The organism is Calothrix sp. CCY 0018, from assembly GCF_963920925.1.
In the GTDB taxonomy this organism is placed as follows: Bacteria; Cyanobacteriota; Cyanobacteriia; order Cyanobacteriales; family Nostocaceae; genus Rivularia.
Genome location: NZ_CAWUDI010000038.1, coordinates 1 through 81,357, shown reverse-complemented (window position 1 = coordinate 81,357; position 81,357 = coordinate 1). Strand labels below are relative to the sequence as shown.

76 protein-coding genes and 4 pseudogenes are annotated in these 81,357 nt (G+C 37.1%); 43 read left to right on the top strand and 37 right to left on the bottom strand.

Going from position 1 to position 81,357, the window contains the following annotated elements:
- Positions 1-260: 260 nt before the first annotated feature.
- From ACM03V_RS24765 to ACM03V_RS24750, 4 genes are all read right to left on the bottom strand, one after another.
- Positions 261-1,514: a glycosyltransferase gene (locus ACM03V_RS24765; protein WP_414623457.1), complete on the bottom strand. Its 1,254-nt coding sequence runs from the start codon at positions 1,512-1,514 to the stop codon at positions 261-263.
- 46 nt (positions 1,515-1,560) lie between these two features.
- The gene (locus tag ACM03V_RS24760; RefSeq protein ID WP_414623456.1) at positions 1,561-2,883 is read right to left on the bottom strand and encodes an O-antigen ligase family protein; all 1,323 of its coding nucleotides are present in this window, start codon (positions 2,881-2,883) and stop codon (positions 1,561-1,563) included.
- 13 nt (positions 2,884-2,896) lie between these two features.
- Positions 2,897-4,405 carry a hypothetical protein gene (locus tag ACM03V_RS24755; protein WP_414623455.1) on the bottom strand — a complete coding sequence of 503 codons (1,509 nt, stop codon included), beginning with the start codon at positions 4,403-4,405 and terminating at the stop codon, positions 2,897-2,899.
- An 87-nt stretch (positions 4,406-4,492) separates the two neighbouring features.
- Positions 4,493-5,332: a glycosyltransferase family 2 protein gene (locus tag ACM03V_RS24750; protein ID WP_414623454.1), complete on the bottom strand. Its 840-nt coding sequence runs from the start codon at positions 5,330-5,332 to the stop codon at positions 4,493-4,495.
- 181 nt (positions 5,333-5,513) lie between these two features.
- Between ACM03V_RS24750 and ACM03V_RS24745 the strand changes: the two genes are divergently transcribed.
- The 3 genes from ACM03V_RS24745 to ACM03V_RS24735 all read left to right on the top strand — a co-directional run bounded on the left by ACM03V_RS24745 (position 5,514) and on the right by ACM03V_RS24735 (position 10,849).
- A complete protein-coding gene (locus ACM03V_RS24745; RefSeq protein WP_414623453.1) occupies positions 5,514-6,233 on the top strand; it encodes a metallophosphoesterase family protein in 720 nt (239 codons plus the stop codon).
- A 300-nt stretch (positions 6,234-6,533) separates the two neighbouring features.
- A complete protein-coding gene (locus tag ACM03V_RS24740) occupies positions 6,534-8,783 on the top strand; it encodes a GumC family protein (protein WP_414623452.1) in 2,250 nt (749 codons plus the stop codon).
- 170 nt (positions 8,784-8,953) lie between these two features.
- Entirely contained in the window at positions 8,954-10,849 is a 1,896-nt protein-coding gene (locus ACM03V_RS24735; protein WP_414623451.1) for a carbamoyltransferase, read from the top strand.
- A gap of 141 nt (positions 10,850-10,990) precedes the next feature.
- On the opposite strand, the gene ACM03V_RS24730 is transcribed toward ACM03V_RS24735, so the two are convergent.
- A complete protein-coding gene (locus ACM03V_RS24730; RefSeq protein WP_414623463.1) occupies positions 10,991-11,278 on the bottom strand; it encodes a type II toxin-antitoxin system VapC family toxin in 288 nt (95 codons plus the stop codon).
- Between the two features lie 98 nt (positions 11,279-11,376).
- Positions 11,377-11,577: a hypothetical protein gene (locus ACM03V_RS24725; RefSeq protein ID WP_414623450.1), complete on the bottom strand. Its 201-nt coding sequence runs from the start codon at positions 11,575-11,577 to the stop codon at positions 11,377-11,379.
- A 310-nt stretch (positions 11,578-11,887) separates the two neighbouring features.
- Here ACM03V_RS24725 and ACM03V_RS24720 point away from each other — a divergent pair, with 310 nt between their 5' ends.
- The 4 genes from ACM03V_RS24720 (at position 11,888) to ACM03V_RS24705 (ending at position 13,223) form a co-directional block, all read left to right on the top strand.
- Entirely contained in the window at positions 11,888-12,232 is a 345-nt protein-coding gene (locus ACM03V_RS24720) for a hypothetical protein (protein ID WP_414623449.1), read from the top strand.
- Positions 12,229-12,432, top strand: coding sequence for a type II toxin-antitoxin system RelE/ParE family toxin (locus ACM03V_RS24715; protein WP_414623462.1), 204 nt, complete (start codon positions 12,229-12,231; stop codon positions 12,430-12,432). Before ACM03V_RS24720 ends, ACM03V_RS24715 begins: the two co-directional genes overlap by 4 nt.
- A 315-nt stretch (positions 12,433-12,747) precedes the next feature.
- Positions 12,748-12,960, top strand: coding sequence for a hypothetical protein (locus ACM03V_RS24710; RefSeq protein WP_414623448.1), 213 nt, complete (start codon positions 12,748-12,750; stop codon positions 12,958-12,960).
- Complete coding sequence (locus ACM03V_RS24705; protein WP_414623447.1) at positions 12,957-13,223, top strand: type II toxin-antitoxin system RelE family toxin; 267 nt, start codon at positions 12,957-12,959, stop codon at positions 13,221-13,223. The genes ACM03V_RS24710 and ACM03V_RS24705 overlap by 4 nt, the downstream gene beginning before the upstream one ends.
- Positions 13,224-13,288: 65 nt before the next feature.
- On the opposite strand, the gene ACM03V_RS24700 is transcribed toward ACM03V_RS24705, so the two are convergent.
- Positions 13,289-14,095, bottom strand: a complete 807-nt coding sequence (locus ACM03V_RS24700) for a sulfotransferase domain-containing protein (RefSeq protein ID WP_414623446.1) — start codon at positions 14,093-14,095, stop codon at positions 13,289-13,291.
- 190 nt (positions 14,096-14,285) lie between these two features.
- Between ACM03V_RS24700 and ACM03V_RS24695 the strand changes: the two genes are divergently transcribed.
- A complete protein-coding gene (locus ACM03V_RS24695) occupies positions 14,286-16,046 on the top strand; it encodes a lasso peptide biosynthesis B2 protein (protein WP_414623445.1) in 1,761 nt (586 codons plus the stop codon).
- A gap of 156 nt (positions 16,047-16,202) precedes the next feature.
- Here ACM03V_RS24695 and ACM03V_RS24690 read toward each other — a convergent pair whose 3' ends face one another.
- Together ACM03V_RS24690 and ACM03V_RS24685 are read right to left on the bottom strand one after the other, a co-directional pair.
- Positions 16,203-16,601, bottom strand: a complete 399-nt coding sequence (locus ACM03V_RS24690; RefSeq protein WP_414623444.1) for a hypothetical protein — start codon at positions 16,599-16,601, stop codon at positions 16,203-16,205.
- Between the two features lie 89 nt (positions 16,602-16,690).
- Positions 16,691-17,836 carry a hypothetical protein gene (locus tag ACM03V_RS24685; protein ID WP_414623443.1) on the bottom strand — a complete coding sequence of 382 codons (1,146 nt, stop codon included), beginning with the start codon at positions 17,834-17,836 and terminating at the stop codon, positions 16,691-16,693.
- An 814-nt stretch (positions 17,837-18,650) separates the two neighbouring features.
- Here ACM03V_RS24685 and ACM03V_RS24680 point away from each other — a divergent pair.
- Positions 18,651-20,510: an asparagine synthetase B family protein gene (locus ACM03V_RS24680; protein WP_414623442.1), complete on the top strand. Its 1,860-nt coding sequence runs from the start codon at positions 18,651-18,653 to the stop codon at positions 20,508-20,510.
- 135 nt (positions 20,511-20,645) lie between these two features.
- Here the strand turns inward: ACM03V_RS24680 and ACM03V_RS24675 are convergent, their stop codons facing one another.
- Positions 20,646-21,029 carry a type II toxin-antitoxin system VapC family toxin gene (locus ACM03V_RS24675; protein ID WP_414623441.1) on the bottom strand — a complete coding sequence of 128 codons (384 nt, stop codon included), beginning with the start codon at positions 21,027-21,029 and terminating at the stop codon, positions 20,646-20,648.
- On the bottom strand, positions 21,013-21,249 hold the full coding sequence (locus tag ACM03V_RS24670; protein ID WP_414623440.1) for a type II toxin-antitoxin system Phd/YefM family antitoxin: 237 nt from the start codon (positions 21,247-21,249) through the stop codon (positions 21,013-21,015). The genes ACM03V_RS24675 and ACM03V_RS24670 overlap by 17 nt, the downstream gene beginning before the upstream one ends.
- Before the next feature lie 279 nt (positions 21,250-21,528).
- Here ACM03V_RS24670 and ACM03V_RS24665 point away from each other — a divergent pair, with 279 nt between their 5' ends.
- Complete coding sequence (locus ACM03V_RS24665) at positions 21,529-21,726, top strand: type II toxin-antitoxin system HicA family toxin (protein WP_414623439.1); 198 nt, start codon at positions 21,529-21,531, stop codon at positions 21,724-21,726.
- 20 nt (positions 21,727-21,746) lie between these two features.
- Complete coding sequence (locus ACM03V_RS24660; RefSeq protein ID WP_414623461.1) at positions 21,747-22,079, top strand: type II toxin-antitoxin system HicB family antitoxin; 333 nt, start codon at positions 21,747-21,749, stop codon at positions 22,077-22,079.
- A 125-nt stretch (positions 22,080-22,204) separates the two neighbouring features.
- On the opposite strand, the gene ACM03V_RS24655 is transcribed toward ACM03V_RS24660, so the two are convergent.
- Together ACM03V_RS24655 and ACM03V_RS24650 are read right to left on the bottom strand one after the other, a co-directional pair.
- Positions 22,205-22,714: a phage tail protein gene (locus tag ACM03V_RS24655; protein ID WP_414623438.1), complete on the bottom strand. Its 510-nt coding sequence runs from the start codon at positions 22,712-22,714 to the stop codon at positions 22,205-22,207.
- Positions 22,715-22,792: 78 nt separating this feature from the next.
- On the bottom strand, positions 22,793-23,287 hold the full coding sequence (locus tag ACM03V_RS24650; RefSeq protein ID WP_414623437.1) for a PqqD family protein: 495 nt from the start codon (positions 23,285-23,287) through the stop codon (positions 22,793-22,795).
- 218 nt (positions 23,288-23,505) lie between these two features.
- Here ACM03V_RS24650 and ACM03V_RS24645 point away from each other — a divergent pair, with 218 nt between their 5' ends.
- From ACM03V_RS24645 to ACM03V_RS24625, 5 genes and pseudogenes are all read left to right on the top strand, one after another.
- Positions 23,506-24,522, top strand: coding sequence for a serine/threonine protein kinase (locus ACM03V_RS24645; RefSeq protein WP_414623436.1), 1,017 nt, complete (start codon positions 23,506-23,508; stop codon positions 24,520-24,522).
- Between the two features lie 69 nt (positions 24,523-24,591).
- Positions 24,592-25,632, top strand: a complete 1,041-nt coding sequence (locus ACM03V_RS24640) for a tetratricopeptide repeat protein (protein ID WP_414623435.1) — start codon at positions 24,592-24,594, stop codon at positions 25,630-25,632.
- Positions 25,633-25,640: 8 nt separating this feature from the next.
- Positions 25,641-27,047 carry a hypothetical protein gene (locus ACM03V_RS24635; RefSeq protein ID WP_414623434.1) on the top strand — a complete coding sequence of 469 codons (1,407 nt, stop codon included), beginning with the start codon at positions 25,641-25,643 and terminating at the stop codon, positions 27,045-27,047.
- 11 nt (positions 27,048-27,058) lie between these two features.
- Positions 27,059-27,223, top strand: a pseudogene (locus ACM03V_RS24630) (hypothetical protein); the annotation flags it as partial.
- A 65-nt stretch (positions 27,224-27,288) separates the two neighbouring features.
- Complete coding sequence (locus ACM03V_RS24625; RefSeq protein ID WP_414623460.1) at positions 27,289-28,002, top strand: hypothetical protein; 714 nt, start codon at positions 27,289-27,291, stop codon at positions 28,000-28,002.
- A 120-nt stretch (positions 28,003-28,122) separates the two neighbouring features.
- Here ACM03V_RS24625 and ACM03V_RS24620 read toward each other — a convergent pair whose 3' ends face one another.
- The gene (locus tag ACM03V_RS24620; RefSeq protein ID WP_414623433.1) at positions 28,123-28,350 is read right to left on the bottom strand and encodes a Nif11-like leader peptide family natural product precursor; all 228 of its coding nucleotides are present in this window, start codon (positions 28,348-28,350) and stop codon (positions 28,123-28,125) included.
- A gap of 293 nt (positions 28,351-28,643) precedes the next feature.
- Between ACM03V_RS24620 and ACM03V_RS24615 the strand changes: the two genes are divergently transcribed.
- A complete protein-coding gene (locus tag ACM03V_RS24615; protein WP_414623432.1) occupies positions 28,644-30,950 on the top strand; it encodes a lipoxygenase family protein in 2,307 nt (768 codons plus the stop codon).
- An 873-nt stretch (positions 30,951-31,823) separates the two neighbouring features.
- On the opposite strand, the gene ACM03V_RS24610 is transcribed toward ACM03V_RS24615, so the two are convergent.
- From ACM03V_RS24610 to ACM03V_RS24595, 4 genes are all read right to left on the bottom strand, one after another.
- Positions 31,824-32,129, bottom strand: coding sequence for a hypothetical protein (locus ACM03V_RS24610; protein ID WP_414623431.1), 306 nt, complete (start codon positions 32,127-32,129; stop codon positions 31,824-31,826).
- A gap of 301 nt (positions 32,130-32,430) precedes the next feature.
- Positions 32,431-36,216: a TIR domain-containing protein gene (locus ACM03V_RS24605; RefSeq protein WP_414623430.1), complete on the bottom strand. Its 3,786-nt coding sequence runs from the start codon at positions 36,214-36,216 to the stop codon at positions 32,431-32,433.
- A 428-nt stretch (positions 36,217-36,644) separates the two neighbouring features.
- Positions 36,645-37,802, bottom strand: coding sequence for a patatin-like phospholipase family protein (locus tag ACM03V_RS24600; protein ID WP_414623429.1), 1,158 nt, complete (start codon positions 37,800-37,802; stop codon positions 36,645-36,647).
- A gap of 416 nt (positions 37,803-38,218) precedes the next feature.
- Entirely contained in the window at positions 38,219-38,926 is a 708-nt protein-coding gene (locus ACM03V_RS24595; RefSeq protein ID WP_414623428.1) for a hypothetical protein, read from the bottom strand.
- Between the two features lie 576 nt (positions 38,927-39,502).
- On the opposite strand from ACM03V_RS24595, the gene ACM03V_RS24590 reads away from it, so the two are divergent.
- Entirely contained in the window at positions 39,503-40,894 is a 1,392-nt protein-coding gene (locus ACM03V_RS24590; protein WP_414623427.1) for a hypothetical protein, read from the top strand.
- 170 nt (positions 40,895-41,064) lie between these two features.
- On the opposite strand, the gene ACM03V_RS24585 is transcribed toward ACM03V_RS24590, so the two are convergent.
- Positions 41,065-41,484: a PqqD family protein gene (locus ACM03V_RS24585; protein WP_414623459.1), complete on the bottom strand. Its 420-nt coding sequence runs from the start codon at positions 41,482-41,484 to the stop codon at positions 41,065-41,067.
- 524 nt (positions 41,485-42,008) lie between these two features.
- Between ACM03V_RS24585 and ACM03V_RS24580 the strand changes: the two genes are divergently transcribed.
- The 6 genes from ACM03V_RS24580 to ACM03V_RS24555 all read left to right on the top strand — a co-directional run bounded on the left by ACM03V_RS24580 (position 42,009) and on the right by ACM03V_RS24555 (position 46,027).
- Positions 42,009-42,419, top strand: a complete 411-nt coding sequence (locus ACM03V_RS24580) for a hypothetical protein (protein WP_414623426.1) — start codon at positions 42,009-42,011, stop codon at positions 42,417-42,419.
- A 176-nt stretch (positions 42,420-42,595) separates the two neighbouring features.
- The gene (locus tag ACM03V_RS24575) at positions 42,596-43,474 is read left to right on the top strand and encodes a hypothetical protein (protein ID WP_414623425.1); all 879 of its coding nucleotides are present in this window, start codon (positions 42,596-42,598) and stop codon (positions 43,472-43,474) included.
- A gap of 48 nt (positions 43,475-43,522) precedes the next feature.
- Complete coding sequence (locus ACM03V_RS24570; RefSeq protein ID WP_414623424.1) at positions 43,523-44,230, top strand: hypothetical protein; 708 nt, start codon at positions 43,523-43,525, stop codon at positions 44,228-44,230.
- Between the two features lie 158 nt (positions 44,231-44,388).
- On the top strand, positions 44,389-44,868 hold the full coding sequence (locus tag ACM03V_RS24565; RefSeq protein WP_414623423.1) for a PqqD family protein: 480 nt from the start codon (positions 44,389-44,391) through the stop codon (positions 44,866-44,868).
- Positions 44,869-44,938: 70 nt separating this feature from the next.
- Positions 44,939-45,079: a hypothetical protein gene (locus tag ACM03V_RS24560; protein ID WP_414623422.1), complete on the top strand. Its 141-nt coding sequence runs from the start codon at positions 44,939-44,941 to the stop codon at positions 45,077-45,079.
- Between the two features lie 9 nt (positions 45,080-45,088).
- Positions 45,089-46,027 carry an FkbM family methyltransferase gene (locus tag ACM03V_RS24555; RefSeq protein WP_414623421.1) on the top strand — a complete coding sequence of 313 codons (939 nt, stop codon included), beginning with the start codon at positions 45,089-45,091 and terminating at the stop codon, positions 46,025-46,027.
- Here the strand turns inward: ACM03V_RS24555 and ACM03V_RS24550 are convergent.
- The 4 genes from ACM03V_RS24550 to ACM03V_RS24535 form a co-directional block, all read right to left on the bottom strand.
- A complete protein-coding gene (locus tag ACM03V_RS24550; RefSeq protein WP_414623420.1) occupies positions 45,936-47,099 on the bottom strand; it encodes a glycosyltransferase family 4 protein in 1,164 nt (387 codons plus the stop codon). The two genes, ACM03V_RS24555 and ACM03V_RS24550, sit on opposite strands and share 92 nt — an antisense overlap.
- 307 nt (positions 47,100-47,406) lie before the next feature.
- A complete protein-coding gene (locus ACM03V_RS24545) occupies positions 47,407-48,576 on the bottom strand; it encodes a glycosyltransferase family 4 protein (protein ID WP_414623419.1) in 1,170 nt (389 codons plus the stop codon).
- 27 nt (positions 48,577-48,603) lie between these two features.
- The gene (locus ACM03V_RS24540; protein ID WP_414623418.1) at positions 48,604-49,767 is read right to left on the bottom strand and encodes a glycosyltransferase family 4 protein; all 1,164 of its coding nucleotides are present in this window, start codon (positions 49,765-49,767) and stop codon (positions 48,604-48,606) included.
- Positions 49,760-50,623: an FkbM family methyltransferase gene (locus tag ACM03V_RS24535; RefSeq protein ID WP_414623417.1), complete on the bottom strand. Its 864-nt coding sequence runs from the start codon at positions 50,621-50,623 to the stop codon at positions 49,760-49,762. Before ACM03V_RS24535 ends, ACM03V_RS24540 begins: the two co-directional genes overlap by 8 nt.
- Positions 50,624-50,977: 354 nt before the next feature.
- On the opposite strand from ACM03V_RS24535, the gene ACM03V_RS24530 reads away from it, so the two are divergent.
- Positions 50,978-56,698, top strand: a complete 5,721-nt coding sequence (locus tag ACM03V_RS24530) for an amino acid adenylation domain-containing protein (protein ID WP_414623416.1) — start codon at positions 50,978-50,980, stop codon at positions 56,696-56,698.
- A 136-nt stretch (positions 56,699-56,834) separates the two neighbouring features.
- Here the strand turns inward: ACM03V_RS24530 and ACM03V_RS24525 are convergent, their stop codons facing one another.
- From ACM03V_RS24525 to ACM03V_RS24510, 4 genes are read right to left on the bottom strand one after another with little or no spacing between them, the layout of a single operon-like run.
- Positions 56,835-57,641 (bottom strand): FkbM family methyltransferase, encoded by an 807-nt coding sequence (locus ACM03V_RS24525; protein WP_414623415.1) that lies wholly within the window; start codon positions 57,639-57,641, stop codon positions 56,835-56,837.
- Between the two features lie 59 nt (positions 57,642-57,700).
- Positions 57,701-58,651, bottom strand: a complete 951-nt coding sequence (locus ACM03V_RS24520; protein WP_414623414.1) for a glycosyltransferase family 2 protein — start codon at positions 58,649-58,651, stop codon at positions 57,701-57,703.
- Between the two features lie 28 nt (positions 58,652-58,679).
- On the bottom strand, positions 58,680-59,837 hold the full coding sequence (locus ACM03V_RS24515) for a glycosyltransferase family 4 protein (RefSeq protein WP_414623413.1): 1,158 nt from the start codon (positions 59,835-59,837) through the stop codon (positions 58,680-58,682).
- A 25-nt stretch (positions 59,838-59,862) separates the two neighbouring features.
- Positions 59,863-61,386 carry a lipopolysaccharide biosynthesis protein gene (locus tag ACM03V_RS24510; protein ID WP_414623412.1) on the bottom strand — a complete coding sequence of 508 codons (1,524 nt, stop codon included), beginning with the start codon at positions 61,384-61,386 and terminating at the stop codon, positions 59,863-59,865.
- A gap of 6 nt (positions 61,387-61,392) precedes the next feature.
- On the opposite strand from ACM03V_RS24510, the gene ACM03V_RS24505 reads away from it, so the two are divergent.
- Complete coding sequence (locus ACM03V_RS24505) at positions 61,393-61,929, top strand: hypothetical protein (protein WP_414623411.1); 537 nt, start codon at positions 61,393-61,395, stop codon at positions 61,927-61,929.
- 583 nt (positions 61,930-62,512) lie between these two features.
- On the opposite strand, the gene ACM03V_RS24500 is transcribed toward ACM03V_RS24505, so the two are convergent.
- Positions 62,513-62,953, bottom strand: a complete 441-nt coding sequence (locus ACM03V_RS24500; RefSeq protein WP_414623410.1) for a DUF4351 domain-containing protein — start codon at positions 62,951-62,953, stop codon at positions 62,513-62,515.
- Positions 62,954-62,958: 5 nt separating this feature from the next.
- Here ACM03V_RS24500 and ACM03V_RS24495 point away from each other — a divergent pair, with 5 nt between their 5' ends.
- The 4 genes from ACM03V_RS24495 (at position 62,959) to ACM03V_RS24480 (ending at position 66,332) form a co-directional block, all read left to right on the top strand.
- Positions 62,959-63,141 (top strand): hypothetical protein, encoded by a 183-nt coding sequence (locus tag ACM03V_RS24495; protein ID WP_414623409.1) that lies wholly within the window; start codon positions 62,959-62,961, stop codon positions 63,139-63,141.
- Between the two features lie 42 nt (positions 63,142-63,183).
- Positions 63,184-63,447: a hypothetical protein gene (locus ACM03V_RS24490; RefSeq protein WP_414623408.1), complete on the top strand. Its 264-nt coding sequence runs from the start codon at positions 63,184-63,186 to the stop codon at positions 63,445-63,447.
- Positions 63,448-63,574: 127 nt separating this feature from the next.
- Positions 63,575-65,005, top strand: coding sequence for a hypothetical protein (locus ACM03V_RS24485; protein WP_414623407.1), 1,431 nt, complete (start codon positions 63,575-63,577; stop codon positions 65,003-65,005).
- A 499-nt stretch (positions 65,006-65,504) separates the two neighbouring features.
- On the top strand, positions 65,505-66,332 hold the full coding sequence (locus ACM03V_RS24480) for a hypothetical protein (RefSeq protein ID WP_414623406.1): 828 nt from the start codon (positions 65,505-65,507) through the stop codon (positions 66,330-66,332).
- Between the two features lie 70 nt (positions 66,333-66,402).
- On the opposite strand, the gene ACM03V_RS24475 is transcribed toward ACM03V_RS24480, so the two are convergent.
- The gene (locus ACM03V_RS24475; RefSeq protein WP_414623405.1) at positions 66,403-67,005 is read right to left on the bottom strand and encodes a Uma2 family endonuclease; all 603 of its coding nucleotides are present in this window, start codon (positions 67,003-67,005) and stop codon (positions 66,403-66,405) included.
- Positions 67,006-67,467: 462 nt separating this feature from the next.
- Complete coding sequence (locus tag ACM03V_RS24470; protein WP_414623404.1) at positions 67,468-67,788, bottom strand: type II toxin-antitoxin system RelE/ParE family toxin; 321 nt, start codon at positions 67,786-67,788, stop codon at positions 67,468-67,470.
- A 24-nt stretch (positions 67,789-67,812) separates the two neighbouring features.
- On the opposite strand from ACM03V_RS24470, the gene ACM03V_RS24465 reads away from it, so the two are divergent.
- The 4 genes and pseudogenes from ACM03V_RS24465 to ACM03V_RS24450 all read left to right on the top strand — a co-directional run bounded on the left by ACM03V_RS24465 (position 67,813) and on the right by ACM03V_RS24450 (position 70,603).
- Entirely contained in the window at positions 67,813-68,094 is a 282-nt protein-coding gene (locus tag ACM03V_RS24465) for a hypothetical protein (protein ID WP_414623403.1), read from the top strand.
- A gap of 59 nt (positions 68,095-68,153) precedes the next feature.
- Positions 68,154-69,447: pseudogene (locus ACM03V_RS24460) on the top strand (NACHT domain-containing protein); the annotation flags it as partial.
- Position 69,448: 1 nt separating this feature from the next.
- Positions 69,449-69,649 (top strand): hypothetical protein, encoded by a 201-nt coding sequence (locus tag ACM03V_RS24455; protein WP_414623402.1) that lies wholly within the window; start codon positions 69,449-69,451, stop codon positions 69,647-69,649.
- Positions 69,650-69,652: 3 nt separating this feature from the next.
- A complete protein-coding gene (locus ACM03V_RS24450; RefSeq protein WP_414623401.1) occupies positions 69,653-70,603 on the top strand; it encodes an AAA family ATPase in 951 nt (316 codons plus the stop codon).
- Here the strand turns inward: ACM03V_RS24450 and ACM03V_RS24445 are convergent.
- Positions 70,530-71,645: a transposase gene (locus ACM03V_RS24445; RefSeq protein ID WP_414623400.1), complete on the bottom strand. Its 1,116-nt coding sequence runs from the start codon at positions 71,643-71,645 to the stop codon at positions 70,530-70,532. The genes ACM03V_RS24450 and ACM03V_RS24445 overlap by 74 nt on opposite strands.
- Positions 71,646-71,905: 260 nt before the next feature.
- Between ACM03V_RS24445 and ACM03V_RS24440 the strand changes: the two genes are divergently transcribed.
- Genes ACM03V_RS24440 through ACM03V_RS24430 form a run of 3 tightly spaced genes read left to right on the top strand, consistent with a single transcriptional unit; the run spans position 71,906 to position 73,292 of the window.
- Positions 71,906-72,088: a hypothetical protein gene (locus tag ACM03V_RS24440; RefSeq protein ID WP_414623399.1), complete on the top strand. Its 183-nt coding sequence runs from the start codon at positions 71,906-71,908 to the stop codon at positions 72,086-72,088.
- Complete coding sequence (gene mads4 / locus ACM03V_RS24435; RefSeq protein ID WP_414623398.1) at positions 72,085-72,732, top strand: methylation-associated defense system protein MAD4; 648 nt, start codon at positions 72,085-72,087, stop codon at positions 72,730-72,732. The genes ACM03V_RS24440 and mads4 overlap by 4 nt, the downstream gene beginning before the upstream one ends.
- Entirely contained in the window at positions 72,729-73,292 is a 564-nt protein-coding gene (locus ACM03V_RS24430; RefSeq protein WP_414623397.1) for a restriction endonuclease subunit S, read from the top strand. The genes mads4 and ACM03V_RS24430 overlap by 4 nt, the downstream gene beginning before the upstream one ends.
- On the opposite strand, the gene ACM03V_RS24425 is transcribed toward ACM03V_RS24430, so the two are convergent.
- From ACM03V_RS24425 to ACM03V_RS24415, 3 genes and pseudogenes are all read right to left on the bottom strand, one after another.
- A complete protein-coding gene (locus tag ACM03V_RS24425; protein ID WP_414623396.1) occupies positions 73,258-74,247 on the bottom strand; it encodes a hypothetical protein in 990 nt (329 codons plus the stop codon). The two genes, ACM03V_RS24430 and ACM03V_RS24425, sit on opposite strands and share 35 nt — an antisense overlap.
- Entirely contained in the window at positions 74,210-74,419 is a 210-nt protein-coding gene (locus ACM03V_RS24420; protein WP_414623395.1) for a hypothetical protein, read from the bottom strand. The genes ACM03V_RS24425 and ACM03V_RS24420 overlap by 38 nt, the downstream gene beginning before the upstream one ends.
- A 77-nt stretch (positions 74,420-74,496) precedes the next feature.
- Positions 74,497-75,127: pseudogene (locus ACM03V_RS24415) on the bottom strand (hypothetical protein).
- Positions 75,128-75,323: 196 nt separating this feature from the next.
- Between ACM03V_RS24415 and ACM03V_RS24410 the strand changes: the two are divergent.
- Complete coding sequence (locus ACM03V_RS24410; protein ID WP_414623394.1) at positions 75,324-75,515, top strand: ribbon-helix-helix domain-containing protein; 192 nt, start codon at positions 75,324-75,326, stop codon at positions 75,513-75,515.
- Between the two features lie 1,354 nt (positions 75,516-76,869).
- The gene (locus ACM03V_RS24405) at positions 76,870-77,157 is read left to right on the top strand and encodes a hypothetical protein (RefSeq protein ID WP_414623393.1); all 288 of its coding nucleotides are present in this window, start codon (positions 76,870-76,872) and stop codon (positions 77,155-77,157) included.
- Here ACM03V_RS24405 and ACM03V_RS24400 read toward each other — a convergent pair.
- Positions 77,132-77,530 (bottom strand): transposase, encoded by a 399-nt coding sequence (locus ACM03V_RS24400; RefSeq protein WP_414623392.1) that lies wholly within the window; start codon positions 77,528-77,530, stop codon positions 77,132-77,134. The two genes, ACM03V_RS24405 and ACM03V_RS24400, sit on opposite strands and share 26 nt — an antisense overlap.
- A gap of 25 nt (positions 77,531-77,555) precedes the next feature.
- Here ACM03V_RS24400 and ACM03V_RS24395 point away from each other — a divergent pair, with 25 nt between their 5' ends.
- Positions 77,556-78,107 carry a hypothetical protein gene (locus ACM03V_RS24395; protein WP_414623391.1) on the top strand — a complete coding sequence of 184 codons (552 nt, stop codon included), beginning with the start codon at positions 77,556-77,558 and terminating at the stop codon, positions 78,105-78,107.
- 34 nt (positions 78,108-78,141) lie between these two features.
- On the top strand, positions 78,142-79,224 hold the full coding sequence (locus ACM03V_RS24390; RefSeq protein WP_414623390.1) for an IS66 family transposase: 1,083 nt from the start codon (positions 78,142-78,144) through the stop codon (positions 79,222-79,224).
- A 390-nt stretch (positions 79,225-79,614) separates the two neighbouring features.
- Here ACM03V_RS24390 and ACM03V_RS24385 read toward each other — a convergent pair whose 3' ends face one another.
- Complete coding sequence (locus ACM03V_RS24385; protein ID WP_414623458.1) at positions 79,615-79,764, bottom strand: hypothetical protein; 150 nt, start codon at positions 79,762-79,764, stop codon at positions 79,615-79,617.
- Positions 79,765-79,991: 227 nt separating this feature from the next.
- Here ACM03V_RS24385 and ACM03V_RS24380 point away from each other — a divergent pair, with 227 nt between their 5' ends.
- The gene (locus ACM03V_RS24380) at positions 79,992-80,507 is read left to right on the top strand and encodes an IS66 family transposase zinc-finger binding domain-containing protein (protein ID WP_414623389.1); all 516 of its coding nucleotides are present in this window, start codon (positions 79,992-79,994) and stop codon (positions 80,505-80,507) included.
- Positions 80,508-80,717: 210 nt separating this feature from the next.
- On the top strand, positions 80,718-81,038 hold the full coding sequence (locus ACM03V_RS24375; protein ID WP_414623388.1) for a hypothetical protein: 321 nt from the start codon (positions 80,718-80,720) through the stop codon (positions 81,036-81,038).
- 122 nt (positions 81,039-81,160) lie between these two features.
- On the opposite strand, the pseudogene ACM03V_RS24370 reads toward ACM03V_RS24375, so the two are convergent.
- Positions 81,161-81,357, bottom strand: a pseudogene (locus tag ACM03V_RS24370) (hypothetical protein); the annotation flags it as partial.

The following is an 81,357-nucleotide window of genomic DNA, read 5'->3' as shown; positions in this document are numbered from 1 at the left end:
TCATCTTAGAGAAAAGTTAGAGAGGGTTTATCCGCAGATAATGACAAAAATCAAGGAAGAATACGAGCGTTTAAGGACTTCACCCTTTCATCGGCGTGAGCCGTAAAACGAAAACTGCTGATAATAAATACCAGCAGTTACGTCATTCCAATAGATATAAATGAATTACAAATAGTTAACTCAGTTATGATAATTTTTATATGATTTTGCTCAACACTTATTCTAATTCTAAACTAATGTTGAAATGAAGCGTCACTAAATTAATATCTTAGCATTGCAGTTTTATCAAAATTATTAATACTTCCGTATTCTTGGGCTTGTGAAATTTCAGATTCACAAAAACCAGTTTTGTTAATAATGGCTTTATATATGTGGGTAAGATTACTAGCAATTTGATTGGGACAATAACGATTACTTGCCCAAGTAGAGCCGTTGTTTCCTAATTCTTCTCTTAATTTAGGAGAGCTAAGTAAGTCAGATATACCTTGAAACAAAGCATTAATATTCTCTTCTACTACTAACCCAGTATTAGCTGCAATGATTTCTGGAGCAAGCTGTACACCAGGAGTTACTAATACAGGTTTTCCTGCTGCCATTGCTTCTGCTGTGGCTATACTGAAGTTTTCCGAGACAGAGGGTAAAACGAACATATCTGCACCTTGTAGTAATAAATTCTTTTGCTCGTTTTGCACAAAACCAGTAAATGTAACGCGATTAGTTAAATTCAAAGATATAAGAAGTTGTTTCAAATAGTTGACATAATCCGGTTCTCCAGTGCCTGCAATCAAAAGATGAAAATCTTGAAAATTGGTATTTATAAGATTGAGTGCTTTGATTAACATATCTGGACGTTTGTTATGACGCAGCCGAGAAAGGAATAGTATTATCGGAGTCTGGGGGGAAATGTTGTATTTAGAATGAAGTTGTGCCACCGCTTGGGGATTAATAGCAACTTGAGAGACACCCAAAGGTAATTTGATAATAGGAGCTTTAACACCATAAAAACGTACATCAATCGCTTCAGCTTCCGTTGTACAATGTATCGCTGCTGCATGGTTGAGATTGCGACGTTCAACCAATGTTGAATATACTTGTTTTCTTAGCTTACTTTGAGTTAGCGCCCAAGATGTTAACTGCCCTTGAGTACGAATCGTATAGGGAACATTGTGCCACCTGGCGATCGCCGCAGCGACACTGGGAGCATAAGAGAAAAGATAGTGGTTATCGAGAATGTCATAGTTCTTAATATTTTGCCACAGCCATTTGGTCATAGCAGGAGAAAAGATAAACTCTTTCATCGGTGGCGAAAAGTAAGGTAAAAACCAAACAGGAACTCCTTGGTATTCGATTTTTTGGTATAAAGGAACATCAAGTAATTTTGAACCGTTGTGGTTGGTTGTAACGATTTCTGCTTCAGTTCCGTTGTCTAGTAAAGCTTTAACTAAATTCAAAACTACAGTAGTAGGGCCACCCAATGATGGGCTAATTGAGGGAATTACATGAAGTACTTTCATAAAATAGGAAATTGGGAATAGGGAAATTAAAAGTAAATATACGCAATTAATACTTGCAATCAGTTTGTAAATATGGCAATTTAACTGCCATATAAGCAACTAGCCAACCGGGTAAAGCATGAACTGAACCGATGTTATAAAATCCTGATTCAAAAAAGCAAAGACATAGTTCAGCTAAAAGAGCGGCTCCTAATGCTAATCTGAATTCAAAATGCTCTTTGTTTATATAACCTGAACTCTGTTGAATTTGATAGAAAACTACCGACCATAAAGGAAGAAATGTCAAGAAACTACCAATTAAACCAATTTGGTAGGTTAAACCAAGGTAAGCATTATGAGCGGTTCCTACCCATAAGCTTTCAAAGAAAATGCTTTGAGCAGATTTATGTAATAATAAAGCCTCTTCACTACCCCAACCGTTACCAATTAATATCGAAATTGGTGAAGAGAAAATCTTTTCAATAAACAAAGGCCAAAGTAAATTAGTGCGATAACTTGTAATACCCGCACCTGTAGAAGTAGTTAAATTGTCGTATAATTTTTCAAATAAAGATGATTGCAAAAAATCTACACTTAATATTAACAAAGTGCTAATAGCTATTGTAGCAATGCCATATATCATTAACATTTCTGTACCTTTATATCTCGACCAGCATATCAGGTAGTAAAGTAATAAGATACTCAAAGCAACTAAGGGAGTTCTTGCACCACTGATAATAATCGCAGTAAATATAGTTAGTGTTGGGAGAAACCTTAAAATTCCCCAGTGTTTCTGTCTGGATGAAAACCAGATAGATAAAGGTAAAATAACAATTCCTAGAGCGGCTGTAGCATTTGGATTGAAAAATATACCGCTGGGAGCGCCCATTAAAATAGGAATGACTCTAAGTGCATTTCCAATTAATCCAACAGTGTAAATAACAGTAGCACTGTAAACTAAATTTTTAATAATTGCTGTAGCATCGTCAAAGGAATTAAGTACGCTTTGCACTCCCCAAGTTAAAGATAAATAAGCTAATAGAAAAGAAACTGCTTTAAAAATACCTGTTTGATAAAAGTCTGCTGCATACAGTACCCCATTTATATCGGCATAAGCTGTACTAATTATAATGACTGTAAATACTAAAAAAGCGAAGCGGTCAAAATTATTGCGTTCCCATTTTCCAGAAATAAATACTTTGTTTAAACCATAAACTAATAAAACGATTAATCCTATCCATCTTCCCCAATAAGCAAGTGCTGTTCCAGGAGGAATAATAAAGCTATTGATTGCTAAAGCGAAAGGAAGCCATCCAAATGTAGGCAGCCAATGTAACCATTTTTTGGTTTGTGTTGGATTATTAATTTGTGGTTGATAGGTTTGAGTCACTGAATTTTGGATTTTAGATTTTGGATTTTAGATTAATATATTGATTATGAATTAAATCGGTGGTGAGCATATCTTTATAAACCCGATTTGAATTATTATTTATATTGCCTAGTAAACTCATATATTCAGGAATCTTAACAGAGAAATTTTGTAAAAGCATCGGAGCTATTTCTAAACAAGAAAGCTGCTTTCTATTTTTATTGATGCTAGTGTCTTGAGGGTCGTAAATTAATAGAGAACCGGAATTTACATGATAAGCATTTGTATTAGTTTCATCTTCAATTGAAATATTTTCTAAACCAAGTTTTTCTAAAGATATTAAACGTCCTTTTAATAGTGCAGTTGTAACTTTTTTCTGAGGTAAATTAACCTGACCAAAAATTAAAGCAAATAAGCCGTCTTCTTTTTGAGCAAATTCTATCAATCTCCTTTCTATAGATAACTGACTTAGGCTATTGCCAAATTCTTCAACCCATTGCTCTTTGACAACAATCCCGAATTCAGGGAACATAGCAGGAGTTTGATACCAAGCATCATCGGGAATACCCAAAGCAGACATGAATTTTTCCGAATGGGTTAAATTTAATTGGGTTTTTACCATCCATGCGGTGGTTGCACTCTGTCCCATACTCGATGCTATCCATAATGTATATTCGGGATGATTATCGACGAAACGCACTAGTTGAGTAAAAAACTTTTCAAATTTACTCATTGCAAAATCAATCTCGCCATCATATCTAGAAACCCACTCATCGTTATAGCCAAAATTTTGGTAATCTTGTGGAAATAATGCAGCCCAATAACGATGCATGGATGAAGCTACATGGTTGGTGAAAAAGGTAGCGAAATCTGGCTGAGTGCTTTTGAGTTGTTTGAGGAATAAGTCAAAAGCAAGAACAGCTTGATAAGTGCGTCTGCGATTTTTTCTGTAGGGTTTTAACTGTTCTGTTAGTAATTGTTTTGCTGTGTCGATTAATGTTGGTATTCTTAAACCAAGTTGGGGAAGATGAGCCAATAAGTTTAAGGTGGCTTCTACAGGAACTTTTGTAGAGATATTACGAGATGAATTTCTTGCCATTAACAAGTTGAATTCTTGGAAGATAGAAAGATTTTCTGGAAAGCATTGGCTGTTAGTTGCAAAGCTATCTGGTACGTAAAAGCTATAGTTATCTAAATTATCAGGTAAAGGGTAGCTGTGCAGAGAACCAAAAACCCCAGTTTTAATACCATTGCTCGATAGTATTTGCTCTAGAGGGGGAAACTTTTGATTAATTTTAGTTAGATTCTGATTGAAATGGTAAATGCCGTGATGAGTTGCATCAACACCTCGATGCAATGTAGCCCAGGTTATCCAAGGAGACAGTATTGAATCTACTGCATGAGTTTCGTATTGATAGCATTGGGGTAATTTTTGAGCTAAAGCTGAATTGGGATATTTTTGAGTATAGTAATCGATTATCCGAAAGGGTACTTCGTTTAATTCAAAAAAAATAATTTTTCTACCCAATATTTTTTGATTCATTGAATTTACTCATTTCCCTACTATTTCAACGGATATCTACATACAGTTACGAATTAAGTCAGCTATATAAGTAGCTAGTGCTTAGTTTTAGATGTTTCTTTTAATTGATTCAGCATAAGAAGAATTATAAAATTTGGGAATTGAATTAGCTAGTGGTTGAGGAGATAACGCTGTGTTGTTCCTATAGATATTTTCACAGATTTTTGCGGGATATCTAGCTAAAAGTTTAAAAAAATTGGTTTTAATACCATGTTCCCCACAAGCTTTGATAACCTCTCGATTAGATATCCATCTACAGAGTAGGTTCTTATTACTTGCTCCTCCCGGTCGCATTCTGACTAAAACTTTGGGAAGATAACTGTAAGATATTTGATGAATTTTGATAAATCTCAAAAGTAGCTCATAATCGGCAGCGAGTTGATAATCTGTTTTAAAATAACCATATTTTTCATATACCTCTCGTTTGAGAAAGCAGCTTGTATGAGCCGGTATCCAACCCCAACTTAGTAATTCGGGATTAAACTTTGCCGAACTATAGTACCTAATTACCTGGTGGAGGTTTTGAGGGTTAACGAATACTATATCGCCAAAAATCAAATCAACCTTTGTGCGGATGAACTGTTCCACAACTTCGGAAATTACCTGCTTATGTTGGTAGAAATCATCTGAGTTGAGCAACCCGACAATGTTTCCTGTGGCTAATTTTAACCCTTTATTCATCCCGTCATACATACCTTCATCAGACTCGGAGATAAATCTGTTTATTTTCTTACCGTAGGATTTAATAATATCGACTGTAGCATCTTGGGAACCACCATCAATCACAATATATTCAATATCTGGATAATCTTGACTCAATACCGAATTAATCGCATGGGCAATACTCGCCTCATTGTTACGAACAACCGTAATTATAGATACCTTCACTTTTGCACAAAAATTAATTGAAGCTAAAACTTGTCTAAGTTAACATAAATATCTGGATTAGTGTAGTTTATATTACATAGATATTTTTTTCTTTTGTAACACTTTTTTTGAGAAACTGGTAATTATAATCAAGGTATTTTTGCTAAAATATTTTTCTTTAAGTAAAACAATTTCTTTTAAAATGGCTACAGGTGTACGGCGAATTTTTATCGGTGATGTTCACGGTAACTACGACGGTTTAATGCTTTTGTTGAATACGATATCACCATTAAACAACGACCAAGTTTACTTTTTAGGAGATTTGATTAATAGGGGTGCCAAAAGCGCTCAAGTAGTAGAATTTGTCCGTCAAAGTCCGTATTATTGCGTATTAGGCAATCACGAACAAATGTTTTTAGACTACTTTCAAAGCAAGAAAATTACCAAACAAGTTATTGAAAAAGCTGCTTCTACTTATAAAGAAACCATTAATAGCTACCTGCAATTGGACATTTCTTTGCTACCCGTTCACCTGGAATGGTTTTCCAATTTACCAGTATATCTAGATTTGGGAGACATTTGGGCGGTTCATGCGGGAGTTAATCCCCAACTTTCACTGGATAAGCAAACCCAAAAAGAATTTTGTTGGATTCGTCAACCTTTTTACAGCAGCAGCAAGCCATATTTTCCCGATAAATTGATTATTGCAGGTCATACACCAACTTTTAAATTCGGGGGTGTTGTTCCCGGAAAATTGGTGCAGGGGAACGGTTGGCTGGATATTGATACGGGTGCTTACGATAGCAGAAGCGGTTGGTTAACTGGTTTGGATATGACAAATAGAAAGGTTTATCAAGCTAACGTATTTAGCAGAAAAACTCGCGTTTTAACTTTGGAAGATGTTGTACAAAGGATTGGTTGAGATCCCCCCAACCCCCCTTTACAAGGGGGGCTTTATATAAGCGTTAAAATTGATAAATGTTTTCTATTCCTTCCTATGTATTCTTACGACAAATTTTCAATAAGTTAATTATTATTTAAGTGCAAACACTGAAGCCCCGAAGCAATTGGTTTATTTAGACTAATACCGACTATTTATAATTTTGGATTAGAGTCGAGCATAGTTCAAACGGCTAATCTAGGAACAGTCATCTATCACTAATAAACCAATATGCTCAATGAGCGTAATTTTAATCAAATGTAATTTTAAAAGTGCGATCGCATGACTGAATACTTAGAAAAAATTCCTTCACAACAACAAAAAGTTGACCCTTGGGAACTTGGTCAGCTAGCTGCGGTGCTGCGTCGTCGCTTATTTTTGATAATCCCCATTGCTGTGTTTATAACTGCTGGGGTGATGTATCGAGGATGGCTGCAAACACCGATATACAGAGAACAGTTTCAATTGTTTCTCGATCCATCAGCGGAAACTAGTGTTAACCCGCTCTCGGAACAGACACGAGCATCATTTGTACCACCGCAGTTTCGAGATTTTAAGACGGAAATGGAGGTGTTGACGAGTTATAAGGTTATCTCTCCTCTATTACCAGAAATTCAAAGTCGTTATTCTGACTTGGATTATGACAAGCTGGTTAAAAAACTGAAGCTAAAGCATTTGGAAGGTACGGCAATTATCGAAGTTAGCTATCAAGATACTAATCCAGAAAAAATCAAATTTATTTTAAACAAGCTCAAACAGGCTTATACAGATTATTCCTTAAATAAATTAAAAAGTAGTACCGTCCAAGCTGAAAAACTGGTTGATACTCAATTACCCGACTTGAGAAAGCGTGTAGACAGACTCCAAGGAGAACTACAGATTTTTCGACGTAAGTATAATCTCGTAGATACCGAACAGCAAAGTCAAGTTTTAAGCGAACGTTTGGCGAATGCTTTACAGCAAAAACAAGAAGCTTTAACTTTGCTTGGGGAAACTCAATCTAGTTATCAAAGTTTACAGAGGGAGTTAGGAGTCGATATCAAGCAAGCGCGGGTAATTTCGACATTAAGCGAAGCTCCGCGCTATTTAGCTTTGCAAGAACAATTACAACAAATTGATACTCAACTTGCAACCGACACAACCAGATATACAAATGGACATCCTGCAATTGCCGATTTATTGGAAAAAAGACAGCGGATGTTATCTTTAATTAGACAAGAAGTTGTAGCGGTTTTAGGTATTGAAACTCTTAAAGAACTCAACATTAAAGAACTCAATCAACTTCCAGCAATTTCTGCTCAACAATCAACCCGCTTGCAGCTTGCCCAAAAATTAATTGAAACAGCAACTCAATTACAGGGATTGCAAACCAGAATAAAATATTTGAATGCTATAGAAAACCAGTCTCGCAAAGATTTACAACAGTTTGCAGTAATTATTCGTCAGTATACAGATTTAAATCGAAAATTAGAAATTGCCAACCAAAGTTTAGGTCGATTTCTTAGTGCAAAAGAAAATCTCCAGATTGAAACAGCAAGAAAAGTTTCTCCTTGGCAAGTAATCTCTCAAATTGAAGCACCGAAACGACCAATATCACCCAATCTTCCCCGAAATTTAGCTTTAGGTGGAATTGCTGGTGTGTTAGCTGGAGTGGGAGCCGCAATTATTGTTGGTAAGCTGGATAATAAATATCATTCCCCTGAAGAATTACAAAACGATGTTGGACAAACCTTTTTGGGGACAATTCCCTATCACAAGCAGTTAAAAACAGCCATCACTCAGCTATCCCGTAATGGAACTTTGGCTAATTCTGCTTATTGGGAAGCTTATATATCATTACAAACGAATTTAGATTTTCTCGAACCTGATAAAATACTAAAGTCCCTGGTTATCAGTTCGGCTTTACCGGGAGAAGGTAAATCTACTATTTCTCTATATTTAGCTAAAGTAGCAGCAGCGATGGGTAAGCGAGTTTTGCTCGTAGATGCAGATATGCGTAATCCGACAGTTCACCGCTATGTCGAGAGTTTAACGAATACATGGGGTTTATCTAACGCTATTTCCGGTGCCGCAGAAGCCCACGACTTAATTCAACGTTTACCTGAAGAAGAAAATTTATCCGTACTTACAGCGGGACAAACTCCTCCGAATCCGGCGCGGTTGCTTGCTTCTGGTAAGATGAAAGATTTATTATTAGATTTTCAAACTAAATACGATTTAGTCATCATTGACACTCCGCCATTACATGGTTTTGCTGATGCCAAATATTTAGCGAGTCAAGCGGATGGCTTAATGATGGTAGTTGGTTTGGATAAAACACAAAAGCCAGCAGTCAGACAAGTTTTAAAAGATTTGTATCTCTCGCATATTAATTTATTAGGGATTGTTGCTAACGGTGTCAAAGGTTATAAGTCGAGTTATTCGGGTTATTACGACCATTACTATAACAAAGGTAAAAATGATAGCGAGCGTTATGAATTGATTGCGACCGTTAGTAGTAAAGAAGAAAGTGCGAAAATTCAAGATAAATAAAAAAAGGTATGTCCTAATGTCCTGACGGATACGCAATACCTACGGTAGCGACCCTAAGCGCTAACGGACACGCTCCGAAGGCACGTAGTAAGCGATTTATAGCTCTTCTTCTAGGACTAAAGTCCTTACTACAAACAATTATTTTCTCACTATAAAGAACAAAATCTTTCATGAATATATTAGGAATAAACGCTTTTCATGGCGATGCTTCGGCTTGTTTAGTGCAAAATGGTCAGTTAATCGCTGCTGTTGAAGAAGAAAGATTTACTAGAGTTAAACATTGGGCTGGATTTCCATCTCAATCAATTCGCTACTGTCTGGAAGCAGGGGGAATTACTGCCCCGCAAATTGATCGTGTAGCGGTTTCCTTCAATCCCAAAGCGAATTTAAAACATAAATTGCTGTTTACTCTGCAAAAACGTCCTTCTTTATCATCGTTGTTTGATCGTTTTCGCAAGCAAAGAAAATCAGCCAGTATTCAACAAGAGTTAGCCGAAGCTTGTGGTTGTGATGTTGATGCAATTAAAGCAACAATTCATAATTTAGAGCATCATTCCACCCATGCGGCTCATAGTTTCTTTGTTTCACCATTTCCAGAAGCTGCAATTCTCTGTGTAGATGGAATGGGAGATTTTACTAGTACTCTTTTAGCAGCAGGAAGAAACAATCAATTAGAATATTTCTCCCGTACAATATTTCCCCATTCCCTGGGTTATCTCTACAATGCTATAACTTTGTACTTGGGTTTTCCCAATTATGGTGATGAATACAAAGTCATGGGTTTAGCTGCTTATGGTGAACCGGAATATCTGGAAGCATTCCGCAAGCTAGTTTATCCTTCTTCTGATGGACTAGAATTAAACCTTGATTATTTTACCCATCATAAGCAAGGTATTTCCATGAAATGGGACAAAGGAGCGCCCATTGTAGAACCTTTTCATAGTCAGGAATTAGAAAAGTTTCTGGGTGAAATGCGAAAACCAGGTACAGAAATTACCTCCAAACATAAAAATATTGCTGCTTCCTTACAAGCTGTTACCGAAGAAATTATTTTTCATCTTCTTAATCGTTTATACAAGCGTTTCCCCAGTGAAAACCTTTGTCTTGCTGGGGGAGTCGCGATGAATTCAGTGGTTAATGGCAAAATCAGCCAAAATACACCCTTTAAAAATATTTATGTTCCCCCTGGTGGTGCTGATGCTGGTACCGCTATTGGTGCCGCTTTTTATGTCGAACAGCAAATTCTCAAACAACCCCGACGATTTGTTTTAGATAGCGCTGCTTGGGGATGTGAGTTTTCTGATGAGGAATGTTTGCAGGCTTTGCACAAAGACCTCTACCTCTCTCCAAACCTCTCTCCTATGAGGAGAGAGGCTATGATAAATCCTACTCCTACTCCCCCTTCCCTCGTAGGGAAGGGGGCTGGGGGGTTAGGTTTTCTAGAAATGAGCGAGCAAGATAATTTATTTTTAAAAAAATTAGAATCAAAAGAACTAATTGAGCAAGTAGTTGATGCGCTGTGCGAAGGTAAAGTTATCGGATGGTTCCAGGGAAGAATGGAATTTGGTGCGAGAGCTTTGGGAAATCGCTCGATTTTAGCAGATCCTCGCCGTGCTGATATGCGCGATATTATTAACAGTAAAATCAAGATGCGCGAACCATTTCGTCCCTTTGCACCGAGTATTTTAGAGGAGTTTGTCGGGGAATACTTTGAAACATCGGAACCTACACCTTTTATGGAAAGGGTTCTTACCATTCGTTTTGAAAAACGCGAGTTAATTCCCGCAGTTACTCATATTGATGGTACTGGTAGATTGCAAACTGTCAGTCGTGAACGATTACCGCTTTATTGGGATTTGATTGGTGCTTTTGCTCAACGTACCGGGATTCCCATATTATTAAATAGTTCTTTTAACGAGAACGAACCTATTGTATGTACACCGGAAGAAGCTATTAAATGTTTTCTTAGAACTGATATGGATGTTTTGATTTTGGGTTCTTATTATGTGGAGAGAAAGCGAGTAGATGTACAAGAGAAGGTTAGGAGTGCTTCTACATTAGTGTAAATACTGAAGGTTATATATTAAGTAAAGTATTTATACTGTATCTTGAGTTTAATTTAATTGCGAAAAAGTTTTTTCCTGCAAAGATTATGGCTTAGTCAGGATCTAATTGTCCGGTGTTAAAGAATTAGTAGAAAAAAAATATTAATTAGCAATTACCTGAATCAGTCCAGTCTGGAAGGCTGCATCGTAAGTGAGAACTGGCAAGTTTTCAAGTTCAGCCTGAGCCATAATCATCCTATCAAAGGGATCTCGATGGGCAATCGGTAAATTTCCTGCTCTGAGCGCATGAACTGTAGTGATAGCAAGTTCGATAAATTTAGCTTGATGCAATATCTGGGAATATTCCTCAACAAGTTGTTTGGCTTCAGGTAGTTTACCGATACGGTATTTAGTAGCAATTTCCCAAGCGGAAGCACTACTGACAATGATGCGATTATCTTGGTTGCGAATTATTTATCGGCAGTTAATACCGAGTTTTGAGTCGTCAAAGAGCCACCATAAAAGAATATGGGTATCGACGAGGTAACTCATTCCCATTGCTGGAGTTCCTCTTCTGGCAGTGGTTCAAAGAAACTATCACTGAGTTGTCCTTTCAACAAACCAGGGGTGCGGGGTTGTGTACGTTCCCGATCTAAACCTAATCGAAAGTAATGAATTAGGTCATAAAGTTCTGCTAGTTTATCTTCGGGGATATCTTGCAGTTCTTGGACAATTTTCTGGATTAGCATAAGTCAAATATTGTTAAGCAATACTGTTAAACCCAATAGTATTATAGCTGAGGCGGTTTAAGCGCGAAAGCTGGCACTTGACGGGAGTTTTGCTTTATAGGTTGTTTGAGCTTTATCGTATATTTTCAATAATGAGGCTCCCGTTAGTAAAGCTCAACCCAACCTACTAACTTATTGATTCTCAATCACCGGAAAATGGTTGATTTAATTAATTTTATTTTTTGAATAATTAGGAATACCAAGTTCGCTCTCAGAAAAAATTGCAGTAATGGTGGCGAAATTGCTAAAACTAAGGTTCGGAATGATTTTCTTGTGGAAATTCACTCTGTTCTTTCTTAAATCGCTCTTGTTATGCGCGATACGCGAAGCGTCGCCCTTAGTCTTTGGTTGCGTTATTGGTACAGCTTTACGGTTGCAAGGAAAACTTTGTCTCCACAGCAGCGTTATTAAAGTAGATAATTGTGCCATTGCGATTATCGGTGAAAAGGGTGCTGGTAAGTCAACTACTGCCGCAGCACTTGCAAAACAAGGTTATCCGATTTTAGCAGATGACATAGCTGTTCTTACCGACTGTGGTGACTCCTTCTTAGTTCAACCTGGTTATCCCCGTCTGCGGTTGTGGAAATCTGCGGTAAATCAACTTTACGGTGACTGACACTACGGATTTTTATTACTCCCCAAGCGAATATTGATATTGATGAAAAGTTTAACTATATTGCCCAAAATAATACAGATGCAGCTTTAAAGTTTTTTGATGCAGCACGGAATACTATTGCCAAGCTAGCTAAAAATTCTGGTTTAGGCAGTCTTTACAATATAAATAATCCTCGTTTACAAGGTTTGCGTAAGGTATAAAAGGTTTTGAAAAGTATCTGATTTTTTATTTAGTGTCAGAAGAATTACTAACTGTAGTACGTATTATTCATGCTAGCCGAGATATTCCTACTATCTTGGGAGAAGAAGAATTTTAGTTGGTAGGTTGGGTTGAACGTTAGTAAAACCCAACAATACCAATTTTTTACTTGTTGGGTTATGCTTTACGCACATCCTACGAGTGTTTTCCTTTACGATACAAATAGATTCAACTTAGATGGGGAATAATTCCGAAGTGGTTTTGGTAGATAATCTAATAGTCGTGCTAACATCAATTCAAAGTTTATCCAATAAATTATGATGGCGGAACTTAATCTTGACGAAGATAAAATTAAACAGATATTTAAAACAGCATTGGTTGAAGTGATTCGAGAAAATCAAGAAGTATTTTCTGACTTATTTGCAGAAATTATTGAAGATATTGCTTTAGAAAAAGCTATTAAAGAAGGTGAAAATACAGAGCCGGTTAGTAGAGAAACAATTTTTAATATTTTAAAAAATAAAGCATGAATGTTGAGTTCAGGAAGAGTTTTGAAAAAGATTTGAGAAAAATTAGAGATGAAACTTTGCTGCAAAGAATACAAGCAGCGATAGAAGAAGTTGAAAATGCTGAAAATATCGGAGAAATCAATAATCTAAAAAAACTCAAAGCCGATGGTGACTATTATCGTATTAGAGTTGGGGATTATAGAATAGGATTGACAATTGTTGATGATGTAATTATTTTTATCCGAGCTTTGCAAAGAAAAGATATTTACAGATATTTTCCTTGATAGTAGGGAATAAGGAATAATAGAATTAAAAATTAAAATTCTCATGGTAATTAATTTTAAATAAATTACTTTGTAGCTATTTTTATTTCTTCAGAATTAAGCCATGTTGTATCATTTTCATAACCAAGGGTAATCAACTCATTTCCGGCAAAATAATTAAAGACTTCACAAGCTTCTTGACTAAAGTTATTTTCCCAATCTCCAACTACGCCTTTTCGTAAAAAACTGTTTATTTTTACTTCACCTGGCTTTCTTCCAGATTGTCTAACAAAGGAAAATTCTTCAACTATTTTTGCTGCTTTTTCTACTTCTAAATCTTTACCAGTGAGTTCCCAAACAACCCTTTGTAATTGACTAACAGCATTTTGATGAAGAGATTCGTAATGAACGCTTACAATTCCTGGATGCTGATACCATTGATGAACAAAATCTGTCCAGGAAAAACGTGGATGTCTTTGCTTTGTAAAACTGTATTCAATAAAAACAGGTAAATTATTACGGATATCTCCTGGATCTTTGAACTGTAAATCATTGCTAACAATATCTACCAAAGCTGCATTTTTTCCACAATCGTGCTTGAAAAGACAATGATAGTACCAAGAAACCATAGTATCTCGTCCATCTCGCCAAACCACTACAATATTTTTCATACCTGAAGGGTTCAGATAATGTCCTTGCATTATTGATGAGCGAAGTGTGGGAAAACTATTTCTAGGAAATGGTACATTTAATGCCCTAGCTAGCATTTGACTCACCCAAGTACCACCAGACTTCGGATACTCATTGACAATATATAAAGGTATCACTTCAGATAAATGATGAACCATTAAGTAACGCATTAATGATTCCGACTTCTTAATTATGATATTCATTTAACGCCGATTAATTTCTATAGCAATTGAGTTAGTAATATGACAATCCTTACCCCTGACTGTCTAATATTTTAAAGCATAGCAAGTCTAAAAAACCTGTTGATGCTCAATTTTAGCGGTTACAGTTTGAAGTAGAGGAATAGGGTAAAAAGTTCATAATTAATACCCAAGTACAATCAAAAATATACAAATGACCACATTAACTTCAATAATTCAAAAAACCCGCACTTGGAGAAAATTTTCACTTTATCAACGCTACCAACTTCTTCAAGCTTTGATATTACTTCCCTTGATTCATTTATCTTTGAATCTTTGGGGATTCAAGCGTACTTATTCTCTTTTGAGGAATATAACAGTTTTCAGTTGGATGCAATACGGACTTAACCTCACCCCATCCCCTCTCCTTACTAAGGAGAGGGGTGCCGGAGGCGGGGTGAGGTTGAATGGTGATTCGATTTCTTCGCAAATCCTGACTACAGCTTCGATGGTGAAGATAGCGGCTAAATATTACAAATGGGCTACCTGCTTGAGAAAATCCTTAGCGCTATGGTTTTTGTTACAGCGCTCTAGGATAGTTACAGAATTGCAAATCGGTACGAGGTTTAATGCAGGAGAGTTTCAGGCTCATGCTTGGGTGGAATATCAAGGTTATGTTGTTGGCGATCGCCAATTTGTAAAGCAACATTTTGTAAGCTTCGAGAATCTAAATTTATCACTACCTTCCAATCTGGGCACCCAACTCCCTACATATCAGCCAGAAATAGAAATATTGCTTTGCTGTACTAACATCCACACCGATACAGCTAAATCCCAACGTATAGAAAGCTTACTGCAAAAAGATATTGATTGGGATTATCTATTAAAACAAGCATGTCAGCACGGAGTTTTTCTTCTGCTATATCAAAATTTGGTCAAATATTATCCCGAAAGCATTTCTAAAAAAATCCAACCTCAGCTACAAGCATATTCTCAAATTAAAACCGCTCGCAATCTTTTTCTAAGTAAAAAACTTTGTCAAATTATCAAATTGTTCTCGAACAATAACATCAAAGTAATTCCGTTCAAAGGTGCTGTACTCGCTGCTTCTGCTGATCAAAATTTAACGAAACGGGAATTCTGCGATATTGATTTAATTATCAAACAACAAGACTTTCCCAAAGTTACGGATTTGTTAAATACTCAAGGTTATCAACCCCGTAACGAATTACAACCCTGGGGACAAGTTTTTACCAATAAAGATGATAGCATTCATATTGATATTCATTGGCAATTAGCTCCTTCCTGCTTTCCTTACCGAGTTGATTTTGAGCAACTTTGGCAGCGTTGCGAAACCGTATCTATTTTAAATCAACAATTAACTAATCTTTCTACCGAAGATTCGCTATTAATTCTGTGTCTTCAAATCGTTAAAGATGCTCACTACCGACAAGAAAAGCTCAAGCAAGTCTACGATATAGCTCAACTGATTAACAATCAAAAGTTAGATTGGAAAGTTGTTATCAAGCAAGCTCAAGATTTACATAGTGAAAGATTGTTATTGTTTGGCTTAGGTATCGCAAATAGGCTTTTACAAGTAAAAATTCCAGTAGAAATAAAGCAGAAAATAGCAAGTGATTTGATAGTTAATTTATATTTAGATTGTGTTGTAGAGCAATTGTTTTCTAAGGATGATAAGCAATCTCAACTATTTGGAATCTTTGAACGGGGATTTATCCAGGGACTATATGGATTTGTTTTGAGGGCTTTGATGTTGCTGGAGCGTTCTAAGTTTTTCGGGAAGCATAATAGATATTTAGTTGGGCATTTATTTAGCTATATATTCAAACCAAATTCAAATGATTTAGAATATGTTTCTCTGCCTGGATTTTTATATATTTTATATTATTTCGTTAGACCGATTCGTTTGGGGTTGAAGTTTTTGAATCCGTATTTAAAAATAAATTTTCGTTGAGTCCAATAAAGACCTAACCCCCAGCCCCTTCCCTACCAGGGAAGGGGAGTAAGAATAAAAGCCTCTCTCCTTTTAGGAGAGAGGTTTGGAGAGAGGTCAAAAATGTATTGCACCTACATGAAAACTGCTATATATTCGCCAGATTAAAAAAAACTCTTACCAAGCCCGATTACCTTGACTATTTCCAACAGCTTCTACTTGTTGGTTAAGATTGCCCAAAAATGTATTAGATTGTTGCAGCAAATTATTAAACTCCACACAACCTTCACCAGCGTTACAACTGCGATAAGCATCCCTTAATTGTTGCGAAAGTTGTTCGGCTTGGGCTACGGTTTCTTTACTAACTGTATTCCCTTCAAAGAAATAAGGTAGATTGTTATTAAAAACATTAGTTCCCGTAACATCCGATTGATTATTCACTGGAACGGGATTATTAAAAACATTATTTCCCGTCACATCTGACTGATTATTTTGAGCATGAGCGGGAATAGAAATTAATCCACTCACAGCGACAGTTGCACCTGCAATTAAATTAAGCAGTATATTCTTTTTCATCAAATTATAATCCTTTTAAATGGTGTTAATTTTTCATAGAGAATTTGGTGTTTTAACAACATCTCAAATTCCCTATGTTTTTATTTTCCTCAAAATTTAAAGGAAAAGCCAGTACCGACAACAAACCTGGTACCATCACCAGCACCAGTTATATCTCGCAAAGCTGGGGTGATAACTAAAGGAATATTGGGGAATGGTGCAACGCTGACTCCTACACCTAAATCTTGTCCAGTCCATTCGGCTATGATGCTGGCTGATTTAACTGCTCGAACTGCTACGCTACCAAATACGCTTATTTCATCGTCACCATCAAATACCGCTTCTTCAGTCCGAAATTGTCCTCCACCTACACCAAGAGTCACAGCTACTCGGCTAAAAGGTTTTTCCAGTTTTTCCTGAGTGCGAATAATTTTGGTAGCAACTCCGTAGAGAGATTGTTCAAAGTTATTTTCATCCCCGATATTCAGAAAACCGTTCCAACCGACGGCTACACCCCAGTCATTTGGTAACTGACGATGTACTTTAACGTTAAAACCACCGCTACCAAAATCGCGATTGCGTCCGAAACTAGCTAAGGTGTAAGAAAGTTCGACACCTACGGATTTTCGAGAATCACCCAAACCAACACCAAAGCCTAATCCCACATCATCATCGTCAGAAAAACGACCTCTTTCTTGATAGCTAGCGCTGACAAAACCAGTATTGCGATCGCCACCGAAACCAGTAGGAACATATATGCTAAAACCCGGTGAGTAAAAGAATGAGGGGATTTCAATATCTTTTACTGCATCTAGCTGATTGATTATTTTCTCTACATCTTGTTCCGATGTATTCTGTGCTTGTAATAAGTTATTATCAGTTGGGTTTATTTCAGTATTTACCCGGTTAACATCTGTAAGTTTATCTGATGTCAAAAATTCCGGCTCTGAGATATTTTGAGAAACTGGAATTGTAGAATTAAGCTTACTAGCCTTTAGCCGATTGATCAGAGTAGCTTGTTGAAGATTGTCAGATAATTCTTTTTTCAGAGATTTTCTGTTTTGAAGCAAATCATCAGCAGCGATACTTTTAGAATTTACGTTATCTAACTTTAGAGTTTCGAGTGTATTGGTATTTTCTTTAAATTCAGTAGCTTGAGCCGGAGTGATTTGAGCAACTGCGGTAACAGCAAGTGCAACAATTAGAAAAAATTTCCGGTAGTGTAAAAAATAGTGTAGCTGACTTATAGGAATCACAGTATCTTACTTATGTTATTTTGGAACAACCTTATATCTCACACATAGATATACAATTAAACTTATACAGTTATGGCTTGAATATCCGGAAATATCAACTATTTGATCGGGAATAACCTTACCCCTTCCCCTCTCCTTAGTAAGCTACGGTGTATACATAATTAGTCAAAATCATTACTCGCCAGGGACTGCAAGTCCCTGGCGGTGGAGCGAAAGTCCTATAAATCTGATATCTTGCACCATTGTCGTTAAGTCCAAATACCCGCCTTGAAATAAATTTCAAGGCTAATATACAAAGTACGTTAAAACGCACTAAAATCCTTGCCCAGTCTGATTTATCAGACTTTGTGTATGAGCCTGGGAATTTATTCCAAGGCGGTTGTTGAGAATGGTGCAAGATGTGAGATAAATAGGACTGAATTGACACTCCGGCATATTTAATGCGGGAGGCGGTTTTTTAGTCGTCTTAAGACGACTTTTGCTATTAGACGGGGGTTTGCAACCCCCGGCGGATTTGTGTGTACACGATAGCCTTATTAAGGGGGAGAGGGGTATTCAAGCTTTCAATTTCGGAATTTTTCCGGCTATAGACCTTTTTTACCGAAAAACTGCTATAGTCATCACTTCTATTTAATAAAAAAACTCGCCAAAGTCAGTAAAAACAGTTATAACAGAAACCGCATATATAACAATTTTTACTGTACAGGAAATTATAGTTTTAATAATTTATACCAATAGCTGCATTTTCCACAACGGATGCTTTCTGTAAACAAACAGATATCCCTATTCCCCATTCCCTTCTAAAAAAAATCCTATGAGCGGTATTATCAGTCTTATTAATCGCAACAAAGAACCCGTTAATCAATCCCTACTCCGCCGAATGACGGACTACATGACGTTTCGGGGACCCGATGCTCAACAAACATGGCATAAAGATAACATCGGCTTTGGACATACCTTGTTGAGAACAACCTCCGATCAAGAACGCGAACGACAGCCTTTTAGTTTAGATGAGCGAGTATGGATAGTCGCAGATGTTCGCTTGGATGGACGCAAAGAATTAGTTGTGGCTTTACAGGCAAATGGTAGGGTAATTACTGAAAATGCCCCCGATATGGAGTTACTTTTACACGCCTATCATGTTTGGGATACCGCTTGTGTAGAGCATTTACAAGGTGATTTTGTTTTTATCATCTGGGATGAAAGACAGCAAAAACTGTTTTGCGGACGCGACCAGTTTGGAATTTTACCGTTTTACTATGCCCAGGTAAAGAATACTTTGATTTGCAGCAATACCCTCAACTGTATTCGCTTGCATCCCCAAATATCAACGGATTTAAACCAGCAAGCGGTAGGGGATTTCCTCACAAGGGGAATGAATATGGAATGGGATACGACTATTTTTAACGATATTAAAAGGCTTCCCCCGGCTCATACTTTAACTTGGCAAGCAGGAGAATTAAATATACAAAGGTATTGGCAATTACCCCGCATTCAACCTTTAATCTTCTACAAGAAACCCCAGGAATATGTAGAACATTTTTCGGAACTCTTCGAGCAAGCAGTAAGCGACAGATTGCGGACAGAACGGATTTCAACCCATATTAGCGGGGGAATGGATTCCACCAGTATTGCAGCAACGGCGAATAAGGTACTCTTAGAAAGAGGAAAACCCTGCGATTTCCAGGCATTTACCATGCGTGATCGCCTAATGATGCCAGAAGAAGATTCCTTTGCCAGCATGGTAGCTCATTACATCGGTATTCCCTTAAATGAAATCAACGCCGAAGGTTATTTATGCCACGTTCCCTCAGAAAATCCCTCAACCCCATTACCCGAACCTAATGGTATTCCTGCCCGTAGTGCTGGTAATGAATTGACTCAGCGCTGTGCAGACCATGCACGGGTTGTATTAACGGGATTCGGTGGCGATCCAGGTTTGCGATTTGGTGAATTCGACTTCTTAGTATGGTGGAAACACGGTTTGCGTCGAGAAATATTTCAGGTGTTGGGGCATTATTTACATACCCATCGACCTCCGAAATTATTCTTACGTCAAGGTAGAGCTTATTGGCGGAAAATTACCAAGCAGAAAGTTGAATTTCCCACTTGGTTTAATGCCGATTTCGTCAAGCAACAGGATTTACAGCAACGATACGAGCAAATTCACGCTGAATCCATAGATTATGTTGCTCGCTACGGAATGGCTAATACTCCATTTTGGTCAAACATTTTTGAACAAGCCGATCCAGGTTCTACGGGAATTCCTATCAAACATTATTATCCCTTCTTCGATTTGCGCTTGGTTAACTTTATGGTGTCAATTCCCCCCATTCCTTGGTTAGTCAATAAAAATATCCTGCGGGATTCCATGAAAGGTAAATTACCAGAAGCTGTTCGTACACGTCCGAAAATTGTTTTCAAAGCACCAGAAGAATATATCCAGGGAACGCGGGAAAGTGTGGGGTTATGGGCTGGGGATTTGTTAAGGAATACCCCTGGTTTGGAAGAGTATGTAAATGTTGGTGAGTTACTTGAGTGTTTGGAGTCTGAGGAGATTGATACTCAGAAATTAATGGGATTAGAAAAAACTTTAACGGTTGCTTATTGGTTACGGAGTTATCAAGTTGTTTCACCGAATAAAGCAAAACTTGAAGCTGTGTCTGTATACTAAAGGTTAGATTATCTTAAAAGCAATGCGATCGCCGGTCTTGTATTTTTTGGACTTTCCATCCTCACTCAAAATGCGATCGCTCCCTGAATTAATCCAATTGGAAGCCCCAACCTCGGTTTATCGGGTTGGGGTACTTTACGAATACCATCTTGCATACAGATAGTTATTTAAAATATTTTGATCTTTGCTCAGTAATATGTTGTTATTTAACAGAGCATTTGCCGTAATAATCCGATCGAAAGGATCGCGAGTCCAAGTAATCGTTAAAGCCACGCTGATAATATCATTGAAGTTTTTATTACATATTTTTAAACCAATTTCCTCGGACAGATTAGAAATAATCACATCCGGTTCATCTGTAATACGTTTTATCTCATACAAATACTGTAACTCTAATCGAACAATTGCCGAAATATAAACTTCATTATCATTGATTAAAGTTTTAGCAAGATCGGTTAATTTATCTGTTAAACCAGAATATAGCCATACTACTACATGAGTATCAAGATAAATCAACATTAACTTCCTGTTCCCAGCTGATATTAACTAAATCATCTGGATTTCCTTGAATAACATTAGGTTTAAAAGTCAAATTGCTAAGTTTATCTTTTTTTTCTACAGGAACAATTCTTAACACTTTACCATTTTTGTTAATTTCTAATGAAATACCTGTTTCTAGGACTTCATCCAGTAGACTATCGATATTATTACTCAATTCTGTTAGTGTAACCTTTTTCATTGCGTTCCTCAAAGATTCACATTGTTTTATGAGTTTAAATATTTTAGCAAAAATTCTTCTCTGACGCTGAATATTGTTATAGAAAGTCCTATAGTTATAAAATACGTTGTGCGATCGCAACGCAAGCAATGTTAAATAGATAAGTGCGGGAAATCAATATTAGTTTTACCGAAGGGATGTTGGGTTGAGCTTTACCACATGCTTCCAATGATGAAGCAAAGTATTAGACGCTCAACTTAACCTACGTACTGGGGTTGAAAACCCTAGTCTAATAGAGCTTTGGGTGCTGATATAAGTCAAGGTCAAGGTTCGCGGGTGAGGGTAAAATTAAAAGATGTCAAAGCTGTATTTCATGAACCGCATCCGGAAAAGGAAACTGATAAAGGAGCAGTGAAATCGGTTCGAGAATTTTTGCTAAAGGCAGGTATTGAACCAGAAATATTTGAACCAGAAACAGATTTAAATGATGATGAGTAAGTTTTAAAGCTAAAACTATGATGACTTATAAAGGCTATACTGCAAATTTAGAAGTTGATGTAGAAGCTGGTACTATTTTTGGGCGGGTATTAGATATTAATGATGTAGTGACATTTAAAGGAAAAACAGTCGAGGAAGCACGTCAAGAATTTCATAAATCGGTAGATGATTATCTTGCTTTCTGTGAAGACTTAGGGGAAGAACCTGATAAACCTTTTTCTGGCAAACTTCCTTTTCGTACAACATCAGAACATCACCGTAAGATTTTTATTGCAGCTTCTAAAGCTGGTAAAAGTATTAATGCTTGGATGGATGAAGTATTAACTATTGCAGCAGATAAAGCGATAAATTAATAGGGAATAGGGAATAGGGAAACCTGGCAGTTCGTAGGTTGGGTTAAGCGTTAGCGTTCCCAAGTCGCGTGCGGCGGCTCAGCGTACCGTAGGTATTGCGCGTGTCCGCTAGCAAAGCGTGTCCGTTAGCGAAGCGTCTCCGTTAGCGCAGCGTGTCCGTTAGGACATAGGAGATAGGACATTAGGACGTAGCGCAACCCAACACCCGCGTTGGGTTGAGGAACGAAACCCAACCTACAACTAGTTTTATATGTTTTAGGCATAACCCCTGTCATATCCCAACGAGCTGCTTCCTCTCCGGCTTGGTTATAGAGAACGATAGAGCCAGTTTTTAATTCTCCTTTATTCCCCGAACCACCACCCGTGGTAGGTTGGGAGTGAGAATCTTCATACCATTTAAATAGCCGATTATCATCAACCGTACCTACATACTCAACAGTAACAGTACTATTCTGAACACCAGTCACCGTAGCTTGAATCGCGGCTTTTCCACCCTTGGTAACACCAAAAGGATTTTGGTCGCCAGCTGTTTGCAATTCAATAGATACACCGCTGACTTTAGAGACGATTAAATCGTCTAAACCATCAAAGGAAACATAAAACTTAGAACAAGCTAAAAGTTCACCTGCTGCCATATTTCAACTCCTGAATTATATATAAAAATTTGATTGGAAGCGTGGAAAGTGTGGAAGGTGTGGGATAAACTGCTTTAGTTAAGATAAGTCAGCATAACCAACACCTAATCCATCATCGGTGGGAGTAGCCAGAAACGTTAAATTTGTCCCATCATTAACCTTACCGTGCTTTCGTAACAAAGGCTTTTCGTAGGGAATCCGATTATCAACCTCTTGTGCGTTTTCAGGTTCTGATTGATTTTCTTGTTCGGGTTGATTAGATTTTTTAAATTCTTCAGCTTCATTATCGCAACCAATCAACAATTCTTCTTCTACTAATTCTTGTGCAAGCAAAGTGACATCACCACTTAAAGTTGCTTCATCCACCAGATAAACTTGTAATAACTGCTGCACTGAAGCTTCTACATTTTCCAAGCTAGTCAATAGCTGCCATATCCGACTTGCTACAGAATTTAAGCTGTAATAAGATTCAGATTCCATATCTAACATAACTATTTCGCCGGTAAGCTCTTGAGCGATAATATTTTCTGGAATTGATAATTTTTGGTTCAGAATAGAAGTTGTTTGATTCATAATTTTAATAATTAGGGAATAGGGAATGGGGAATAAGGAAATGAGGAATATCTATATAACCGAGGCAATTGTAACCGTACTTAGGTGGATGTTCTATTAGTGGTATTACGGAAAAAGGGAAATAGGGAATGGGGCGATCGCGCAGTTCAAAAAACCTTGCCAAACTCAGTAAAAACAGTTAAAACAGAAGCCGCATATGTAACAAAAGGGAATTGGGAATGGGGAATAGGGACTTTTCTGACAATATTGAAGAATTTTATTATCAAGTTTATGGCTTAACCTTACGCAGCAACCAACCGCTTCCAGGTTTAAAATTCATTGATAATAAACTATCACAGGTAGAAATTAACTTAACTACCAAAGAAGGATTTGAAATGTCGCACCTAGCTGAAGATATAGCAGGTAGCTATAACTTTAGTTTAAAGACAAGGGTTACAACTGAGGGGAAGAATTATCAACTATGCTTTTGTGGTGGTGGTGAAGCTGCTATTTTCGATATAGCCGCAAGTGGTAAGAAGATTAGCGTTACTTGGATCAATACTACCTTAGAGGAAGTTACTGCTCTTTTAGTTGGTTCTGTAATGGGCTGTGCTTTGCGCTTACAAGGAATACCTTGCCTTCATGCCAGTGTCATCGCGGTAGATAATCGTGCTATTGCTATTATTGGTGCTAAAGGAGCAGGTAAATCCACTACCGCAGGAGCTTTAGCCCAACGCGGACAACCTATTTTATCAGAAGAAATTGCTGCTTTTTCCTTTGTTGAAGAAGACTTTATTGTACAACCAGGTTATCCTCGTTTAAGATTATGGACTCCAAGCATTAATTATCTTGGTTTGTCATTAGAAAATCTAAAGCGTATTTTTAGCGTTGGAGATAAACGCTATGTAGAACTAACTAGCGAAAAAAGTGCATCTGCATGGCGTTTTCAAGATAAACCTCTTCCTCTAGCCGCTATTTACATTTTGCATAATCGTCAAAGCGAATTGGCAACTCCTTACATTGAATCTATTCCCACAGAATTGGGATTAATGCATTTAATGGCTCATAGATATCCAAAATTTTTAACTGTTGAACAAGATTATGTTGCTCGGGAATTTGCCTTTTTAAGTAGTTTAGCAGCAAGAATTCCAATCAAAAAAGTTTATAGACCAGATAATTTTATTAAGTTACCCGAAGTTTGCGACGTTATACTTAATGATGCTCGTGCAACTATTTCAAATTTTGTCACAATCTAAAAGGGAATAGGGTTGGGGGAGAATAGGGAATAGGGAATTAGTTTTTCTAACTTAAATTAGGATTCATATATGAAAATTACTGTAGAAAATTTAATTGCGATATATGAAAGTGCTTTGATTAGCAAACCAAATAATCATTTAGTTTACAATCGATTAGCAGAACTTTATTATGCTCGGGGAAATTTTGTCGCTGCATTTGATGTTTATCAGAGAGCGCTGCAATTACAACCTGAATTTCAAATATCTAATAAAAATATTAAACAACATTTCGTAAATATTCAAAATATAACTGAAAAAGTAAGTAGTGAATTATATAAATGGAATATTTTAGATATTAAATCATTAGACAATGGTTTAGATACCATTGATTTATTATACACAGATGAGTTAGATGGAATACTCGTCAAAAATGTATTTTCAACTAAAGAAATAGAAACAGCAAGAGAACACATTGACAGCTTATCACCTGAATTTGAACAGATAATCTATGGAGAAAAGCTTGGTTTTTCTATAATGGAAGCAACAAATGACTTAAATAAGTATTTCCAGAAAGCATCTGAGTTTAGATTGCAATTAAATCAAATTTTTGCCTCGGAGTTTGAAACACGAATTTTTAATGTTTTCAACCATCTCCATAGTTTAAAAAATATTAAATTGCTTGACAGAAAAAACCATGATATATGTATCCCAGCACAAATAAGAATTGTTCATCCTGGTAAAGGGGGACTTAAAGCACATACAGATAATGAAGTATTTGAAAAATATCAAGTTTATAACCATTTAGAAGAAATAAAAAAGGATGTAGATATACTCAGCTATTTTATTGTTATCGATAAACCAGAAAAAGGTGGAGAACTAGTTCTATATGACTTGCTCAGAGAACAAACCACTGTATCCATGAAACAAGATTTTTATAACTGTGAACGAGATAATTTTTTAGATAATTTTAGAAAACAATATATAAATCCAGATATAGGAGATATGGTCATTTCTAATGGTGGGCGTATTTGGCATAAAGTAGCGGATTTTGATGGAGATAAAAATCGGATTACTGTAGGAGGTTTTTTAGCTCGTTCTCAAGACAACCAGACAATTTACTGTGTTACTTAATCATTTGTATGTTGACAAAAATACCAACTTTAACCGACTCCTTACAAAATGTTCTTGCTCACATTTCCTCTGAAATTGCTACACCCACAGCCATATCCCACTTACAAAAACTAGCAAAGCTATCAGCCCCCATTCCAAGAGCGGGCTTTGAAATTCGTCTCGATAAAGAAAATTCTCAAGTCGATTTACAGCAAGGTATTTTTTTACAAAATAAAGAACCACAAATTTTAGCCGAACATATAAACAAACTTGCTTTATCTCATCAAGAATTTAACCAACCAGTTTGGAATCGTATTAGTAAATTTTGCAAAATTTGGAGCGATTCAAGTTCAGATTTATATTCAGCTATTTCTGATATATGGCTAGAATTTGATATTCATGAGTCAAATCCTGATTTATTAACACCATGTATTTTTCTCGGTATTAATCGGGATTCATTTGAACCATTAAAAACTTTTAGTATTATTAAAATTGCTTTAGAATTACTCTACGGGCAACCAATTAATGATTCCTTATGCAGTAACTTATATCGCTGCTTTACCGCTTGTACGTCACCCACTCGAATTAGTCATGTTGGTGTAATGTTATCGCGTCAAATTGAAGCATTGCGGATTAATGTCAGCAAAATTCCTATTTATGATATTAGTAATTATTTACAAGAAATAGGTTATCCCAACCCAGCGGAAGAAATTGAAGCTTTGGTTGATGAGATACTAGACACTTTTGATAATGTGAGGCTTTGTTTTGATGTTGGCAAGAAAATTTATCCTACTCTTGGCTTAGAGTGTTTCTTTGATAAACAATCGGGATTAGATCCAAGATGGTTGCCTTTTTTAGATAATTTGGTAGCCAAAGGATTGTGTACCACCGAAAAAAGGAATGGATTAATAGCTTGGGTTGGTTATACAACTCCTAGCAACACTACAAAACCTTGGGCTAGTCATTTAATTGCCGAGTCTTTATTACAGCCATCAGAAAATTTAAGTATTTTAGACCGTAGATTAAGCCATATTAAGCTTACCTATAAACCTGAATCTTCCTTACAAGCTAAAGCATATATTGGATTTGTACATGAGTGGCTTGAGAATAAATCCCTTGTAAATAACAACCAACCTCAAAATATAAGAAGTACTCAAAATGAAAATTTTTCCAGCACATCAGGAGAATTAAATCAAAGTCGATTAAACCAAGCTATTGAAGCAGCTACTAGCTTTCTTCTTAATTCCGCGAATCAAAAAGGTTGGTGGCGAGACTTTGATACTTATTTACACAGCAAAACAAGTGACGAGTGGGTAACAGCTTATGTGGGTACTGCTTTAGCATCACTCAATAACGAAAAAGCGAAACTTGCTGCACATCAGGCTTGGAATTTACTGCTTAGTCGTCGTCACTCCTCTTTGTTTATAGTCAATTAGCAAAACTTTATTACGCTCAAGGTAATTTTGAAGCTGCATTAGATAGGTATGAGAAAGCATTGCAATTGCAACCCGAACTTACAGTACCGGATGAAACAATTAAACAATTATATTTAGTAGATGAAAAAAATATAATTGACAAAAAAATAGTGAACTATATAAATGGATTACCTTAGATATTGAATCAGTAAATAAGGGTTCAGATAGTATTGATTTACTGTAGGCAGGTGACTTAAGTGGGATACTAATCAAAAAGGTATTTTCAACTTCAGAAATAGAAACAGCCAAAAAAAATATTGAAAGCTTAGAAACTGAATATCACAACACCAGCTACGGAGTGAATTTCGGTTTTTCTTTAATGCAAGTAAAAAATGACTTAAATGAGTATTTTCAGAAAGCATCTGATTTTAGAGTGCAATTAAGTAAAATATTTACAAATTTATTTGAACAAAGGATTTTTGAAACTTTTAATAATCTTTGTAGTTTAAGAAAAATCAAATTGCTTGATCAGGCAAACGATAGTATATATAACCCAGCAGAAATCCGAATCATTCATCCCAATAAAAGAGGAATTAAAGCACATACAGATAATGAAGTATTTGAAAAATGCCAAATTTATAAACATTCAAAAGGAATTAGAAAAGATATAGATATCCTCAGCTATTTTGTTGCGATCGGTAAACCAGAAAAAGGTGGTGAACTAATTTTATACGACTTACTAAGAGAGCAAACTACTCCATCAATGAAACAAAATTTTTATAGTTGTCAGCTAGATAGTTTTTTAGATAATTTTAGAAAACAATATATTAATCCAGATATAGGAGATATGGTGATTTTTAATGGTGGGCTTATTTGGCACAAAGTAGCTGATTTTGATGGAGATAAAAATCGGATTACTGTACGAGGTTTTCTAGCTCATTCTCAAGACAACCAGACAGTGTATTGTCTTACTTAACCCTTAAAAATTATTTTCTACCCCCTCTCCCCCCTCTTCCCCCTCTTCCCCCTCTTCCCCCTCTTCCCCCGACAATCTTAGTTTAGTCGAATAATACAGGTACAAATAATCGGGTTATGATTACCGTTTCTCCGGAGCTTGAATGATTCCATGACGGAACGATCGCATTACCCAATCGTGTTTAAATGCTGCTTGTAGCTCTACTTCCGTATAATCAAATCCAGTTTCCTTACCCAATTTTACTAATTCTTCTCCACCTACAGCTTGTCCTAAATCTTGCAAGCTTGTTTGTAAATCCTGACGTTCTCGAACTGCTCGAATAAACTTGAAAGCGGCTTTTAGTGACATAAGTATTAATCTCAGCGAATATGAAAGCTATTGCATATTTATTATCCAAGTTTTTACCTAGAGGTGTTATCAGTAATATTTCGGATATATTGGCAGAATTACTGACTTCTAAACAGCAGTAATAACAAATCCTTTACTTAAATGTAAAGTGATTGTAAACAAACATGAATTAGAAAATACTTATCATTAATCCACTGTAAAAACTCGTAAGTTATGCCAAACTAAAGCAAGATTATGGAAATCATCTTTTCAAATAGTTTTGTTTTCCTGGTAATTATAGGAGTAATGACCTCATGACATTTGTAAGAATTAAGACCAATAATGAATTTGATCAAAATCTCATTCAAAATGACATCAATCAAGTTCAAGTGACCGATATAGCTTGTTTTGACCAAAATCCTGACGTTGAGGTGTTTGGCATTGTCAAAGCACCGATTGGTAAAGTTTGGGAGTTGTTTAGACCATTTGGAAAAGAAAATCTAAAATGGTGGAAAATCTACGAAACTATGGAGATTCTTCCCCCAGGAAATGATGAAGTCGGTTGTATCAGACGGTTCAAACTCAACCAAGGAGGTGTTACGTTTGATGAATTACTTGTAGCAAGAGATGATGAAAAGTTCTCTGAACAATATGACTTTGTGCAAGTCGATCCTCCAATCCCTGGTTTAAAAGCAGTATCCACTTTTGTCGAATTTAGCCCCTTAATAGACCCCATAACTGGTAAAGAAACTTTCACAAAAGTTAGATGGTATTCATATACTCAAGCTTATCCACCACAAGAAAAGCAAGAGCTTATGACCATGCAACATAAGGCTTATACTGGCGCGATCGAGTATTTGAATAGTGCATTTAATTTAACAGGAGAATCTAACACAAGTCCCTCACCTAAGTATATTGAGCAATTGAAGCAGAATCCTACTAGAGTTAATGGAGTCATACAGAATTTTCAGAAGATACTAAAAGAGATACTTTCTGACGTTTCAGTTGAACAAGGAGAAAAATGGGAGTATAAGCGATATGAGATGAAACACTTGCCCGAATTAGATTTGAGTAATTTACCTCGCGCAGTTAAGGGACTTCCACACTCTGAAGCACTAGACCCTACAAGGCAGGGTATGTTTTTTAAGCGAATAAATGAGGTTCTCTATACGGAACTTGGTATTAAAGAGCGTTTGGCTAAGTCAGGTGATATTTATCAAGCGGTGCAAGGTGGGTATCTTGGTGAAACCAAATATATCAATCAAAATTGGAATAAAGATAGAGAGTTTGCGCGTCAATTCTTGAATGGTCTTAATCCTATGACAATTAAAGTTGTAAAGGATATCGAGGAAGTTCCAGAAAATATGCGCGGTCTTAATTATAAGGGGCAATCTATAGCTGATTTGATTAGTGCAAAACACCTGTTAATGGTCGATCTTCCAGAACTGAAAAACGTTAAGCCATACGAAGTGCCATGCAAAGATATAAAGATGTATACATATCCTGCGACTGCGCTTATCGTTCAAGACTACGAGGAAGGAGAGGCTTTTGTGGATATGGTGGGTATCCGACTAAATGACGAACTGCCGGTATATACTCCACAGTCACCACCAAATCGATGGATGTTGGCAAAACTACATATGAAGAATGCAGATAACCAAGTGATGCAGTTTATTTGGCATCTTGGATTCGGGCACATTGCTGTCGAACCTTTTGCAGTTGCCTTTCACAATTCTTTTGCGCCTGGTGTAGACCACCCAATCAGAGATTTACTTGCACCTCATTTCAAGGACACTATTGGTATCAACTATGTAGCACGACATACCTTAGTTTCAAATGTGATACCGTTTACAGATAGCACATTTTCCACTGGAACTGCTCAAGGTTTGGAGATTATGCTAAACGCATGGCTAAAATGGGACTTTGAGAAGTCGAGTTTTCCTCAGCAACTTTCCGAACGTGGATTTGACCGCGAACAATCGGATGGAATCCAAAATTATTATTACCGCGAAGACGGCTTCAAGTTGTGGGATATCTTTGGTGAATACACAACCGACTTCGTAAACGCAGCATACACGAATGACGATGATGTAGCTAATGATGCTATGGTGAAAGGGTGGATTACAGAGATGAGAGATCCAAACAAGGCTGATATAGCCTCATTTCCTGAAAGTATTTCCAGTAAAAAACAATTAGCTTCAGTACTACAAAATATAATTTGGAAAACGAGTGCTGGACACGCCATACTAAACTTCGCCCAATTTGACTATGGAGCATATGTGCCGAATTACCCAATCGCAATGTTAGCAGCCATGCCATTCGGGGAAGATGAGATTTCTGATGAATATTTAAAAGCTGCCTTACCTCATACTTTAGACCGGATTTTGTTCCAGCTTACCTCTGCCTATCTGCTTACAGAGTCTTCACGTTTTAGCCTTGCAGGAGCAAACGCGATCGCTCCTTTGGAAAAGAGATTTCCAAAAGTACAGCAGCGAGCAAATCTTCGTTTCGCAGCTCTCTCGACGGACATAAAAGTGCGTAATATGAAGCTTAAAGATGCGGGTAAATTCCCCTACCCCTATTTAGATCCTGAAAACCTGCCTCCTAGTATTGACATTTAGCCCTTGAATTGGGACACCTCTCCCAGTTCAAGTTTGTTAAAAACTTTTCTTTGAGAGGGTTTCAGCTAGCAATTTTCAAGATTTGATCTAGCAAAAAACTCTCTCACAAGAAAAAACGAGGTTTACAAATAAATTAAATCATAATTCTTAACAATTAATATAGAACTCCTCCGCAGATTTTTGTTGGAGTAGCCTGCATTTGTGCTTAAAAATCATACCTACGGTACTCTTTGCTAACAGTACATTTTCTGTTCCACGTTCTCTGTTAAGAGTTTCCTACTTTCACAAGTAATTATGGCTTTAAGCATCTTATGCAGGCTCATAAATAATTGGTATTACGGACTTATTACCTCAGCGCAGCTAGTCCCAAAGGGACTTATTTGCAATACTTTGAAATTTATTAGAGTTGTTGTAATGACTGTAATTACGTTGCTTGTGCCTAAGTCCTGTTTAATTCTTTGGTTTAGCTTCACCAAACGAGGCGCAGCAACGCGATCGCAACGCTAACAATTAAAATCAAAGTGCTACTTAAAGCCAAACCAAATTAACATTTTTCGTTATTATTAATAATTTATCGTAGTCGTCACGCAACGGCACGGCAATAAAGCCCGAAGTTAATCTACACCGCCGAACCGCCTCCCCTACTAATTCAATCACCGGATAATGGTTGATTTAATTAGTTTGATTTTTTGAATAATTCGGAATAATAAAATGGTGCGTGACGGCAATATTAACATTTTTCGTTATTGTTAATAATTTTTCGTAGCCGTCACACACCCTACCAACTTGATTATTCTCTATAAACTTTTTAATGCTTTCCCTTTTACTTTTTACAAATAATTCTACTGTATTTAATAAATTCTGAATATTTTCTTAACTTAAATCTGTGAAAAAAAGTTCTCCAGTGGACAACTCCAAATCTCCAGGACTAAAAATCACATTAGTACTAGCATTAACTTTACCGTGTTTCCGTAACAAAGGTGCTTCATAGGGTAAACGATTATCAGGCAGTTGAGGTTGTAATAATTGTTTTATTTTGTCAGCGGTAACTAAATTCCTCTCATCTATTTTATTTTCGTGACTTAATAATTCTTCTTTTACTAATTCTTCAACAAAGGTAGTTACATTACGATGCAAGGTAATTTCATCCACCAGATAAATTTGACCTAACTGCTGCATTACTATTTCTACGTTGTCTGAATCTGTAAAGAATTGCCAAAATTTAGTTCCTACAGCATAATGCAGTGTAGTAAGATTCCGACTCGAAATGTAATATTACTATTTCCCCGTTAACTTCTTGTGCGAGGGCATTTTCACCAGATAGATAGTTTTTGGTTAAGAATAGAGGTTGCTTGATTCATGATTTCTTTTGTAGGGGAATGGGGAATAAATGTGTTAAAAGACCCAGCAGTAAGCTTTACGTTTATATGGGATAAACCAGCAAAACTAGACTTTAGACTATTGGTATTTTTACTAATTACTAATCATACTTACAAAGTTTCTTCTCTTCATCATCATCATCATCTTTAGTACTAAGATAATCTTTTACTTGTTGGCAAGCATCCTCCATTAGCTTATCTAACGTTAAATCTTCTAAATTCCAAACAATCACCGTTTCGTCATCGCTAGCTGAGGCTAGAGTTTTACCGTCAGGGCTAAAACTAACGCTAGTCACTCGGTTATTGTGTCCGTAAAGGGTTTGGAGTTCTTCACCATCAAGGTTCCAAAGCTTCACACTCAAGTCTTTACTGGTAGAAGCAATTTTTTTTCCATTAGGGCTAAAAGCGACGCTTAAAATATCATTATTATGTCCTTTGAGTGTTTCGAGTACTTCGCCTTTTATGTTCCAGAGTTTGATGGTATTATCATTACTCGCCGAAGCAATCATATTTCCGTCAGGACTCCAAGCTACACTCGCGACTGAAGCTGTATGTCCTTTGAGAGTTTGGATTTCTTTACCGTTTTTGTTCCATAGTTTAACAGTATTATCACTACTAGCAGAGGCAATGGTATTTCCGTCAGGACTCCAAGCTACACTCCACACTGTACCTTTATGTGGGAAAGTTTGGAGTTTTTTACCGTCTTTGTTCCAGAGTTTGATTGTATTATCTCCACTAGCAGAAGCAATGGTATTTCCATCGGGACTCCAAGCTAAACTCCAGACTGGTTTGTTATGCTTGCCGATGTCTCTTAGAAATTTACCCTGGTTGTTCCAAAGTTTGATTGTATTATCCTTACTAGCAGAAGCAATCGTCTTACCATCAGGACTAAAACTAACGCTAGAAACTGCACCGTCATGTTTAATTTGAGTTGGAATGAATTTCCATTCCCCATCCTTCTTAGTCCAGAGTTTGACGGTATTATCTGCCCTGCCAGAAGCAATAGTCTTTCCATCGGGGCTCCAAGCGACGCTCCAGAATTCAGCTTTATTATCTCCCTGAAGCTTTTTAAGTTTCTTGTCTGACAAGCTCCAAAGTTTAACGGTATTATCCTCGCTAGCAGTGGCAATTGTCTTTCCGTCAGGGCTGAATTTGATGCTCATGATTGAGCCATTGTGCCCTTTGAGGGTTTGGAGGAATCCTCCCTGCTTATTTGAGATTTTAACAGTATTATCCCCGCTAGCAGTAGCAATTATCTTACCACCCGGGCTGTTTACCGTGGTTAGCTTTTTTTTATCGCCAGTAAGTTTTGTTTGTTGAATGGTCTTTTTGGAGATGTTCCAAAGTCCATTAATCTCACTACTGGTAAAAGCAATAGTTTTAGCATCACGATTAAAGCTAACGCTATAGACTTCACTATAATTACCTACTTTTGTGCAATTAATTTTTTTGCCATTAAGATTCCAAAGCTTAATTTTACCATCTCCACCCGCTGTAGCAATTTTCTTGCCATCAGGACTCCAAGCGACATCAAAGACTGTACCTTCATGTCCTATTAAGCGATTTTGCTCTCTGAAGCCATCTTCATAAACTGCGTCCTGCAAAGCTCTTAGAATTAGACTTTGAGTTTTGAGGTTTTTGGCCAATCCTTCTTTTTTTATTAGTCCTTGTATTAGCTTCCCTGCCTTAATAGCTTCAAATAGGGCATCAAATTTGAGATTTTGCTGGGATAATATCAATGAAATTCGACTTACTGAATTAAGTTGATCTTTCTGAGCTTTTTCGGCTTCTTCCTCAGCTAATTGACTTTTTAGACCAAAGCCAACAGCAATTACACATGCCATACTAGTAGCGACAAGAAAAGCTTTTTGTCGTCTGGAACTTTTTTTCTTTTCTGCGAGTCGTGCTTCGGCTTCTTTTATCTTCTCCTCCTGTAAAAGCAGCATACTTTCTTGTCGGTGTTTTTCTTGTTTCTCTAAAGCTTCAATCGCATTTTCACTCGCTTGAATAAAATCTTTCTGAAAAACTGTTGCGCTAGGCTTTTTATTTTGCTGCTCGGTTTCTTCCAACCAATTTTGAGCAATGACAAATTCATTACCCCGCAACAACAAGTCATTACTTTTATCTTTATCTTCCCACTCCAAAGCCCTTTGTGACCATTTAGTATGACTGCGGATGTGTTCTCTGTCAGTTTCAAGGGTTCTGAGCAATTGGTTAAAATTGGCATTAAAATCTTTTTGATTGCTGTTAAAATCAATCCATTGTACTTTCGCTAACTCTGGATGCAAATCGCTGGTGTTTACTTCCCGATGCAGCACTGTCACGAAGCGTTTATTCAAGGAGGCAGCATACTCCACCTCCGAATTACAGTAAGGTGAATTTACAGAGCGCGGTGAGAGAATAAATAGAAAATTATCAGATGCTTTAATTCCTCCATAAATTTCTTCCTGAAAATCGCTTCCCGATGCAATACTTTCTTGATCGAACCAAGTCGTTTTTCCCTGTAGCTGTAAAGTATCATTCAACTTCCTCGCTAAGTCTGAGTCAGCGCGGGAATAGGAAACAAACACATCCAGCGACTCTAGTGGAGGTTGTTGGAGACTTGCGGTAATAAATTCTGATTGTAATGGGGTGGGTGGATGCTGTGTCCTTTTCTGTGCTACTTCTAACCAAGTTTCGGCGCTCCGCAGGTTATAACCCCGCAGTAAAATACTAGGATTGTTATTTTGTCTTTTCCATTTCAGGGCTTTAGTTAATAGAATTTTATGCTCGTTGTAGTAAGCTGCATCTTCATATAAAATCTTCAGTAATTGGCTTTCATCAAGTTGATAATGTGCTTCCTCTAGATTATCTGTAAAGTCGATGTACTGTAAACCCTGCAAAGAAAAAGGTAATTCTAAGTTGTCGGTTTTTTGTACCAGTAAGGGAATAATCCGCTTATTTAAGGAAACAGCTATATCCAATTCTCGCTGAGCGTTGATGGATTTTACAGCATTCGGAGAAAGTAAATAAACCAAATTATCGGCTTTTTCAATTCCTTCTTGAATCGAGTTCCAAAACTCTTCCCCTGTTTTAATATCTGTGGTATTCGTCCAAACTGTAATACCTTCTCGTCTTAAACTAGCGCGAATTTTCTCCATCGTCGCTCTATCTTCCTCAGCATAGGAAAGCATCACCTGAGTCATCAAATTATTACCATTCTTGATGCTTTCGGTGATGTATTCGCAATGCAAATTGCTGGGAAGACAAGGTGGTTGTTCGTCTTTGAAGCGGAATGTCAACCAACTTTGAGCTTTTTGCTTTTCTTCCCCGGTTAACAAGTACCTCGTTTGCTTTTGATTTCTCTCCCACTCCAAAGCTTTGATTAAAAAGCTGGTATGCCGCTCTACATAATCCCCGTGCAAACGAAGTAGATTAATTAAATCTGCTAGGGATTTGTCAAAATCGTCTTTATCCTCTCGGAAATACACCCAGTTAATCTTACGAATCGTCGGGTGCATATTCTTAAAATGATCGTGTTTCCCTTCATCTTTATATAATTCCCATTCCTCATCAGTACCATTCAGGTTTCTAGAAAGCCAAGTTTCCCGATTAATTTGCTCGACGTGCATTAAAGGAATAATTCGTTTATTACGCTTAATCGCTAGCTCAATTTCTTTAAGACAATATTCCGAATTTATCGAATGGGGACTAATAATAAACAGGAAGTTATCAGCCTTTTCGATACCATCATCAATTTGATTTTGGAAATCAACACCCAGGGGAATGTCATTAGAATCAAACCAGACTTTGAATCCATGTTTATTTAAACTAGTTTGAAGTTTTTTGGCAAACTCTTTACTGTCAGCTCGTCCGTAGGAGATAAAAGCATTAAAAAATTTTCTCATTAACCGCTAGTCCTATCCTATGTAAAAATACTTATATTTATTGAATTTTGAACTTATAACAATTACAATCCTTCAGTAGTGCGTGACGCTAGAAACCCGATCGAATAATGCTCCGTTAAGGGGAGATCCTCCCTAACCCTCCTTAAGAAGGAGGGAATTAAGCCCCCAAATTAGCGGGGGTTTGGGGGATCTGAAAATAGGATTTAATTTCTTAACCGAGTAGACGTAGGTTGGGTCTCACTGCGTGAAACCCAACATTATCGGTCGTTTGTTGGGTTATGCCCTATGTCAAGCACGGACACGCGACCCTAACGTTCCTCAACCCAACCTACAATATTTCGGTAATCGCATAAGCGAGAAGGAAGTAGTTCAATTTTTTTAAACTACACACCCTACAATTTAAGTATGTAAAAATACTTAATATCTGACTAACCAACTGTAGTTAAAGAAGCTGGTGACTCCACAAAATTTTCAAAATGCTGCGGCTTTACTTTTTTGGCGATCGCCCTTCCGATGTCCGTTAATTGACGCATATGTTTGACTGAATCCATTTCCTGGACATCCTCCACATTTATATGTTCCAATCCACCTAATTTATCCAATCCCTTACGAGTGAGTTCAACATCGTAGCGTAAGTAGGTGAATAGCTTTGAATCTAGAGGTCCTTTGCTTTCCAGTAGATCGCCCACCTCTCCATCAATTGCATCCCCTAATAAACACTTACCGAAAATACGACACAGAAAATCCTGTTCGTGTTGACTAGCAAGCATAAGTGCGGCAGGAATATTCTGGGCATTGTATAAAGTGTTCATTTGAGAGGCTTTTAATTCCGGATCGATATGAGGAGTTGTACCAGTACCAACCGACACCAACAGCATTTTGTCCTCACCTGCGGGCCACTTGAGGTTGTATGGTTCAAGAGTTGCCATCAGGAACAGTTGGAAAGCTGGATTATTATAGGGAGTTATAGCACCGTCAACAAAGATAAACTTATTGTTACCCAACTGAACTTGTTCTGGTGGAAAGAAGGTGGGAGCGGCTGTACTAGCTCTAACTAATTGCCAAAGGGGAAGATTCAAGTTAGAGTCAGGCTGTTCTGGATTGTTGTACTTGGCATGGGGATTATTAGAAAGAGGCCAAGGTGAATCTGTGCTAACATTACGCATTACCACCATCAGCAGAGTTTTCAAATCCTTGCTACCGAAGGTAGTATCTTCTCCAAATACTTCTTTGAGTTGGGCTGCCAGATTTTCATCTCCATACTTGTAGCGCATCGTGCGAGTAATGTTGAGAATAAATGCTTTATCAAACATCTTCTCGCCACTTTCTTGGTAGAACTTTTTAATTTCTGCTACAGACATACCCCAGGAAATACAAGTTGCAATAATTGCACCAGTACTCGTACCCGCAACATAATCAAAGTAATCGGCTAGGACAAAATTCTTGTCAGCACCCAAACTTGATCGTAAAGTCGCTTCAATTTCAGCCAAAACCTCAAGAGAAATCATCCCTCGAATACCACCACCATCAAGAGCTAAAAGTTTATAGGGTGGATTTTTCTTGTTCGCTTTATCATATATAGACATATTCAATTCCTTTTGGTTTTCTAGATTGTTTTTGAATGAAAAGGGAATGGGGGATTGGGCATTGGGCATTGGGTAGAATGTTTATGGTTGCGGCTTTGTACGTGTATGTGCAGCTATGGGTTGGATTGCTTTAAAGATGAAAAAATAACTGGTTCCCAGTCTCAGGCTGAGAACGAACTTTAAGAGGCTCTGCCTAAGCTGTTGACTTTGATAGAATTTCTCGGTTTTTGTTCATACTACTTTCCCTCACCCCGCCCTTACGGGCACCCCTCTCCCAAGCTTGGGAGACGGGAAGGGGGAGAGGGCATTATCTAGAACAACAACACGTTTTTTAACTATATTCCCAGCCTGAGACTGGGAACAAGAATGCCCCATGCCCGATGCCCAATGCCCGATGCCCAATCCCCGATTCCCCCTTAACCCAAATATGATTTAATCAAATGAGTCAGACTATCAAAACTCTCTTTGAAGTCGAGTATTTGCACCAAGCCAGAAGCAACTAATTCCTTCGCACCCTCATCAGTATTTTCCCCACGTAGCGTAGCACTCAGTGTATCAGCTAATCGTCCACTACCAGGCACAGCCAGCACGGTTCGATTCGCTTTATGGCTTTCCGATACATCTTTCCTGGAAATTTCTCCACCGTTAACTAAAACTGCTACTGATGGCGCTCCCTTGGCTATTGCGGTAGCCACATTAGCCAACCAAGGTGATTCATCACCCCAGTCAGAGCCAGGAATTAACACAAAATGACTGTGGTTTGGTTCCAATGCTGATACTTCTTCTGGGATGGGTTGATTGGGAAGAGCTACTTTTCCCACTGGAGTTACACCGATTAAGTCAAATTGTGCCGATATCTGGGCACGAGCTTGGCCAATCATCTGCATTACCCCAAAATCAGTACCACCATCTACAACAGACGCTCCTAGTTCTGCAACTAGCGGAGCCAGCACATTGACAAATAGCGATCGCAAACGGCTTAAATCGGTTTCGCTCATCTTTGCCGCACCACCCAAAATTACGAGGATGGGACGCGGATTGTCAAAACCTAGTTCCACCATAGCGTTGGATAAGTCTTTGTCCGACTCAACTCGAATCGCAGGTGCCGTTAGTCCATTTGACATGGCTAGCCTAAAGGGTTTTTCCATGTGAGTATATTACTGTTCAAGTGCGGATGGAGAAATCATCAGAAAACATTTAGATCGGCTTCAATGAAACAATATATCAGATGTATCCTGTATCAAGTTTAAATCATTTTTTTTTACAACTAAGTGCAGTATTATTACTTAAATCAGAGAATGCTGATTTCAAGCATTTCCACTGTGGTGATATGAGATAGTCATGATTTAACTTCAAAAAGTAACGATTAATTGAAACAGCATTCTAGATATATCCAGGACTTACGCAACCGCAACCAAAAAGTAGGCATTCCCAACTCTGAGATCCCCCCAACCCCCCTTAAAAAGTGGGGCTTTGCGTAAGTTCTAATATCAACTCCAGGACTTACGCAAACCACAATTGTCATTGCGACCGAAACGTAGTGCAGGGAAGCAATCTCAGCCATTTTAGCGATTACTTCGCTGCCGCTCGTAATGACAAAATCAGGTTACTTTTGCGTAAGTCCTAATATCAACTCATATCGCATCAAAATATCTTGTTTCAATAAATTCCATAATTGCATTTAAAAGGAGAATAAAATCATGGTCAAATCTATGCCTCTCAAAATAGATATTCCCCAACAGGATGATTTATTAAAAAATAGAGGATGGGAATGCGAAGAAAAGCCGAATTACAAAGTATATCAATCGGGTAGCCATATTAATAGTAACTTTATTCAGGTATACGTTCCAAACCATCCATATCGTGACGAAAAAGGAAAAACCAAAGCTGTAATTTATATGCATGGCTTTGCTTTATGTATGCCAAAATTCTACGAACAACATTTAGAAGAACTCGTAGAAAAAGGTTATTATGTATTATTTCCTGGATTTCAAAAAAGTAACTACCCAGACAACCCAGATAGTGACGAAAATATATCGGATAAGAAGCAAACAGAATTAGTAAATTGGTCCGAAGTTATCAAATTTATTCGAGATACATCTAAGCATATTTCTAAAGGAAGGCTAAGATCGGTTTTAAGAAAGATTATTGTTGCAGCATTCAAAGTCAGGTTATTTCTAGCAATTTCTCTAATTATTGGGCTGATATCGGTAACTTATTATTTTGTTGACCATAGATATGGAAAGCATTTAATCAAACTTATTCGGACTGTTAGATATAGTTTGTTTCAAAGTCCATCAACATGGATTGATAATGCAATTAAAACTACAGACAATGCATGGGAGATGCTATGTCAAAATGATTCACAATTAGCCGAAGCAGAAACAGATTTTTATCTTTTTGGTCATTCTCTGGGAGGTTTACTAGCATTAAGCTGGATTTCCTATCTTAAACAAGATAATACTCAATTAAACAAGAAATTTTATCCGCAACAAATTCTCGTTGCTGACCCCGCACCAAATACAATTTCAGGTATTCCTAAAACAGTTACTTTGGTTTTACAACTATTGAATTCTCGTTTAATTCGGCGAGCAATTGATATTAAAAAAACTGGACTTGATATCGATGTTCCTGTAGCAATTTTGCATGGTGATAATGATAAATTAGTTAAACCCGCAGCTTGGGATAAACCTGGATTCTGTCGCAAAAAATCCAACTTTGACTATATAGCTTCTGCCGACAAGAAAATATATTTCTCACTGTCGGATAAACAAGAGAATTTATCGGCATTTCACAATCAAGCGGTGACTGATACTACTTATTTCAGCGATGCTTTGTTTAAGAAGTTTGGTGGTGTGAAGCATGGAGAAAATGCTTACAATCATGAATATATTTGGTCTGGATTGGATTTAGTTATCAAAGAGTCAGTCAAAGCTTCGGAATTGTTAGATAAATTCCCTCTCAAGACAATCAAAGTGGTAGATAAGTTACCTAAAAAAGCTTTGAACATAAAGCTGATTTTGATAGCTGTTTTATCTGTGATGGGTTTAGCGGGATTGGGATATTTTCTCTGGAGTCAAGGGATTATTTAATTTGCATATAATCATTTGCTCGCTATTAGCTTATAAAGCTTTCTGAAAATGGTGCGTGACGGCAAAATTGACAATTTTCGTTATGATTAGTCATTTATCGTAGCCGTTACGCACCCTATTAACTGTTTCCTAATTACTCGATTTAGGTGCTTCGCAAAGTAAACCTGTAATTAGCTAAAATCGGCAAGGATAAATGGGTCAAAAGCATCGAAATTTCCCGGAACAAATACAGTATTCGTTGCATTATTGATTTTGCCATGCTTCCTTAATGTAGGTGGCGAATAGGGAAGGCGATTATCCACTTTTTCAGATTGGTTTTCTTCTTGGGATTCGTTTTTCTCTTTGGCTTCGTCAGCCATAGTTAGTTCCTCGGTTTTTGAGATTGATTGCTGATGTTGTGATTTGGTTATGACACTATCACAACTAATCAACAACTCTTTTTCTACTAATTCCTCAACAAACTTAGTTACATCATGATGCAAAGGAGTTTCATCCACTAGATAAATTTGAAGTAACTGCTGTATTACCATCTCCACGCTGTCTAAATCAGTAAACAACTGCCAAAACTTTGTTCCTACAGCATAATGCAGTGTAGTAAGATTCCGACTCGAAATGTAATATAACTATTTCCCCGTTAACTTCTTGGGAAAGAGCATTTACTGAGATGGATAGTTTTTGGTTAAGAATAGAGGTTGTTGAGTTCATAATTTTTAAGAATATAGGGAATGGGGAATTGGGGAAATCAAACATTTCATATTTTGCATGATAAAAAAAGTATCGTCAAAAATTTTTTGATAATTTATGTATATTTATTAATTTCTTGCACCATTGTCGTTAAGCCCAAATACCCGCCTTAAAATCAATTTCAAGGCTAATATACAAAGTACGTTAAAACGCACTAAAAGCCTTGCTCAGTCTGATTTATCAGACTTTGTTTATGAGCCTGGGAATTTATTCCAAGGCGGTTGTTGAGTTCGGGGTGCAAGATGCAACAATATTGAAGTGTTTATCTAATATACGAGTTTTTACGGATGTTGTTTCATGGCATACAGTTGTTAACATCACAGTAGTAAATTAATTTTTGGAGTCTGATATGAGTACACTTAAGAAGCTCATGAGTTCTGTAAAGATTTTGGCTATTTGTGCAGTATTAATACTTGGGTTGTTCGCTCCAGCTGCAATGGCTGATGCAAACATGGGTGTTTTGAAAAGTATTCCCATTCAAGGAGGAAGTTTTAAGGTTAACCCAGTTCAACACATCAATCATCAAGAAACAATCCGTTCTGCCGTGGTTGCTTTAGAACCTGCTAACGAGACTGGAACTATAGACGCAATTGTCATCACTGGACCAAACGGAAAACGCGAATTTGGCTGTTCTGGCTTAAAAGTAAAAGATGGTACTGACTTGATTCAATCATGTGGTGGACCTGCTGTTTTAGAACCAGGAGAGACAAGCTACATGGCAATGGGTAGTGGTTTTGATCCTAACTCTAAGGTCATATTGAGCGTAGATTTAAAAAGTTAATTTGGCATCATAAACCAAAAGCATCATTTAATGATGTACGCTGTTATTCCAAGTTCAGTTGGGTTATTTTCTCTTCAAGTTACTTCAACCCTAAATCTGTGCTTGGAATACAGTTCTGATTTTCAAGATTTGAATTAAATATTAAAGCTCAACGTTAAACATATAAAACGAATCAAATGCAAATTCTCGAACAACGCAACATAGAAGCGAAAGACTCAGAGACTAGTTTAAAGGATAGGATATTCACTCCAAATTTAATAGTCGTTGCAGCTTGCTTTATTATTGCGCTCTCTGGTTTTGCTTATATTCTTGCAAAACTACCTGGTTTAATTAATATATCTTCTACTTCTTCCCAAACTTGTATTTCTGGTGGCTGGAAGTTTGGACTTATTGCTACTCATATTCTGACATTTGCTCTCATTCCTTTAGCAATGAGGGTTTTTTATAAAAGTCTGATTATTTTAAAATGGTCATCAAAAGCCATTTTTGCTTCCCAATTGGGACTATCTTTTATAATGGTTGCAATTGCTGCGGAAATTGGTTGGCACGTAACCCAATGCTGGTATTACGAAAACGGGTTTACGATGTTAAATTTCATGTTCTATTTCTTTCTAATTTCAGCATTTGCGTTATGGGCTGACGGATTAGTTAAGAAAACAACAGCACTCACAAACTTGGTGAATGTGTTTTTTGCTGTTAGCTTGCTTGGTATATCTATTTTATATTACTTAGGTTATGTTCATGAGAGTAACACAAGCTATAAAACCCCAATATATATTCTTCTTACTTTAGTTTTTGGCGTTCTGACCTACCGAGGTTATAAGTTACTGAAAACTTGGAAAATTTTGCTTTTTCCCTTGTTCTCTGTAGGTGTTAATCTGAGTTTTGTCTTTTTACTTGAGAAATTTGGGCAGGATAACGTTACTTATAATGCCCTATTTCATATCTTACATGACCTTGGCGGCACAGAAGCTGGGGTGGCAATTTTTACTTGGTTAGTTTACGCTGAAGCTTTGGCTAAACAAAATGAAGAGCAATCATTGATAGGTAATTAATCTGCTTATTTCGGAAATTTAAAGTAAACTCTTTATAATTACTAAAAAATGCAAATTCCTCTAATTTATCCTCAATTACATTTATTATTAGCCATTGCCGAATTAGTACTAATTGGTTTGTCAATTAGCTTGTGGCGCAAATCTAATAATCTCGCGATTATTTTATCACTAATTGTTTTGGTGTGTACTGCTTATGATAACATTGTTCTGTTTGCTGGAAGCTTACTAGAACCTGGAGATTTATTATTATATTTAAACAAGATACGCTTTTTAATTCACTATCTTTTTCTACCTTTACTGATTGTTGTCGGAGTTGATTTAGCCAATCGCGCCGGAGCAGTTTGGGCTACAACCGTAACAAAGCGTTTATCTTGGATATTAGCTATTTCTCTTGGTGTTTTAGATGTAATTCGTAGGTATGTAGGTTCGACATTTGAGCCGAAATATTTTGCAGGAATTACCCGCTATTATTCTCCAGATGTTTTGCCAGTTGTTACGATTGCAGTCTCCTTTTTTATGGTGCTTATCGGTATTGGAATCTTGATTCGTTCAAGAGGTAAATTACCGTGGTTGTTTATCGGTACTCTAGTTGCTTTTCTTGGCAATGGGCTTCCCACAAATAATTTTGGAACATTACCGGCTAGTTTATCGGAATTTGTAATGATTTTGAGTTTGTTAGTAACAGAGCGGGATGTATCGGTTTCACCAGAATCCTTTTTTAATGTGTGTTCTGGGGATTTAGTTACAAACAAATAAACATAGGATTTACGCAACCGCAACAGTAGGTTAGGCATTCCAAACGTTTAGATCCCCCCAACCCCCCGCTAATTTGGGGGGCTTTGCGTAAGTCCTAAAACAAACAAAAACAAATTAATTGCTAACTTATTACTCGCTATTCTCTATTACCTAAAATTATGAATCAAACAACTTCTATTCTTAACCAAAAGTTAACTATCCCAGAAAATATTATCGCACAAGAACTTACCGGCGAGATAGTTATGTTAGATATGGAATCAGAATCTTATTACAGCTTAAATTCTGTAGCAAGTCGAATATGGCAGCTATTAACAAGTTTGGAAAACGTAGAAGCGTCAATACAGCAGTTACTACAAGTTTATCTCGTAGATGAACCGACTTTAAGTGGTGATGTAACTTTGATTGCACAAGAGCTAGTAGCAGAAGAATTGTTGATTGGTTGCGATAATGAAGCTGAAGAATTTAAGAAATCTAATCAACCCGAAGCAGAAAACGCACAAAAGGTTGATAATCGGATTCCCTACGAAAAGCCTTTGTTACGGAAGCACGGCAAAATTAATCAAGAGACAAATATAACGTTTACGAATACTCCCACTATTGACGGATTTGGTGCGCCGGGTTATGCTGACTTTTCTTAACTAAAGCAGTTTATCCCCACACTTTCCACGCTTCCAATCAAATTTTTATATATAATTCAGGAGTCGAACTATGGCAGCAGGTGAACTTTTAGCTTGTTCTAAATTTTACGTTTCCTTTGATGGTTTAGATGATTTAATCGTCTCTAAAGTCAGCGGCGTATCTATTGAATTCTATTGCAATAACTTGAAAGGTATGGGAACCGAAATTTAACAATGACAAATGGAAAACAACCTACTAATCAATAAAATCATCCGATACATTATTGTTCATCCTAATAACAGACAAAAACAATTCTTATCATTATCTAAATTTTTTGGCTGGCAATTATATAAACGAATCACTCATCGTTATCTAGATATTCAACTTTTACAGAATCTAAAATTACGCTGTTATCCCGATAGCCAATCTGCTTCTGCTGCGATATATTGCGGGATTTATGATTATCATGAAATGAATTTTGTATTGCGATATTTAAGAGAAGAAGATTCATTTTTAGATATTGGTGCCAATATCGGTATCTACACGTTATTAGCTGCATCGAAAATTAAATCGGGTTCTATTTTTAGCTTTGAAGCATTACCAACAAATTATCGACGCTTAGAGGAAAATATCAACCTTAATAACTTGACTCAGGTAAAACCGTACTCGATAGCAATTGCGGATTCTGTTGGTAGTGTCACTATTAGTAATAATACAAAATCGGACTCAACAGCATTTATCACAACAAATACAACAAATACCACAGCAGAATCATTACAGATTGCAAGCTCAACTCTTGATACAGAACTGCAAAATGAAAATCTTAACCATCTAACTTTAGCCAAAATGGATATTGAAGGTGCAGAAATATTAGCTCTCAAAGGAGCAAAATATCTTTTACAACAGCAGCGTCCCCATGTTTGGATATTAGAATTATTAAATGGGGTGAATCATGGTTATCGCAAACAAGATATTGTAAATTTGCTGCAAGATTATGGCTATGGTTTATACCACTACAACGCCGATACCAACCAACTTCAATCAATTACACTTGAATCTGTGCAAAGCGATAACGTTTTTGCCATCGCTAACTCAGCATTGGATTTTGTGCGTTTGAGACTGTCTGAATCGCCTCTTTCAACCCCTGCGCCATCTTTTGCGGAGTATAATCAGCAATAATCTCTTGGGAATGCAAGCCCATCTTTTCCCTCAAACTTTCATCTTCCACCAATATTTGTAAAGCCTCACTTAACTTTTTAACATCCCCCACTGGTACAAGATAGCCATTCTTCCCATTCACAACCAAATCAGGAGCAGCACCAGCAGCATCGGAGCAGATAATAGGTAAACCAGCAGCCATCGCTTCATTCAATACCAGCCCCCAAGGATCGCTACGGGTGGGGAAAACAAAAATATCCGCTATCCCGTAATACTGCGGTAAAGTGCTTTGGGGTTGAAATCCTGTAAAGACAACATTATCGAGTTGGTTTTGCTGACAATATAAATGATAATCTTGCGATCGCGAACCATCACCAACAATAACTAATGTTACCTGCTTGTGTGATGAAAGTTGAGCGAAAGCCTCTAGCAATTCGGGAATACCTTTTTCATCTATTAGTCTACCAACATAAAGAATCACACATCCGTCAATTCCTAGCTTTTCTTTCCACATTGTCTTCTGCTGACGATAACGCTGGGCTTCATTCGTAAAGAAATCGCTATCTACCGCATTAGGAGCAATGTAAATCCTACCTTGCTTTGCTCCTAAATCAACTAAATAATCTTTCTGAGCTTTACCCGGAATAATATAACCATCAGCTTGATTGACAATCCAAGTTTTGAGCTTGTGCTTAATATTACTTACAGCCCGCTCATCCTTGAGGGTGCTTTCACTCCAAATTAGTAAAGGAGTTTTCGTCATCCGTGCATAAACAAAAGCCAACCAATAACTAAAATGATGCCATCCTCCGCAGATAATCACATCAGGTTGCTGCTTCCACAATTGATGAATAACATCGGGATTGAGAAAAATAGGCGCACTTTGATAAGATTTACCCAATTGTAAACCCCACAGCACTTGATAATCAAACTGTATTTTCTGCTTTTCAACTAACCAACTTCTTCTGCTTTCAGTTTCCGCGAAAAATAAGACAGTTAAATCAATTTCTTCATCTTGAGCTAAATAATTAAAAGGTGGAATTCGGTAAGGAGAAATAATTTCTGTGAGGATGATGGCTTTGGTTTTTGGCATAGGGAATGGGGAAAAACTTTGTAGTTGTAGCGTGTGTTATAGTGCGACAGATAATTTGGATTGTGACGAAAAATATAATAAAGTTACCTAACTCACATTTTGCACCATTCTCAACAAGCGCCTTGGAATAAATTCCCAGGCTGATAAACGAAGTCGTCTAAAGACGACTGAATAAAGCTTTTAGTGCGTTTTAACGTACTTTGCATATTAGCCTTGAAATTGATTTCTCTGCGAGAAAGCCTCCGGCTTACAAGGCGGAAATGCGGGCTTAACGACAATGGTGCAAGAAGTCAGCTAACGCACCATTTTAAATTATTGTTGAAAATGGTGCGTTGCGCTCCGCGACAACACACCCTACTTTCTCATAAATATCAAAAACTTCCCAACACATCTTTTCTAAAGAAAAATCTTTATTTATCATATTTAATCCTTTACTCCCCATCTCCTGCATAAGAAGAGGATTTTGCAGCAACTTAAGCATTGCATCCCCTAAAGCTTCAACATCTTCAACAGGTACTAATAAACCCGTTTCTTGATGAATAACAATTTCTGGAATTCCTCCTACAGGAGTTGCAACAGCTGGTAAACCTGCTGCCATTGCTTCTAAAATAACTAAAGGTAAACCCTCAGTATAAGAAGGTAAAACTAATAAATCGGAAGAGACTAATAATTGAGGAATATCAGCACGATGACCTAAAAAATGAACTGATTTCTCAATTTCTAATTCGCAAGCCATATCTTTCAAATAGTTTAAATAAGCCCCATCTTGTTCTAAATCTTTACCAACAATCAAATATACAGCTTCTTGTCCCAATTGATGTAAATTTGCAGCAGCTTTAAGTAAAAGATGTTGTCCTTTACTTTTACAAAGTCTACCGATATGAATTACAACCGGGATATCTTTAGGAATATTTAACTCGTTACGAATATTCGAGTCAATTTCCCGATCGTTAACCGGAGTACCGTTGTGTACAACATGAAATTTATGGGAGTCAAAACCTTCTGTAATTAATGCATCTTTTACCTGATGAGAAACAGCAATAATCGCATTGCAATATTTTCTACTTGTCCAGTAATTCATTATATTTTGATAGCTTCTAATAAAAAAATTACTGCTCAGAGCATCTTGTAAATGAGCGTGAATAATTACAGGTACACCAGCTAATTTACCAGCTAAAGAAGAAATAATTGAACCAGCAAAAGGAGCATGAGCGTGAACCAGAGAAACTCGTTCTTTTTTGATTAACTGTGCCATTTTCATAGCTGATAACCAATTAAAAGAGCGAGTTGTATCTAAGTGATAAACTTTAACTCCCTTTTCTCGCAGAATGTCGCAAAATCTTCCTTCGGAAGGTGAATTAACTAAAACATCCCAACCTTGATTTAATGCTGCTTCGATTAGATGCAGACAAACGATATTACCACCCGTAACTTGTCCGTCAATGATAGGGTATAGTATTTTAGGATTTGCACTCATAAATCAGATTTTTAAATTTATTTAATATCAGAAAGTTGCATTATTCGTGATTCTTATAGAAATAAATTTATCAATTACATTCCAAGTTTCCTTAGCACATTTTTCCCAAGTAAAGTTAACTGCTTGCTGCTTTGCTAACTTACTCAATTTTTGTAATTCTGTAGGATTTTTCAATAGAAATAACATTTTTTGTGCAAGTGCAGTAATATCTCCTAACTGAACTAAATAACCTCCATCACCAACAACTTCCGGTAAAGAAGCCACTTCCGTTGCAATTACCGCAGTTCCCGCAGCCATTGCTTCGCATACTTGCAATCCGAAACCTTCATAGCGGGACATCTCAATATAGATATCTGCGTTGCGATAAAGAACGGGTAAATCGTTATCGGGGACATATCCACAAAAGTGTAATTTATCCAAACAACCCAGTTCACCTGCTGTTTTTACCAGATTCGATTTTTGCAACTCCGAACAATTCCCTGCAATGACTAGATGATGGGGAATCTGGGAATTACATTTACCAAAAGCACGTACAACTTGTTGGGGTACTTCACGGCGATCGCCAGTTGCAAATGTCAGTAAATAAGGACGTGGTATACTTTTAAACCAACTAGAAATAGTTAGAGAATCTGCTTGGAAAAATCTAATATCCGCACCTTCATAGATTACGCTAACTTTTTGAGAGCTAATTTGAAATTCTCGTTCTAAATCTGTTGCTGTACTTTGGGAAACAGCAAGTAAATGAGTTGCTTGACGACATACACTTGGTAGAAAAATTTCAGTAAGTCGGTGACTCAGACGGTGATGCAAAGTTTTATTCGTAATTCCAACCAGTTTGCGATAAAGATGGGGTAATTCGTGGATAGTCAGGATGTAGGGAACTGGCACAAAAGCGGCGGGTGTTTCCCCTAAAACAAATAATAAGTCTGGTTTTAACCTGCTTAATATACCTGGTAAATTTAGTAGATGCCACCATATAGTAGATTTGACTGTAACTGCCTTAATTTTCCAATTCGGATTATCAACTTTAATTCGGTTAATAACTTCAGTACGCATCAAAACTGTAAAACGCGCTTTAAGCGATAATTTTTGTAAAGCCGTTAATAAAGAAACAGCATATACAGATCCACCTTTGGTATCGGTGACAATGCAGGTAGCATCTATACAAATATGTGGAAAACTATCACTCATACGTTTTACCTGTTGATAAAACTGTCATTACTTTTTCAACTTTGTCTTGAGGAATCAAGAAAACATCAACCCAGCCCTCGGATGGTAGAGAAGTACTAAGAAAACCATTAGGAGTTTCCTTATAAATAGCATAATTCCAGCTTTTAATTAAATCAAATACCTTCGTCCGATTTTCCTCAAATACCTCACAAAGTATCAAAGGTTGAAAACGTTCAATTGTTGAAAAGGCACCCTGCAAAATTTCTAATTCGTGTCCCTGAGTATCAATTTTGATAAAATCTAAACGTTGTTTTTGAAAAGCAATATCTAAAGTTGTTGCCTCAGTAGTACCAACACTTACCCAATCACCAGGATTCCAAACTTGCGTACAACCAGTTGCTCCTTGTTGATGAGCAGAAGGGACATATAAATTAAAGTTTTCTTGGCGATTAGAAAGAGCTAATTCATTTACTTCTACATTTTTGAGTTGATTTAATGCAATATTGTTATAGAGTGGTTCTAAGTTTTCTGGCATAGGTTCAAAGGCTATAACAGAACCTTTTGCACCCACATGATTAGCCATAATGCATGAGTATATGCCAATATTAGCGCCAATATCTACAAAAACTCCATCAACTGGAAGCAGCTTTTTGATGATTTTAAATGTATTCTGCTCGACAAAACCTAAATAATAAAGCCTATGTAGCCAATCGCTTAAATCGAGTTTCAGAAAAACTCCAGGATGAACTTCTAAGAGTATTTTTCCCGTAGCATTTATCTGAGCTAAAACTCGAAAGCGGAGAGAATTACAAATCCTTTGTGGGAATATACCTGATAATTTTGTTCCAGCTTTAAATATTGAAGTTGAGTTAACCATAATAAATAATATAGCTATAGGTTTAGATGATGGCGGAAACTTACTGAACGAGAAAATGCTAACTGCGAGCAACAGTTGAAATCAAATCTCTAGAATCCTTAAAAACTTATATTTCTCTTGCAGCCCTATCCGATCAAACTATGCTGCTCTTTTAGGCGATAGCTTCGATAGATATTTTATTTCAATTCAGTCAGCCATTAGTGTAAATATCGACCAGTATAGTAACATCTCTTGGACGAACTGAGTAGCCTCCGTCACCAATCAATTTTGATCGAGAAGTGACATTACTAAATAACTGCCGCTATTATTATATGGATAACTTTTTGATTTGAGAAAAGAGGCAAGTAAATCCGCGTGCTAAATTTATCAATTGCCAATCTGATTAAAAGGCAAGCAGAGAAAAATCCATCTGCTATTTGTATTGCAACACCCAACCGCAAAGCTCTGACTTATGGTAGCTTGTACAGTTGCATAGAGGATGTTGGTGCCCATCTTCAGGCGATGGGTTTGGGACGTAACTCGCGAGTAGCGATCGCGTTGCCTAATGGTTCAGAGATGGCAGTTGCTTTTTTAGCCGTAGCATCATTTTGTACCTGCGCTCCCTTAAATCCAAACTATCGTGCGGTGGAGTTTGACTTTTATTTATCAGATTTACAAGCTAAAGCGCTAATAGTTCAGTCGGGGATAAATTCAGAAGCGATCGCAGTAGCTCAAGCACGAGGAATTCCCATTCTTGAACTATCACCAATTTTAGATGCAGAAGCGGGAATTTTTACTTTCCCAGGAGCGAACAAGGATAATATCTTTAGCGGTTTTGCTTGTGCTGATGATATAGCTTTAGTACTGCATACTTCTGGAACAACTGCACGTCCTAAAATTGTACCTTTAACTCACGCAAATCTCTGTACCTCAGCGAATAATATTCAGATAGCGCTAAAACTGTCCGAGGATGATTGCTGCTTAAATGTGATGCCATTGTTCCATATTCATGGACTCATCGGTACATTACTATCATCGCTGTTTTCGGGGGGAAGTGTTGTTTGTACTCCAGGATTTGATGGGACAAAGTTTTTTGAGTGGTTGTTAGAATTTAAACCTACTTGGTATAGTGCTGTTCCCACAATCCATCAAGCTATTTTAGCTGAAGCTAATGCGTCATGGGACATTAATAATTGTTCGATTCGCTTGATTCGTTCGTCTTCTGCTGCTTTACCACCACAAGTTGCGATCGCACTAGAAGAAATTTTCAATGCTCCGGTAATTGAAGCTTATGGAATGACTGAAGCATCCCATCAAATGGCTAGCAATCCATTACCACCCGCAGTTCGTAAACCTGGTTCTGTTGGAGTACCCACAGGAATAGAAATTGCGATTATGGACGAATTGGGTAACTTACTCGAACCGGGTGCGGTTGGTGAGATAGTTATTCAAGGTGCGAATGTCACTTCTGGTTATGAGAATCCTCAAGCCAACGTCAGCGCGTTTACTAACGGTTGGTTTCGTACAGGAGATAATGGTTATTTTGATGGCGATGGTTATCTATATATAAAAGGAAGAATAAAAGAAATAATTAACCGTGGAGGAGAGAAAATTTCTCCTCGTGAAGTAGATGAAGTATTACTTAATCACCCTGCGGTGCAACAAGCAGTTACCTTTGCGGTACCGCATCCGACTTTAGGTGAGGATGTTGCTGCTGCTGTAGTATTGCAGAAGAATGAAACCGTTACTGAAAAAGAAATTTACGAATTTGCCTTTTCTCGATTGGCTGATTTTAAATTACCAACACAGGTAGTGTTTGTCGATGAAATTCCCAAAGGTGCCACGGGTAAATTACAGCGCATTGGTTTAGCTGAGAAATTAGCGTCTCAATTGAAAGTAGCTTATGTTAAACCAAGGAATGAAATAGAGAAAACCTTGGTAGCAATTTGGATTGAAGTACTTGGAATTGAAACGGTAGGAATTTATGACAATTTCTTTGAAAAGGGAGGTGATTCTTTAAGAGCTAGTCAAGTGATAGCTAGAATGGAAACTATGTTCCAAGTTGAGGTGTCTGTTCATGACTTCTTTGCTGCACCAACTATAATTAATTTGTCCCAGATACTCAACCTTGCAGCAAAAAATATAAAGGAAGCTTGTAAACAAATTATTCCTCAAAATCGCGATCGCCCTTTACCACTTTCGGGGGCACAGCAATATCTTTGGTTTTTGTCACAATTAGCTCCAGATAGTCCTGTTTACAACGTTGCGAATGCAATGCAAATTCAGGGAAACCTCAACGTAGAATTTGTAAAGCAAGCAATCAATGCGATTGTAGAACGTCACGCGCTTTTACGCAGCACAATTAGACTTCTAAACGGTCAACTTGTACAAATTATTGGCTCACACAAAATTGTAGTTGAGCAAATTGCATTAGACATCGACTCTTCAAAGCGATTTATCGATGAAGAAATTCAACGTCCTTTTGACCTCGAACAAGGTCCACTATTAAGAGTTACTTTATTACAATTAGAACCAGCAAAATATCTACTGTTACTTGTCAATCACCATATAATATCAGACGATTGGTCAATAGGATTGTTTTGGCAGGAGTTTACCGCATTTTACGAAGCATTCTCGACTAAACAACCCTTCATACTGCAACTGCTGCCAATTCAATATGCTGACTTTGCGGTTTGGCAGCGTAATTACCTGCAAGGTGAATTTTTACAATCTCAACTCGATTACTGGAAGCAACAACTAAAAGGTGAATTACCGTTACTGCAATTGCCTACAGACTATGTGCGTCCAGCAGTTCAAACCTTTAGAGGTGCTAACCTTAGTTTGACAATATCTAAAAGCTTGACTGAGGAACTTAAAAATCTAAGTAAAAGCGAAGGAGTCACCATCTTCATGACTCTGTTAGCGGCATTTAAAACTTTGCTTTATTGCTATAGCAACCAAGAAGATATTCTTATTATTACCCCTATTTCTGAACGCGATCGAGTAGAAACTGAACAAATAATCGGTTGTTTTGCGAATAATCTAATTTTGCGGACAAACTTGAATGGTAATCCTTCTTTTAAGTCTTTACTGCAAAGAGTTAAAAAGACAGCAATAGAGGCTTACACTCATCGACACTTACCCTTTGATAAACTGATCGAAGAACTGCAAATCGAACGATACACGAATAAGTTACCTTTTCAGGTGATGTTTATTTTGCATAACGCTCCCAAAAGTGCATTATTAAATCTACCCGAATTAACTCTAACTCCTTTATCCATTCATACAGCAACAGCACAACTCGACCTTACCTTAGAACTTCAAGAAACAGCACAAGGAATTACTGGTAGATTAGAATATAATACCGATTTGTTTGATGCTGCAACAATTTCCCGAATGGTCGAGCATTTTCAGATTTTACTTGATGGCATAATTGCTAACCCATATCAATCGATTTCAAAATTACCACTATTAACTCAAAAAGAACAGCATCAGTTACTAGTGGAATGGAATAATACCAAAACAAACTACCCCGATTATATATGTATTCATCAGCTATTTGAGCAACAAGTAAAACGCACACCCGAAGCAATCGCTGTAGTTTTCGGAAAACAGCAGGTGACTTATCAACAACTGAATGCTTCCTCCAATCAGCTAGCTCACTATTTGCAAAAACTTGGTGTAAAACCAGAAGGATTGGTAGCAATTTGTCTTGAACGTTCCATTGAAATGGTAGTTGGACTTTTAGGGATTCTCAAGGTAGGTGGTGCTTATGTACCAATTGACCCGAACTATCCCCAAGAGAGGATTACTTATATGCTTGAGGATTCTCAAGTATCGGTGTTGTTAACCCAAGATTCTTTAATTGAAAATTTACCAATGCATCCCGTCCATACTATTGCATTGGATACCGATTGGGAAAAAATTGCTCAAAATAGCGATCGCAATCTTGATTTACAAATAAATTTAGAAAACCTTGCATATGTAATTTATACTTCCGGTTCTACTGGTAAACCCAAAGGAGCAATGAATACCCATCGTGGTATCTGCAATCGCTTACTATGGATGCGAGATGCTTACAACTTTACGCAGCAAGACGTTGTGATGCAAAAAACTCCGTTTAGCTTCGATGTCTCGGTATGGGAATTTTTTATTCCTTTAATTGTTGGAGCTTCTTTAGTAGTTGCAAAACCAGAAGGACATTACGATAATTGCTACTTAATTGATACAATTAATCATAAAAAAATTACAGCGCTGCACTTTGTTCCTTCGATGCTAGGAATGTTTTTAGAAACTGAAGGTGTAGAATGTTGCTCATCCTTAAAATATGTATTTTGTAGCGGTGAAGCTTTGCCTTTAGACCTGCAAACGAAATTTTTTCAAAAGTTAGGTTGCAAATTATATAACCTTTACGGTCCGACAGAAGTCGCTATTGAAGTGACTTTTTGGCAATGTCAATTAAATACTAAACTCTCGAACGTGCCTATTGGTCGTCCGATAAACAATATTCAAATTTATATTTTAGATGCTTATAAACAACCAGTTCCTATTGGTGTTCCAGGAGAACTATACATTGGTGGTGATGGTTTAGCAAGGGGATACCTTAACCGTCCTCAATTGACGCAGGAGAAATTTATTCCTCACCCTTTTAGCCAAGATGATACCCGACTTTACAAAACCGGAGACCTTGTTCGGTATCTTGCTGATGGCAATATTGAATTTCTTGGTCGTATCGACAATCAAGTCAAAATGCGCGGTATCCGTATAGAATTAGGAGAAATTGAAACAGTTTTAGCACAGCATAAAAGCGTTATCTCAGCAGCAGTAGTTGCTCCCGAATATTTATCCCGACAGATATTAGTTGCCTACATAGTACAACAGCAACAAAGCAAAGTTAACAGCGATGAACTGCGACAGTTCCTTGCACAGAAATTGCCCGAATACATGATACCGAACCTATTTGTAACGTTAGAGACTCTACCTTTAACACCAAATGGTAAAATAGATCGCCGTTCGCTTCCAGCAGTTTCAGAAACTAGTCTTCAACCAAAACTAGTCTATTGCAGTCCCCAAAACCAGAAGGAACGCGAGATAGCAAACATTTGGGAAAAAGTTTTGGGCATTAATCCCGTTTCAATCAATGACAATTTCTTTGAATTAGGAGGAAACTCACTTTTAGCAGTACGTTTGGTAGCGCAAATCGAAAAGCAATTAGGTAAGAAGCTGCCTATATCTACTTTATTCCAAAATTCGACAATTAAGCAATTAGCAACTTGTCTTCAACAAGAAAAATTGAATGCATCTTCAGTAGTTGAAATAACTCCTCTCAACGGTGATGTCTCACCTCTTTTTTGGTGTACACCTCATTTGAACTACAAATTAAATCTTCTTGGCAAATATATAGGTACTTCCCAACCGCTTATTGCTCTTGACTGCGGTTACTTTAAACTCGAAAATCCAGATACACACATCACAGATTATGCTATTCGTTATGTAGAGGAAATACGTGCGATACAGCCGAATGGTCCTTATAAATTGGCAGGATACTGTATGGGAGGTTTGATTGCTTTTGAGATAGCTCAACAAATAAGAGTGCAAGGTGAGCAAGTAGATTTAGTCTTAGTTGAAAGGAGCGGTTTAAACCGGATTCATCGCTATGTTGTCAGAATCAATGTACTTATTGATGGGCATAGAAACAACTTAGCACAACTTAATCGTACTCAGCAGCTAATTTATATTTTTAAATTCGTCAAAAAAATACTTATTCGCAGTTTATTAAAATCAAAACAAAATGAAAATCAACAAGAACCTGATTTAAATACAAGCGGCATAAATAATACTTTGCTACAGCAAAAAGGTTTAAAAAGTGTCAAAAAATATTCTTTACAACAACCTTACCCAGGTAATATTATTCTCTTGTTTGCTAAAAGTAATAATTACCTATCTTTCTTTTTTCCTAAATATGGTTGGAGTAAAGCAGTAAATGGTAAAATTCAAATCGACTTAGTTCCTGGAAATCATGTTAGTGTCATGGAAGAACCTCATATACAACAAGTAGGGGCAAAATTGAAGTCTTATCTTAATTCAAAAAATTAACACTTATACAGGTAACGCTAATTTTTTGAGAGCTAATTTGGAATTCTCGTTCTAAATCTGTTGCTGTACTTTGGGAAACAGCGAGTAAATAAGTAGCTTGGTGACAGGTACTTGTTTAACCACCCCGAATACTATTCTAGAATTTTGAAGCTAGATACGTTGCTCTTTCTATAGGAGGAGTAGATATTTTAAAACCATAATTATTGAGGATTTCTTTTATCTCATCTAAGTCGGTAAAGCATTCTACAATAATATGTCGGGTACGAATATCACTTAAAAATTTATCTGCACCTTGAAGTAATTGTTTTTCAAATCCCTCCACGTCGATTTTAATAATGCATTTTTTGTATTCCTGGGTGAAATATTCATAAAAACTATCTAATGGCTTTATTTTTACCTCTTCTGTGGAAGATTCAATAAAATGAGGTTTGCAAAAAGTATTAAGCTCATTGAAATTAGATAAATGTAATGTTTTTGTTTCTGATTCACTTCCTAAGCCGATGGGAAATAATTCTACAATCTGTTGTAAATTATTAGCATCAATATTTTCTTTCAAAATCTCAAATGTAGAAGTACAAGGTTCAAAAGCAAGTATCTTACCTTGTTGATGCTCCGATTTTAATAAATTTCCGATAGTTACACTAAAGTAGCCTAAATTAGCTCCCGCATCAATAAATAAGTCGCCAGGTGAAACGAGTTGATGAAGTTGATTGTACAAGTTAGGCTCAAAACAACCAATCCAATAAATTTGTGATGAGAGAAAACCTTTATTGAATACCTTCAGTGGATAGCCTTCTATGGTTTTTGTGAAAGTTAAGCTGTCTGGAATTTCATTATTTTTTCTCAAAGCAAATCTTGTCCAAATTTGCTTTTTGATTAATTGAAATACTAGTCGCGAAAAAGCTTGATGTATTCTATAAAGATAATGGTTACTTAAAATCATATGTTCTTCTATTTAGGGTTAACTAGCAAAAACCATAAAATATAAAATATGTCTATATATTAAATTCCAAAATAAGTGCATCCGTTGTTAAAATTTAAAATTGTCTGACGGATGAAACTACCGAAATACTGCTTCCAAAAACTTGTAGTGAAAGCTGTTTCCCAATCTTTAATAAAAGCCTTTTGCCAATAAAATCGACTTTTATCATAGTATCCCAAACGATAGTGAGCTTTTGCCAAACCTTGGTATAGTAGTTTTTTAGCTTTAGCAATCCTCATATAATCACCAAGTTTTAGACATTCGTGAAGATGTTTTTCATATACTTGTAAATAACCAAAATTAGAACTCCTTTCATCAGTATTGTCTTTGTGCCAACGATATTTTATTAATGCAGGTTCGGAAATAAAAGTAAAATTATACCCCTTCAAAAGTAAACGTAAATATAAATCAAAATCTTCTAAACTTCCTATTGAAGCATCATAACCATCAATCTCTATGATTGTTGTTTTACGAACTAAAATGCTAGAAGTAAAAATACAGTTGAAATATAAATAATTTTCATAAGTTTCTTCTCCTCTTTCTGCTAAAGTATACAATTTACGAAGCTTTGATTCCCACCCAGATACTGATTGAAGATTTTTATCTACTATACATTTATAACCATGCACTAATACAACATCTGGTGGTGCAGATTCTAAAATAGGAACCTGACGTTCAAGTTTATCTGGAAACCAAACATCATCCGAATCTAAAAAAGCAATATACTCACTTTGAGCTAATTTAATACCATGATTGCGAGCGCTACTTCGTCCTTGATTATCTTGATAGATATAGGTTATTTTATCTTTATAAACGGCTAATACTTCTCTAGTATTGTCTGTTGAACCATCATCAATAACAATCAATTCAAAATTTTTATAAGTTTGATTGAGAACGCTTTCTACTGCATCTTTAATTAAATGCGCTCGATTGTAGGTTGGGATAATAACGGTAACTTTCTTGTGTAACATATGTGGATTTTTATCTATGTTTCAGTGGTTAAAGATTGATTGCAAGCTTTTCAAAATTTTTCAAATTCTTTTGTAGCAATCGACAATATAGTGCTTCAGTTTCAGAAATCATCTGCTCTAAGGTAAATAGTTTCATAAACCTTGTTTTACCTCTTTCTCCCATCTGTTGAGCAATATCGGGATTATCAAGTAAAAAATTTATCTTTTCTGCTAATTTTTCAGGGTTTTTAGGCTCAACTAAAAAACCCGTTTCTCCATCTGCGATAGAATAACGCATACCTCCAACAGCCGTAGCTACAACTGGAACACTCATTGCAGCAGCTTCCACGACAGCGTAACATAAGCCTTCAAATAGCGAAGACATAGTAAATATATCAACAGCACATAAAAACTCTTCAATATTGTTCACAAATCCAGGTAATAAAAATTTTCCTAATAAACCTTGATTTTCAATTTGAGTTTCTAACTGAGTTCTTAAACTTCCTTCCCCAACCAGAACAAAAGTAACATTATCGTGCTTAGAACAGATAATATTTGCAGCTTGAATTAAATCTAATTGCGCTTTTTGAGCTTCTAATCTTCCTGCACTAGCTATGACAATATGGTTTTGGGGAATCTGTAATTTTTCTCTAATGTTCTCTCGGATAATATTTATTTGTTGTTGAGTCTGCGAAAACTTATTAGTATCAAGTCCATAAGCAATTACTTTAGATTTTGCAAGAGAAATATTATCTAACTTGCTTCCTATTTCTTTGTCGTAGTCTGAAGTAAAAACAAAGTAATCCGTTAATTTAAACGCTAATTTTTTTGCTAATTTACCTTTCCAATTATATTGGGCATTTAATTCGGGGGTATGATGTGTAATTACTACTTTCTTTACACCAGCAAGACGTGCTGCAATTACTCCTAAAGGACTAGGGTCATTAATATGTATAATATCAGGAGCAAATCTTCTAATTTCTTTGGCAATAGAGTTAGCGTTACGAATCAAATTACCTGCAAAATAGTTAGATTCAACTGCTAAAAGCTCAATATTATTTAGTTTGCTAAAGGGTTGAAGTGCCCGAACATCAGGGTATAAAATTCCTACCTCAAAATCAACTTTATTTAATCTTTCGGCTAAAGTATATATGTAATTTTCAGTTGCACCATAAACTGGATGAGCTTGAAAATATAGAACTTTCATTGCGTAATTTAACTCCTAAAATATATTAGTTGCTTGCCAAAGTATTTCCGATTTTTAATTGGTATTTATACCACATAAATAATACGCCATAACTTATTGTTATTCCTGATAAAATACAAAATATTGCAAATAATTTTCCTGTCAAAAGTATTTGTAATTGCGAAATAATAAAGAAAACTGTAAAACACATTAATATAGGAATTAAGGTATCTTGTATCAACCAGCGTCGATGTTCTTTATGTAAAATATATCGATGGGTAATTCTGGAAAGAACTAAATAATAAAGTATATTCACAACAGTTTTAATTAAAGCCGCTCCGAACAATTGCAATTCTGGAACTATGTATAACATTGCTGGTATTATCAAAAAGACACTAGTAGTGTTAAAAATTGCCCCAATTTGTGGTTTTCCAATTGCAAGCTGTATCTGATATGAAATATTATAAAGACTATCTAACATAGCGCCAAAGGTTAACATTGCTAAGATATTTGATGCTTGTGCTGCCACTTCCGGCGATTGAGTCCATAATCCTAAAATTATCGGTGCAAAGAAGATTAATGCAGAAGCTATGGGTGTTATAGATAGCGATATAAATAAACTACTTTTATGAAAGAAATTGATAAACTTTTGTTCGTCGGGTTGAGACGCTAATGCTATTATTTTTGGTGAAATAGTAACAACAAAAGGTTGAAGTATGATAGAGAGTTTCTGGGCTAACGTACTGGCTAACATATAATAGCCAAATTGCTCTAAAGAAACGAATTTAGTCAGTAATATTTTATCTATTTGTGCCAGTATTATTGATACTATCGTTGTCCAGCTTATCCCGGCTGCAAACCGCCATATTTCTTGCAATATTTCTATCTTAAAACTTGCTCTATTTTTGGTTTTAGGTACATAGCGCCAAGCAAAAATCATCATTAACAATACTTCTAAAACTGCAATGAATGCTTGCCACAGTAAAAACGCGATAATTGTTGGCGAAACCATCACCAGGATTAAAACTGCTCCTAATTCTCTGAAAGTTTTTAGTATTACCTCCAAAATATTCAACTGTACTTGCTTTTCTAATGCAATTAAAGTTCCCCTGTATGTTGTAACTGGCCACCTAATAGCTACAGTTAAACCTAAAATTATCACTGCCCATTTAACAGTTGCTAAATCAATATTTTCTGCATTAATCCATCGAGTACTAATTGGTTGTGCAATTAATATCATCAACAAAACTATTACCGTACCAGTACACCAGTAAATTATCTCTGTTGTTCTTAATAAATCTGGTATGGTTAGAAGCTTCTGTGGAGTCACCTTACGTAAAGCAACTTCCCGTTTAATAGTTGCGCTCAAACCCAAATCGAGCAACCCAATAAATGAAATCACCGCATAAAATCCGCCTATTAAACCATAAGCTTCCACACCCAAGTAATGCAGGTAAACTGGAACCAGCAAAAAACTGAGCAAGTTTGACCAGAAGCTACCTGCATAATTGGCGATCGCATTTAATTTTAATTGAGATAACGACTTGAGCTTACGTATTAATACGGTCATTATGATTTGTTAGGAATTGGCTGCTCCCGTATCTTTTTTTACGGTTATAACAGCGCTAAGTTAGCCGATTTCTATAGAAAATGGCAACCGTATATTGAATTTGGAAAACTACAGATATTACCCGATGATGAAAAAATATATTTTAAAATACTCAATAGTAATTTTGTACTAAATGTAGTTTTTGTAACTGAAGCTACTCTCAGACTTGCTTTGGGACAAGGCTTGCCAGTGTTAAGCCAAGCCGACAGCGATAACCTGTATCGCTTTCAACCAAACCAGAAAATATATCGCTTTGGTAAAAATATTGAATATAACCAATATTCCCAACGCTCCGAACCAATTACAATCGAAAAGCCACAGGGAAAGCTAAGAATTTTGATGGTAGGCGATTCTGTTCTTAATGGTGGCAATTTTATAGACCAAAATCAAATTATTAGCGAGTTATTTGAGAAAAAACTAATTGCATCCGCACATCCAGCAGAAGTTTTAAATGCTTCTGCTGGATCTTGGGGTATAGGAAACCAACGCCGGATATCTTCGTAAATTCGGCACTTTCAATAGTGATGCCGTCATGAAGGCAAATTGGTACCAATGATTTACTTCAACCTACAAGAAAAGAGTGAAAAAATTGGCAAATCACCAAACTACCCCAACCATCCTCCACTACTTGCGATTGAAGAACTTTTTACTCGCTATGGATTACCAAAACTTTTGAAGATTTTTCGTTGAGAATCGGATTCCTTACGAAAAACCTTTGTTACGGAAGCACGGCAAAGTGAATGGTCAAACAAATATCATACCTGACCCAGGTCCTCCCAACTTTGACGCTGCCTTTGGAACCCCTTACGGGGATTTCTCCTGAAACTGGAAGCAAATCGCGAGGATTGAGTTACTCCTTACTAAGATTCTTCTTCTCCCAAGATAGTAGGAATATCTCGGCTAGCATGAATAATACGTACTACTGTTAGTAATTCTTCTGACATCAAATAAAAAATCAGATACTTTTCAAAGTTAGTAGGGTGCGTGACGGCTACGATAAATAATTAATCATAACGAAAAATGTTAATATTGCCGTCACGCACCATTTTTTTATTCCGAATTATTCAAAAAATAAAACTAATTTAAATTAACTATGCTCCGATGATTGAGAATCAATAAGTTGTTGAAAATCTTCCGGAGAACTAACGCTGATTGTTTCCACAACTAAACTTTCCAAAACCGCGACATCATCTATTTTATTAATATTTTCCACCAAACTTTCTGGAAGATTCCCAAAACGTTTTTGTAGTAGCTGGATGATATTTTTGTGATGAGTTTTCTCAATAGCACGTATTTCAATATTGCTTAATAAAGGCACTTTCCTATCCTCCTGATAATTAGTGATTTTTTCCTCAAAATTGGCTTGTAATTCTGTAGATAAAGCCATCATAATATCAATAACTTTATACAAATCAACAATTTGTTTGCGGTTATAACCTTTTTCGTAAAGCAAACGAGATAAATTCCATTTCCACTGTTCCCTCTCGGATAAGTTACTAGTACACCACGGCTTAAATAAGGCAACCATTAAAAATGGCTGAAAAGCTTAGAAAATCAAACTTCTTACTTCTTACTTCTTACTTCTTACTTCCGCCAAGCGGTACTAGTGCGGGAGAATTGAGGATAATTGTCTTGCTGACATCCTCACCTTCTCCTAGTCGTCTTGGAACAAAACTTAAACCTATAGGGTTAAATTTAATTTTAAGCGAATTTTAGGCAACTGGAGGTGATATATTTAGACCGGAATTAGAAATATAAATGTTTGAACCTTTAGAACCAAAGGAGTTTTGCTCTAAATGGATTCCGATAAAAAGCGACAAAAAGCCAGGAGAGTATGGGTATCGCAAAGAGTGCTGCAAACTTCTAGCCCTATTAACTGGTTACAACGAAACCACTTGTAGTAATTGGTTATCGACTCCAAGTGATATTCCTAATTTAGTACCATTGTACTTACGGTCTGTAGATATTCTATGGCAAATTCAGGAAGTACTTCCCAATCAAGTAAATAATTCTAAAGAGTAATTGAAAAGTTCAACATATTGGTTGAACTTTAAGGTACAATTATTAAAAGCCAAAACCCCCCGCTTAGACTACGAATCAAGCACGGAGGGTTTGGTTTCCCAATTACATCAAAGGGATACTTTATATTATGCATTCTATTGCTTTAGACGACAATACCCAAAACGTCTACCCACCATTTGTATTTACTGCAAACTTTGATTATTCTCAGTTTGATAATTCCGACTTACAAAGCAAAGCTAAAACCACGCTCAACCAATTCATTGGCTTTGTTCGCCAAACCTTCGATGGCTTACTAGAAAACGGACAAGCATTACATTCGATTTACCTTGACTGCATTGCTGATTGCTCAAAAGGTAAAAAAGTATTTGAAAAATGGCTAGCATCCGATGACTTCGGAGCATCCCGATACATAGCTTATAGCGCCATAGAAATCTATCAATGGTTCTCCAAACTACCAAAAAGGTTACAGGGTAAGGTTCGCGGCAACGTCCAAAAATGGAGCGTGTCAGCACTACGACAACTAACTAAAGTCAGCCATGATTTGGTCAAAGAATTAGTGCGATCGCCTCTTAGAACAGCAGCACAAGTGAAGAAGGAGGGAGAGAGGGAGAGAGGGAGAGAGGGAGGGAAGGAACAATCCCTCACTACCACTTCCCTCGCTCCCACACTCTTAGCCCCCGGAATGCGAATCGTAATCAAAAGTGATGATAGAGGTTGGACTGGTTACGCTGGTATCATCATGTCCGAATGGAACAATGATTTCTGGGTATTACTTGACCATACAGTTTCTCAAGGTATGGATGTAAAGCAGCTATTTAAGCCCCACCAAATTCAGCCAGAATCCTTAAAGACAGCTATAAAGCCAGCTTCTCCAAAGGAAATGTTTACCCCAGCCCAAGTAGAACAAAAAATCGCCGAAGCTTTAGCACAACGAGATAAAGAGAAAGCAGAGGAAGAACTGGGAAAATTTATAGAAATTCGCGACGCAGCATTAAAAGCAGCTAAAGAAGAAATAATTGCTGCCCAAAAACACGCTCAAAAAATGGAACAAGCTAAACACGAATTAATCGAGCAATTAATAGTGAAAGAAAATGAATTAAATTCTGTTCGTAGTTTGGTTTCGGAAAATCAACAACTCCAGCAACGAATAAAAGACTTGGAAAAAGCTCTCGAAGATTCCAATAGAGATAGCTGGGGTAATACTTTTAACAAGCAAGCTGCGAAGGTGGTTAACAAAGAGTTAGAGAAAACTATTGAACCATTGATGTCAGAAGTTGAGCGTTTGAATAACGTGCTTTCTCAAAGAGAGCAAGAATTAACTCAGCTTCAAGATACGAGTAGAAAACAGCAGCAAGAATTGCAGCACAAATCAAAATCTAATTCAGTAATTTCAGAGTTTGGTGAAATAGGAGAAAATCTTGGCTGGAATGGTTGGAGCGGCAGAGGATACAGAGCAAATAGTGGAACTTTATATACAGGAATCCATGCATTAACTGCTTTTATCTGCGATTTAAAAGTATCTCATCCGAGCTATCAAGAGCAGGAAATTCCTTTTTAGATTGAGAACAAATTCTATCTTTGTGAAATCTTGCCTTTAATCAGCAATTAATGGCACAAAGTTTCGACATGACAAAAAACCCTCTATAAATAAGTCATTCATACATATGCAATTATTAAATGAGCCACAAGCTAACACTAAGAAAATTCCTCGTCGGTTAGCAAAATTTGTTTTGTATCAAATATAAAATGGACGATTACAACAAATATTGCCCGAACTTTTAAAACCAATGTCTCCAGAGGAATGGTGCATCATTTGGATACCTATTCTTCACCCAGGAATAGAAGTTCCAACTCCTGGTAAACGAAGTCCTCATGGGTACATGAAAGCTTGCAATGCTACTCTCTCATACTTGACTGGTTATAATGAAAGAACTATTGAAGGCTGGTTTTATAGCAAGTCTTATCATTAGAAACTTGTAATTACTGATTTAGCTCAAGGTTTACCGGCTATCACACCTTCTTTCGGCGCAGCCTTAGCGGAAGCTTGTGCAGTATGCTTGGAAGAACAAAAGCATTCCCAAGGCATTGAAATCACAGTTGATGGGGATTTCAATGCTAAATTTAAGCTATTTTGGCAACCAGTTACCGAACAAATGCTACGTTGCTGGAATGATGAGGAATTTACGACAGAACAAGCAGCCTATGGCATTGCGTTTTTAATCATTAGAGAATTAACTGATTTAACCGTAATTGAACGTTCTAGAAAAGGCACAGGATTTGATTATTGGTTAGGCACTTTGGATACAGATGAAGGGCAATTATTTCAAAATAAAGTTAGGCTTGAAGTATCTGGAATACGAAAAGGTGATTCAAGCCGTGTTAAAGCTAGGTTAAAACAAAAAAAGGAACAAACAAAAGCCTCCGATGGTCAATTTCCGGCATATATTATCGTTGTAGAATTCAGCACACCCCTATCTTATGTAGAAAGATTCCGGAGTCAAGTTCAAGAAAAACACAACACAGCAATGGATTTGGCAGAAGCAGCTTTTAGTGCGAAACGGACAGGTAACTTAGAACAAGCATCTCAACTTATTCGAGAAGCATTTGAAAATGAACAAGCAGCCGCAAAATTAATTGCTCATCAATTAGATGCAGAACCGAGTCGTTCAATTTTACATCGCAGTGCAGCAACTTTGGCGATAGATTGTGGAGAATTGAAAGCAGCAGAACGTTTAATTGCAACAGCTTTATCGGGAAATCCTCCTGAAGAAATCGCTGAAGAATTAAAGGATTTATTTATCCAAATTAATTTACGTCCATATTTTCAACGTAAAGGCATAAATATTGATGATGAACAAATCAATTCTTTAATAGCACAAGGTTAAATCGTATATTTTTAGATGCCAACACGAAAATCATTAATATAGTTTTTAGGAAAACTATTGCCTTCCTAAACTACGGCATAATATCATCAAGCTTTAATTGTAAATTTGGAAATAAATAGGAAGAAATCACATCTCCTAAACGGTATTTTTGCTGTTGATATATACCATCAACTAATTGACATACGGTAAAAGTAGGTTGTTTGGGCTTCCCGATAAACTGCAAACCACCCAAACTGCGAAAATCAATAATCCAATATTCAGGTATTTCTAATAAACTATATTCTTCAACTTTTCTAGCATAATCGTCTTGCCAATTAGTACTTACGACTTCCGCAACTAATTTAATAGTATCGCCTCTACAAATAATTGGTTCTTTCTCCCAAAGCGGCTCTTGTTTAAGCTTTTCTTTATCCAAAACAATTACGTCTGGGCGTAATGCTGTTGCTTCTGCTGCGGGTGGTTTAATTAAACAAGTTTTTGGGATTAACCAATTCAAATTAGAGCGAAAAATTTCGGCATAAACTCTACCAGCAATATTTCCTGAAACCTCTTCATGAGGACCTGTTGGTTCCATGTCACGTAATTCTCCGTCAATTAGTTCGTAACGGGCGTTATCTCCATGCTCAGCAATAAATTGCTCGAAAGTCAGAAGTTTGGGTGGGGTGTAGGTCATAACTCATATTTTGAGCGGGAAATAGTTTTATTTTATATAATTAACCGATAGTTATCCCTTCTTCGGTTTCTCATAACTATTTCATTATTAGTTAACAATATGGCTTTTTGATAGAATTTGGGAGCGCTAACCCTGTGATAGATAGCCGCGCCTTAATATATTCTAAATAGCTATAATCCTTACATTACAAGCTCTTCACCACATTATCATTTCGGATAATATGGTGGTCTGATTCATAAAAACACTTACAATAACGTCCGGCGTTATCCAAGGTAAGTGCATGATCATAAATAAAATATGGAGATACATTGATGTAAAAACGCAGTTGATTTAAAAATCAAAAAAATTTCAATATTCTTAATTTGAAAACCGCACAGATTTTTCAAAACAAAAATATCATTTTCTTGCTTAGAATCTATTCCTACAGAGTAAAGGTTTTTATTTTGGATCGGAATTATTCATCTAACTCGTGGCGGTATATCCGCTAAATCTCTTGCTCCATGAAATACCCTTAGAATCGAGGGCGGTAGTGTCTTGGATACGATAGAAAATTAGATAATCTCTAAAATATTTGATGCGCCATTGTCTAATTGCACCCAATCTTGACACCACCAACTGTGTTATTTTTCCCATACCAGGGGTTTTTAGCAACTGCTCAAAAGTCAGTTCCGCACTATCTAAAAATTTAACGGCTATCTGGGCATTACCATTAACCAATATATAATTTGCCAACTGTCGCAAATCTTGCGTCGCCCGGTCTTTGATAATTAAACGATAGTCCATGCGTTCTTGTGAAGCTCTGAGGTAATGGAATTAGCAGTGATGCAATATTGTCTGAGAGTCGGTTTAAATTTTGAGGTGGCTGCTGCTACGGTTAAAAGACTGAAGGATGAGGGTTTTATTTTACCTATTTCGGAAAAAGTAGCCAAGCGTTTTATGTTGTGTTGGGATGGCAAGAAGGGGAAACTAGAACTTTTAGAGTTTGATTTGAAGAAGGCGATCGCATCTTTGGATGAAGGTAAACCTGTAATTCCCGTGTGGTTGGACGGAATCTATCAAAAGTTGGCGCTGAAGTTGGGAAAAAGTTAAAACTTCTGAGATAAAGCGCAAATGGCACTGAGGGCTTCGTGCTACCTTTGGTAAGATGTATCAATAGCGATGTCTTCGACCAGTTGAACCGCATGGGTAAGCTGCTGTTAATTTTTGACGGTTTTGATGAAATGGCTGCAAAAGTTGACCGTCAGCAGATGATTAATAACTTTTGGGAACTGGTTAAGGTTGTGGTTCCCGGTGCCAAAGTGATTTTAACTTGTCGCACAGAACATTTTCCAGAAGCTCAAGAAGGACGGGCTTTGTTGAATGCAGAGTTACAAGCTTCTACTAAAAATTTAACCGGAGAAACACCCCAGTTTGAAGTATTGGAACTGGAAAAATTCAACGACGAGCAAATAAGACAAGTATTGTTACACCAAGCAGAAACTGCAACGGTTGACCAAGTGATGGGCAATCCGCAACTATTAGACTTGGCACGTCGTCCGGTAATGACCGATTTAATTTTAGAAGCATTACCAGATATTGAAGCGGGTAAACCTGTGGATATGTCGCGGGTTTATTTGTATGCAGTGCGACGGAAGATGGAACGGGATATCAAAGCCGAACGCACGTTTACTTCTTTGGCAGATAAACTGTATTTCTTGTGCGAACTATCTTGGGAAATGCTTTCTAATGACCAACTGAGCATTAATTACAAGTTGTTTCCCGATCGCATTCGTCGCTTGTTTGGTTCTATCGTGCAAGAACAAAATGATTTGGATCATTGGCATTACGTCATGATGGGGCAGACGATGCTGATTCGTAATGCTAATGGGGATTATACTCCCGCTCATCGTTTGCTATTAGAGTTTTTTGTTGCATATAAATTTGCGGCTGAGTTGGGAATTTTAGCTGATGATTTTACGGAACTAGCACAAGCACAAGCACAATCTTGTTTGGATCGTAGCGCTGCACCCGTTGATTATACTTGGTCTGGTTATTTTGAGCGGCAGTTGGATAATTCCGGAAATTGTATTGCGATTGCTCCGTTAAAGGGGTTTATTAAAGAATCTTTGGAGAAATTGAGGGAAAATTTTGGGCGTTAAGCCATTAACGAAAGCGGTGATGGATTTGATGTTGGGGATGGTGGGGGATAATGAAGCGCTGGTTGAGGTTATTGAGATGACGCGGGGGAAAAGTGAGGAGGAGGTTGGTTATGTGGGTGGAAATGCTGTCACCTTTTCGGTGAAGGTTGATAAAGCTGTTTTGGAGGGGAGAGATTTAAGTTTTGTTTCTATCAAAGGATCGGTACTTAATAATGTTAGTTTGCGAGGCACTAACTTCAAGCAGGCTAATCGGGATGCCCAAGGATGCGGCTTTCTGGCAGTTTTTATACCTGATTTTCTGTAAAATGCACGACGAGCAGAAATCACCTCGCGGTCAAAGACGATTTTGGGCTGGTCCCAAGGAACAGTTTGATATTGAGGGACGCAAGGAAATTCGCAAGCGGATTTTACCTTTGTTTGAAGACGTGAAGGAGAATTACAGCAATCTTTTTCGTGGTAATGAGGAGATTAGTCTTTCCGATCGCGCTTTGGCTTTTATGGTGTAGGAGTTGGTTCATTATAGTAAAGGGGAGTATTTTGGTTTTGCAATAGAAGCTAATTTACCTCAAGAAATTATTATTAACTTACTTCAAAATGCATCCGCAGCAGTACAAAAAGATAGCAAGCGACATCCCCATAGCTTGCGTTATGAAATCCGGTTTCAAATATTTAATAAGATTGAGCTTCATGTAACCGATGAATTTCTTTATATTCTGCCCGAAGAAGTTTCTGAACCCGAACAAGGTTGGATAATAGGAGAAAAACGCCCCTCTTCTTGGCAAAAAATTATTGATAGAGCAAACGGAACTCCAGCTAATTTAAAACCAGAATTCCGTAGCGCAAATCAACCAAAATTAAATTTAGAACCCCAGGAATTAGCTTTAGCAAATGTGGTAAGAGATTTAACTAACTTTCCTGCAACTAATTGGTTTATAGATTTATTAAAAAAAGGGGTAATGCGCTATGAACCCAGTTGGCAAATGTTACGAAAAGCCTGTCCTCCAGGCCAACCAAAAAATTTACGCGCTGATGCAGCTAATTTACCTTGGTTGGTAATGAATTTGCAACAGGAAGAACCCGATTTATTTGAAGCTTGGGTAGAACATATCAAAATGGCTTTACCTAACATTGTCAAAATAGAAGCGATTCAAAGAGAAGAAGATTATCACGCTTATCTCAAGTTAACTTATTTGGGAAACTATATAGTTACATCTTCGGGATTATCTTACGGAACTCTGCATATATTAGCTTTGACTATTTTGCCTTATTTACCTAAAGTTGCCGATTTAATTTTTTTAGAAGAACCGGAAAACGGTATTCATCCTAGAGCAATAGAAGTGGTTTTGCAATCTTTAAGTTCTGTATATAATTCCCAAGTTTTTATACTCACATCTTGCACCTGGAGAATTGAATGTCAAAACCACAACTACGTGCAAGAGGAATTAATCGCTCAATATTAAGTAAAAGAAGAGACACAACTATTTTTGGAAAAAATGATTCAAGAGCAATCTGGGATGCTTCTCCCCAATCAGGTGGCAATGGCAACTGAGTTGATAAGTAAGTCCAATGGACTATAAAATAAGCAGTTAAGGAAAGAATCAGCCAACGATACATTCCAATTAAGGTTTTCTGACCAAAACGATGTAAGCCAAAACGATGCTTTGCTGTTTTAAACCAACCCTCAATCTGCCATCTACGTTTTCCCCACCACTTAATAGTGCTAGCTTTTAGAGGTCTGGTAGATAAAACAAACCTTTTTTCTAGTCTTCCATTTTCACGTTTAAGGTAATACCAAGCTACGGTAACAGGAAACTGCAAACCAACCAACTTTACCTGTTGCCCTTGTTTATGCAAATGTCTTAGAACCCTTCCATCAACTAATTTACGATTGATAGAAAGACCTGTGATGGCATGATATTTAAGCTTACGAATACCATGTAAAAAATCTATACTACCAAAAGCTGTATCAGCTAAAATCATCACCTGAAAGTGTTTGGTCAGTAGCTTTGGTAAAGCTTTAATTAATTTCAGCCCTAATTGTGCTTGTGAGGGTGTACCCTTACCTCTCCAAACTCGGAAGCTCCAAGGAATTCGCCACTTTCCGACAACCAGATATAGTACCACTAGGTGTAATCCTCGTTTACCGTTATAAACTGAGATTAAATGCTCAAAATCTGGAAATTTACCTCGTTTTTCAAGGGTGGTAAGGTCAACGATTACTTGTAAAAATGGTCTACGTCCTTTTCCAGATTCATATAAAGCTTTTAAAACCACCTCTAATACTTGATTACGAACTGCGCGAATCATGTCCCGTGTTGACCAAGGATTGATATTTAAAAATCTACTTAAAGCGCTCGCAGACTTAGTTTTAGAATGTTCAGGTAAAGGATGCCCTTGGGCTTCTAAGAATAATCCCAATATCGCTTCAAGATTTTCTTTTTGGTACTGTGTGGGCATCAAGTCTTTGAGGTTGTAAACTAACTCTTGGGCGTGGGCAAGCATTGTTCTTGCTCTATTTTATTGATATTTCACGCCCTTTCTCTCATATTTTCTGCTACAAAAGCAAATTTGGCGATCGCAAAGCAGCGATGACGCACAGCGTCATCGCTGAATATAGTATGGTTTGTTTAATTTATTATGTAATAGTACTATCTTTTTGTGTGATAAATTACTTACCCTTACTGAAGCTTCACACTTAATCTAACGTCATATTTTTATTCTCTTTATTTGTTTTTTAAGTGTTTACTCGTTAGGTGCAAGATGTGAGTATATCTACTCATTCTCCGGTAGTTTTAGCTCATACAGCGCTAGAATCAATTATTGTGATGCAACTCAGCAAGGAGAATGGTGCGAAAGCTATACAAGGAAAACAACATCCACGTTTGCAAGATTGGCGAGGAGGTATTGATTTGGGTTCTCTGTTCGCTGCGGGGGTACTTGGATGAGAGATTGTATTTTCCTGCTCGCAGACAAAAATATGGAGGCGACATTCTTGGGTTTTTTAACTAGAGAAAAATTTTATTTGAGTTTAGGAATTAGCAATTTTGAATTTGACTCAACTGAAGATTTAATTGTAGATGAAAGTGGCAGCGACCCAGGGGTTTATACTCGCGCTCATGAATTTTTACGTCCTTACCAAAAAACACATCGCTATGCTGTTATAGCTTTGGATAATGCTTGGGAGGGTTCCCCTGGTGTAGAAGGTATTGAAGATAATATTAGTAAAAATATGTTGAAAACTGGCTGGGATAAAAATAATTTTGCTGTAATTGTAATCGATCTAGAGTTAGAAATTTGGATATTGCAGGATACCCCAGTTGTAGAACAAGCATTTAGATTTAAACAACAAAATGTATCTATGCGGGAATGGTTAGCACAAAAAGGATTATGGGATATTGGGATGTCAAAACCTGCTGATCCGAAAAAAGCTGTGGAAGATGTTTTAAAAATATCAAGAATACCTCGTTCATCTGCGATTTATCGTCAAATTACGAATAGAGTTTCTGTTAAAAGATGTCAAGACCCAGCTTTTCAAAAACTGTGTAGTACTTTGCAGCATTGGTTTCCGTTTGATGGGGGTCAGATATGAAAATTTCTAAGTTAGATATTCCTGTTACTTCCCACTGGATTGAAAATAACGAGCGTCGTTTGGATGGGAATCCTTATCTTTCTGGTGCTTTTGAAGCAAAGGTTATTTTAGAAAAGTTACCTGTTAAAAAAGAACCGTTGCAGGAATTAACTAAAGGAGGAATGAAAGGGATTTTTAATGGTCCGAGATTTTCACGCAATTATGTTAATGACTCAGACTACGGTATTCCTTTTCTTGGAAGTACAGATATCTTAGCAGCAGATTTATCAAATTTACCTCTTTTGTCAAAAAAGAAAGTAATATCATGTCCAGAATTATTAATTGACGAAGGATGGACATTAATAACTTGTTCTGGAACTATAGGTAGAATGATTTATTCCCGTTCTGATATGAAAGGAATGGCGGGTTCACAGCATTTTATGCGTGTTGTAGCTGACCCCGATAAGATTTTACCTGGTTATTTATACGCTTACCTCAGCAGCCGCTTCGGTCTTCCTATCGTTGTTTCGGGGACTTATGGCGCGATTATTTCAAATGCACTGGACAATCATTCCATATAACCTTATCTCCGACTTGAGGGATTTTCTCAAGTTTTTCAAAATGCTGGTTTTTTAACTGATTAATACTTTGTCTTTCTTCCTCACTTAACATTTTCCAAACAGTAGATTTTAATTCTTCGTTCCAATTTTCTGTTGTTGAAACAATTTCTTCCCAACAAGTTGCTTGCAATAGCATTTCAACTTGTTTTGAAATATCTTTGGATGCAGCATCATCTTGGTTTTGATTGCGAATTAGTTTTAAAGTTGTTCCTGATTCTTCAGATACACGTATTGGAATAGCTACAGACTGTACATCTTCTGATAAGTCAATATCCGATTCTTCCTCACTTTCCGGATATTCAGAGTCAGTATCTTCTGTATCTTTTTGTAATAATGATTCAAATTCTTGCTGTTTGGATTCCCAGTTTATTTGATTCACAACATCTTCCGAGTCGATATTGTCGTCAGTTTCTTCATCGTTAATCAAATCGGTTAAAGAACTAATTCTATCTGTTGGAATCTCAACTTGAAGATTATCGTATAAGTTAGCGATCGCCATTCTGACAATTCGCTGTGGGGACAATCCCGATTCCTCTATCAGCTTATCCGTAAGCACTCCCGTCTGGTGGTCATCTTCCATAATTTTACCGAAAGTATAGTATCGACTACCATCAGGTGTTGCTCGCCAATTCCCAACTTTTTTCTCTGTTTTCTGAGATTTGAGAAACTTTCCTCTTTCTTTAATCAGTCCCAATACAAGTTTGCAAGTCAATCCACCAATGGGAATATCTTGCAACTTTTCAATTAAAACCTGGTAATTCTTCGAGCATAACCGCAGTAATATCGGTACAGGCAATACAGCCAAATGTTCCGGACAACCAACAAACGCTTGAAAATTTTCTGCAATTTTTAGCGGTACGCGAAGCCATGCCGAAGGCTTATCGCCTTTCTTCGGCACTCCCTTTATCCCATCCATACTCCTCCAACAGTGCGCGATACTGTTTCCTGTTAAGAGTATGCTTACATTCGTAAAGCGAGAATGCTGCATACAGATACTCCAAAGTACTTTGCTCGATGTGTACCGTGGGATTGGAGTCAATATAGTTCTGCTCGGTGTACCTTTCGGTTGCAAGAATTAGTGAAGTCATGTTAAATTTGCTTTGCTTTTATTAGTGTTTGGTCTGTCACAAAGACCAATTTTTCTAATCCGACTAATCTGAATAACTTAAGCTGCTGTTGAAAGCATTTTAGACAGTGTTGCGGGCTTGCTTGGCTTGAGAGAAGCATCCATTGATGAAACTTGGGAGATAGCTGCCAATGCATAACCCAAAGTATGCTTATGGATTCGGGGCATTTTGCGAAATGACATATCTTGTCCCCAGTCTTGAACTGATTTTGTGCCAATATGCAGGACTTGAGTAAGGGTTTGAACGCAAGTCCCACGAAAGTTAGCATTTCTAGACAGTTTGCAATACTTGTTGCTCGCTTAGCCCGTTGAGAAGAACTTTCTCCAAAAACATTTGAGCGTCAACCGATGGTGGGGCAAAATCCCCTTTTAGGATGCTTCCTAGCTCATGGGGTGCAGTTTGGGCAACATAAATATAAGCAAGCGCAATCCTACAATATTTAGGCATTCCTTCAAAGTTAAGGTCGTTTCCCCATTTGCGAACTGTTGCTCGCTGTATATCAAAGATTGCACAAAGTACGGTAATGCATTTTTTGCGATACTGGCTGTCTGTTTCTTCTTCAAGTAATTCTGAGGGAGTCAGTTCAGCAATACCAAAGCAGTGACGTAGGAATTGCCTGGGTTCCAAACCTTTTTTCGGTAATTTTTTCAGGATTTCGCAGTTTTTCATCTTTAGAGATTCCTGTTTACAAGGAAGGGAGTTTACGGGAGCATTGGACTTTTGGAATCGAAACTGAATTTTTTTGTGTCGTATATCAGCATCATACTAAAAGCAGCTATTCCACAACTAAATAGCATCTTTATCGAAACAATATTTAAATTCAAGAAAAGATACGATGAGACATGAAAATTAAAAAAGACTTGCCGTGACTAAGAGAATAAGCGTTTCTATTCCCGATTTGACTCATGAAAAATTACAAATTTGGGCTGATATTGAAGGTACCAGTCTCGCAGACCTAGCTGCTTATTTGCTGCGTAGAGACGTTGAAGTAGCTGAAAAAGAAGGAAAGCTTAGATACCCAGATGAAACAAATGGTAATTCCGAATCAAAGCCGTGAGTAAGCTATTTTCTATGAGCTTTGCTAATTTGTTCGTTTACAAGCTTTGAGGGTTGTACTGTTTTTCATAGTTGCCCATATTTGATAATGGTAGAAGTTTATCGCTAATACAGTTATCATAGTCTACATAGGTCATATATATCAATAGTGTCGTGTGAGCTATTTCAAAACTGAGTTAACTAGCGGAAAATGAGCGTGTGGTATATGTGACCTATTTATGTCAGATGACAACAAAAAAGAAGACCAAACTGTAAGCTTTAGAGTTTTTCTACCTGAGTCCTTAAGAACAGAATTTAAAGTCTGGTGCGCTAGGGAAGGGACAAATATGAGCGAAAAATCTAGGCAGCTTATAGAGCAATGGATTGAAAGTAGAGTTAATCAACATTTGTAAATGAATACAGCAGCAATTGACCCGTTCAAATTACCCACAATCTCGCTCTCACTGCGGAAGCATCTACCCTTAGTTTGTGCAGTCTACTTTGTGCTGCATGACAACAAAGTTGTTTACGTTGGTAAAGCAACAGTACTAAGACAACGTTGGGATTCTCCTTGCTAGAATCCAAGAATTCAAAGACTTACCTGGTGAAGTTCGCATTGCTTGGCTGATTTGTGATAGCTCAGAGTTAATAGATGAGTTAGAAAAATCCATGATTGCTCGCTTTGAACCTTCAATAAATGGCTCAAAAGTTTAATATGCAACCCTACAGAAGACGATTTATCTAGAACTGAAAACAATGGAAGCTCTGAAAAAACGAGCTAGCAAAGAAAAGCGAACAGTAAGCAACCTATACAATTTATTAATTGAGCAAGAAATGAGCGAATGGTTAAAGCTGGAGAAAACTTGACTGTGATGAAATATAAAGATTATAAATTGGAAAAGACCCGTCGGGACTAAAAGGATAAGCTTTTCTATTCCCGACTTAACTCATCAAAAATAAAGGTAAAGCTAATTGAGTGAGCAAGTGAATACAGTAACTATTAAGCAGTTTGAGTTAAAAACAATCTAGCGATCGCAGCGTAAAAATTAGTCAATTATTTCAAATTTATGAAAAAATACGACTTCCCGGAATTAAGTGATAATACGGTGAAGAAGATTGTAACTTCTAGAGCAAATCCTCATTTATTTAGGAAGCCAATCCAAAATACAAAATCTTAGATATGCCTTTCACCTTCTCTTTTGCCCTGAGCCAAAATAAAACCTTTGAGCTACGCTGTAGTTACGGTAATCGTCGTTTGGATACAGAAGCCTTAGCGACATTAATATGCAAAATTCTCTCCAGGAAAAGATGTGAAAGCTACTGTTCAAAGACATATGGGAGCTTCCACTCAGCATGATGTCTATGATTACTGAATTATGGTTGCAAGTCAGTTTCCGATGAGAGAGTGTAACTTCTTCTGGAATTATGCAGTCTTTGATGGTAAGGAATTTAGAAACTACTCTGCGACCGTAAAAACTAATCTAAGTACTGATAGAGAAGTGAATGAAGAGAATATTCTATCAGGTGCGCCCCTGGGGTTAGTAGCAATGCTTGAGGTAAACGGGGCTAAAAAATATTTCTGTGACTTGAGTGCAGAAGATTATGAGTTAATTGGTAGAGAGAAATTGAGCGGCTTGGTTAGAGATATACTCGGTTTATCTTAGAGCTAGACAAATTTGTCCATCGCTTGCTCTCAAAGAACTCTCGAATAAAGTTTTTAGCATACAACCAGATATCTTCTACAGGATTTTGCGTTGGGTCGTTGGGTGCAAATCGAATACAAGTTACTTTCCATTCGTCTTCATTTAACCCTTGATTAATATTATTTAAATGAGCTTTAAATTCATGAGAACGATGATAGCTAGCTCCATCCCAAATCAGAGCAATGCGACTTTTTGGATACTGAGAAATTAAATATTCAACGAAGGCGATCGCGTTACTTGTATCACCTTTTTCATAAGGTTTAATTAAAAACTCTTGGTATCCGCTCAAAAAAATGGGGTAAAGGTACACCTTGCGTCGTAGAATATGAAGCATGACGCAAAAACCATGATCAGAAGAAGTGGTATCAGTATCATTGCAATCAATTGAGCCAAAAGAGATTGCAGATGAAGGAGTGCGTCAAACAGTAGAACTGTTATTGAATTTGGTAGAACAACTAAATACAAAAAATAAGCAATTAGAAAAAGAAATTCAAAAACTACGGGATGAGAATAACCGTCTGAAAGGTGAACAAGGAAAACCTGACATAAAAGCGAACAAAAACAAAGGGTTTAAGAAAAATCATTCATCAGAGAAAGAGCGAAAAATACCAAAAGAGCGCAAAAAAACAAGTAAAAACGAGTCAATTCAGATAGACCGAGAAGAGATTGTATTTTACCCCCAAGAAAAATTACCACCAGACGTACAGTTCAAGGGCTATGAGGAAGTAGTAGTCCAAGATATTTTACTGAAGCCAGATAACATACTATTTCGCAAGGAAAAATACTACTCACCGAAAACAAGAAAAACATATCTAGCAAATTTACCAACAGGTAAGAGCGGAGAATTCGGTCCAGGGATAAAAGCTTTGGTCATGAGTCTTTATTACGGTGGAAACATGACGATGCGGTAAAATAAAAGAATTTTTAGAGAATATCGGTATCTCGATGAGTGCAGGGTACTTATCAAATTTATTAATTAAAAACCCAGAAGTTTTCTTAGCTGAGTACGAAGAAGTTTATGCAGAAGGACTAGCAAGCAGTCCTTGGCAACATTTTGACCAGACAGGTGCGCGTGTGGGGGGAGTAAACTATACAACAAATGTGATTTGTAACCCTCTGTATACAATCTACCAGACGACACGAAACAAAGACCGTTTGAGTTTGAGTGTATTGAAGGTGTTGCAAAACACAACTGAGCTTGAGTTTATTCTCAACTCCCTAACATATGAGCTTTTAGATACTTTTAATTTACCAGCCAAGTGGGTTAATCAACTCAAATTATTACCTCAGCAAGTCGCTTTAACGGAAGCTGAGTTTAATTTTTTAATTGATGAGTATTTAAGTAAACTGGGTTCCCAGAATCGCTCCCGCGTATGTGAATCGGCAGCAATTGCCTTTTATCATCAGCAATCAACCATTCCTGTAATTAAAACTTTACTGTGTGATGATGCTCCGCAGTTTAAATTAATAACTTCAGATTTAGCTCTTTGTTGGGTACATGAAGGACGACATTATAAAAAATTAAGTCCACTCATACCTTACCACCAAAAACTTTTAGATGATTTTCTGGAAAGATTCTGGAATTATTACCGAAAATTGTTAGCTTACCGAGATTCTCCGAGTTGTGAAAAAGCTCATCAATTAGAACTGGAATTTTGGACACTTTTTACCGAAAAGACTGGTTACGAGCAGTTAGATGAGCGAAAACGATTAACCGCTTTACAAGTCCTGGAGTTGCTTCTTGTATTGGAGCATCCAGAATTACCATTGCATAACAATCCAGCAGAGTTAGCTGCCAGAACGATTGTACAACGGCGCAACATTAGTTACGCAACCCAAACAGAGCAAGGTACAAAGGCATGGGATATTTTTATGTTACTTGTTGACACAACTCGCAAGTTGGGTATCAGCTTTTTCGAGTATATTAGCGATCGCATTTCTCAAGTTGAAAATATTCCATCTTTGGGGACTATTATTCGGGAGAGGTCTTCAGAGAATCCCTTTGGTTGGTCATGGATACCTCAATAACTCCCTACCCCGAAATTTTGAGGGGATACAACTCTTGTGTATAATAATTTGGCTCTTCAGTACTTAATATGCTAAAAACATTCGTATAAAAGCTGGAAAGATTGCCACGTAATAGATTTAGGTTTTTTAAATAACATTTTTAGCTATTTTACAGTTTTGAGCTTTAAACCCATGTAAAAAAGAATATTTTAGTTTTTAATTAATAATTTGGCATACTAGGTACTGAAGAGCCAATAATTTAGAGCGCCAAAGTAGGTTTGTCGTTGTCGTTCATTGATAACTGGAACTTCCACTCGTTCCTTGGTGTTACCCCAAATATAACTACAAATATCTCCCCATAACAGATGGCATTCATCTTCACAAAAAACCACAAGTTGCCCGGATACTATATCATCTTGATGAGCATTCAGCCACGCCGTTATTTCTAGTTTTTTTAGCTACTAGTTCTGGGTCTTTTCTCGGATTCTTTTTCTGTGTTTTTTTCCAACTTATATTAGCTTGTTTAAACAAGTCATAGTAGCTTTGATTGGATTCAAAGATTACATCAAAATTATCTTATAAATACTCTTTTAGTTCTGATAAATGCCAGTAATTTTTATGTTTTAGCCAAGTTAATACAGTTTGTTTTTGTACTAAATTAAGATAACTTTTTGACCCTTTGTATCTTAATCTTAGTCCACTAATACCCTGTTCTGCAAATATATATTTCCATTTATTTACAAAACCTACAGACACTCCTAGAATGCTTAGATGGTAGTTTAAGATGCATGGATGTAAAGTGCCTCATTTACGGAATTGAAATCCCCAACTCAGATTGGGAAAAAACTCCGACCAGTGTCAAAGAACTGGTGGAGAAAATGGGGCAGCATATAAAGCAATCAGAAAAAGAGTTAGCGGATTTAGAAACTAAACAGCAGGAGCTTTTAGAAAAAATTAACCGTACATCAAATAATTCATCATCTCCCCCGTCAACCGACCCACCCAGTGCAGAAAAGCCAGTAAAGAAAAACAAGAGCGGTAAAAAGCGCGGTGGGCAGCCAGGTCATAAGGGGCATAGTCGATTTTTATATGAGCCGTCATACTGTGAAGAGGTTTTGAATCACCACCCTGAAATTTGTAACTGTTGTGGTGAGAAATTAAGCGGAGAAGACGGGAACCCTTACCGTCACCAAGTAGTAGAAATTCCCCCAATTAAACCGATAGTCATAGAACATCGCTTACATAAACTAATATGTGACCACTGTGGAGAAAGCACCCGTGCAGCATTACCGCTCTTGTTTTAATCCAAGTGGTTACGGTACTCGTGCAGTAGCCATGGTTGCTGTTTTGAGTGGATTATACCGGCATAGCCAGAGAATGGTACAAAGTGCAATGTCCAACGAGAGTTCATTAAAATCTCAGAACGAACAGGAGTCTCGAAGCAAATAGGAGATGATCTCTTAGAGCAAGAAAAGGAATTATTTAAACTTTGGTATTAAGTCAGAGATGGTACTTTGAAGCGTTGCGAATTGCAGCTAAAAGTTCAATTCATCCGTAACTCAATCAAGTCCTCCTTGCAAGAAGCCGCAAACTATGAGGTTGGTTACAAAGAAAAAACTCCCTTCGCAAAAACTGTCCGTACTTGTCGCCAACTTCTGAAAGTTGAACCAGCTTTATGGTTGTTTGTCGATGTTGAAGGTGTAGAACCAACGAATAATACTGCCCAGAGGCGAAATCTTGCCACGGGGAGTATCCCTGTGGCAAAGTTTCGCAGCTATACGTCCTGCGGTGATATGGCTCCCTACCAGTTTTGGCTCCCAAACTCAAGCGGGTAGCACTTTTGTGTCTCGGATGTTAACTGTTGTGACTTCCCTTAAATTTCAACGTCGCAATGTATTGGAGTTTATGACTAATGCTTTGACACTCCCACCCCTAAAGGGAGTGGGATTCAGATAGCTTAGTTAGAATCCACTATCTTATCTACATCAAACAGGTTTAACTGTTCGCCTAACAAGTTCCCCGGCAAACGCTTTTTGCTACGAGAGCGGCGTTTTATCTCCTTAATCCCTGTTAACTCAGGGGAGGGCGTTTCAAACAAACGAAGTTGTTTTGGTTCCGAGCAGTCCACCCGTACCGTTTTAAAATACTTAGCAG

Coding starts and splice junctions, on each gene's coding strand:
- ACM03V_RS24555 (WP_414623421.1), top strand. CDS start 45,089: ATGGAAAACAACCTACTAATCAATAAAATCATCCGATACATTATTGTT.
- ACM03V_RS24620 (WP_414623433.1), bottom strand. CDS start 28,350: ATGTCACTAAAAGCCGCTTTCAAGTTTATTCGAGCAGTTCGAGAACGT.
- ACM03V_RS24690 (WP_414623444.1), bottom strand. CDS start 16,601: ATGAAAAAGAATATACTGCTTAATTTAATTGCAGGTGCAACTGTCGCT.
- ACM03V_RS24420 (WP_414623395.1), bottom strand. CDS start 74,419: ATGACTTCACTAATTCTTGCAACCGAAAGGTACACCGAGCAGAACTAT.
- ACM03V_RS24560 (WP_414623422.1), top strand. CDS start 44,939: ATGGCAGCAGGTGAACTTTTAGCTTGTTCTAAATTTTACGTTTCCTTT.
- ACM03V_RS24710 (WP_414623448.1), top strand. CDS start 12,748: ATGATGGCGGAACTTAATCTTGACGAAGATAAAATTAAACAGATATTT.
- ACM03V_RS24595 (WP_414623428.1), bottom strand. CDS start 38,926: ATGTCAAATGGACTAACGGCACCTGCGATTCGAGTTGAGTCGGACAAA.
- ACM03V_RS24535 (WP_414623417.1), bottom strand. CDS start 50,623: ATGGTTAACTCAACTTCAATATTTAAAGCTGGAACAAAATTATCAGGT.
- ACM03V_RS24755 (WP_414623455.1), bottom strand. CDS start 4,405: ATGAATCAAAAAATATTGGGTAGAAAAATTATTTTTTTTGAATTAAAC.
- ACM03V_RS24670 (WP_414623440.1), bottom strand. CDS start 21,249: ATGAAAAAGGTTACACTAACAGAATTGAGTAATAATATCGATAGTCTA.
- ACM03V_RS24400 (WP_414623392.1), bottom strand. CDS start 77,530: ATGCTTCATATTCTACGACGCAAGGTGTACCTTTACCCCATTTTTTTG.
- ACM03V_RS24600 (WP_414623429.1), bottom strand. CDS start 37,802: ATGTCTATATATGATAAAGCGAACAAGAAAAATCCACCCTATAAACTT.
- ACM03V_RS24390 (WP_414623390.1), top strand. CDS start 78,142: ATGAGTGCAGGGTACTTATCAAATTTATTAATTAAAAACCCAGAAGTT.
- ACM03V_RS24500 (WP_414623410.1), bottom strand. CDS start 62,953: ATGGTTGCCTTATTTAAGCCGTGGTGTACTAGTAACTTATCCGAGAGG.
- ACM03V_RS24740 (WP_414623452.1), top strand. CDS start 6,534: ATGACTGAATACTTAGAAAAAATTCCTTCACAACAACAAAAAGTTGAC.
- ACM03V_RS24655 (WP_414623438.1), bottom strand. CDS start 22,714: ATGGCAGCAGGTGAACTTTTAGCTTGTTCTAAGTTTTATGTTTCCTTT.
- ACM03V_RS24490 (WP_414623408.1), top strand. CDS start 63,184: ATGTTTGAACCTTTAGAACCAAAGGAGTTTTGCTCTAAATGGATTCCG.
- ACM03V_RS24735 (WP_414623451.1), top strand. CDS start 8,954: ATGAATATATTAGGAATAAACGCTTTTCATGGCGATGCTTCGGCTTGT.
- ACM03V_RS24745 (WP_414623453.1), top strand. CDS start 5,514: ATGGCTACAGGTGTACGGCGAATTTTTATCGGTGATGTTCACGGTAAC.
- ACM03V_RS24695 (WP_414623445.1), top strand. CDS start 14,286: ATGACCACATTAACTTCAATAATTCAAAAAACCCGCACTTGGAGAAAA.
- ACM03V_RS24430 (WP_414623397.1), top strand. CDS start 72,729: ATGAAAATTTCTAAGTTAGATATTCCTGTTACTTCCCACTGGATTGAA.
- ACM03V_RS24510 (WP_414623412.1), bottom strand. CDS start 61,386: ATGACCGTATTAATACGTAAGCTCAAGTCGTTATCTCAATTAAAATTA.
- ACM03V_RS24520 (WP_414623414.1), bottom strand. CDS start 58,651: ATGTTACACAAGAAAGTTACCGTTATTATCCCAACCTACAATCGAGCG.
- ACM03V_RS24550 (WP_414623420.1), bottom strand. CDS start 47,099: ATGCCAAAAACCAAAGCCATCATCCTCACAGAAATTATTTCTCCTTAC.
- ACM03V_RS24545 (WP_414623419.1), bottom strand. CDS start 48,576: ATGAGTGCAAATCCTAAAATACTATACCCTATCATTGACGGACAAGTT.
- ACM03V_RS24570 (WP_414623424.1), top strand. CDS start 43,523: ATGCAAATTCCTCTAATTTATCCTCAATTACATTTATTATTAGCCATT.
- ACM03V_RS24525 (WP_414623415.1), bottom strand. CDS start 57,641: ATGATTTTAAGTAACCATTATCTTTATAGAATACATCAAGCTTTTTCG.
- ACM03V_RS24675 (WP_414623441.1), bottom strand. CDS start 21,029: ATGTTGATTTATCTTGATACTCATGTAGTAGTATGGCTATATTCTGGT.
- ACM03V_RS24540 (WP_414623418.1), bottom strand. CDS start 49,767: ATGAGTGATAGTTTTCCACATATTTGTATAGATGCTACCTGCATTGTC.
- ACM03V_RS24660 (WP_414623461.1), top strand. CDS start 21,747: ATGACTTATAAAGGCTATACTGCAAATTTAGAAGTTGATGTAGAAGCT.
- ACM03V_RS24425 (WP_414623396.1), bottom strand. CDS start 74,247: ATGGATGGGATAAAGGGAGTGCCGAAGAAAGGCGATAAGCCTTCGGCA.
- ACM03V_RS24465 (WP_414623403.1), top strand. CDS start 67,813: ATGGAATTAGCAGTGATGCAATATTGTCTGAGAGTCGGTTTAAATTTT.
- ACM03V_RS24615 (WP_414623432.1), top strand. CDS start 28,644: ATGACATTTGTAAGAATTAAGACCAATAATGAATTTGATCAAAATCTC.
- ACM03V_RS24590 (WP_414623427.1), top strand. CDS start 39,503: ATGGTCAAATCTATGCCTCTCAAAATAGATATTCCCCAACAGGATGAT.
- ACM03V_RS24700 (WP_414623446.1), bottom strand. CDS start 14,095: ATGAATATCATAATTAAGAAGTCGGAATCATTAATGCGTTACTTAATG.
- ACM03V_RS24575 (WP_414623425.1), top strand. CDS start 42,596: ATGCAAATTCTCGAACAACGCAACATAGAAGCGAAAGACTCAGAGACT.
- ACM03V_RS24635 (WP_414623434.1), top strand. CDS start 25,641: ATGTTGACAAAAATACCAACTTTAACCGACTCCTTACAAAATGTTCTT.
- ACM03V_RS24580 (WP_414623426.1), top strand. CDS start 42,009: ATGAGTTCTGTAAAGATTTTGGCTATTTGTGCAGTATTAATACTTGGG.
- ACM03V_RS24610 (WP_414623431.1), bottom strand. CDS start 32,129: ATGCAGCAGTTAGGTCAAATTTATCTGGTGGATGAAATTACCTTGCAT.
- ACM03V_RS24405 (WP_414623393.1), top strand. CDS start 76,870: ATGGTTGCAAGTCAGTTTCCGATGAGAGAGTGTAACTTCTTCTGGAAT.
- ACM03V_RS24470 (WP_414623404.1), bottom strand. CDS start 67,788: ATGGACTATCGTTTAATTATCAAAGACCGGGCGACGCAAGATTTGCGA.
- ACM03V_RS24725 (WP_414623450.1), bottom strand. CDS start 11,577: ATGCTAATCCAGAAAATTGTCCAAGAACTGCAAGATATCCCCGAAGAT.
- mads4 (WP_414623398.1), top strand. CDS start 72,085: ATGAGAGATTGTATTTTCCTGCTCGCAGACAAAAATATGGAGGCGACA.
- ACM03V_RS24640 (WP_414623435.1), top strand. CDS start 24,592: ATGAAAATTACTGTAGAAAATTTAATTGCGATATATGAAAGTGCTTTG.
- ACM03V_RS24680 (WP_414623442.1), top strand. CDS start 18,651: ATGAGCGGTATTATCAGTCTTATTAATCGCAACAAAGAACCCGTTAAT.
- ACM03V_RS24455 (WP_414623402.1), top strand. CDS start 69,449: ATGCACGACGAGCAGAAATCACCTCGCGGTCAAAGACGATTTTGGGCT.
- ACM03V_RS24445 (WP_414623400.1), bottom strand. CDS start 71,645: ATGCTTGCCCACGCCCAAGAGTTAGTTTACAACCTCAAAGACTTGATG.
- ACM03V_RS24650 (WP_414623437.1), bottom strand. CDS start 23,287: ATGAATCAAACAACTTCTATTCTGAACCAAAAATTATCAATTCCAGAA.
- ACM03V_RS24475 (WP_414623405.1), bottom strand. CDS start 67,005: ATGACCTACACCCCACCCAAACTTCTGACTTTCGAGCAATTTATTGCT.
- ACM03V_RS24645 (WP_414623436.1), top strand. CDS start 23,506: ATGGGGAATAGGGACTTTTCTGACAATATTGAAGAATTTTATTATCAA.
- ACM03V_RS24495 (WP_414623409.1), top strand. CDS start 62,959: ATGGCTGAAAAGCTTAGAAAATCAAACTTCTTACTTCTTACTTCTTAC.
- ACM03V_RS24605 (WP_414623430.1), bottom strand. CDS start 36,216: ATGAGAAAATTTTTTAATGCTTTTATCTCCTACGGACGAGCTGACAGT.
- ACM03V_RS24380 (WP_414623389.1), top strand. CDS start 79,992: ATGGATGTAAAGTGCCTCATTTACGGAATTGAAATCCCCAACTCAGAT.
- ACM03V_RS24565 (WP_414623423.1), top strand. CDS start 44,389: ATGAATCAAACAACTTCTATTCTTAACCAAAAGTTAACTATCCCAGAA.
- ACM03V_RS24515 (WP_414623413.1), bottom strand. CDS start 59,837: ATGAAAGTTCTATATTTTCAAGCTCATCCAGTTTATGGTGCAACTGAA.
- ACM03V_RS24485 (WP_414623407.1), top strand. CDS start 63,575: ATGCATTCTATTGCTTTAGACGACAATACCCAAAACGTCTACCCACCA.
- ACM03V_RS24765 (WP_414623457.1), bottom strand. CDS start 1,514: ATGAAAGTACTTCATGTAATTCCCTCAATTAGCCCATCATTGGGTGGC.
- ACM03V_RS24705 (WP_414623447.1), top strand. CDS start 12,957: ATGAATGTTGAGTTCAGGAAGAGTTTTGAAAAAGATTTGAGAAAAATT.